This window comes from Paraburkholderia sp. SIMBA_030 (assembly GCF_046535245.1).
Lineage (GTDB): Bacteria > Pseudomonadota > Gammaproteobacteria > Burkholderiales > Burkholderiaceae > Paraburkholderia.
Genome location: NZ_JAWRXB010000028.1, coordinates 1 through 104,470, shown reverse-complemented (window position 1 = coordinate 104,470; position 104,470 = coordinate 1). Strand labels below are relative to the sequence as shown.

The 104,470-nt window shown below is 62.4% G+C and carries 92 protein-coding genes and 2 tRNA genes; 53 read left to right on the top strand and 41 right to left on the bottom strand.

Annotated elements, in window-relative coordinates; all coding sequences use genetic code 11:
* From SB772_RS35340 to SB772_RS35290, 11 genes are all read right to left on the bottom strand, one after another.
* Positions 1-425, bottom strand: a 425-nt coding sequence (locus SB772_RS35340) for a hypothetical protein (protein WP_410837758.1), incomplete at its 3' end; no start/stop codon positions are given.
* An 850-nt stretch (positions 426-1,275) separates the two neighbouring features.
* A complete protein-coding gene (locus SB772_RS35335; protein WP_410837757.1) occupies positions 1,276-3,435 on the bottom strand; it encodes an ABC transporter ATP-binding protein in 2,160 nt (719 codons plus the stop codon).
* Positions 3,432-4,310 carry an ABC transporter permease gene (locus SB772_RS35330; protein WP_410837756.1) on the bottom strand — a complete coding sequence of 293 codons (879 nt, stop codon included), beginning with the start codon at positions 4,308-4,310 and terminating at the stop codon, positions 3,432-3,434. Before SB772_RS35330 ends, SB772_RS35335 begins: the two co-directional genes overlap by 4 nt.
* Positions 4,307-5,329, bottom strand: coding sequence for an ABC transporter permease (locus tag SB772_RS35325; protein WP_410837755.1), 1,023 nt, complete (start codon positions 5,327-5,329; stop codon positions 4,307-4,309). Before SB772_RS35325 ends, SB772_RS35330 begins: the two co-directional genes overlap by 4 nt.
* Positions 5,330-5,357: 28 nt before the next feature.
* Positions 5,358-7,022, bottom strand: a complete 1,665-nt coding sequence (locus tag SB772_RS35320) for an ABC transporter substrate-binding protein (protein WP_410837754.1) — start codon at positions 7,020-7,022, stop codon at positions 5,358-5,360.
* Between the two features lie 324 nt (positions 7,023-7,346).
* A complete protein-coding gene (locus tag SB772_RS35315; RefSeq protein ID WP_410837753.1) occupies positions 7,347-8,366 on the bottom strand; it encodes a HoxN/HupN/NixA family nickel/cobalt transporter in 1,020 nt (339 codons plus the stop codon).
* Positions 8,367-8,384: 18 nt separating this feature from the next.
* Positions 8,385-8,900, bottom strand: coding sequence for a cupin domain-containing protein (locus SB772_RS35310; protein WP_410837752.1), 516 nt, complete (start codon positions 8,898-8,900; stop codon positions 8,385-8,387).
* Between the two features lie 276 nt (positions 8,901-9,176).
* Positions 9,177-11,282 carry an elongation factor G gene (gene fusA / locus SB772_RS35305; RefSeq protein WP_410837751.1) on the bottom strand — a complete coding sequence of 702 codons (2,106 nt, stop codon included), beginning with the start codon at positions 11,280-11,282 and terminating at the stop codon, positions 9,177-9,179.
* Positions 11,283-11,565: 283 nt separating this feature from the next.
* Entirely contained in the window at positions 11,566-12,072 is a 507-nt protein-coding gene (locus tag SB772_RS35300; protein ID WP_410837750.1) for a DUF192 domain-containing protein, read from the bottom strand.
* A 146-nt stretch (positions 12,073-12,218) separates the two neighbouring features.
* A complete protein-coding gene (locus SB772_RS35295; protein ID WP_410837749.1) occupies positions 12,219-12,425 on the bottom strand; it encodes a hypothetical protein in 207 nt (68 codons plus the stop codon).
* A gap of 433 nt (positions 12,426-12,858) precedes the next feature.
* Entirely contained in the window at positions 12,859-13,428 is a 570-nt protein-coding gene (locus SB772_RS35290) for a pseudouridine synthase (RefSeq protein ID WP_410837748.1), read from the bottom strand.
* A 327-nt stretch (positions 13,429-13,755) separates the two neighbouring features.
* Here SB772_RS35290 and icd point away from each other — a divergent pair, with 327 nt between their 5' ends.
* The 19 genes from icd to SB772_RS35195 all read left to right on the top strand — a co-directional run bounded on the left by icd (position 13,756) and on the right by SB772_RS35195 (position 34,657).
* Positions 13,756-15,012, top strand: coding sequence for an NADP-dependent isocitrate dehydrogenase (gene icd / locus SB772_RS35285; protein ID WP_410837747.1), 1,257 nt, complete (start codon positions 13,756-13,758; stop codon positions 15,010-15,012).
* 178 nt (positions 15,013-15,190) lie between these two features.
* The gene (locus tag SB772_RS35280) at positions 15,191-15,328 is read left to right on the top strand and encodes an Arm DNA-binding domain-containing protein (protein WP_410837746.1); all 138 of its coding nucleotides are present in this window, start codon (positions 15,191-15,193) and stop codon (positions 15,326-15,328) included.
* Between the two features lie 15 nt (positions 15,329-15,343).
* On the top strand, positions 15,344-15,688 hold the full coding sequence (locus SB772_RS35275) for an Arm DNA-binding domain-containing protein (protein WP_410837763.1): 345 nt from the start codon (positions 15,344-15,346) through the stop codon (positions 15,686-15,688).
* A gap of 235 nt (positions 15,689-15,923) precedes the next feature.
* Positions 15,924-16,967, top strand: coding sequence for an NAD(P)-dependent alcohol dehydrogenase (locus tag SB772_RS35270; RefSeq protein ID WP_410837745.1), 1,044 nt, complete (start codon positions 15,924-15,926; stop codon positions 16,965-16,967).
* 25 nt (positions 16,968-16,992) lie between these two features.
* On the top strand, positions 16,993-17,301 hold the full coding sequence (locus tag SB772_RS35265) for a hypothetical protein (RefSeq protein ID WP_410837744.1): 309 nt from the start codon (positions 16,993-16,995) through the stop codon (positions 17,299-17,301).
* 2 nt (positions 17,302-17,303) lie between these two features.
* Positions 17,304-18,338, top strand: a complete 1,035-nt coding sequence (locus tag SB772_RS35260; protein ID WP_410837743.1) for a CobW family GTP-binding protein — start codon at positions 17,304-17,306, stop codon at positions 18,336-18,338.
* On the top strand, positions 18,335-19,429 hold the full coding sequence (locus SB772_RS35255; RefSeq protein ID WP_410837742.1) for a WD40 repeat domain-containing protein: 1,095 nt from the start codon (positions 18,335-18,337) through the stop codon (positions 19,427-19,429). Before SB772_RS35260 ends, SB772_RS35255 begins: the two co-directional genes overlap by 4 nt.
* A 41-nt stretch (positions 19,430-19,470) precedes the next feature.
* Positions 19,471-19,674 carry a hypothetical protein gene (locus SB772_RS35250; protein WP_410837741.1) on the top strand — a complete coding sequence of 68 codons (204 nt, stop codon included), beginning with the start codon at positions 19,471-19,473 and terminating at the stop codon, positions 19,672-19,674.
* 658 nt (positions 19,675-20,332) lie between these two features.
* Entirely contained in the window at positions 20,333-22,003 is a 1,671-nt protein-coding gene (locus SB772_RS35245) for an aromatic/alkene/methane monooxygenase hydroxylase/oxygenase subunit alpha (RefSeq protein ID WP_410837740.1), read from the top strand.
* Positions 22,004-22,101: 98 nt separating this feature from the next.
* Positions 22,102-23,154, top strand: coding sequence for an NADH:ubiquinone reductase (Na(+)-transporting) subunit F (locus SB772_RS35240; protein WP_410837739.1), 1,053 nt, complete (start codon positions 22,102-22,104; stop codon positions 23,152-23,154).
* A gap of 62 nt (positions 23,155-23,216) precedes the next feature.
* Entirely contained in the window at positions 23,217-24,302 is a 1,086-nt protein-coding gene (locus SB772_RS35235) for a toluene hydroxylase (protein WP_410837762.1), read from the top strand.
* 57 nt (positions 24,303-24,359) lie between these two features.
* A complete protein-coding gene (locus SB772_RS35230; protein ID WP_410837738.1) occupies positions 24,360-24,713 on the top strand; it encodes an MmoB/DmpM family protein in 354 nt (117 codons plus the stop codon).
* 80 nt (positions 24,714-24,793) lie between these two features.
* Entirely contained in the window at positions 24,794-25,819 is a 1,026-nt protein-coding gene (locus SB772_RS35225) for an amidohydrolase family protein (protein WP_410837737.1), read from the top strand.
* Positions 25,820-25,824: 5 nt separating this feature from the next.
* Positions 25,825-26,661 carry a metal-sulfur cluster assembly factor gene (locus tag SB772_RS35220; protein WP_410837736.1) on the top strand — a complete coding sequence of 279 codons (837 nt, stop codon included), beginning with the start codon at positions 25,825-25,827 and terminating at the stop codon, positions 26,659-26,661.
* 41 nt (positions 26,662-26,702) lie between these two features.
* Positions 26,703-28,340, top strand: coding sequence for a molecular chaperone GroEL (locus SB772_RS35215; RefSeq protein WP_410837735.1), 1,638 nt, complete (start codon positions 26,703-26,705; stop codon positions 28,338-28,340).
* A gap of 360 nt (positions 28,341-28,700) precedes the next feature.
* Positions 28,701-30,020 carry an Nramp family divalent metal transporter gene (locus SB772_RS35210; RefSeq protein WP_410837734.1) on the top strand — a complete coding sequence of 440 codons (1,320 nt, stop codon included), beginning with the start codon at positions 28,701-28,703 and terminating at the stop codon, positions 30,018-30,020.
* 310 nt (positions 30,021-30,330) lie between these two features.
* Complete coding sequence (locus SB772_RS35205; protein ID WP_410837761.1) at positions 30,331-32,289, top strand: sigma-54-dependent Fis family transcriptional regulator; 1,959 nt, start codon at positions 30,331-30,333, stop codon at positions 32,287-32,289.
* 228 nt (positions 32,290-32,517) lie between these two features.
* On the top strand, positions 32,518-32,889 hold the full coding sequence (locus tag SB772_RS35200; protein WP_410837733.1) for a hypothetical protein: 372 nt from the start codon (positions 32,518-32,520) through the stop codon (positions 32,887-32,889).
* A 133-nt stretch (positions 32,890-33,022) separates the two neighbouring features.
* A complete protein-coding gene (locus tag SB772_RS35195; protein WP_410837732.1) occupies positions 33,023-34,657 on the top strand; it encodes a multicopper oxidase family protein in 1,635 nt (544 codons plus the stop codon).
* A gap of 95 nt (positions 34,658-34,752) precedes the next feature.
* Here SB772_RS35195 and SB772_RS35190 read toward each other — a convergent pair whose 3' ends face one another.
* Positions 34,753-34,959: a cold-shock protein gene (locus SB772_RS35190; protein WP_018421595.1), complete on the bottom strand. Its 207-nt coding sequence runs from the start codon at positions 34,957-34,959 to the stop codon at positions 34,753-34,755.
* Positions 34,960-35,487: 528 nt separating this feature from the next.
* Between SB772_RS35190 and clpS the strand changes: the two genes are divergently transcribed.
* On the top strand, positions 35,488-35,802 hold the full coding sequence (gene clpS / locus SB772_RS35185) for an ATP-dependent Clp protease adapter ClpS (RefSeq protein WP_006050100.1): 315 nt from the start codon (positions 35,488-35,490) through the stop codon (positions 35,800-35,802).
* Complete coding sequence (gene clpA, locus SB772_RS35180; RefSeq protein ID WP_410837731.1) at positions 35,799-38,096, top strand: ATP-dependent Clp protease ATP-binding subunit ClpA; 2,298 nt, start codon at positions 35,799-35,801, stop codon at positions 38,094-38,096. The genes clpS and clpA overlap by 4 nt, the downstream gene beginning before the upstream one ends.
* A 126-nt stretch (positions 38,097-38,222) precedes the next feature.
* Here clpA and dut read toward each other — a convergent pair whose 3' ends face one another.
* The 6 genes from dut to SB772_RS35150 all read right to left on the bottom strand — a co-directional run bounded on the left by dut (position 38,223) and on the right by SB772_RS35150 (position 45,614).
* Positions 38,223-38,669, bottom strand: a complete 447-nt coding sequence (gene dut, locus SB772_RS35175) for a dUTP diphosphatase (RefSeq protein WP_410837730.1) — start codon at positions 38,667-38,669, stop codon at positions 38,223-38,225.
* Between the two features lie 14 nt (positions 38,670-38,683).
* A complete protein-coding gene (locus SB772_RS35170; RefSeq protein ID WP_410837729.1) occupies positions 38,684-39,703 on the bottom strand; it encodes an LLM class flavin-dependent oxidoreductase in 1,020 nt (339 codons plus the stop codon).
* A gap of 87 nt (positions 39,704-39,790) precedes the next feature.
* Positions 39,791-41,005, bottom strand: a complete 1,215-nt coding sequence (coaBC, locus tag SB772_RS35165) for a bifunctional phosphopantothenoylcysteine decarboxylase/phosphopantothenate--cysteine ligase CoaBC (protein WP_410837728.1) — start codon at positions 41,003-41,005, stop codon at positions 39,791-39,793.
* A gap of 102 nt (positions 41,006-41,107) precedes the next feature.
* A complete protein-coding gene (lspA, locus tag SB772_RS35160; protein ID WP_410837727.1) occupies positions 41,108-41,614 on the bottom strand; it encodes a signal peptidase II in 507 nt (168 codons plus the stop codon).
* Positions 41,614-44,451, bottom strand: coding sequence for an isoleucine--tRNA ligase (ileS, locus tag SB772_RS35155; RefSeq protein WP_410837726.1), 2,838 nt, complete (start codon positions 44,449-44,451; stop codon positions 41,614-41,616). The genes lspA and ileS overlap by 1 nt, the downstream gene beginning before the upstream one ends.
* 167 nt (positions 44,452-44,618) lie before the next feature.
* The gene (locus SB772_RS35150; protein WP_410837725.1) at positions 44,619-45,614 is read right to left on the bottom strand and encodes a bifunctional riboflavin kinase/FAD synthetase; all 996 of its coding nucleotides are present in this window, start codon (positions 45,612-45,614) and stop codon (positions 44,619-44,621) included.
* 118 nt (positions 45,615-45,732) lie between these two features.
* Here SB772_RS35150 and purN point away from each other — a divergent pair, with 118 nt between their 5' ends.
* From purN to nadC, 6 genes are all read left to right on the top strand, one after another.
* On the top strand, positions 45,733-46,386 hold the full coding sequence (gene purN / locus SB772_RS35145; RefSeq protein WP_410837724.1) for a phosphoribosylglycinamide formyltransferase: 654 nt from the start codon (positions 45,733-45,735) through the stop codon (positions 46,384-46,386).
* Entirely contained in the window at positions 46,383-47,642 is a 1,260-nt protein-coding gene (locus SB772_RS35140) for an RsmB/NOP family class I SAM-dependent RNA methyltransferase (RefSeq protein ID WP_410837723.1), read from the top strand. Before purN ends, SB772_RS35140 begins: the two co-directional genes overlap by 4 nt.
* Positions 47,643-47,720: 78 nt before the next feature.
* Positions 47,721-49,076, top strand: coding sequence for a mechanosensitive ion channel family protein (locus tag SB772_RS35135; RefSeq protein ID WP_410837722.1), 1,356 nt, complete (start codon positions 47,721-47,723; stop codon positions 49,074-49,076).
* 202 nt (positions 49,077-49,278) lie between these two features.
* On the top strand, positions 49,279-50,475 hold the full coding sequence (locus SB772_RS35130) for a fatty acid desaturase (RefSeq protein WP_410837721.1): 1,197 nt from the start codon (positions 49,279-49,281) through the stop codon (positions 50,473-50,475).
* Positions 50,476-50,605: 130 nt separating this feature from the next.
* The gene (gene nadA / locus SB772_RS35125) at positions 50,606-51,745 is read left to right on the top strand and encodes a quinolinate synthase NadA (protein ID WP_410837720.1); all 1,140 of its coding nucleotides are present in this window, start codon (positions 50,606-50,608) and stop codon (positions 51,743-51,745) included.
* Positions 51,745-52,644, top strand: coding sequence for a carboxylating nicotinate-nucleotide diphosphorylase (gene nadC, locus SB772_RS35120; protein ID WP_410837719.1), 900 nt, complete (start codon positions 51,745-51,747; stop codon positions 52,642-52,644). Before nadA ends, nadC begins: the two co-directional genes overlap by 1 nt.
* Positions 52,645-52,723: 79 nt before the next feature.
* On the opposite strand, the gene nadB is transcribed toward nadC, so the two are convergent.
* From nadB to radC, 4 genes are all read right to left on the bottom strand, one after another.
* On the bottom strand, positions 52,724-54,322 hold the full coding sequence (nadB, locus tag SB772_RS35115; RefSeq protein ID WP_410837760.1) for an L-aspartate oxidase: 1,599 nt from the start codon (positions 54,320-54,322) through the stop codon (positions 52,724-52,726).
* Between the two features lie 271 nt (positions 54,323-54,593).
* On the bottom strand, positions 54,594-54,761 hold the full coding sequence (gene rpmG / locus SB772_RS35110; RefSeq protein WP_007180630.1) for a 50S ribosomal protein L33: 168 nt from the start codon (positions 54,759-54,761) through the stop codon (positions 54,594-54,596).
* Between the two features lie 10 nt (positions 54,762-54,771).
* The gene (rpmB, locus tag SB772_RS35105) at positions 54,772-55,005 is read right to left on the bottom strand and encodes a 50S ribosomal protein L28 (protein ID WP_007180631.1); all 234 of its coding nucleotides are present in this window, start codon (positions 55,003-55,005) and stop codon (positions 54,772-54,774) included.
* A gap of 230 nt (positions 55,006-55,235) precedes the next feature.
* Positions 55,236-56,075: a RadC family protein gene (radC, locus tag SB772_RS35100; RefSeq protein WP_410837718.1), complete on the bottom strand. Its 840-nt coding sequence runs from the start codon at positions 56,073-56,075 to the stop codon at positions 55,236-55,238.
* Positions 56,076-56,273: 198 nt separating this feature from the next.
* Here radC and SB772_RS35095 point away from each other — a divergent pair, with 198 nt between their 5' ends.
* The 7 genes from SB772_RS35095 (at position 56,274) to SB772_RS35065 (ending at position 63,331) form a co-directional block, all read left to right on the top strand.
* Entirely contained in the window at positions 56,274-56,729 is a 456-nt protein-coding gene (locus SB772_RS35095; RefSeq protein ID WP_410837717.1) for an FKBP-type peptidyl-prolyl cis-trans isomerase, read from the top strand.
* A 2-nt stretch (positions 56,730-56,731) separates the two neighbouring features.
* Positions 56,732-57,691, top strand: coding sequence for a 4-hydroxy-3-methylbut-2-enyl diphosphate reductase (gene ispH / locus SB772_RS35090; protein WP_410837716.1), 960 nt, complete (start codon positions 56,732-56,734; stop codon positions 57,689-57,691).
* 542 nt (positions 57,692-58,233) lie between these two features.
* Complete coding sequence (locus tag SB772_RS35085) at positions 58,234-59,433, top strand: branched-chain amino acid ABC transporter substrate-binding protein (RefSeq protein ID WP_410837715.1); 1,200 nt, start codon at positions 58,234-58,236, stop codon at positions 59,431-59,433.
* A 229-nt stretch (positions 59,434-59,662) separates the two neighbouring features.
* Positions 59,663-60,613 (top strand): branched-chain amino acid ABC transporter permease, encoded by a 951-nt coding sequence (locus SB772_RS35080; protein ID WP_341314507.1) that lies wholly within the window; start codon positions 59,663-59,665, stop codon positions 60,611-60,613.
* A gap of 13 nt (positions 60,614-60,626) precedes the next feature.
* Positions 60,627-61,796, top strand: coding sequence for an ABC transporter permease subunit (locus SB772_RS35075; RefSeq protein WP_410837714.1), 1,170 nt, complete (start codon positions 60,627-60,629; stop codon positions 61,794-61,796).
* An 18-nt stretch (positions 61,797-61,814) separates the two neighbouring features.
* A complete protein-coding gene (locus tag SB772_RS35070; protein ID WP_410837713.1) occupies positions 61,815-62,615 on the top strand; it encodes an ABC transporter ATP-binding protein in 801 nt (266 codons plus the stop codon).
* Positions 62,615-63,331, top strand: a complete 717-nt coding sequence (locus SB772_RS35065) for an ABC transporter ATP-binding protein (protein ID WP_410837712.1) — start codon at positions 62,615-62,617, stop codon at positions 63,329-63,331. The genes SB772_RS35070 and SB772_RS35065 overlap by 1 nt, the downstream gene beginning before the upstream one ends.
* Positions 63,332-63,428: 97 nt before the next feature.
* Here the strand turns inward: SB772_RS35065 and SB772_RS35060 are convergent, their stop codons facing one another.
* The 3 genes from SB772_RS35060 to SB772_RS35050 all read right to left on the bottom strand — a co-directional run bounded on the left by SB772_RS35060 (position 63,429) and on the right by SB772_RS35050 (position 66,487).
* Positions 63,429-63,893 carry a GNAT family acetyltransferase gene (locus SB772_RS35060; RefSeq protein WP_410837711.1) on the bottom strand — a complete coding sequence of 155 codons (465 nt, stop codon included), beginning with the start codon at positions 63,891-63,893 and terminating at the stop codon, positions 63,429-63,431.
* A gap of 17 nt (positions 63,894-63,910) precedes the next feature.
* A complete protein-coding gene (locus SB772_RS35055) occupies positions 63,911-65,095 on the bottom strand; it encodes an acetylornithine transaminase (protein ID WP_410837710.1) in 1,185 nt (394 codons plus the stop codon).
* 360 nt (positions 65,096-65,455) lie between these two features.
* The gene (locus SB772_RS35050) at positions 65,456-66,487 is read right to left on the bottom strand and encodes a CDP-6-deoxy-delta-3,4-glucoseen reductase (protein ID WP_410837709.1); all 1,032 of its coding nucleotides are present in this window, start codon (positions 66,485-66,487) and stop codon (positions 65,456-65,458) included.
* A 111-nt stretch (positions 66,488-66,598) separates the two neighbouring features.
* Between SB772_RS35050 and SB772_RS35045 the strand changes: the two genes are divergently transcribed.
* Complete coding sequence (locus SB772_RS35045; RefSeq protein WP_410837708.1) at positions 66,599-67,663, top strand: NAD-dependent epimerase/dehydratase family protein; 1,065 nt, start codon at positions 66,599-66,601, stop codon at positions 67,661-67,663.
* A gap of 116 nt (positions 67,664-67,779) precedes the next feature.
* Here the strand turns inward: SB772_RS35045 and SB772_RS35040 are convergent, their stop codons facing one another.
* Both SB772_RS35040 and SB772_RS35035 read right to left on the bottom strand, forming a co-directional pair.
* A complete protein-coding gene (locus SB772_RS35040) occupies positions 67,780-67,968 on the bottom strand; it encodes a hypothetical protein (protein ID WP_410837707.1) in 189 nt (62 codons plus the stop codon).
* A gap of 168 nt (positions 67,969-68,136) precedes the next feature.
* Positions 68,137-68,847 (bottom strand): pseudouridine synthase, encoded by a 711-nt coding sequence (locus SB772_RS35035; protein WP_410837706.1) that lies wholly within the window; start codon positions 68,845-68,847, stop codon positions 68,137-68,139.
* 289 nt (positions 68,848-69,136) lie between these two features.
* On the opposite strand from SB772_RS35035, the gene SB772_RS35030 reads away from it, so the two are divergent.
* The 8 genes from SB772_RS35030 (at position 69,137) to SB772_RS34995 (ending at position 78,601) form a co-directional block, all read left to right on the top strand.
* Positions 69,137-70,102 (top strand): MurR/RpiR family transcriptional regulator, encoded by a 966-nt coding sequence (locus SB772_RS35030; RefSeq protein WP_410837705.1) that lies wholly within the window; start codon positions 69,137-69,139, stop codon positions 70,100-70,102.
* Positions 70,099-71,091 carry an isoaspartyl peptidase/L-asparaginase family protein gene (locus SB772_RS35025; RefSeq protein ID WP_410837704.1) on the top strand — a complete coding sequence of 331 codons (993 nt, stop codon included), beginning with the start codon at positions 70,099-70,101 and terminating at the stop codon, positions 71,089-71,091. The genes SB772_RS35030 and SB772_RS35025 overlap by 4 nt, the downstream gene beginning before the upstream one ends.
* 91 nt (positions 71,092-71,182) lie before the next feature.
* The gene (locus tag SB772_RS35020) at positions 71,183-73,105 is read left to right on the top strand and encodes a dipeptide ABC transporter ATP-binding protein (protein WP_410837703.1); all 1,923 of its coding nucleotides are present in this window, start codon (positions 71,183-71,185) and stop codon (positions 73,103-73,105) included.
* Between the two features lie 85 nt (positions 73,106-73,190).
* A complete protein-coding gene (gene gsiB / locus SB772_RS35015; RefSeq protein ID WP_410837702.1) occupies positions 73,191-74,753 on the top strand; it encodes a glutathione ABC transporter substrate-binding protein GsiB in 1,563 nt (520 codons plus the stop codon).
* 102 nt (positions 74,754-74,855) lie between these two features.
* Entirely contained in the window at positions 74,856-75,776 is a 921-nt protein-coding gene (gene gsiC / locus SB772_RS35010; protein WP_410837701.1) for a glutathione ABC transporter permease GsiC, read from the top strand.
* A 7-nt stretch (positions 75,777-75,783) separates the two neighbouring features.
* A complete protein-coding gene (gsiD, locus tag SB772_RS35005; RefSeq protein ID WP_410837700.1) occupies positions 75,784-76,689 on the top strand; it encodes a glutathione ABC transporter permease GsiD in 906 nt (301 codons plus the stop codon).
* Entirely contained in the window at positions 76,686-77,768 is a 1,083-nt protein-coding gene (locus tag SB772_RS35000) for a P1 family peptidase (protein WP_410837699.1), read from the top strand. The genes gsiD and SB772_RS35000 overlap by 4 nt, the downstream gene beginning before the upstream one ends.
* A complete protein-coding gene (locus tag SB772_RS34995) occupies positions 77,768-78,601 on the top strand; it encodes a M55 family metallopeptidase (RefSeq protein WP_410837698.1) in 834 nt (277 codons plus the stop codon). The genes SB772_RS35000 and SB772_RS34995 overlap by 1 nt, the downstream gene beginning before the upstream one ends.
* A gap of 53 nt (positions 78,602-78,654) precedes the next feature.
* Here SB772_RS34995 and SB772_RS34990 read toward each other — a convergent pair whose 3' ends face one another.
* Entirely contained in the window at positions 78,655-79,599 is a 945-nt protein-coding gene (locus SB772_RS34990) for an alpha/beta fold hydrolase (RefSeq protein ID WP_410837697.1), read from the bottom strand.
* A 214-nt stretch (positions 79,600-79,813) separates the two neighbouring features.
* Between SB772_RS34990 and SB772_RS34985 the strand changes: the two genes are divergently transcribed.
* Positions 79,814-81,196 (top strand): amino acid permease, encoded by a 1,383-nt coding sequence (locus SB772_RS34985; protein WP_410837696.1) that lies wholly within the window; start codon positions 79,814-79,816, stop codon positions 81,194-81,196.
* Between the two features lie 202 nt (positions 81,197-81,398).
* Here the strand turns inward: SB772_RS34985 and SB772_RS34980 are convergent.
* Together SB772_RS34980 and hemN are read right to left on the bottom strand one after the other, a co-directional pair.
* A tRNA-Leu gene (locus tag SB772_RS34980) sits at positions 81,399-81,483 on the bottom strand.
* A gap of 106 nt (positions 81,484-81,589) precedes the next feature.
* Positions 81,590-82,975 carry an oxygen-independent coproporphyrinogen III oxidase gene (gene hemN / locus SB772_RS34975; RefSeq protein ID WP_410837695.1) on the bottom strand — a complete coding sequence of 462 codons (1,386 nt, stop codon included), beginning with the start codon at positions 82,973-82,975 and terminating at the stop codon, positions 81,590-81,592.
* Between the two features lie 244 nt (positions 82,976-83,219).
* Between hemN and SB772_RS34970 the strand changes: the two genes are divergently transcribed.
* The 3 genes from SB772_RS34970 to SB772_RS34960 all read left to right on the top strand — a co-directional run bounded on the left by SB772_RS34970 (position 83,220) and on the right by SB772_RS34960 (position 85,137).
* Positions 83,220-83,537 carry a YkgJ family cysteine cluster protein gene (locus SB772_RS34970; RefSeq protein WP_410837759.1) on the top strand — a complete coding sequence of 106 codons (318 nt, stop codon included), beginning with the start codon at positions 83,220-83,222 and terminating at the stop codon, positions 83,535-83,537.
* Between the two features lie 93 nt (positions 83,538-83,630).
* A complete protein-coding gene (locus tag SB772_RS34965; RefSeq protein ID WP_410837694.1) occupies positions 83,631-84,224 on the top strand; it encodes a DUF1439 domain-containing protein in 594 nt (197 codons plus the stop codon).
* Between the two features lie 76 nt (positions 84,225-84,300).
* Positions 84,301-85,137, top strand: coding sequence for an undecaprenyl-diphosphate phosphatase (locus SB772_RS34960; protein WP_410837693.1), 837 nt, complete (start codon positions 84,301-84,303; stop codon positions 85,135-85,137).
* Between the two features lie 86 nt (positions 85,138-85,223).
* Here the strand turns inward: SB772_RS34960 and trmB are convergent, their stop codons facing one another.
* From trmB to SB772_RS34935, 5 genes are all read right to left on the bottom strand, one after another.
* Positions 85,224-86,006 (bottom strand): tRNA (guanosine(46)-N7)-methyltransferase TrmB, encoded by a 783-nt coding sequence (gene trmB, locus SB772_RS34955; RefSeq protein WP_410837692.1) that lies wholly within the window; start codon positions 86,004-86,006, stop codon positions 85,224-85,226.
* 605 nt (positions 86,007-86,611) lie between these two features.
* Positions 86,612-86,685: transfer RNA gene (locus tag SB772_RS34950), tRNA-Gly, on the bottom strand.
* Positions 86,686-86,770: 85 nt separating this feature from the next.
* On the bottom strand, positions 86,771-87,334 hold the full coding sequence (locus SB772_RS34945) for a YggT family protein (RefSeq protein ID WP_410837691.1): 564 nt from the start codon (positions 87,332-87,334) through the stop codon (positions 86,771-86,773).
* A gap of 212 nt (positions 87,335-87,546) precedes the next feature.
* Positions 87,547-87,867, bottom strand: a complete 321-nt coding sequence (locus tag SB772_RS34940; protein ID WP_410837690.1) for an EthD family reductase — start codon at positions 87,865-87,867, stop codon at positions 87,547-87,549.
* Positions 87,868-87,944: 77 nt separating this feature from the next.
* On the bottom strand, positions 87,945-88,883 hold the full coding sequence (locus SB772_RS34935; RefSeq protein WP_410837689.1) for a Rossmann-like and DUF2520 domain-containing protein: 939 nt from the start codon (positions 88,881-88,883) through the stop codon (positions 87,945-87,947).
* A gap of 765 nt (positions 88,884-89,648) precedes the next feature.
* Between SB772_RS34935 and SB772_RS34930 the strand changes: the two genes are divergently transcribed.
* Both SB772_RS34930 and SB772_RS34925 read left to right on the top strand, forming a co-directional pair.
* Complete coding sequence (locus SB772_RS34930; protein ID WP_410837688.1) at positions 89,649-89,948, top strand: hypothetical protein; 300 nt, start codon at positions 89,649-89,651, stop codon at positions 89,946-89,948.
* Positions 89,949-90,188: 240 nt separating this feature from the next.
* Positions 90,189-91,154, top strand: a complete 966-nt coding sequence (locus SB772_RS34925; RefSeq protein ID WP_410837687.1) for a threo-3-hydroxy-L-aspartate ammonia-lyase — start codon at positions 90,189-90,191, stop codon at positions 91,152-91,154.
* A gap of 82 nt (positions 91,155-91,236) precedes the next feature.
* Here the strand turns inward: SB772_RS34925 and SB772_RS34920 are convergent, their stop codons facing one another.
* Positions 91,237-91,914, bottom strand: a complete 678-nt coding sequence (locus tag SB772_RS34920; RefSeq protein ID WP_410837686.1) for a LysE family translocator — start codon at positions 91,912-91,914, stop codon at positions 91,237-91,239.
* A gap of 53 nt (positions 91,915-91,967) precedes the next feature.
* The gene (locus tag SB772_RS34915) at positions 91,968-93,536 is read right to left on the bottom strand and encodes a UbiD family decarboxylase (RefSeq protein WP_410837685.1); all 1,569 of its coding nucleotides are present in this window, start codon (positions 93,534-93,536) and stop codon (positions 91,968-91,970) included.
* 607 nt (positions 93,537-94,143) lie between these two features.
* On the opposite strand from SB772_RS34915, the gene SB772_RS34910 reads away from it, so the two are divergent.
* Positions 94,144-95,325 (top strand): transglycosylase SLT domain-containing protein, encoded by a 1,182-nt coding sequence (locus SB772_RS34910; protein WP_410837684.1) that lies wholly within the window; start codon positions 94,144-94,146, stop codon positions 95,323-95,325.
* A gap of 139 nt (positions 95,326-95,464) precedes the next feature.
* Here SB772_RS34910 and SB772_RS34905 read toward each other — a convergent pair whose 3' ends face one another.
* The 4 genes from SB772_RS34905 to ribBA form a co-directional block, all read right to left on the bottom strand.
* Positions 95,465-96,661 (bottom strand): pyridoxal phosphate-dependent aminotransferase, encoded by a 1,197-nt coding sequence (locus SB772_RS34905; RefSeq protein WP_410837683.1) that lies wholly within the window; start codon positions 96,659-96,661, stop codon positions 95,465-95,467.
* Between the two features lie 158 nt (positions 96,662-96,819).
* Positions 96,820-97,254: a transcription antitermination factor NusB gene (nusB, locus tag SB772_RS34900; RefSeq protein WP_410837682.1), complete on the bottom strand. Its 435-nt coding sequence runs from the start codon at positions 97,252-97,254 to the stop codon at positions 96,820-96,822.
* Complete coding sequence (ribH, locus tag SB772_RS34895; protein WP_410837681.1) at positions 97,251-97,757, bottom strand: 6,7-dimethyl-8-ribityllumazine synthase; 507 nt, start codon at positions 97,755-97,757, stop codon at positions 97,251-97,253. Before ribH ends, nusB begins: the two co-directional genes overlap by 4 nt.
* Positions 97,758-97,812: 55 nt before the next feature.
* A complete protein-coding gene (gene ribBA, locus SB772_RS34890; RefSeq protein WP_410837680.1) occupies positions 97,813-98,943 on the bottom strand; it encodes a bifunctional 3,4-dihydroxy-2-butanone-4-phosphate synthase/GTP cyclohydrolase II in 1,131 nt (376 codons plus the stop codon).
* 783 nt (positions 98,944-99,726) lie between these two features.
* On the opposite strand from ribBA, the gene SB772_RS34885 reads away from it, so the two are divergent.
* From SB772_RS34885 to SB772_RS34875, 3 genes are all read left to right on the top strand, one after another.
* Complete coding sequence (locus SB772_RS34885) at positions 99,727-101,928, top strand: type I secretion system permease/ATPase (RefSeq protein WP_410837679.1); 2,202 nt, start codon at positions 99,727-99,729, stop codon at positions 101,926-101,928.
* Positions 101,912-103,336, top strand: a complete 1,425-nt coding sequence (locus SB772_RS34880) for an HlyD family type I secretion periplasmic adaptor subunit (protein ID WP_410837678.1) — start codon at positions 101,912-101,914, stop codon at positions 103,334-103,336. Before SB772_RS34885 ends, SB772_RS34880 begins: the two co-directional genes overlap by 17 nt.
* A gap of 244 nt (positions 103,337-103,580) precedes the next feature.
* Positions 103,581-104,470, top strand: an 890-nt coding sequence (locus SB772_RS34875; protein ID WP_410837677.1) for an Ig-like domain-containing protein, incomplete at its 3' end; no start/stop codon positions are given.

Here is a 104,470-nt window from a genome sequence, read left to right as displayed (position 1 = left end):
GCCGCTGCCGCTGCCGCTGCCGCTGCCGCTGCCGCTGCCGCTGCCGCTGCCGCTGCCGCTGCCGCTGCCGCTGCCGCCGCCGCTGCCGCTGCCGCTGCCGCCGCCGCCGCCGCCGCCGCCGCCGCTGCCGCTGCCGCCGCCGCTGCCGCCGCCGCTGCCGCCGCCGCTGCCGCCGCCGCCGCCGCTGCCGCTGCCGCTGCCGCTGCCGCTGCCGCCGCCGCTGCCGCCGCCGCTTCCGCCGCCGCTTCCGCTTCCGCTGCCGCCGCCGCTTCCGCTTCCGCTGCCGCCGCCGCTGCTTCCGCCGCCGCTTCCGCTTCCGCCGCCGCCGCTTCCGCCGCCGCTGCTTCCACCGCCGCCGCCACTTCCACCGCCGCCACTTCCACCGCCACCGCTACTTCCGCCACCACCGCCTTTACCACTGCCACCGCCGCTTGCGCCGGAGTTTCCACTCCCCGAGGCCGCCGCGCCGCCAGCGCCATTGCCGCTCGCTCCCGCGCCACTGTTGCCCGAACTCGCCGCCCCGTTGCTGCCGCTTCCGCCGGCACGCTGCCCACACGCGGCGTTGTTCGGACCGGTGCAGTCGCGCGGCTGAAAGACAGTGGCCGCATCGTCCGCAGCGGCTATTTCACCGGGCGCTACGCCAGCGGCCACCTCGCCCGCCGCCGCCCCAGCGTCCTGCCCGAGTTGCGTCGCACCAGGCGCACCGCTGGCAGGCAGCGGCGCTTCGGCAAGCACGATCCACTTGGGGATCACGTCGGTAGAAGCCGGATACGCGGCCTCGGTTATCAGCAAAGCCACGCCGGCCACGATCACTGCACCCCGTACAACTCTCCACAGTAGTACTGATTGAATGATCTGGTTTTCATCACATCTCTCCCCGAGGGAACGCCGGCACCTCGCTGCTACCATCTCTCACGCTGATTCATCAGCGGCGTGCCTGTCTGGGCGCGAGCCTCGTCGCCTTCTTCGCGTTTGTTGTGCAGATGCCGGTACAACGCTCTCACTACTTCCCGGCTGTGTAGCCGGTGCGCTTATATGCGCTTCAGCAGTTTCGCGGCGATGCGCACAGGCGCGCCTCGCCGCGCAGATGAGCATGTGGCAGCCGCGCTCCCGATTCGTTGGTCTTCAGTGTCTGGACCCATACTTAGCGATATCCATGCCATTGCCCGCGGAGCCTTGCGGCATGTGGCACTGGACAGGGCAGTCCGATGCGCGCGAGGGAAAACCGCACGAAAACGTTTCGGCGATGAAACGAGCAATTAGAAAGGCGGCGCGTTATTCGTTGCGCTCGGCGTTTTCCGGCGCCTGGCCGGCGGCCTTGCCGTCGTCGAGGATGACCGATTGCAGCACGCGCAATTCATCGACGGGGATATGGCAGCGGATCCGATGAACGGCTGGCCGGCCAGCATCGTGGGAGTCGGCTTCGGCTTCGAGAAACGGCGGATCTTGCTGCTCGCAGATCGCGCCGAGCTTGCGCGGGCAACGCGTATGGAACACACAGCCGGACGGCGGCGATGCCGGGCTCGGCAGATCGCCCGACAAGCGTATGCGAGCTTTGCTGTCGTGGCCGTCGAGCATCGGTACCGACGATAAAAGCGCTTCGGTATAAGGATGATGCGGGCCGTCGAACACGGCGGCGGCAGGCCCGATTTCCAGCAGCCTGCCGAGATAAAGCACCGCGATGCGATCCGACAGATAGCGCACCACGTGCAGATCGTGCGAGATGAACACGTAGCTCACGCCGCGCTCGCGTTGCAGATCGGCGAGCAGGTTCAGAATCGCGGCTTGCACGGAGACATCGAGCGCGGAAGTCGGTTCGTCGCAGACCACCACGCGCGGTTCGCCGGCAAACGCACGCGCAATCGCCACACGCTGCTTGAGTCCGCCTGACAGTTGCCGCGTGCGCGAGCCGAGATAGCGTTCGGGCAAACGTACGGCGGCTGTCAACGTGGCGAGCCGCGCGTCGATAGCAGGGCCGCGCAACGCGGTGAGGCGCGAGAGCGCGCGGCCGATCAGCCGCTTCACCGAATGCGCGCGATTGAGCGCCGAGTCCGGATTCTGGAACACGATTTGGAGCGACTTGACCTGCTCATCGTTGCGGCGCGTGACGCGTGCGGCGAGTTGCGCGCCGTCGAGTTCGAGCACGCTGCCTGCATCCGGCGCGAGCAGGCCGAGCATCAGCTTGGCGAGCGTCGTCTTGCCGCTGCCCGATTCGCCGACAAGGCCGAGCGTCTCGCCGCTCGCGAGATCGATCGAGACCTCGTCGACGGCGCGCAGCGGTGCACCGGAAACGTGGAACGTCTTCGAGAGTTTATCCGCGCGGAGTACGAGACTCGGGCGCTCGCCTTCATGGGCCGCATGATGCTGCGGCGGTGCTTCCGGCGTCGCGCGCGGCAGTTCGATCGCGTGTTCGTGGTAATGGCAACGCGACATCTGATCGCCGTGCGCGGCGCTCACCCGATAGGGTGGCGGCGCTTCGCGGCGGCAACGGTCGTCGGCGAGGCGGCAACGGTCCGCGTAGATGCAGCCTTGGGTGACCGAGCCGGGCGAGGGCAGGTGGCCCGCGATCGTATCGAGCCGTTCGGTGTCCTTGCTGCGCCCGGCAGTGGGCAGGCAGCGCAGCAGTCCAACCGTATAAGGGTGGCGTGGCCGCGCGAACACATCCTTGGTCGCGCCTTCTTCAACCAGCTTGCCCGCATACAGCACGCCGACGCGCTCGCACATGCGCCCGATCACCGCGAGGTTGTGGCTGATAAACAGCACGGCGGTGCCGAGTTCCTCGCGCAGTTGCGCGACGAGGTCGAGCACTTCGGCTTCGACCGTGGCGTCGAGACCGGTGGTCGGTTCGTCGAGGATCAGCAGCGCCGGGTTCGACGCGAGCGCCATTGCGATCACCACGCGCTGCTGCATGCCGCCCGACAGTTGATGCGGATAACTGTCCATCACGCGCGCGGGCGCGGCGATGCGCACGCGCTGCAGTATCTCGAGCGTACGTTGCACGGCGTCCTCACGTGAAACGCCGGCGGCTTCGAATGCCTCGGTCACTTGCCGCGCGATCGTCAGCGACGGATTCAATGCACGGCCCGGATCCTGGTAGACGATCGAAATCGCGTTCGCGCGCATCGTGCGCAACGCATCGGCGTCGAGTTTCTGCACGTCCTGGCCGGCGATGACGATCTTGCCGGCCTTCACCTTGCCGTTGCGCGGCAAATAGCGCAGCGCCGCCATCGCCACCGTCGATTTGCCGCAACCGGATTCGCCGACGAGGCCATACGCTTCGCCACGCCGCACACGAAACGACACGTCTTGCAGCACTTCGCGATCGCGTCCGCGGATCCGGTACGTGACCGTCAGACCGACGACGGTTAGTGCATCCGTGCGATCGCTCTTCGAGACGTCGAAGGCAGGAAACGAAGCGGGCGGCGGGCCGTTCATCGGTCGAGGACTCCTTGCACGCTGTCGGCGATCAGATTGACGCCGACCACCAGCGTGGCGATCGCGCCGGCCGCGAACACGACCGTCCACCAGGCGCCGCCGGCCATTAGCGTGTACGACTCGGACAGCGCGAGCCCCCAGTCGGCGGAGGGCGGCTGAATGCCGAAGCCGAGAAACGACAGCGTGGCGACCGCGAAGATCGCGTAACCGAGGCGCACGGTCGCCTCGACGATGATCGGCGGCAGCACGTTCGGCAGGATCTCGGCGAACATGATGTACGGTGCCCGTTCGCCGCGCAGTTGCGCGGCGGCGACGTAGTCCAGATGCCGTTCGGCGAACACGGCCGCGCGTACCGTACGCGCGGTGATCGGCGTGAAGGTGATGCCGATTACGAGAATCACCGTGAAGTTCGACGCGCCGACCGCGGCCAGCGCGAGCAGCGCGACGATCACGAGCGGCAGCGCGAGCACGGCGTCGATCGCGCGGCCGATCACGTTATCGACCCAGCCATCGAAGTAGCCGACGATCAATCCCAATGCGGTGCCTGCCAGCGTGCCGAGCAAGGTTGCCAGCGGCGCAATCGTCAGAATGTCGCGCGCGCCGACGATTACCCGCGAGAACACGTCGCGGCCGAGCTGGTCGGTACCGAACCAGTGTGTGCGGTCGGGCGGCATCAGCGAGTTGAGCGGATCGGACGCATACGGATCGATCCGCACGATCCATTGCCCGGCGATCGCGCAGACGATCCACCACGCGACGATCAGCACACCGATCACGAACGTGGGCGAACGCAGCAGCACGCGCAACTGATCGAAACGCGGTTCATTAGCCTGATGTGGAGCAGGCGGCGCGGCCGGCGGAACGATCGTGCTCATTCGGCGCTCCTCACCCGCAGCCGCGGATTGAGCAGCACATGCAGCGCATCGGCAACGAGATTGGCGACGGTGTAGATCACGCCGACCGTCAGCACGCCTGCTTCGAGCATCGGAAAGTCTTTGGCCTTCGCGGCGTTGTAGATCAGCGAGCCGATGCCTTGATAGTGGAACAGCGTCTCGACGACCACGAGTCCGCCGATCATGTAGCCGAGCTGGGTGGCGGCGACGGTGATGGTCGGCAGCAGTGCATTGCGCAATACGTGCCGCCAGATCACGGTACGGCGCGGCAAGCCCTTGAGGATAGCGGTACGCGTGTAGTCGGCATCGAGTGCCTCGACGGTGCCCGCGCGCGCCATTCGTGCGATGTAGCCGAAGAACACCAGCACCAGCGGCAGCACCGGCAGAATCAGATACCGCAACTGTTCGAGCGCGCTCGCTTCGGGCGGATACGACGCTTCGATCGGCAGCCAGCGCAGCCACACGCCGAACACCAGAATCAGCACGATCGACGAGACGAATTCCGGCACCACGGTTGCCGACAAACCGGCGATGCTGATCGTGCGATCGAGCCAACGGCCCGCATGCATGGCCGACCACACGCCACCCGCAATGCCGAGCGGCACGACGACGATAAACGCGAGCAGACCGAGCTTCGCCGAATGCGCCAGCGCGCCGGCGATAAACGGTCCGACCGGCTCGCGATATGCATACGAGAGCCCCATGTTGCCGCGCACGAAATGCATGATCCACTCGATGTATTGCGTCAGCAGCGGCCGGTCCGCGCCGAGTTGATGATTGAGCGCGGCCACCGCGCGTGCATCGGCAAGCGGCCCCAGTACCGCGCGGCCGATATCGCCGGGCAGCAACTGGCCGCCCGCGAACACGATCACCGACAGCAGCCACAGCGTGATCAACGACAAGCCCGCGCGCGTCGCCAGAAAACGTGCGACGCGGCCCGCGTTGCCGCTTGAATTGCCACCTGAGGCGCGAGGCGCGGAAGGGGTCACCGTGGTCGACATCGTGATCTCCTGCCGAAGCGCAGTGCGCTCACGCGCTCAACACCGCGCGGTCGAAATAGAGTTGCGCGAGCGCGGTGAAGCGTACGCCGTTCACGCCCTTGCGCATCGCGATCAACTGATCGTAGAAGAACGGAATGATCACGGGTGTTTCGTCGAGCAGCAGCGTCTGGATCTGTCCGGAGAGTTTCTTCTGCGAGCCGAGGTCGACTGCCGCCACGAACTGCGCGACCAGTTGATCGTATTGCGGGTTCCTGAAGTGCGCGGCGTTCCACGTACCGTTGCTCGTGAGCGGCGCATTCAGAAACACGTTCGGCACGCCGCGATGACCGTAGTCGGTGATGCCGAGCGGCGAATCGAGCCAATCCGATTTGCCCGGCGTGCCCGCGCCGTAATACAGCGACTGGCTCTCGACCTTCAGGTTGATGCGCACGCCGATTGCCTTCGCCGCGTTCTGCACGACAACGGCAAGGTCGGGAATTTCCATATACTTTTCGGTCGTGAGCGTCACGTCGAAACCGTTCGGCACGCCCGCTTGCGCAAGCAACTGCCTGGCTTTCGCGATGTCGATCCTGCGTTGCGGAACGCCCGCATCCGAGGACGGAAACACCGGCGCAAACGGGCTGTCGTTGCCGAGTTGCGCACGGCCCTTGAACAGGCCGCGCACCAGCACGTCGCGATCGAGCGACAACGCCAGCGCCTGGCGCACGCGCTTGTCCTTGAACAGCGGATCGTCGTTGCGCATATGGATCTGCCGATGCGCGCTCGACTTCACGCCGACTGCCTTGAAGTCGGGATTGTTCAGGATGCCGGCGCCGCCCTGCACGGTGAAGGTACCCATTACGTCGGCCTGGTGGCCCTGCAGCGCGAGCATCTGGGCCTGTTCGTCGGCGTAGAACGAGAACTGTACGCGCTGCGGTAACGCTTTGTCGCCCCAGTAGCCGGGGTTGCGCACGAACGACGCGCCGACCTTCGCCTGATACTTTTCGAGCTTGAACGGACCGGTGCCGATAAAGCTCTTTTCATAGCCGCCCGCATAGTTCGCCGGCAGGATCACGGCGTTGTAATTGTCGGAGGAAACGTAATACGGGAAGTTGCCGTTCGGGGCGTCGAGATGGAACGCCACGGTCTGATCGTCGACCACTTTCGCGCCGCCTTTCGACAGCACGCCCTTGAGCACAGAGAGCGCCGCCGAACCGCTGGCCGGATCGGCGAGACGATCGAAGGTGGCGACCACGTCTTTCGCCGTGAACAGCTGGCCGTCGTGGAACTTGACGTTCGGGCGCAGCTTGAAGGTCCACACGTCGCCCTTGTCGTTCGGCTTCCACGACAGCGCCAGCGCGGGTTTCAGCATGAGGCGCTCGCCGTCGTCGTCGATCAGGAATTCGCCGGTCTGATTCAGGAGCGCGAGACTCGCTGCGTCGGTGACGGTCAGCGGATCGACCGCGCCGGCAGGCGTCAGATGGGCGACGCGGATCGTCGCGTTAGACGGGCTCTGGGCGCCTTGCGCACGCGCTTGCGGCGCGCTCAGGATGCCGCCGCCAGCCAGCGACAAACCGATCACGCTCGCGTAGCGCAGCAGGTCGCGGCGCGTGATGCGGCCCGCGAGGAATTCGTCGATGGCGTGGTTCCCGTAGGCGTCGGCGGTGCGGCGGGCTGCGTCGAGTTGGGGAAATCGGTCCGCGGGAGTCTTCATCGATGGAGTGTCCAGTCCGTTCTGCTGTCGGTTCTGAAGGGCCGCGCCGGATGCACGCGACAGGGCGATGTTATTGCTATGGCAAAAAGCGCTACGGCGAAAAGCGGTTTCAGTGTAAGCGATTGCCCGGGAGTTCGGAGCACCTGCGAGGGCGTCGGGTTCACGTTTGGCGGATAAAAGGGTCGGCGTGTGTCGTGGCGACAACGCTTGTCGGAACCGCCGTGCAGCGCGCCGCGCGCGACGCCTGACGCGGCTGATGCCGCAGCGCGGAAATCGCTGCTGCCGTGCCATCCTTACCGGCAGCCTGCCTGAGACAAGCTGGATTTACCGTGCCGCCGTGGCGGGCCGGCGCCAGCGATGGAACAGCACTGAGCCGATCCAGCACGCCATGAACGTCGCGACGATGCCGTAACCGAGCAGGCCGAAGCGCTCGTTGAGGCTTGCCGCCGCATCCCAGATGCCGCCGTTCAAGCCGAGTTTGTCCGACAGCAGGCCCAACGCTTCGACGCCGCCGATCACGATCGCCACCACCGCCGATACGAACGTGATGCTGGCGTTGTAATAGAGCTTGCGTTTCGGGTCGTCCATCGCCCAGCCGTATGCGTGGACCATCAGCACGTTGTCGGTCGAATCGACCAGCGTCATGCCGGCGGTGAAGAGCGCCGGAAACACGAGAATCGAATACAGCGGCAGACCTTTGCCCGCTTCGGCCGCGGCGATCGCCAGCAGGCCGATCTCGGTCGCGGTGTCGAAGCCGAGTCCGAACAGTACGCCGACCGGGTACATGTGCCAGCTCTTCGTCACGAGCCGGAACATCGGCCGCAATGCGCGCGACAGCAGACCGGCGGGCGCGAGGGTGTCCGTCGTTTCGGCAGTCGGTTCGCCGCCGCGTTGGACGTGACGGTAACGGCGCCAGACGTCGCGCAGAATCACGAGGTTCACGCATGCCAGCACCAGCAGAAAGACCGCCGATACGATTGTGCCGATGGCGCCGCCCACGGCCTTGAAGGTGTCGAAGCGGCCTTGCAGCGAATGCGCGGTCCACGCAATGCCGATCGTCGCCGCGATTACGATCGACGAATGACCCAGCGAGAACGACAGGCCGACGCCAAGCGGCCGTTTACCTGCTTGCATCAGCTTGCGCGTAACGGCATCGATCGCTGCGATGTGATCTGCATCGACCGCGTGACGCAGCCCGAATCCATACGCGAGCAGCGCGGTGCCGAGCAGCAGCGGATAGTGGCGAAATGCGATCAGCGCCCACGCCCACGCGCCGAGATTGGCGGCGATCAGGACGGCATACAGCGTGATGAGGCGAGGGCGTAGCGAAGCGGTCGGCGTCATGAGTCGCGTCGGGCGGAATTAATGATCGTGCGGATGCCTGTGAATCGGATCGACCCAGTAGACCGTTTCCGGCGCTTCGACCGCGTCGATGTTCAGATTCACCACCACCGCCTCGTTGTCGCTGCGCACCAGCACGCATTCGAGCGGATCGTCGGTGCTCGCGTTGATTTCCTGATGTGGCACGTAGGGCGGCACGAAAATGAAGTCGCCGGGGCCGGCCTCGGCGGTGAACTCGAGATGCTCGCCCCAGCGCATGCGTGCCTGGCCGCGCACTACGTAGATCACGCTTTCGAGCGCGCCGTGATGATGCGCGCCGGTCTTCGCATTCGGATGGATCGTCACGGTGCCGGCCCAAAGTTTTTGCGCGCCGACCCGCGCTGCGTTGATCGCGGCCGCGCGGTTCATACCCGGTGTCTGCGCGGTGTTGCTGTCGAGCTGGTCGCCTTTGATGACCTTGACGCCGTGTTCGCGCCAGTCGATGGGGGCCGACGCTTGCTCGTCACGGTAATGCGGGTGTTCGTGCTCCTGGCTCATAGTGTGTCTCCTCATGGGCGTGAATCCGGGCGATAAGCGCGGCGCCATTTGACATTTTTGCACGTTCAAAAACGCGTGTGTGACTTGCCGATGCGTGCGCCCGCGCTTCCGAACCAACCCGCGCATCTCGTTGCTTCTCTTGCCGCCACCCATTTTCAGGCAAATCACTCATATCCACGATCTTCACGCTGCGATAAAAAAAGCCCGTCCCACGAGGGACGGGCTTTTTAGTTCTGGCCTACGTTGCAGCACATGGCGCGTTGCAAGCTTCAGCGCTTATTTCTGCTTTGCGTTGATCACTGCTTCGGCCACGTTGTTCGGCGTTTCAGCGTAGTGCTTGAACTCCATCGTGTACGTCGCGCGGCCTTGAGTCGCTGAACGCAGCGACGTCGAGTAACCGAACATTTCTGCGAGCGGCACTTCGGCGCGCACCAGCTTGCCACCGCCGCCGGCGATGTCTTCCATCCCTTGCACGAGTCCACGACGGCTCGACAGGTCGCCCATCACGTTGCCCATGAAGTCTTCCGGCGTTTCCACTTCGACGGCCATCATCGGTTCGAGCAGCACGGGCTTGGCGCGGCGCATGGCTTCCTTGAACGCGATCGAGCCGGCCATGCGGAACGCGTTTTCGTTCGAGTCCACGTCGTGGTACGAACCGAAGGTCAGCGTGACCTTCACGTCGACCACCGGATAGCCTGCCAGAACACCGGCCTTCAGCGTCTCAACAATGCCCTTGTCGACCGCCGGGATGAACTCGCGCGGAATCACACCGCCCTTGATCGCGTCGACGAACTCATAGCCCTTGCCTTGCGGCGCCGGTTCGAGCGTGATCACCGCGTGGCCGTATTGGCCGCGGCCGCCCGACTGCTTGACGAACTTGCCCTCGACATCCTCGACCTTGTTGCGCACCGTTTCGCGGTACGCGACCTGCGGCTTGCCGACCGTCGCCTCGACGCCGAACTCGCGCTTCATCCGGTCGACCAGAATTTCCAGGTGCAGCTCGCCCATCCCGGAGATGATGGTCTGGCCGGATTCCTCATCCGTTTGCACGCGGAACGACGGGTCTTCCTGCGCCAGGCGATTGAGCGCAATGCCCATCTTTTCCTGGTCGACCTTGGTCTTCGGCTCGACTGCCTGCGAGATCACCGGCTCCGGGAAGATCATCTTTTCAAGGATGATCACGTGGTTCGGATCGCACAGCGTGTCGCCCGTGGTCGCTTCCTTCAGGCCGACTGCTGCGGCAATGTCGCCCGCGTAGACTTCCTTGATTTCCTTGCGCTCGTTCGCGTGCATCTGCAGGATCCGGCCAAGGCGTTCCTTCTTTTCCTTGATCGCGTTGTAGACGGTGTCGCCCGAATTCACCACGCCCGAATACACGCGGAAAAAGATCAACTGGCCGACGAACGGGTCGGTCATGATCTTGAAGGCAAGCGCCGAGAACGGATCGTCGTCTCTCGGATGACGTTCGATTTGCTTGTCGTGCTCGTCGTGACCGGTGATGGCGGGCACGTCGACGGGCGACGGCAGATAGTCGATCACCGCGTCGAGCATGGCTTGCACGCCCTTGTTCTTGAACGCGCTGCCGCACAGCATCGGCACGATCTCGTTGGCGATCGTGCGCACGCGGATACCGTGCTTGATTTCCTCTTCGGTCAGCGTTTCGCCGCCCAGGTATTTATCGAGCAACGCCTCGCTCGCTTCAGCGGCGGCCTCGACCATCTTGTCGTGCCATTCCTTGGCGGTGGCCGCGAGTTCTGCCGGGATATCCCTGTACTCGAACTTGATGCCCTGGTTTTCTTCGTCCCAGACGATCGCTTTCATCTTGACGAGATCGACCACGCCCTGGAAATGCTCTTCCGCGCCGATCGGAATCTGGATCGGCACGGCGACGCCCTTCAGACGATCGCCGATCTGCCTCTGCACGCGGAAAAAGTCCGCGCCGACGCGGTCCATCTTGTTGACGAATGCAATGCGCGGCACCTTGTACTTGTTCGCCTGGCGCCACACGGTTTCGGACTGCGGCTGCACGCCGCCGACCGAGTCGTACACCATGCAGGCGCCGTCGAGCACGCGCATCGAGCGCTCCACCTCGATCGTGAAGTCGACGTGGCCCGGGGTGTCGATGATGTTGATCCGGTGTTCCGGATAGTTGCCGGCCATGCCCTTCCAGAAGGCGGTCGTGGCCGCCGACGTGATGGTGATGCCGCGCTCCTGCTCCTGTTCCATCCAGTCCATCGTCGCCGCACCGTCGTGAACCTCGCCGATCTTGTGGGTCACGCCGGTGTAGAACAGGATGCGTTCAGTGGTGGTGGTTTTGCCGGCATCGATGTGAGCGCTAATGCCGATATTCCGGTAGCGCTCGATGGGAGTCTTGCGGGGCACGTGAATCTCCTTGGAATAGCGCGCCTGAAGGCGCTTGCCGGGCGGCAGTCCGTGCTGCCCGGGCAGTCTGGTTGCTGCGGTGTCGAGAATACTAGGATAGCGCGTCGGCCCGTCTTTTGCAGGAATCTTGCCAGCCCGAGCCGAGCGCCTGCCGACGGGGCTTCGGCGGCAGGAATGGCGTACGCCGGGCAAAATGAAAAAAAGCCGGCGCCCTGCAAAAGGCACCGGGCTTTTTTAAAGCTGTGGCGAACGAAGCGGCGAGCGCCGCCATGGTTGACGCAACTTATTGCGCGGCCGGCAGCCCCTGGATCTTCATCCCCGGTTTGATGCCCTTCGACGTGAACCATCCTTTGCTCATCTCCAACGCATACACGCCGTTGTTCTTCGGGCAGTGATTGTTGGTGGTCTCGGCCTGCATCTCGTCGATGTCGGTGACCGTGCCGTCGGCGCGCATGAATGCGATCGACAGCGGGATCAACGTGTTCTTCATCCAGAAGCAATGCACTGCGTTTTCATTGAAGACGAACAGCATGCCTTCGTTCGGTGCGAGGTTCGTGCGATACATCAAACCTTGCTCGCGGTCCGCGTCGTTGGCGGCGACGGCGGCGTCGATCACGAACATGCCCGCTGTCAGCTTGGCGCGCGGAAAATCGCCGGGCTGCTTCGTACCGGCCGGCATCTGCTGCGCATGGGCGGGAACAGCGCTAGTGGCGGCGAACGACAGCGCCGCAAGCGGCAGTGCAACGGCAAACGCGAAACGCGCAATCAACGAGCGCATGGAAAATCGCACGGCATGACTCCTGGCTGGAAATTAACCCGCGAATGTTACGCGAGCGCGTCAAAAACAAAAAGGCAGATTGCCTTGCGGCGATCTGCCTTTCAACGCCGTAAGAACGGCAATGAAGCGAGTTCTTGACTGCGTTTTTTACAACAAACTTACTCCGAAGCGCCCGAAGCTGCAGCAGCTGCTGCCTTCTTGTGCGACTTCTTGTGAGCGTGGTGCTTGGTGCTCTTCTTTGCCGACGAAGCTGCTGCTGCCGGAGCTGCCATCGGAGCTGCCGAAGCTGCTGCCGGTGCCGAAGCTTGTGCGAATGCTGCCGTTGCGAAGAGACCAGCGACCAGAGCGGCGATCAGTTTGTTCATTTTGTGAATCCTCAGCTTTAGTTAATTAACCAAATGACCCGGTTATATGTAGAGTCATGTCGGTAAACGTGCCATCCACCTTTCGGTTGACAGCCGCATCGAACAAATTTTTCGACGCGTCTGCTTTAGCGCTCAGACTCCTTGTACTTCCCGCGAGAGCGGCGTGCACAAAGGCCCTTAAGGCTGAATGCCGGATAGCTTCGGGCGGCATCTGCGTCGAATAACGCGTGAGCTCGCGCACCGGTTGACGTATTTTTTCGCGAATGTTTATCGGGGACACGCGAATGGAAATGGATCGCCGGGCAGTGCGCGCGGCTGCTATTGTTTCACGCATGTTTCACAGCAGTTTCACGCGGAATTTTATTTGCGAATACAACGAGTTAGATTTTTCGATGTTGATGCAAAAATACACTAGGCGTGTATGCAAAGTGCTTTAAACGATGCCGTCCCACGGCGCCTTGAGCGGCAATTCGGCGCTCTCGCCAGGTTGCAGCCCGAGAGAAAAAATATCGAGCGCGCCCACGCCGACGCGCACGAGGCGCAGCGTCGGAAAACCCACCGCCGCGGTCATGCGGCGCACCTGGCGGTTCTTGCCTTCGGTGATCGACAACTCGATCCACGTGGTCGGAATCGCGGCGCGATAGCGGATCGGCGGGGTGCGTGCCCATAGTGCGTCAGTCGGTTCGACATATTCGGCGCGGCATGGCCGTGTGACGTAGTCGCCGAGATCGACGCCGCGCGCGAGCTTCTTCAGGGTGGTCTGATCGACCGCGCCTTCCACTTGCGCCCAATAACGTTTGACCAGTTTGTGGCGCGGCTCGGCGATACGCGCCTGGAGTGCGCCGTCGTCGGTGAGCAGCAGCAGCCCTTCGCTGTCCGAGTCGAGCCGGCCCGCCGGGTAGACGCCGGGCACCTTGATCCAGTCGGCCAGCGACGCGCGCGTTTCGTGCGGCGAAAACTGGCAGATGGTGCCGAACGGTTTGTTCAAAGCAAGAAGACGCATACGGGATCGGTGAAAGACACGGGTGCCGGCCAGGCGGGAGCGCTGTCCAGGCCTTGAGCGGCGCGGGTTCAATCGTAAATGGCGGAATAATAATGCATAGTAAGCGGCAGCAAGTCATTTATCTTATATAAGACCTAAGAGCAAGAAGCGCTTCAGCTTGCACGTAATGTAGGAAAACCCCAACCCGCGGCCGGGCTCGCTCCAGCATCGGCGTGGGCTAGAATAGCGGCCTGGCCGTCTGCGGGCGTCCAGCATGCGCGTAGCGAGGAGCGCCCGGTTTCGCAGTCTCCCATCAGCTTTCAGCACAGCCTTCACTGGAGTCCGATCATGCCGTATCAGCACATCAAGGTTCCGACCGGTGGTGACAAGATCACTGTCAACGCAGATTTCTCGCTCAACGTTTCCGACCAGCCGATCATTCCGTTTATCGAAGGCGACGGCACAGGCGCCGACATCACCCCGGTGATGCTCAAGGTGGTGGATGCGGCAGTCGAAAAAGCGTATGCAGGCAAGAAGAAGATCCACTGGATGGAAATCTACGCCGGCGAGAAGGCAACCAAGGTGTACGGCCCGGACGTGTGGCTGCCGGAAGAATCGATGCAGGTGCTGAAGGAATACGTCGTGTCGATCAAAGGTCCGCTCACCACGCCGGTGGGCGGCGGCATCCGTTCGCTGAACGTCGCGCTGCGTCAGGAACTGGATCTGTATGTCTGTTTGCGCCCGGTGCAGTACTTCAAGGGCGTGCCTTCGCCGGTGCGTGAACCGGAAAAGACCAACATGGTGATCTTCCGCGAGAACTCGGAAGACATCTACGCCGGTATCGAATGGGCGGCGGAATCGGAACAGGCCAGGAAGGTCATCAAGTTCCTGCGCGAAGAAATGGGCGTGAAGAAGATCCGCTTCCCGGAAACGTCGGGCATCGGTATCAAGCCGGTGTCGCGCGAGGGCACGGAGCGTCTGGTGCGCAAAGCGATCCAGTATGCGATCGACAACGAGCGCCGCTCGGTCACGCTGGTGCACAAGGGCAACATCATGAAGTTCACGGAAGGTGCATTTCGCGACTACGGTTATGCGCTGGCGCAGAAGGAATTCGCCGCGGAGTTGATCGACGGCGGCCCGTGGATGAAGATCAAGAACCCGAAAACGGGTGGCGACATCGTGGTGAAAGACGTGATCGCCGATGCGTTCCTCCAGCAGATCCTGCTGCGTCCGGCGGAATACGATGTGATCGCCACGCTGAACCTGAACGGCGACTACGTTTCGGACGCGCTGGCGGCGCAAGTCGGCGGTATCGGTATCGCGCCGGGCGCGAACATGTCGGATTCGGTCGCGATGTTCGAAGCCACGCACGGTACGGCGCCGAAATATGCGGGCAAAGACTACGTGAATCCGGGTTCGGAAATTCTCTCGGCAGAAATGATGCTGCGCCACCTTGGCTGGACTGAAGCGGCGGACCTCATTATCAAGTCGATGGAGAAGTCGATCCTGCAAAAGCGGGTCACGTATGACTTCGCGCGTCTGATGGAAGGCGCGACGCAAGTATCGTGCTCGGGTTTTGGGCAGGTGATGATCGAGAATATGTAAGTACGTCCAGCGTGTTCCGGAGAAATCCGGCAAACCCCGATGCACACTATGTGCCGTCGGGGTTTTTTGTTTTTTAACGTCCGACAAAATGGAGGGGGATCCAGGTCTTAGGGAGGGAAAACGGCGGGGAACCAGGCAACTTTTCCCCTCCATCCCCTCCATTTGGAGGGGAGCAAAAATGAGCCGTAGCCGACACTTCAACTACACGCTGACGCCTACGCGTCTGAACAATGCCAAGTCCAAGGAGCGTGCGTACAAGCTCGCGGATGGCGGCGGCCTGTTCGTGCTGATCCAGTCAGGCGGGTCTAAGACGTAGGCCTTCCAATACCGGCTGGACGGCAAGCGTCGGGAGGTGATTATTGGCCGCTATCCGGAAATCGGCGTTGCTGACGCCCGCGATCGGCACGCCGAATACCGGGCGATGGTGGAGCAGGGCGCGCACCCGTCCACCACGGCGGCGGTCAAGCTGCTGCAGCTTTTGTATCCATGGGATCGCATGCAGGGTGTTGCTTTGGACTTCGAAGAAGAAATCGTAAAACGCATCAAGCAAATTGATGATGAGGCGGTGCTCATATTCGACACTGTCCAGCACAGCCGCTTGGATGGCTTCACGTCTGCACACGTCGGCAAAAGCGGGATGTCCCATTTTGAAACAGGCCCGGCGGTCTGCGTTTAACCATACGTCCGATTTTGCGACAGCACGGGCCGTTCACGACCGGCGTCATGTTCTGTGCATATCAGTCGCGCCTTGCCCATCAAGTAGACCGCGCCCACGCCTGGCGATTTCAGGATCATTGGCACAGAGCTTGCACAGAAAGCGATAGAAAAAGTCGCAAGCGTGCCGGGCGGGTCTTGCAGTGGCCGACCACATGCTCGAACTCGAAACACAACATGATTGATGGAGACGAAACGTGAAAGCTGCAGTGCTGCACCAGTACGACGAATCATTGACCCGCGACGAGTTCGTGCGCTACGAGGAGATCGCGGATCCGAAAATCGAACACCCCACCGAGGTGATCGTCCGTATCGGAGGCGCCGGTGTCTGTCGCACCGATCTTCACGTCGTTGAAGGCATATGGCGCAGCAAGGTCGACGTGGCTTTGCCCTACATCATGGGCCACGAGAATGCCGGTTGGGTCGAGGCGGTCGGACGCGGCGTCGAAAGCGTAAAGGTTGGCGATCCGGTGATCTGTCATCCGCTGGTGACGAGCGGCCATTGTCTTGCATGCCGTCGCGGCGACGATATGCATGCGACCGACAGCCGGTTTCCTGGTATCAACGCGAATGGCGGCTATGCCGAGTATCTGCTGACCGGCGAACGCTCGCTGATTCAGTTGCCGAAGTCGCTCGCGCCCAAGGACGTCGCACCTTATACCGACGCCGGACTCACTGCTTATCGCGCTGCAAAAAAAGCGTCGCGCCACCTGCTTCCCGGCCAGTTCGCGGTCGTGATCGGCGCCGGCGGCCTGGGTCACATCGGCATCCAGGTATTGAACGCACTGTGTGCGGCGGAAATCATCGTGGTCGATCGGTCCGAGACCGCGCTGCACCTTGCGAAGGAATGCGGCGCGCACCATACCGTCAAGGCCGATGGAAACGAAGTCGAGAGCGTGCTTGAGTTGACTGGTGGCAACGGCGCAGAGGCAGTCATCGATTTTGTCGGCGAAGGCGAAGCGATCGCCAAGGGACTCGCCATGACGCGCAACGCCGGTTTCTATTACATCGTCGGCTATGGCGGGAAGATCGAGTTGCCGACCATCGACATGATCACCAGCGAGAAAACGATTGTCGGCAATCTGGTGGGCACCTATCCCGAGCTGGTCGAATTGATGGCTCTGGCCGACCGTGGACTGGTTCATCTGGCGACCCGGGAATACCGCTTGAGCGAGGCGAACCAGGCGCTCAAGGACCTGCACCACGGCAAGGTCAAGGGCCGTGCGGTACTGATTCCGTAGCGGATCGGCCTGGAGGGAGAACACCGTGGCGCAGCAAGACGTAATGCCGCTCTTTGAGCGCATGCGACTGGTCATCGCACTGACTGAGGTCAACTCCCACCACTTGCGCGGCGAGAGCCGGCGCGCGGGCGCGGAGATCGAGTTGGCGTGCGCGCTGGCAAGTGAGATGCGCGACGGCGTCTCGCCTGATGGGACGCACAACATCGCGCAATTGCGCGAACGGCTGAGCGACGCCGAACGCGCGTTGCAAGCGATCGAATCCGAGCGCGTCCGGCTCGAAGACGAGTTGGTCAATCTCGACGCGACGCTTCCGGGCGCGAAGCAGGGGGGCTGACAATGAATCGAATCCCGGTCACTGTTCTCACGGGCTTTCTCGGCGCGGGTAAGACCACGCTGCTCAATCGCATTCTGCGTGAGCCGCATGGCCGGCGCTACGCGGTGATCGTCAATGAATTCGGCGCGATCGGTATCGACGGCGATCTTGTCGTGGGCGCTGAAGACGAGGTCGTCGAACTGAATAACGGCTGTATTTGCTGCAAGGTGCGGGGCGACCTGATTCGCGTGGTGTCGGGGCTCGTCAGACGCAAGGGCGGTTTCGATGGAATCCTGATCGAAACATCCGGCTTGGCGGACCCCGCGCCCGTGGTGCAGACATTCTTTATCGACGATCTCATCCGGCAGCACACGCGCCTCGACAGCGTGATCTGCGTCGCCGATGCCTGCCACCTGCAAGCGCGCCTGTCCGACAGTCGCGAAGCTGCGGAGCAAATCGCACAAGCTGACATCGTGCTGCTCAACAAGACCGACCTGGTCGACATGGCTGGGCTCGCGGCGGTACAGGACGAAATCCGGCGCATCAACCCGACCGCGGAACTGCTGCCTGGTGTCAGATGTGTGGTGCCACTCGCTACGCTACTCGATCGTGGTGCGTTCGATCTCAAGCGTATGCATCTCGCCGCGTCGCAAGGCGAGGGCAGCGAGTTGCCGCGTGGCGAGCGCAGCTATCGCTATGTTCCCGTGGCTTCCCGCGTTGATTCTCTCGCCACCACCCATCCCGGACAGCACAGTCACGACATAGACAGCGTGTCGCTGCGCGTCGACAAGCCCCTCGAGCGCACCCGCTTCCTCTCGTGGCTGCAGCAACTGGTGGTCGAGCAAGGCCAGGATCTGCTGCGGGCGAAAGGCATCGTCGACTTGGCCGGATCGGAGCGCCGCTTCGTATTCCAGGGCGTGCACATGACGATGGACACGGACTTCGACCGGCCTTGGCGAGTGGACGAGCATCGCGACAGCCGGCTGGTGTTCATCGGGCGCAATCTCGATCGGCGCGGCTTGCGCGAAAGCATCAGATGCTGTGAGATCGACTCATGAATGCGCCCCCGCCCCTGATCGAATTGCTCGGCGCGCGTTGGGTGGCGGAGGCGCCCGTGGTCGCGGCTGTCTGGGACGCCACTGGGCTATACGCCGGCTTCGCGCTGGGCGACGGCACGCTGGCGCTCGCGAGCGGCACATGGGAAGGCGGGCCACGGTTCACGCCGCGCGAGAGCGGCGGTGTCGAGTTCGTGCAGGCGCAAGCGCCGCCCACGCCACTGGCCCGCTTTAGCGTCCACGAGAGCACCTGCCTTGGGCTTGCCGCCGACCCTGCAGGAGGATTTCTCAGCGGCGGAGACGACGGCCGCCTCGTCCATCTGAACGTCGATGGCGCCAGCGAAGTCCTGGTGGACCTGGCCGGCGAGTGGATCGACCTCGTAGCCGCGAGTCCGGCGGGTGGACATGCTTATGCAACTAGTCGTCGGGTCCACTTGCTGGGGGCGAAGCCCGACAGTCTGACGCTGCCTGGTTCGGCGACTGCCCTCGCTTTCGACCCTGCCGGCACCCAGTTGGCGATCTCGCATCAGGGCGGAGTCACGCTATGGTCCGCTGACACGCATGAACAACGCTGTCTGGCGTGGCCCGGCTATCACCGCATCGTTGCGTGGAGCCCTGATGGCCGCTATCTGGTGAGCGGCATGGAAGAAAACGCGCTGCACGGCTGGCGGCTCTCCGACGGCGCCGACATCGAAATGGGGGGGTACCCCGGCCAACCTCGATCGCTATCTTTTTCTTCGGACGGCCGGTTTCTTGCGACGAGCGGTGGTCTGCGCCCCGTCTGCTGGCGGTTCGATCCGCCCGGCGGCGATGACCAGCCGCACGAATGCGGCCTGGCCAGCAAGACACCGGTCAGTCAGGTGGCCTGCCATCCCACTCATCCGCTGATTGCGGTGGGTTACTACAGCGGCGCGGTGCTGCTGTGCCAGCCAGGCAGCGGGGAGGTCCTGCTCATCAAACATTCCGGTAGCAGTCCGGTCAGCGCCATTGCATGGTCTCCTGACGGCGCCCGACTCGCGTTGGGCACGGAGGCCGGCGAGCTTGCTCTGGTGTTTTTGCCGGACTTGTTGTTCCGATTCAAACGTCCGGGATGAGCGCGCAACGAGATTCATCACATGCGAGGAAGGAGACAGCTATGAATGAGCAATACCCGTCCAAGGATCAGTTCTTCGAGCGGTTGGGCTCGCTCGCCGATGCGATGATCGCAGCTTACGGCAAAGATTTCGCGATGGGTGCGATGATTCTCGCCGCGCGCTTTATCGCCGAGGGCAAGCCGCCAGGTGACAACTTTCCCAGCGTGATTCATAAGGCAGAGAGTCGCGGTGGCATCGTCCTGTAGTAGAGGTCCGAATCTGAAGTTTTCGTGGCGCTTCTGACCGTCATTCACGAGGGCTGTCTTCCCGTCCTGCAAGAGGATGCGCCCGTGTGCGAGTGGTTTGCGCAGAATGCTGGCTGGCCATTGCGTCGACCTACGGCACTCGCGCATGGGGTACCCGGCGCAATTTTCCATCCCCTGTCGAAATAGATAATTCGGTGTGCTGAGCGGGTGCCAGGCACCACATCGGGCCATCCCGCGTGCGCGACGATCGAATCCTGCCTGAACGGCCCGGCGGATCGAAGCGTCCCAATATCGGACAGGTGCGGTCGAACGTGAATGTCGCATAACAAAACAGAACACCCATGCTGACGTTTCCAAAAAGGCCTGTTTGCACTACTTAGCCTTGTCAATCCTGAACCAACGTTGCTTGGCACGCTTATCGCTCTATTGGGTCAAGTCACAAGGAAAGCGTTGCAGTCCCGAAGCGCAAAACGAAAATGGCAGGAGACACGCTCATGAAGAGCGGATCTGGGCATACGTCCTTCAGCATTTCTCCCGCCAATTTTCGCTAGCGAGCGTGACTACGCCTGCGTTGTTGACTCTGGCCGCGGCACTAGCCAGCCCTGCCCCGAAGCGTTGCCGTACGACGGTTATCGCGAAATGGAACAAGGAGAGCTCAATGTCTGATGGATTAACGCTAAACAAGATCACCTCCCAGCGAGGGATCAGTATCGGTGAAGCGGCCCGCCGCGTCGCCGATCTCGGCTGGACACCCAGTTACGTCCAGGAAGCGATGACCTTCCCGACCGACTACAAGATCAGCAAGGCGCCGCGCGACCCGATGAAGCAGGTGCTGCGCTCGTATTTTCCGATGCAGGAGGAAAAGGACAACCGCGTCTACGGCGCGCTCGATGCAGCGTTGCGCGGCGATATGTTCCGCAATGTCGAGCCGCGCTGGGTCGAGTGGATGAAGCTGTTCCTCGCGATCATTCCGTTCCCGGAAATCTCGGCGGCACGCTCGATGGCGATGCTCGGACGGCTCGCGCCCGGCGAAGAGCTGCGAACCGGCTTCACGATGCAGATGGTCGACGAGTTCCGGCACTCGACGATCCAGATGAATCTGAAGAAGTGGTACATGGAAAATTATATCGACCCAGCCGGGTTCGATATTACCGAGGCGGCATTCGGCAAATGCTACGCAACTACCATCGGCCGCCAGTTCGCCGAAGGGTTCCTCACCGGCGACGCGGTTACCGCGGCCAACGTGTTTCTGCAGGTGGTCGCCGAAACGGCATTCACCAATACGCTGTTTGTCGCCATGCCGTCGGAAGCCGCACGCAACGGCGATTATGCATTGCCGACGGTGTTTCTATCGGTGCAGTCCGACGAAAGCCGGCACATCGGCAATGGCCATTCGCTGGTGATGTCAATCATCAACGACCCGGACAACCACCTGCTGCTCGAACGCGACCTGCGCTACGCCTTCTGGCAAAACCACGCGATTGTCGATGCGGCAATCGGCACCTTCATTGAATACGGTACCGCGGATCGCGACAAGAACAAGGAATCGTATGCCGAGTTGTGGCACCGGTGGATCTACGAGGATTACTACCGTACCTACATGCTGCCGCTGGAAAAGTACGGCATCAAGATCCATCACGACGATGTAGCGGCCGCCTGGGATCGCATCGTCAAACAGAACTATGTCCATAAGGTCGCGCAGTTCTTTGCCGTGGGCTGGCCGGTCAACTTCTGGCGCATCGAAGCGCAAACCGAAAAAGACTTCGAGTGGTTCGAGCACAAGTACCCTGGCTGGTACGCCGAATTCGGCGATTTCTGGAAGTGGTATGCGAAGAAGAGCGTGCCTGGCGAAACCAACATGCTGTTCGACCAGGAGAGCGGTTACGTGTACCCGCACCGTTGCTGGAGCTGTCTGGTGCCGTGCCTGATCCGTGAAGATTTCGTGGTCGACGAGGTCGACGGTCAGCTCTACACCTACTGCTCGGAATTGTGCCGCTGGACTCACAAGGTGGCGTTCGCCTCCGAATACGAAGGGCGGCCGACGCCGGCAATGGGACGCTTCAGCGGACGCCGCGAATGGGAGGAGTGCTACCACGGCTGGGATCTGGCCGATTGCATCAAGGATCTCGGTTTCGTGCGCAGTGACGGCAAGACGCTGGTGCCGCAGCCGCATCTGCGATTCGACGACAGGAACATGTGGACGCTCGATGATGTTCGCGGGCACACCATCCAGAGCCCGATCGTTCTGCTGCGCGACATGACACCGGAACAGCGCGAGAAGCACATTGCCGAGTATCGCGCCGGTTTCAGGATCAATCCGGTGAACTGACGAGGCAATGTCGTCCGGAGGCAGCGGTGCGGCTACCCCGGACGAACGAGGAGCGCGAGATGAGCGACATAAGTGACACGCAAGAGAGGAGGACCGACATGCCGGACGCAGACGCGGACAAGGTACTTCATACGGTGCGATTCGAGCCGGTCGGCGTGGAGATGACGGTTGAGGAAGGCGAGACCGTGCTCGACGCGGCTTTTCGCCAGGGTATCTCGGTGATGCATGGGTGCAAGGAGGGGCAGTGCAGCAGTTGCAAGTCCTTGCTGATCGAAGGCGATGTCGAAATGAAGAAGTACTCGACCTTCGCATTGCCTGACTACGAGCGGGAGACCAATCACATACTGTTGTGCCGGACGCTCGCCTTCAGCGATCTGACGGTCGAACTGCTGAACTACGACGAAGACCTCATGCGCCGCTCGATAGCGGTCTGCGAATACGACGCGACGCTGACGAAAATCACCGCGTTGACGCATGACATCAGGCTGCTGGAAGTGGAGTTGTCGCGGCCGCTGCGCTTCTGGGCGGGTCAGTATGTGGACCTGACGATTCCAGGCCTCGGCATTACGCGATCGTTCTCGATGGCGAGCACGCCAAACGGTCAGAGGAAGCTCGAATTCATCATCAAGAAGTATCCCAACGGCGCGTTCTCGTCGCAACTGGACGGAGGCCTGAAGCCTGGCGACAGGCTGGTGGCGAAGGGACCGTACGGAACGTGTTTCAGGCGCGAGGACCAGCCGGGGCCGCTGGTGCTGGTGGGAGGAGGGTCGGGGATGTCGCCGCTGTGGTCGATCCTCAACGATCACGTTCAAAGCGGCGAGCAACGGCCGATCCGTTTCTTCTACGGTGCTCGCAGCCGTCGCGATCTGTTCTATCTCGACGATTTCGCGGAACTGGAGGATCGATTGACTGATTTCCGCTTCATTCCGGCACTTTCGAACGCCGAACCGGGTGACGACTGGACCGGCGAGACCGGCTTCATTCACGAAGTGCTTGGCCGCACATTACGTGAGGAATCGCTGGACGGTGAGATCGATGCGTACACATGCGGTCCGACGCCGATGATCGACGCGGTGATGCCGGTCCTGCAGATGGCGGGTGTCGCGCCCGAGCGGCTCTATTTCGACAAATTTACCCAGGCGATTCGCTGACGGAAGCCAAGGCATCGCGCCAGATCGAAAGTCCGATAAACGAAAGAGGAAGGAGGAGCAACATGAGCACGACGCTACAGGAAGTAGCACCGCTGAAGTCAGGCGCGGCCGGCGCGGCCCGGTTTGCGGGCTCGGAGAGCCGCAAGTACAACTACTTCGAGCCCAAGGGACGCAAGGCGACCCACTACGAGGACATGACCGTCGATGTCCAGCCAGACCCGAAGCGTTATCTGCTTCAGGACTGGATCCTCGCATTCGCAGACGGTACGCCGACCTATTCGGAAACGTGGACGGCAGTCAAAAGCACCGACTGGCATAAATTCCGTGCCGTCGACGAGGAGTGGGAACGCACGCACTATCAGCGTCAGTCGACGATCGTCGGCATGATCACCGGCGCCGTTAACAACGCGCGGCGCTCGGGCGCGGTGAAGCGCTTCGACAAGACCTGGATCAAGGTGCTGGAGCAGCATCTCGGCGCGTACAAGCATGCGGAGTTCGGTCTCGGTACCGCGACCATGCACGCGCAGCGCTACGGCTACACGCAGATGATCAATAGCGCGATCCTGACCAACGCCTCCTACAAGCTGCGCTTCGCTCAGGACTTGACGCTATACCTGGGTGAGATCGCGCTGGACCTGTCGAATATGGATCTTGACGCCGGCAAGGAGCATTGGCTGAACGATCCCATCTGGCAGGAAACACGCCGGGCGGTCGAAGCTATCGGCGGCGCAACCGACTTCCTCGAAAAGTACTTTGCGGTGAATGTCGTGTTCGAGCCGATGGTTGCGGATCTGTTCCGCAGCGGTTTCATCATGCAGGTTGCCGCTTCGCAGAACGACTTCGTGACTCCCACGGTGGTTTCCGCCGCGGAAGGGGACTACGAACGCAATCTGGCCAATGCCGTTGAACTGTTTCACATGCTGGCCAACGACGCCAGGCACGGCGAGGCCAATCGAAAACTGTTCGGCGAGTGGCTGGAGAAGCACGGTGCGCTTGCCGCTTCCGCGGCGAAGCACCTGCAGCCGATCTGGTCGATTCCGCATGTCAAGACGGCGCAGTTCAATGACTGCCTGAACAGTTCGATAGAGCGGGCGGAGATGATTGCCAGAGAGATTGGCGTTCACTTTCCGTTGGCACTCCAGGCCTGACGGGTTCCTTGCCCAGTTGATCTAACCGCGCGACCTAACCGCGAAGAGGAGTACGCAATGTCAGTGCATAGCGACAATATTTTCAAGTCGATGAAAGACGTTCGCTTCGAACAGACCATTTCCCACCAGTGCGGCGTCACGATGAACGACAGCGTCGAGGCCCGCGCGATCGCCGAATTGATGGCCCACAAGCCCGGGATCACGGTGACCTATCTGCCGGCCATGATCCGCATCGATGGGCAGGGCAAGATCGAATTCAAAATGGGCGAGATCAGCGAAGCGCTGGGCCGGGAGATGACCCCGCATCTGTTCGAGATATCCACATCGACCCATTACGGGCGCATGGTGATGGTCGATGACGAGACCGTCGTGCTGTTCGGCAATATGGACGACGCGATGGCTTACGAGTGAGCGTGCGGCCGGGTACCCAACCAGGCGACCGGCTGCCCTGACGGGCGGCGGGCCGCTCGTACAACCACGGAGACAATGTCATGTATCGAACCACGGACGGTGAAGACATCTTCATCATCGACGGACACGTCCATCTATGGGACGGGAGCAAGGCCAACTTGAAGAACGTGCATGGCCAGCAGTTCATCGATTGCTTTTACGCCTATCACTCGAACCTGAGTCCCAAGGAGTATTTGTGGCCGAAGGAGAAGTTCGACAACTACGGCCCGGAAGTCATGTATGACGACCTGTTCGTCAAAGGTTACGACGACATGGCGATCTGCCAGCCGACTTACCTGACGGACTTTTACAAGAACGGATTCAACACGACAGAGAAAAACTACGAGCTGAAGAAAAAGCATCCGAACCGTTTTATCATCAATGGGGCGTTCGATCCGCGCGACGGTGAGGCTGGACTCGACTACCTGGACGAGCTGTCCGAGACGTATGGAATCAAGGGCGTCAAGCTCTATACGGCAGAATGGCGCGGCGACAGCAAGGGTTACAAGCTGTCGGATCCCGGCGTTCAGCGCTACCTCGAACGCTGCGAGAAGCTGGGCATCAAGAACATCCACGTCCACAAGGGCCCGACGATCCTGCCGCTGAACCGCGACGCTTTTGACGTTGCCGATATCGACGACGCGGCGACCAGCTTCCAGAACCTGAACTTCATCGTCGAGCACTGCGGCCTGCCGCGTCTGGACGACTTTTGCTGGATCGCGACCCAGGAGACTAACGTCTACGGCGGTCTTGCGGTGGTGCTCCCGTTCATTCACTCGCGTCCGGAGTACTTCGCGCATGTGATCTCGGAGCTGCTGTTCTGGATCGGCGAAGACAAGATCCTCTACGGCAGCGACTACGGCATCTGGTCGCCCAAGTGGCTGATCGAGAAGTTCATGGCCTTCGAATTGCCGGAGTCGGTCAGCAAGGAAACCGGCGTGCAACTATCGCTGACGGCGAAGAAGAAGATTCTCGGGCTCAACGCGGCGCGGCTATACGGCATCGACGTCGAGGCGCAGAAGAAGTTGCTGGAAGACGTCCCGCAGCCGGCTGCGGTAGGGGCATGAATACCATGGCCGCAAAGACCGCCGTCGACCGTCAGACTGCCGAGGTGTGGGCTCAGCTCGCGTCGGTCACCGATCCCGAACTCGACGAATCGGTGACCGAGCTGGGCTTCATCACGCACGTGGACGTGGATGCAGAAGGGCGCGTTCAGATCGGCTTCCGGTTGCCGACTTTCTGGTGTGCCGCCAACTTCGCATTCCTGATGGCCGACGACATGCGCATTGCCGTAGCAGGCTTGCCGTGGGTGACCAAGGTGACGATCGGACTCGGCGAACATATGTATGCCGACGAGATCAACCGCGGCGTGGCGGCCGGGCGGTCATTCCAGGACACCTTTGGCGCTGAGGCCAGCGGCGAACTCGAGGACATCCGCCGGACCTTCATGATTAAGGCTCTTCAGCGGCGACAGGAAGCGCTCCTTACGTCTCTGCTCGATCATGGCCTTGAACCTGCGCTGCTGGTGCGCATGAGCGTGGCGGAACTCGTCGGCTTGCCGGACGATTCCGCAAGCCGGCGGCTCGTGGAACGCTACCTGGCGCGGCGCTTTGTCGTCGGAGGCTGTGCCAATGATGCGGCCCAGACCAACGAAGCAGCTTTCGTTGACAGTGAAGGTGCCTTGCTCGATGCGCACGGGCTGGGCGCCTATCTGCGTGCCTTGCGGCGGGTCGGCGTCAATGCGGAATTCAACGGTGCATTGTGCCGCGGCTTGCTTGCGGCGCGGTACGGCGACGCGGACGCAGCCGTGGCGCAGGTTGAGATCAAGCCCGTGCACTTCGTTCCGGTCAGCGACTGGAAGAGGGGCGTCAGGCTCGCGCAATCCGGCAACACGGCGGAATCGGTTTGAAATGTAGCTATCCAGAATATTCCAACAGGAGGAGATGAATCATGCCGAATATCATGCTGCATGACGACGAGGCTCGCATGGCTCTTGGCCGCGGTGTCGCCAAACTGGCCAAAGCGGTGCGAGGCACGCTCGGCCCTCGCGGAATGAACGCGATCATCGACCGGCCGATCGGCACGCCGATCATCTCTCGAGACGGCGTTAGCATCGCCAACGAGATCGAGCTGGAAGATCCGTTCGAAAACATCGGTGCGCAGGTGGTGCGCGAAGTGTCGAAGCAGACCAATGAAGTCGCCGGCGACGGCACCACCACGGCCACCGTGCTGGCCGACGCATTGGTCCAGGACGGCCTCGCCAGTCTCGCGGAGGGCGCCAACCCCGTTGAACTGGTTCAGGGGTTGGAGATCGCTGTAGAAGAAGTGATCACAGCGCTCAGGCGCATCGCGACGCCGCTGCGCGGGAGCGAGGAGGTGCGCGCCGTCGCCGTGGTCGCCGCCAATGACGAAGTCACCGGCGCGATGGTGGCCGAAGCGCTCGAACGGGTGGGTCCGGATGGCATTGTCGACGTCGAATACGGCACGACGGTCGAAACCCGTCTCGAAGTGGTCGATGGGATGGCGTTCGATCGCGGCTACCTCTCTCACCACATGGTCACGGATATCGAGAGAATGCAGGTGGTGCTCGACAACCCGCTCATTCTGATGACCGATCAGCGGCTGCAGTCGCCGGAAGAGGTGGCGGCGCTTCAGGCGCTCGCGGCTCACAGCAAACGCCCGCTGCTGATCATCGCGGAGGAGGTTGCCCCCGCCTGTGTCATGACCCTGCTTGCGTGGCGGGACAGCGGCGGGGTGCCAGTGGCGGCGATTCATCCGCCGGAGTACGGGCATTGGCGCAAGGCCATGCTCGAGGATATCGCCATCGTCACAGGCGGCCGGGTGATCGCCCGCGATCTGGGCGGCAAGCTCGACGCCACGGAGCTACGCGATCTTGGCAGCGCGCGGCAGGTGCGCATCTCGTCGAACCAGACCATCATTACCGCTGGCGGCGGCGATCCGGCTGCCGTTGCCGCGCGCCGTCAGCAGGTCGCGCGTCAGTATGAGATGGCCCCGGAGAACGTCGAACGGGACAAATTTCAGGTGCGTCTCGCCAAGCTATCCGGCGGCACCGCGATGATCCTCGCCGGCGGCGCGACGCCAGTCGAACAGAAGCGCCGGCTTCATCTGATCGAGGATGCAATCAATGCGGCGCGCGCGGCGATTGCCGAGGGCGTCGTGCCGGGAGGTGGGATGGCGCTGCTGCGCGTGTCCGCTGAGCTCGAAGGCGTGATTGCACGGACCCACGGTAGTGTGCAGCAGGGGGCGAGATTGCTGCAGCGCGTGCTGGCTAAACCGCTCTATCACATTGCGACCAATTGCGGCCTCGACGGCGCTGCGATCGTCTCCGAGGCGGTACGAGCGAAACCGGGCGTTGGTCTCGACGCGCGCACAGGCAAGTTCGTCAACCTGATGGAGGCGGGCATCATCGATCCGGTGAAGGTCAGTTATAGCGCGGTGCGCAACGCTGCTTCGGTCGCCGGCTTGATCCTGACCACCCAGACGCTGATCGCCAAGAAGCCGGACATGATCGATCCGACCGCTGGCCCGGCGCTTGGCGCCGGCGCCGAATTGCTCGGCCGAAAATAGTGACACCACGACCGGTCTTCGAGTCGAAGACCGGCTAAAAAAACAGCCGCTGCCAGCGTTGTTCGGGCGGTGATCAATAGAAGGAGACAACCATGGGTATTGGAGCGGCTCCCCGATTCAATGCCGTCGCGGTGACGGCTCGGCACCTCAGTGCAATGTCCCCGGCTCGCCTGCTCAAGTTCTCATCGGGATGGACGATCACACTTTGCGGGACATTTATTATTATGTCCGATGTGGGTGCAGCGATCGCTCGGTTGTTGTGAAGCGTCTCCGGTGCAATCAGAAGTGCGATGCCGTGAATGCCATGCCCGCCCGGTAAATCAGGCACTCCTGTCATTTTCATGAGCAAGGGGCAAAAGCTTGGACGATCGCGTTCGTAATGCAGCCAGACCGGCGACGAGAACCGAGCGCACAACGCTTGCGATAAGAGAGGTATTGGAAGGCCGCCGCCGCGGCGCGCTGATGCTTCTGCCGTTTGCCGGACCGGCAGTGGTGGTCTCTGTTGCCTATATGGATCCGGGCAACTTTGCGACGAATATTCAGGCGGGCGCCAGATACGGTTACGCGTTGCTCTGGGTGGTGCTGTTGGCAAACCTTGTGGCGATGCTGTTTCAGGCGCTGTCGGCGAAACTCGGTATTGTCACCGGGCGAAACCTCGCGGAGCTGTGTCGCGAACGGTTTTCGAAACCTGTCTCGCTGATCATGTGGGGTGTAAGCGAAATCGCCGCGATGGCAACCGATCTGGCCGAATTTCTCGGCGGCGCGATCGGACTGTCGTTACTGTTTCACATGCCATTGCTCGGTGGCATGATGGTCACGGGGGTAGTGACGTACGGCCTGCTGTTGTTTGAGAGCGCCGGTTTTCGTCCCCTTGAACTGGCGATCGGGGCATTCGTAGGCATCATTGGTTTGTCCTACCTTGCGGAGCTGTTCTTTACGCCGATTGCGTGGCCGAGTGTCTTCATCCATACGTTTTCCGCCGAATTGCCCGATGCGAATGCGCTCACGATTGCCGTCGGTATCGTGGGTGCTACAGTGATGCCGCACGCGCTCTTCCTGCACTCGGGGCTAACGCAACGGCGAGCACCCGCGAGAACGGAGCGCGAGCGGGCAAAGTTGCTGAAATTCTCGAACATCGAGGTCGTCATCGCACTGACCATCGCCGGACTCATCAATATGGCGATGGTTATCATGGCCGCTGGTGCATTCCACCACGGCTACCCGGAGGTCGCGGAGATTGAAACGGCCTATCACACGTTGGCGCCGCTCCTGGGCATTGGCGCGGCAGGCATTTTTCTGTTGTCGCTGATCGCTTCAGGTGTATCGAGTTCCGTCGTCGGCACAATGGCGGGTCAGATGATCATGCAAGGGTTCGTGGGCTTTCGCATCCCGCTGTGGCTGCGCCGCGCCGTCACGATGGTGCCCAGTTTCGTCGTGGTGGCGCTTGGGGTCAACGCGACCCATGCGCTCGTCATCAGCCAGGTTGTATTGAGCCTCGCGTTGCCGCTGCCGATGGCAGCGTTGCTATGGTTCACTTGCGACAAGGACCTAATGGGAGTCTACAAAAATTGCGCGTCCGTCGCGGTGATCGCGACGCTGGCCGCACTCACTGTTCTATCGTTTAACGTCGTGCTCGTGCTGCAAACGTTCGGCTTCGACATTCCTGGCTTGCCGCGCTGAGACAGCCCTTGCGTCGAAGATGGTGTCATAAGGCTGTTTTGTTTCGGTAAGCGAACGGTCAGTAAAGCTAGTCTGACTGTGCTGCGCGCCGGGTTTTCGCGCACAGACTGGATGGAGATGTAGGCATATACTAAACAGCGATCGCGCTACCCGGTTTTGCTTGTAGAGCAAGCGAAACGCCCAGCTGCGACACATTTGCGAGTCACGCCGAAGCCGGCCGTAGAGCAGGTTCCGAGCTGATCAATCGCACAGGAGGAGCGTTGTGGCGAGACAACTTGGCAGCTTGTCGGGTCTTGGCAATCACGCCGCTATGCGCAGCATAGTGGCTAACGCGAAGCGTGCGAACGGCCGTCACTCTGACAGGGTCACGATGCTCGCATGGGAACGTTTTCTGGCGGGCGAGCCGTCGTCCGCTCCTTCGGCCCTGATCGATTCCTGGCAACGCAGTCTGGAATCCGGGGTAAGTCCCACTGCGGGATCGGCACCGTTTGCGGTCCATGGCGACGCGGTCGCGACGCTGTGCTGGCGGCATCAGGAGTTGCTGGCGGCGTCTGATCGTCTTTTCACTGCGACTGCGGATCTCTTCGCGGATTCGCATTCGATCCTGCTGCTGACCAATCAGGACGGTGTGATTCTCAAGGCCGCCGGGGACTTGCGTACTTTGGCGGCGGGCGAAAAAATCCATTTGACGATGGGCGGCGACTGGCGTGAAGGTCAGGCCGGTACCAACGGCATCGGCACCGCGCTCGCCACCGGCCAGCCCACCTATATCCACGGCTCCGAGCACTTCTGTGCAGGAATCAAGTCGTGGAGTTGCGCAGCGGCGCCGATCTGCGAACCCGGCACCGGCAAGATTCTCGGCGTGCTCGACATCTCCGGGCCGCCTTCCACGTATCAGATCAATAACCTTACGTTAGCGGTAACGGCCGCGCGTCAGATTGAAATGGTGCTGGCCGAGCAGGCGGCTCGCGAGCATATGCGCCTGCTCGCCTTCTGCCTGCAGCGCCTGTCGTCATCCGACGCAACCGGGATGATTGCGATTGATCGGGCCGGACGGCTTGTGCATACCACGGGCAGGGTGGTATTGCCGGTCAGAATCGGAGAGCGCTTCCCGGGCATGGACGAAAGCTCCGCTGTGGAGGACTGGGCGCAACATCTGCCCGCAGGCTTGCATGCCGACTGGTTCAACCCGGTTGTGGTCGACGGCAACACGATCGGTGCGATGCTCGTTGTTCCCGTGGGATCGCGACCCATCAACGCCCGGATCGCCGAGCGCGGTGGCGAGGCCGATCCGCAGCGCAGCTGCTTCGCGCAGATCCAGGGGCAAAGTGCAGCAATGCTGGCTGCCCTCAACCGGGGGCGTCAGCTTGCCCGCAGGCGCGTGCCGGTTCTGATCGAGGGTGAAACCGGGGTCGGCAAGGAACTGTTCGCGCGCGCCATCCATGGTGAGGAAGGGGGAGGCGGGCCATTCGTCGCGTACAACTGCGGGGCCGCGTCAAAAGAACTGATCGCCAGCGAGTTGTTTGGCCACGTGCGTGGTGCCTTTACGGGGGCGACTGCCGAGGGGCGGCCTGGCCGGTTCGAACTGGCTCACGGCGGCACGCTATGTCTCGACGAAATCGGTGAGATGCCGCTCGAACTTCAACCGGTACTGCTGCGCGCACTCGAGGAGGGCGTCATTTACCGGCTTGGAGACCCTCAGCCGCGACGCGTCGACGTGCGCCTGCTGGCGATGACCAATCGCAATCTGCGCGAAGAGGTCGACGCGGGCCACTTCCGCCGCGATCTTTATTACCGCATCAACGTTACGCGTATACGCATTCCACCGCTGCGGGAACGGGACGTCGACATCGATCTCCTTGTCGCACATTTCAACCGGCGGCTCGCCCAACGCCACGCGGTTCCCGAGCGACGACTAAGCGCGGAAATCATGGTGGTGCTACGCGCTTATTCATGGCCTGGCAATGTCAGGGAGATGCGTAACGTCATCGAAAATCTGCTCCTGACGTCCAGCGAAGAGGCGGTGACGCTCGACGAGTTGCCTGCCGAGCTGCTCGACGAAACCGGCACTGCCGGCGTGGTATCGCCTGTGCACAAGCAATCGGGCAGTCTGGAGGAAACGGAGCGTTTGGCCATCACCCGGGCCGTGCAGGATGCTCACGGCAATCTCGCCCAGGCGGCCCGCTCATTGGGTGTCTCGCGGAGCACGCTATATCGCAAGCTGGAACTCTATCAACTGGACGCTATTGCCAAAACGACGGGCGAATGAGGGGTTGCCGCGTGGGGGTGTGGGTGACGCGTGAGTCGGAGACTGAGAGTTAGAGGCTGTAGCAATGGCGCGGGTTTGCGGCTGATTTACATAGAATGATCGAAAGCGATTCGAGCTGTTTTTTTAGCGTGGAACACGAGTGAACGCGATTCAGACGGGGGTAAAAGCAGCTTGCGTTATGATTCTCCGACTACCTGCTTTTCGCACATCGTACTTATACGTTCTGCAATGACCTCCCTGTGGCGAATCCTCCTCGTGCTGACCCTCGCGTTGTTCGCAGCGCAAGGTGCGTTCGCGCACGAGCATGCCACTGCGCCGATGCAAGGCGCTCGCGCGATGCAGACCGTCCAACCCGCCGACGGTGCGTTCGCCACCGTCGGTGAAACCGCAAACTGCGCCAGCATGGCCGCCGTCGGCGTGCCCTGTCAGCACGATCATTCCTTGTGCTGCTTGAACCCGTGCGGCACGCATTGCGGCGCATTGTTCGTCGTGTTTGCTTTCGAGCCGCGCGCGTCCGGCGCTTCGCTGCCGCAAGCGCTTGCCGATCCGCAGCGCATCGGTGTCACTCATGCGCCCCTGTTGCGGCCGCCGATAGGCTGATCGTCGTGCGCGCCAACGCCGCGCACACCACAAGGTCAACGTCGCGCTTCCCATAGCCCGACCCTTGAACGATCGAGCGTGGACTCGCCCCGGCACCTGTCCCGCTATCTGAACAAAACAGAGGAAATCATCCATGATTCGCAGGCAATTTCTCGCCCGCGCGTTGAGCGCGGCAGCCGCGTCGTTGTTCGCGCGCAGCGCGTTCGCACAGCATGACGCCCATTCGATGCACAAGATGTCAGGCATGGACGATATGGGTGGCATGGACATGTCCGACATGCCGTCGATGTCCGCGCATAAAGCGGCTGCGCCGCTGGCCGCGCCTGACGCACTTCCGGCCGGCGCGCCGCTCGCCACTTTACGTACGCTCGCCAACGAAAGCCGTGAGCCCGGCGTGTTCCGCGCGACTTTGGTCGCGCAACCGGTCAAACGCAAGCTGCTGCCCGGCAAACCGCTTACCACCTTCTGGCAATACGACCAGGGCGGCGCAAACGCCGGCGTCACACAGACCGCGGGCCCAGCCATCGGTCCGTTGATCGACATTCGCGAAGGCGACACCGTCGAGATCCGCTTCGTCAACCGTTTGCCGCAAGCGTCGACGATTCACTGGCACGGCTTGCCGGTGCCGCCCGACCAGGACGGCAATCCTTCGATGCCGGTCGCGCCGGGTGCAACGCACGTGTATCGCTTCACGTTGCCGCAGGGCAGCGCCGGCACCTACTGGTATCACCCGCATCCGCACATGATGTCGGCGGAGCAGGTATTTCGCGGCCTGGCCGGACCCATTGTGGTGCGCGCCGCCGACGATCCGCTTTCAGCCTGGCCCGAGCGCCATCTGTTCTTCTCGGACCTGAAACTCGCCAATGACGGCACCATCCCGCCGAACGACATGATGGACTGGATGAACGGCCGTGAAGGCCAGTTCGTGCTGGTCAACGGCGCGCGCCGTCCGCGCATCGAGATAACGAACGACGAGCGCTGGCGTCTGTGGAATGGATGCAATGCCCGTTATTTGAGATTCTCGCTCGGCGCCGGCCAGCATTTTGCGCAGGTCGGCACGGACGGCGGCCTGCTGGAGCAGCCGCGCGACGGTCTTACGGAATTGTTGCTGGCGCCTGGCGAGCGCGCCGAGTTGATCGTCCGCGCGGACGCGAACCCGTCGCAGGTGGTGCTGAGCGCCGACGTCTACGACCGCCGCAAGATGGCGATGTCGCACGGCAGCCTGCCGCCCGATCCAGCCCATGCGCTCGCCGACGTTAGCTTTAATCCGCCATCTGGCGTCAAGGCGCGCGAGTTGCCGGCGACGTTGCGCCCGGTGCCGCCGCTCGGCGCGCCGGCCGCGAAAAAATCCGTGGTGTTCGCGGAACAGATGGACATGGCCGCGATGCACAGCTCGAAGCCGTCTGCCGCGCATGGCAACGCGATGCCCGCCGGTATGAGTTTCATGATCAACGGACAGGTTTTCGACCCATCGCGCATCACGTTGACCAGCCGGCGCGACGACGTCGAACTCTGGTCGATCGAAAACCGCACCGACATGGATCATCCGTTCCATCTGCACGGCACGCAGTTTCAGATTGTCGAGCGGGAGCGGGGCGGCGCGGTCACGCCCGAGCCATATCGGGCCTGGCGCGACACGGTCAATGTGCAGCCGGACGAGACCGTGCGGATCGCCACCGTACAGCGGATGGCGGGCGAGCGCATGTTCCATTGCCATATCCTCGAACACGAGGACCTCGGCATGATGGGCACGCTGAAAGTGGTGTGACGCGCGCGGCGAACGCTCAGCAGGTTTAGAAAGGGAAGCCAAAAAAAGAAACCCGGCGCGAAGCCGGGTTTCCAAGGAACGGGAATCGAACAGATTCAGACAGGTGCCTGGATGTTCGATGCCTGCTTGCCTTTCGGGCCTTGCACGACCTCGAAGGTTACTTTTTGACCTTCCTTGAGGGTCTTGAACCCATTCATCTGGATGGCCGAGAAGTGTGCAAACAGATCCTCACCACCTTCATCAGGCGTAATGAATCCGAAACCTTTTGCGTCATTGAACCATTTGACCGTACCAGTTGCCATTCCAACTTCCCCTGTAACTCATGTCACTACCACGAGCCCTCGAAAAGCTCCACGACCGCGATGCAGCCGCTCCCTCCTCACAAGCTCACCATCGGCATTTTTTCGAAATTATGGCGCAGTGAAAAAAGTGCCAGCTTGATTGTTGAGGCTCTTTATTCGAGTGTCAAGAAAATTTTGAGACGCTCGTTGCCCCGTTGCAAACAGTCGATTTCCAGGGTTTTTCCCGCTTTTGTTATGTGCGGTTGCGCAAGCGTGCTGTCTTGAAAAGTCGCATAATCGACTCACCTGCTGTTCTACGGGTCGCCCGCTGCCGGCAACCCGCTCCGGCAGGTTGTGCGATACTCGATCCGACTGCGGCGCAGCATGGCCGCAAAGCATCACTGGATAGGGGGCCGGCTCCGCAATCGGCTCGTGGAATGACGCACGCCTGGGGGTGTTACCCATCAGGCGGTAGCGAACGGGCTCACCGGCCGGACGGTCGGGTTTTGACAGGATTGCGGGCCTGTCCTAGTTGTTTAGAATGGGTGTATGGCGATTATCCCGGACAAGCAGGACGGCACCGTACTGGAGCGGCAGGAAAAGAAGCTGAAGCCGCCTTCCATGTACAAGGTGGTGCTGTTGAATGACGACTTCACGCCAATGGAATTTGTCGTGATGATCGTGCAGGAGTATTTCAATAAAGATCGTGAAACCGCAACGCAGGTTATGTTGAAGGTGCATCGCGAGGGCAGGGGAGTTTGTGGGGTCTATACGCGGGACATCGCGTCGACCAAAGTCGAGCAAGTCGTTACCCACGCACGGCAGGCCGGGCATCCGCTGCAGTGTGTGATGGAGGAAGCATGATTGCCCAGGAACTGGAAGTCAGCCTGCACATGGCGTTCATGGAAGCACGCCAGGCGCGGCACGAGTTCATCACGGTCGAACATCTTTTGCTGGCACTGTTGGACAATCCGACGGCCGCGGAGGTGTTGCGTGCATGCGCGGCCAATATCGAGGATCTGCGCCAGAACCTGCGCAACTTCATTCATGACAACACGCCTACCGTGCCCGGCACGGATGACGTCGACACGCAGCCCACGCTGGGTTTCCAGCGTGTGATTCAGCGCGCGATCATGCATGTGCAATCCACCTCGAACGGCAAGAAGGAAGTCACCGGCGCGAACGTGCTGGTGGCGATCTTCGGCGAGAAAGATTCGCACGCGGTGTACTACCTGCAACAGCAGGGCGTGACGCGTCTCGACGTGGTGAACTTCATCTCGCACGGCATTGCGAAGACCAGCAGCACGGACGCCGCGAAAGCGAACGACGCGAATGCCGAGTCCGACGAGGCCGCCGCGCAGAAGGAAACCCCGCTGGCCCAGTTCACGCAGAACCTGAACCAGATGGCGAAAGACGGCCGCATCGATCCGCTGATCGGGCGCGAGTCGGAAGTCGAGCGCGTGGTGCAGGTGCTGTGCCGTCGCCGCAAGAACAATCCGCTGCTGGTCGGCGAGGCCGGCGTCGGCAAGACGGCGATCGCCGAAGGGCTCGCCTGGCGCATCACGCGCGGCGAAGTGCCGGACATCCTGGCGGATGCGCAGGTGTATTCGCTCGATATGGGCGCGCTGCTCGCCGGCACCAAGTATCGCGGCGACTTCGAGCAACGCCTGAAGACGGTCCTCAAGGAATTGAAGGAACGTCCGCACGCGATCCTGTTCATCGACGAAATTCATACGCTGATCGGCGCGGGCGCTGCATCGGGCGGCACGCTGGACGCATCCAATCTGCTGAAGCCGGCGTTGTCGTCGGGCACGCTCAAGTGCATCGGCGCGACGACCTTCACCGAGTATCGCGGCATCTTCGAAAAAGACGCGGCATTGTCGCGCCGGTTCCAGAAGGTCGACGTGACCGAGCCGACTATCGAGCAGACGGTGGCGATCCTGCGCGGGCTGAAGTCGCGTTTCGAAGAGCATCACGGCGTGAAGTATTCGTCGGGTGCGCTGTCGGCGGCGGCTGAGTTGTCGGCACGTTTCATCACGGATCGTCATTTGCCGGACAAGGCGATCGACGTGATCGACGAAGCGGGCGCGGCGCAACGCATCCTGCCGAAGTCGAAGCAGAAAAAGACCATCGGCAAGAACGAGATCGAAGAAATCATCTCGAAGATCGCCCGCGTCCCGCCGCAAAGCGTGTCGCAAGACGATCGCAGCAAGCTGCAAACGCTGGATCGCGATCTGAAGAGCGTGGTGTTCGGGCAAGACCCGGCTATCGACGCGCTGTCGGCCGCGATCAAGATGGCGCGCGCAGGTCTCGGCAAGCTGGACAAGCCGATCGGTGCGTTCCTGTTCTCCGGCCCCACGGGCGTCGGCAAGACGGAAGTGGCGAAGCAGCTGGCGTTCACGCTGGGGATCGAGTTGCTCCGCTTCGACATGTCGGAATACATGGAGCGTCATGCGGTGAGCCGTTTGATCGGCGCGCCGCCGGGCTACGTCGGTTTCGACCAGGGCGGTCTGCTGACCGAAGCAGTCACGAAGAAGCCGCATTGCGTGTTGCTGCTCGACGAAATCGAGAAGGCGCATCCGGACATCTACAACGTGCTGCTGCAGGTGATGGACCACGGCACGCTGACGGACAACAACGGCCGCAAGGCGGATTTCCGTAACGTCATCATCATCATGACGACGAACGCGGGCGCCGAGGCAATGGGCAAGTCGGTGATCGGCTTCACGAATCGCCGGGAAACCGGCGACGAAATGGTCGACATCAAGCGCATGTTCACGCCGGAGTTCCGTAACCGTCTGGACGCGACGATCAGCTTCCGCTCGCTCGATGAAGAAATCATCATGCGCGTGGTCGACAAGTTCCTGATGCAGCTGGAAGATCAGCTGCATGAGAAGAAGGTCGATGCGCTCTTCACCGACGCGCTGCGCAAGCATCTCGCCAAGCACGGTTTCGACCCGTTGATGGGTGCCCGGCCAATGCAGCGTCTGATCCAGGACACGATCCGTCGTGCGCTGGCCGACGAGCTGCTGTTCGGCAAACTGATGAACGGCGGCCGTGTGACGGTGGACGTCGATGCGGAAGACAAGGTGCAGTTGACCTTCGACGAGCATCCGGCGCCGCGCAATCCGAATCCGGAAGCGGTCGAAGTCGAGTAAGCGCGAAGTCGACGCGAAGTTGCCACTTCGTTTCACTTGAAAGCAGAACGGCGCGGGTTGAACCCCGCGCCGTTCTGCTTTTTGCATTTCAATTGACTTCGCGCAGCAACTACGCCAAGCGATAAATCAATGCTTGCCGGTGCTGCCGAAACCGCCGGCGCCACGCTCGCTCTCCGAGAAATCGTCGACGATGTTGAACCTGGCCTGCATGACCGGCACGATCACGAGTTGCGCGAGGCGCTCCATCGGATTCAGCACGAAAGTGGTTTCGCCGCGGTTCCACGTCGAAATCATCAGTTGCCCCTGGTAATCCGAATCGATCAGACCGACCAGATTGCCCAGCACGATCCCGTGCTTATGGCCCAAACCCGAGCGCGGCAGGATCAAGGCTGCATAGCCGGGATCGCCGACGTGGATCGCCAGTCCTGTCGGCACCAGTGCGGTGTCGCCCGGCGCGAGCGTCAATGGTTCGTCGAGGCAGGCGCGCAGGTCGAGGCCTGCGCTGCCGGTGGTTGCGTAGGCCGGGAGTTGGTCGCGCATCCGCGCATCGAGAATCTTCAGGTCGAGTTTCATGCAGGTTCGAAAGGTTAAGAGGTGGGGGCCTGGCGTCCGAGCTGGAACGCTTCGGCCAGGAGTTCATAAGAGCGCAGCCGTGCGCGATAGCTGCCCGCAACGGTGAGTACGATCAGTTCGTCGGCCTGGAATTGCGCCTGCAAATCCAGCAGGCGCCCGGTCACGGTCTCCGGCGTGCCGATGATGCTGCGCGGCTTCTCGCGGTCGATCACCAGTTGCTCGCGTTCGCCGTATTCTTGCGCGGCACCTTGCTCGATCGTCGGAATCGGTGCGTTCAGGCCGTAGGCCATCTGAACGCGACGCAGGTCGACGGCTTTTTCCAGGTCGGCAGCTTCCCGGTCGGTGTCCGCACAAATCACGAATACGGCGGCGGCCAGGTACGGCTGGTCTGTTTCCAGGCTAGCCTTGAAGCGGTCACGATAAGCCAGCGCCACCTGATGCCCGAAGTGCGCGTTGATGAAATGCGCGAACGCGAAGCGGATGCCAAGTTGCGCCGCCAGCAGACTGCCGAATTCGCTCGAGCCGAGCATCCAGAGTTGCGGGTGCGTGGCGACTTGCGGTTGCAGCAGCACGCCGTGCGTGAGATGGCCCTCGGGCAGCGTGCCGTGCATCAGGCCGACCAGATCCGCGACCTGCTGCGGGAAAATGTCGCCGCGATTGTAGGCGCCGGCGGCCACCGCTTGCGCCGTTTGCATGTCTCCGCCCGGCGCGCGTCCCACGCCGAGAGCGATACGATTGGGAAACAGCGCCTCGAGCATCATGAATTGCTCGGCGACTTTGAACGGGCTGTAGTACGGCAGCATCACGCCGCCGGAACCGATGCGGATGCGGTTGGTCACGCCGCCGAGGCGCGCGAGCATCACCTCGGGGCAAGGGTTCGACACGCCGCGCAGGCCGTGGTGTTCGGCGCACCAGTAGCGTGTGTAGCCGAGGTCGTCGGCGAGTTGCGCCAGTTCGACGGTGGCGGCGATCGCGTCCGCCACCGAGTGTCCGTCGATCACGGGCGTTTGATCGAGCACGGAAAGTAGCGTCATGGCAGTACTGCTCCAGATGATTCAATGCGCTCGGGTGACTCGCGGCAAGGCATGCTGAATTCGCAGCGTGCGTCGCAGCGGGCAGCTTCAGCGAATCTGACTAGTGTCGGGCAGACGCCTGGCGATCTCCGCAATCAGCGCGCGCGCGAGCGTCTGCTTGTCGGCGCGTGGCAGCCTGGTCACGCCGTCTGCTTCGAACAGAATCACTTCGTTATCGTCGAGGCCGAAGGTCAGCGGGCCGAGATTGCCGATCAGGAGCGGCACCTTCTTGCGCATGCGCTTTTCTTCGCCGTGCACTTCGAGGTCGCCGCTTTCCGCCGCGAAACCGACCGCAAAAGGCGGATGCGGCAGGTTCGCCACCGAGGCCAGAATATCCGGATTTTCGACGAATGTGAAAGCCGGCATCGCGCGCTCGGCGGTTTTCTTGATTTTGTGTTCGCTCGCGTGATCGACGCGCCAGTCGGCGACCGCGGCCACAGCGATGAAGATGTCGCAGTCGGCGACCGACTGCATCACCGCGTCGTGCATCTGCTGCGCGGTTTGCACGTCCTGGCGGAACACGCCCCACGGGGTTTCCAGCGCCACCGGACCGGCGACCAGATGCACGTCGGCGCCCGCTTGTTGCGCGGCGCGAGCGAGCGCGAAGCCCATCTTGCCGCTCGAGCGATTGGTGATGCCGCGCACCGGATCGAGCGGTTCGAAGGTCGGGCCGGCCGTCAGCAACACGCGCCGGCCAGACAGAATTTTGGGCGAAAAGAATGAAGCGATCGCTTCATAGGTCGCCGACGCTTCCAGCATCCGGCCGTCGCCGACTTCGCCGCATGCCTGCGGGCCCGAGTCGGGGCCCAGCACTTCGATACCGTCCGCGCGCAGTTGCGCGACGTTGCGTTGTGTCGCCGGGTTCTGCCACATCTGCCGGTTCATCGCGGGCACGACCAGCAGCGGACAATCGCGCGCGATGCACAGCGTCGACAGCAGATCGTCGGCCATGCCATGTGCGAGTTTGGCGAGGAAATCGGTGGAGGCGGGCGCGATCACGATTGCATCCGCTTCACGCGACAGATCGATGTGCGCCATATTGTTCGGCACGCGCGCGTCCCACTGGCTCGTGTAGACCGGACGGCCCGACAGCGCCTGCATGGTGACGGGGGTGATGAACTGCGTGGCCGCTTCGGTCATCACGACCTGCACGGTCGCGCCGGCTTTGGTCAGCAGACGCGTGAGTTCGGCGATCTTGTAGCAGGCAATACCGCCCGTCATGCCGAGGACGAGGTGTTTTCCTGCGAGTTCTGCGGTTGCCAACGAAAGCCTCCGACAAAGCGTGGTGGCGAACAGCGGTGCATTGCACCGCCGCCGGCCTACAAACCGGACGTAAGCACGGACCTAATGCACACCTAAGCGGCGTTAGCGCGCGCCGCGCACGCGCCGCAACTCGTCGAGCACGAGCAGGATTGCGCCGATCGTGATCGCGCTGTCGGCCAGATTGAACGCCGGCCAGTGCCACGTGCGCACGTGAAAATCGAGAAAGTCGATCACATGGCCGTACGCCAGCCGGTCGATCACGTTGCCGAGCGCACCGCCGAGAATCAGCGAGAGCGCCGTGCAGAACATCCGCTGCGCGCCGTGGCGCTTGAGCAGATAGCTGATCACCAGCGCCGCGACCACGCCGAGCGCGGTGAACGCCCAGCGCTGCCAGCCACCTGCCATCGCGAGGAAGCTGAACGCCGCGCCGCGGTTGTACACGAGGATCAGATTGAAAAACGACGTGACCTCGTGCGCGACACCGTACGCAAATACTTTCTGGACCGCGATTTTCGTCAGCTGATCGAACAGGATCACGATCAGTGCAACGCCGAGCCACGGCGCCAGCGAACCGTTCCCGGTCGACGATTTCGAGATGCTTCTCGCCATTATGCCGCGCTCCTCGTTTCACCGTTGCCGAACAGATTGCTGAAGCAACGACCGCACAGCGTGGGGTGTTCGGCGTTCGCGCCGACGTCCGCGCGATAGTGCCAGCAGCGTTCGCACTTCAGATACTTCGACGCGATGACTTCGACGCCTTCTTCCGCTTCGCTGTCGACCTTCGCGACGTTCGCGGCCGACGTGATCAGCACGAACTTCAGGTCGTCGGCGAGGCTGGCGAGCGCGTCGTAACGCGCGCCGCTCGCGCGGATGTCGACCTCCGCCTGCAGCGACGAACCGATCAGGTTCGCCACGCGCGCTTCTTCCAGCGCCTTCGTCACGTCGCTGCGCGCGGCGCGCAGCAGCGTCCATTTGTCGAGCAGGGCGCCGGCGTCCGGCACCGCCGGGAACGCGTGATAGGTTTCCGTGAAAATCGTTTCGCTGTTCGGCGAGAAGATCTTCCACGCTTCTTCGGCGGTGAACGACAGGAACGGCGCCATCAGACGCAGCAGGCCGTGCGCGATGTGATACAACGCGGTTTGTGCCGAGCGGCGCGCGACGGAGTCAGCCGCCGTGGTGTATAGACGGTCTTTCAGCACGTCCAGGTAGAAACCGCCGAGGTCTTCCGAGCAGAACGTCTGCAGCTTCGCGACCACCGGGTGGAACTCGTACTTGTCGTAATGCGCGAGGATGTCGTTTTGCAGATTCGCCGACAGCGCCACCGCATAGCGATCGATTTCGAGCCAGTCTTCGACCGGCCGCGCATGCTGGGCGAAGTCGAAGTCCGACAGGTTCGCGAGCAGAAAGCGCAGCGTATTGCGGATGCGGCGATAGCCTTCCGTCACGCGCTTCAGGATTTCCTCGGAGATCGCCAGTTCGCCCGAGTAATCGGTCGACGCAATCCACAGACGGATGATTTCCGCGCCGAGGCGGTTCGCGACTTCATGCGGATCGATACCGTTACCGAGCGACTTGCTCATCTTGCGGCCTTCGCCGTCGACGGTAAAGCCGTGCGTCAGCAGCGCGTTGTACGGCGGGCGGCCGTCGAGCATCGACGCGGTCAACAGCGACGAGTGGAACCAGCCGCGGTGCTGGTCCGAGCCTTCCAGATACAGGTCGGCCGGGAATTGCAGTTCGTCCTTATGCGAGCCGCGCAGTACGTGCCAGTGCGTCGTGCCGGAATCGAACCACACGTCGAGCGTGTCGCGATTCTTCTCGTACATGTTGGCGTCGTCGCCGAGCAGTTCGCGCGGGTCGAGCGTTTGCCATGCCTCGATGCCGGCCTGCTCGACGCGTTGCGCGACTTCTTCGAGCAATTCCTGGGTGCGCGGATGCAGCTCGCCGGTTTCCTTGTGCACGAAGAACGCCATCGGCACGCCCCATTGGCGCTGACGCGACAGTGTCCAGTCCGGGCGGTTGGCGATCATGCTGAACAGACGCTGCTTGCCCCACGACGGATAGAACGCGGTGTTTTCGATGCCTTCGAGCGCGGTTTCACGCAGCGTTTTGTCGGTGTCGTTCGGCTTCACGTCCATGCCGGCGAACCACTGCGACGTCGCACGATAGATGATCGGCGTCTTGTGGCGCCAGCAGTGCATGTAGCTGTGAGTGTATTTCTCGGTGCGCAGCAGCGCGCCGGCGCCTGCGAGCGCTTCCACGATCTGCGGATTGGCCGCCCAGATCGACAGCCCGCCGAACAGCGCGAGCGATTCGATATAACGGCCGTCGCCCATCACCGGATTGATGATGTCCGAATCGGCCATGCCGTGCGCCTTGCACGACACGAAGTCTTCCACGCCATAGGCCGGCGACGAGTGAACGATGCCGGTGCCGGTTTCAGTCGTCACGTAGTCGCCGAGATACACCGGCGCCGTGCGCTTGTAGCCCGGATGCGCGGACGCGAGCGGGTGGTTGAAGCGCAGGTTCACGAGCTTCGCGCCCAGCGTGGTCGCGACGATCTTGCCTTCCAGGCCGTATTGCTTCAGGCACGCTTCGACGCGTTCTTCCGCGAGGATCAGCAAGCCGCGCGGCGTATCGACCAGCGCATAGACGATTTCCGGATGCAGGTTCAGCGCCTGGTTGGCAGGGATGGTCCACGGCGTGGTGGTCCAGATCACGATGCCGCCTTCATTGCGCGGCAGCGCGTTCAGGCCGAACGCGTGCGCGGTCTTTTCCGGCTCGGCGAAGCCGAACAGCACGTCGATTGTCGGATCGGTCTTGTCCTTGTATTCGACTTCCGCTTCGGCCAAAGCCGAGCCGCAGTCGAAACACCAGTTGACCGGCTTCAGGCCGCGAAACACGTAGCCCTTTTCCATGATCTTCGCGAGCGCGCGGATTTCGCCGGCTTCGTTCGCGAAGTTCATCGTCTTGTACGGATTGTCCCAGTCGCCGAGCACGCCGAGACGCCGGAAGCCGACCTTCTGCTTCTCGATCTGTTCGGTTGCGTAGGCGCGGGCCTTCTGCATTACTTCGGCGGCCGGCAGCGACTTGCCGAACTGCTTTTCGATCTGGATTTCGATCGGCATGCCGTGGCAATCCCAGCCCGGCACGTAGACCGCGTCGAAGCCCGCCAGATTGCGCGCCTTGACGATCATGTCCTTCAGGATCTTGTTCACCGCGTGGCCGAGGTGGATGTCGCCGTTCGCATACGGCGGTCCGTCGTGCAGGATGAACTTTTTGCGGCCTTTGCTGGCGGCGCGGATCTTTTCGTAGATCTTGCGTTCCTGCCATTCCTTGACCCACTGCGGCTCGCGCTTGGGCAGGTCGCCACGCATCGGGAACGACGTGTCGAGCAGGTTGACCGGGTAGCGGGACTGCGGTTTCGAATCGGCTTTCTTGTTGCTCATGATGAGATCGCGGTGAATTCTTTCTATGCGCAGCGGGGCGCGGTATGCGCAAGATGCGCAGGGCGTTGGGCGCGCCCGGCAGGCATGTCGCGTGATTCACGGACGCCCTTCGATGCGCGCAGCGAGGGTACATGCAGCACCGATAGCGCTCGCATGTACCGCGGCGGTTATCTAATTCGGTCGGTGGCCGAGGTGGCGAAACCGGTGGAGCGGCTGCCCGGCGTACCGGCGCCGACGGCCGCGAACCACGCGCGGGCATTGGCGACGTCGCGCGCGATGGCGGCAGTCAGCGTTTCGAGGTCGACATACTTCTCCTCGTCGCGCAGCTTTTTGAGGAATTCGACGCGCACGAGTTTGCCATACGCGTCGCCGTGCCAGTCGAGCAGATGCACTTCGAGCAGCACGCGGCCGGAATCGTCGACGGTGGGGCGCAGGCCGAGGCTCGCGACGCCCGGCAGCGGTTCGTCAGCCACGCCATGCACGCGCACGATGAAAATGCCCGCAAGCGCCGGACGCTTGTGGGCGATCGGCAGATTGAGCGTGGGAAAGCCGAGATCGCGGCCGAGTTTCATGCCGTGCACGACGTGGCCGCTGATCAGGTAGTCGCGGCCCAGCGCGGCCCGCGCCGAATCCAGATCGCCGGCCACCAGCGCCGTGCGCACGCCCGAGCTGGAAATGCGCGCGCCCGACGGATCGGCCACGGTTGCCATCTGCTCGACCTCGAAGCCGTACTGCTGACCCGCGGCCTTGAGCGACGCGAAGTCGCCCGCGCGCCTCGCGCCATAGCGGAAGTCGTCGCCGATCATCACCCAGCGCGCATGCAGGCCGTTGACGATGATCCGTTCGACGAACGCATCCGGCGACTGGCTGGCGAAGGTGTGATTGAAATGCTCGACTACCACCCGGTCGACGCCGTTGGTGCGCAGCGCCTCGAGTTTGTCGCGCAGCATCGCGATACGCGGCGGCGCGCCAGCCGGGTTGAAGAACTCGCGCGGGTGCGGCTCGAAGGTCATCACGCAGACGGGCAGGCCGCGTGCATCGGCAGCCGCGCGCACATGGGCGAGCAAAGCCTGATGGCCGCGGTGGACACCGTCGAAGTTGCCGATGGTCAGTGCGCAGGGCGCACGGCTTTCGGCATTGGGAAGACCGCGGAAGACTCTCACGATAGCGGGTTTGAGGTAGGGCGGCCGAGGTGCCGCAAAACAAACGATTATAAACGCTCGGCGCGTGACACGGCGGCGCGTCGCGGTTTCAGTGCCCCTCGAATGATAAAATCCGCGGATGAAAAAACTCGTCATCCTGATTTCCGGGCGGGGAAGCAACATGGAAGCCATCGTTCGCGCCTGTTCGCGCGAAGGCTGGCCGGCGCAAGTCGCTGCCGTGATCGCCAACCGTCCTGACGCAGCGGGCCTTGCGTTCGCGGCGTCGCACGACATTGCCACGGCGGTGGTCGACCACCGCCAGTTTCCCGATCGCGAGCGCTTCGACGCCGCGCTGGCGCGCGAAATCGACAGCTTCGCGCCCGACCTGGTCGTGCTCGCCGGCTTCATGCGGGTGCTCACGGCTGGTTTTGTCGACCATTACACCGGGCGCATGCTGAACGTGCACCCGTCGCTGCTGCCGAGCTTCCCGGGCCTGAAAACCCATCAACAGGCGCTCGACGCGGGCGTGCGGCTGCACGGCGCGTCGGTGCATTTCGTCACGTCGCAACTCGATCACGGGCCGATCGTCGTGCAGTCGGCCGTGCCCGTGCTGACAGGCGACACCCCCGCCATGCTCGCCGAGCGCGTGCTGGCAACCGAACACATCATTTATCCACGCGCGGTGCGCTGGTTCGTCGAAGGGCGTCTTGCTCTCGACGGCTTGCGTGTCACGCTTACGCCGCCGGAGCCGCAATGGCTCTTTGCCGGTCACACCGCCGGAGAGGGCGCATGAGATTGCATGGTTTTCTGATTGGACAAACCGAGACTTTGCTGGCTGAAGTCCTGAAACTGAACGGCCCGGCCGACGCCACCACCAGCCGTTTTTTCCGCGCGCATCCGAAGCTCGGGCACGGCGAACGCGGCGTGATCGCCGAGGCGGTCTTCGCCGTGCTGCGCCGCCGGATGGAATTCGCCCACCTGGCTGAAAGCGGCGCCGGCAGTCCGGCGCGCCGGATGGCCCTGCTCGGCCTGATGCAGACGGCGGGCCGCACGGCGCTCAAGCCGTTCGTGTCCGAAGCGGAATCGAAGTGGCTCGAACACGTCGCGATGATCGACCCGGAGAGCCTGCCGCTGCGCATCCGGCTAAATCTGCCCGACTGGATCTATCAGGCGCTGACCAAACGTTTTGAAGCCGCGGAACTGGCGCAACTGGCTGCGGCGCTGAACTATCCGGCGCCGTTGGACCTGCGCGCGAACCCGATCAAGGCAAGCCGCGACGACGTGCTGAATGCGCTGTCGAAGGCCGGTATCGAGGGCGGCGCGACGCCGTACGCGCCGTTCGGCGTGCGGGTGGTCGGCAAACCGCCGCTCACCAAGCTCGACGCGTTCCAGCACGGCTGGGTCGAAGTGCAGGACGAAGGCAGCCAGCTGCTGTGTTCGCTGGTCGCACCCAAGCGCGGCGAGATGATCGTCGACTTTTGCGCGGGCGCGGGCGGCAAGACGCTGGCGCTGGGCGGAGCGATGCGCTCGACCGGACGCCTGTACGCCTTCGACATCTCCGAGCGTCGTTTGGCCAAGCTCAAGCCGCGGCTTGCGCGCAGTGGCCTGTCGAACGTGAATCCGGTGCTGATCGACAGCGAACACGACGCCAAGATCAAGCGTTTGGCCGGCAAGATCGATCGCGTGCTGGTCGACGCACCGTGCAGCGGGCTGGGTACGCTGCGCCGCAATCCCGATCTGAAATGGCGTCAGTCGCCGGAATCGGTCGCCGAACTGGCGCCGAAGCAGGCGTCGATTCTGGCGAGCGCTGCGCGTCTGGTGAAGAAGGGCGGCCGGCTTGTCTACGCGACCTGCTCGATCCTGGAAGCGGAAAACGAAGTGGTCGTGCAGCAATTCCTCGCCGGCCATCCCGACTTCGTGCTGGTGCCCGCTCGCGATGTACTCGCGGAGCAGCGCATCGATCTGGAAATGGGCGATTACCTTTCGCTGTGGCCGCACCGCCACGCCACCGACGGCTTCTTTGCCGCCGTGCTGGAACGTCAGAGCTAGGCGCAGACACAAGAGGCTTTTTTGCCGGCGCCTGCGTTCTTTCTTTGAACACGGCGCGCCGGCGCATTCGGCAACATCATGCAAAACCGTATTTTTCCTCACATGTTCGGCGACCTCGCGCGCGACTTCGGCCAGCCGGTCATGCTGTGGCAGATCGGCGTGCTGCTCGGGATGCTGGCGATCGCGTGGCTGCTCGCGCGGGTGTTGCGCCGCACGCTCGATCTGCGGCGCCAGACGTACTACCAGACGCTGCGCTTCGGCGCGGAAAGTTTGAACCGCGCGGTTTTTCCGTTGATCGGCGCGGCGCTCGTCTGGGTCGCCAAGACAATCGCCGGCCAGTTCATGCATACCTCGCTGCTCGATCTGGCGTTGGTGCCGCTGTTTGGCATCGGCTTGATTTACATCGTCTTTTTCTTTGCGCGACGGGTGTTCAGCCATGACGGCGAGACCCATCCGTGGCTGTTTCTGGTCGAAAAGTTCGTCTTGCTGATCGTCTGGGTCGGCATGGTGCTCACCGTGATGGGCATTCAGGACGACGTGATCCGGTGGATGGGCAGCGTGCAGTTCCGGGTCGCCAATGCGCACATGACGCTGCTCTCGCTCAGCACGGGGCTGTTGTGGGTGTGTGTGACGATGATCGTCGCGATGTGGCTCGGCTCCACGTTCGAAGACCGGCTGATGCGCTCGAAGACGCTCGACGCCAATCTGAAAGTGGTGGTGGCGCGCGTCGGCCGGGCAGCGTTCGTGCTGGCGGCGGTGCTGATCAGCCTGTCGCTGGTCGGTATCGATATCACCGTGCTGGGCGTGTTCGGCGGCGCGCTGGGCGTGGGGCTCGGGTTCGGCTTGCAGAAAATCGCCAGCAACTACGTGTCGGGCTTCATCATTCTGATCGACCGCTCGCTGCGAATCGGCGACACGATCAACGTCAGCGGCTTGCAGGGCATGGTCACGCAGATTCGCACCCGTTACACGGTGGTGCGAGGTCTCGACGGCATCGAAACGCTGATTCCGAACGAAAAGCTGATTACGGATGTGGTGCAGAACCAGTCGTCGTATCTGACCCGCGGCTATGCGAAGGTGGCGGTGCAGGTCGCGTACACGTCCGACGTCGAACAGGCGATGGCGTTGCTTACCCAAGCCGCTGGGGGCGTCGCGCGGGTACTGCAGGAGCCGGCACCCACGGCCTATCTGGCCAGCTTCGGCGCCGACGGTATCAATCTCGAACTCGGTTTCTGGATCGAGGACGCAGCAACCGGTACCGCGGGCGTGCGCTCGGCCGTCAATCGCAATATCTGGCGTCTGTTCTCCGAGCACGACGTCTCGATTCCGTTCGCGCAACGCGAAGTGCGAATCGTCGGCAACGTGAGCGACGCAATGCCGCGGCCGGTAACAATGACCGCCACAGCCGCGAGCCAGGCCGGCAGCGCGCTCTGACGGGTATTTCGAACACGCCGGCATGTCTTGAGGAGACGTCCGGCATGTTCCTTCCGCTTGATGCCGCACAAAAAAACTCCATTTGTTACAAACACTTGGAACGCTTCAAGTAGAATGTCGTCCAATCCCGCTGTATGCTTTCACTTTCTTGACATGCGCACTTTGCGCATGTCTCGTGTTCCCGTTTCACAGGTAAATTGCCTTGTTGAATTCCTTGCTCGATTTCCTTGCCCACGGCCTGTTGCACTTCTCGTGGTTGCAACTTGTGCTGTACACGATGATCGCGACACATATCACGATCATCGGTGTGACGGTCTATCTGCATCGCTGCCAGGCGCACCGCGCGCTGGATCTGCATCCGGTCGTCAGTCATTTTTTCCGCTTCTGGCTGTGGATGACCACCGGCATGCTGACCGGCCAATGGGCCGCGATTCACCGCAAGCATCACGCGAAGTGCGAAACCGAAGAAGATCCGCATAGCCCGCAAACGCGCGGCATCTGGAAGGTGCTGCTCGAAGGCGCGGAACTGTACCGTTCCGAAGCGAAGAACGAAGAAACGATGCGCAAGTTCAGTCACGGCACGCCGAACGACTGGATGGAACGCAACGTCTATACGAAGTACCCGATCCTCGGCGTGAGCCTGATGATGGTGCTGAACGTCGCGCTGTTCGGTGTCGTCGGCCTGACCATCTGGGCCGTGCAGATGATCTGGATTCCGTTCTGGGCTGCCGGCGTGGTCAATGGCCTCGCGCACTTCTGGGGCTACCGCAACTTCAACTCGTCGGATGCGAGCACCAACATCTTCCCGTGGGGCATCATCATCGGCGGCGAAGAGTTGCATAACAATCACCATACGTATGCGACGTCGGCCAAGCTGTCGAACAAGTGGTACGAGTTCGATATCGGCTGGATGTACATCCGCATCCTGTCTGCGTTCCGTCTTGCCAAGGTGAAGAAGGTCGCGCCTACGCCGCGTCTGACCACCGGCAAGCTGGTGCTCGATCAGGACACGCTGCAGGCGGTGCTGGCAAACCGCTACGAGGTGATGGCGCGCTACGGTAAGGCGCTTAAGCGTGCGTACCGCCAGGAACTGGCGCATCTGAAGGAAGTGGGCGCACGTGAGAAGTATCAGGCGATGCGCGGCGCGCGTAGCTGGTTCCACAAGGAAGAGGCCGGTCTGGACGAGCCGCAGAAGCGGCTGCTGCCGCAAATCTCCGCGAACAGCCAGAAGCTCAAGACGTTCATCGAACTGCGCAACGAACTCGCGGCGATGTGGGAACGCTCCAATGCATCGCGCGATCAGTTGCTGATTCAGTTGCAAGACTGGTGTCATCGCGCTGAGCAGAGCGGTATTAAAGCGCTGCAAGAATTCGCGATGCGTCTGCGCCGCTATGCTTGACCACGAAATCTATTAAAATTTCGTTACGTCACAAAACCCCGCGTTGGCGGGGTTTTGCTTTTTGGGCCGCGGAAATTGCAACGGACAGCGATTGGCAGGGCGCGGCGGCAGAGCGAGGGCAGAGGAAATCATGGATCAGCAGGCGATCAGGAGGGTCGAGTACGACCGCCCGCAGGCGCAGGGCACCGCCTGCGGAATCGGGCAGGCGTGGGCGAAGGTGCCCGAGGTGCCGTCGGCAGAAGAGAAGGTCGCGCTGAAGGCGCGTATTCGCGCATTGCTTGCGCGTGAAAAAGCCGTGCTCGTCGCGCACTATTACGTCGACGCGCAATTGCAGGAACTCGCCGACGAAACCGGCGGCTGCGTAGCCGATTCGCTGGAGATGGCGCGCTTCGGCCGCGATCACGAGGCGCAGACGCTGGTCGTCGCAGGCGTGCGCTTCATGGGCGAGACAGCGAAAATCCTGAGTCCGGACAAACGCATTCTGATGCCCGATCTCGATGCGACCTGCTCGCTCGATCTTGGTTGCCCGGTCGATGAATTTTCGGCTTTCTGTGATGCTCATCCGAATCGCACGGTCGTCGTGTATGCGAACACGAGCGCGGCGGTCAAGGCACGCGCGGATTGGATGGTGACGTCGTCGATCGGTCTGGAGATCGTCGCCGATCTGCACGCGCGCGGCGAGAAAATCATCTGGGCGCCGGATCGGCACCTCGGCAGCTACATCCAGAGCAAGACCGGTGCGGACATGTTGCTGTGGCAGGGTTCGTGTCTCGTGCACGACGAGTTCAAAGGCATCGAACTCGATCTGCTGCGCGCCGAATATCCCGGCGCCAAAGTGCTGGTGCATCCGGAGTCGCCGGCAAATGTGGTTGCGCAAGCGGATGTGGTCGGTTCGACAACCCAGCTGATCGACGCCGCGCAGAAACTCGACGCGACGCATTTCATTGTGGCAACCGATCTCGGCATTCTGCACAAGATGCAGCTCGCCGCGCCCGGCAAGACCCTCATCGCGGCACCGACGGCGGGCAACAGCGCGACTTGCAAGAGCTGCGCGCATTGCCCGTGGATGGCGATGAACGGGCTCGCGAATCTGGCCGACGTGCTCGAGCGTGGTCACAACGAGATTTTCGTCGATCGTGCGGTCGGCGAGCGGGCGCGCTTGCCGATCGACCGGATGCTCGACTTCGCCGCGCGTCACAAGAAGCGCGTGCAGGCGAGCGGCGATCTCGCGCGCGACGCGCAACTGTATTCGAACGTGGGGGCAGCGTAATGGGGGCGGTTGAACGCAGTCAGGCCGAGGCGGTGTCGCCGCTGTTCGCTGAAATTAGGGCGCAGTATGGAGCGGCATTCGATGCCGCGTTGATGCGCAACGTCGCCGACGCGCTGGCCGAAGATGTCGGCGCAGGCGATCAGACCGGCCGCCTGGTGCCCGCGGATGACGTGCGCGATGCACGCATCATCGTGCGCGAAGATGCTGTCCTGTGTGGCGTGCCATGGTTCAACGCGGTGATGCGCGAGGTCGATCCGCGCATCGACATGCGCTGGCGCTATCGCGAGGGTGAGCGGATGACGGCCGACACGCCGGTTTGCGAACTGCGCGGCCCGGTGCGCGCGTTGCTGACCGCGGAGCGCAATGCGCTCAACTTCCTGCAACTGCTGTCGGGGGTGGCAAGCGCAACGCGCCGTTATGTCGACGCGATCGCGCACACGCGAACGCGCATCCTCGACACGCGTAAGACGTTGCCGGGATTGCGACTCGCGCAGAAATACGCGGTGCGCGTGGGCGGCGGCGCGAATCAGCGGCTCGCGTTGTACGACGGCATTCTGATCAAGGAAAACCACATCGCGGCGGCCGGCGGCGTCGGCGCGGCGATGGATGCGGCGTTTGCATTGAATGCGGGCGTGTCGATCCAGATCGAAGTCGAGACGCTGGCGCAGTTGGAAACCGCGTTGGCGCATCGCGCGCAATCCATTCTGCTCGACAACTTTTCGTTCGATGCGATGCGCGATGCGGTCCGTATCACAGCAGGGCGGGCGGTGCTGGAGGTGTCTGGAGGCGTGAACTTCGAGACGGTGCGGACTATTGCGGAAACGGGCGTCGATCGCGTGTCGATCGGTGCGTTGACCAAAGACGTGCGCGCGACAGACTACTCGATGCGGATCGTCTGAGCGGCACGCAAGCGCTGCGGCATAAACGAAAAGGCCAACGCGGGTTTATTCGCGATGGCCTTTTTACTCATCGTACCTGTCACACGTTGCGGTTGCGCACGTTTTCCGGCGAGAGAACCGTCGGCAGCGCTTTGGGCAAGGTTGCTGGCCAGTCGCGGCTGAAGTGCAAGCCACGGCTTTCGCGCCGCGAGCGCGCGCCTTCGACGATCAGCGACGCCACGTCGACCAGATTGCGCAGTTCGAGCAGATCGCGGCTCACCTTGAAGTTCGCGTAATACTCGTGGATCTCGTCGCGCAGCAGCGCAAGACGATGTTTCGCGCGCGCGAGCCGCTTGTCCGTACGCACGATGCCGACGTAATTCCACATCAACCGGCGCAACTCATCCCAGTTGTGCGCGACCACGACTTCTTCGTCCGGATCGGATACCCGGCTTTCGTCCCAGTCCGGCAGCGGGGCGTGAACGGCGGCGCTGAAGCCTTCTTCCTCGATGGCCTGTGCCGCGGAGCGCCCGATCACGAGGCACTCGAGCAACGAGTTGCTGGCGAGCCGATTGGCGCCGTGCAGGCCGGTGCACGACGTCTCGCCGACCGCGTAAAGTCCCGCGAGATCCGTGCGCCCGGCTAGATCGGTCACGACGCCGCCGCACGTGTAGTGCGCGGCGGGGACGACCGGAATCGGTTCTTTGGTAATGTCGATGCCGAATTCGAGGCAGCGGGCAAGAATCGTCGGAAAGTGTTCGCGCAGGAATTCGGCCGGCTGATGGCTAATGTCGAGATACACGCAATCGATGCCGCGTTTCTTGATCTCGAAGTCGATCGCGCGCGCGACGATGTCGCGCGGCGCGAGTTCCGCGCGTTCGTCGTGGTTCGGCATGAAACGCGTGCCGTCCGGCAGCTTCAGGATGCCGCCTTCACCGCGTACCGCTTCGGAAATCAGGAAGGACTTGGCGTATGGATGGAACAGGCAGGTCGGATGGAACTGGATGAACTCCATGTTCGCCACGCGGCAGCCGGCGCGCCAGGCCATCGCAATGCCGTCGCCGGTCGCAGTGTCGGGATTGGTGGTGTAAAGATAGACCTTGCCGGCACCGCCGGTGGCGAGCACGGTGTGGGGCGCTTCGATCGTCACGGTGCGGCCGCTTTGCAGATCGAGCGCGTACAAACCGTGACAGCGGCGGCCTGGCAGACCTAGGCGGTCGGACGTGATCAGGTCGATTGCGTAGTGGTCTTCGAGCAGGGTGATGTTCGGGTGACTGCGCACGCGCTCGCTGAGCGTGGCGACCACTGCATGGCCCGTAGCATCCGCCGCATGAATGATCCGGCGATGGCTATGGCCGCCCTCTCGCGTCAGATGAAAGCCGAGTTCGGCGGCGTCGTCTTTGGTGAACGGCACCCCTTGCGCGATCAGCCACTCGATTGCCGCCCGTCCGTGCTCGACGATAAAGCGGGTGGCTGCTTCGTCGCACAGGCCGCCGCCGGCGATCAGCGTGTCGCGCACGTGATTTTCAATGCTGTCTGTCGAATCCAGCACGGCGGCGATGCCGCCTTGCGCCCAGTCGCTCGCGCCTTCGGTCATCGATCGCTTGGCGACCACCGCAACCCGCCGTGTCTGCGCAAGATTGAGCGCGACGCTCAAGCCCGCCAGACCGCTACCGACAATCGCCACATCGAATTCCATCGCCTGCATCTCCGTCTTTCGTTTTGCCATGATGGCGCGCTATCCGCTCGCCGATAAACGAGAAAGGATACGCGCCGCGGCGCACGAGGGAAAGCTGGCTGATAGGCCTAAGACTGTCTTAAGCGATAAAGGACCGTTTAAGCAGCGGATAAAATGGCAACAGCGGGAGGGAAGGCAAAGGCGAGAGATGGCGCGCTGAATGCAAAAAGGCCTCGCACGAATGCGAGGCTTTTTTGTATGTCATTTGCCTTCGTCAGGCAGGAGCCAAGACTTACTTGATCTTGGTTTCCTTGTACTCGACGTGCTTACGGACGACCGGATCAAACTTCTTGATCAGCATCTTTTCCGGCATGTTGCGTTTGTTCTTCGTCGTCGTGTAGAAGTGACCCGTGCCTGCGGTCGATTCCAGCTTGATCTTGTCGCGTGCGCCTTTTGCCATGATCTACTCCTTAGGCTTCACCGCGTGCGCGCAGATCTGCGAGCACCGCGTCGATACCGTTCTTGTCGATCAGGCGCAGGCCGGCGTTCGAAACGCGCAGACGCACCCAACGGTTTTCGCTTTCCACCCAAATACGGCGGTTTTGCAGGTTCGGCAGGAACCGGCGCTTGGTTTTGTTGTTCGCGTGGGAAACGTTGTTGCCGCTCATCGGCGCTTTCCCAGTTACTTGGCATACGCGTGCCATGAGAGCACTCCTAATACGCTAATTCTGAGTTCGAACGCCGTGAAAGTTTCCCGGAAAGAACCGCGCTGAAATTCAGTCGCTTTTCCTTTCCGGAAGGCCTTGGTGGCTTCGGAACAGGGGGTTGGAAATAGGCAAACCGGAATTCTAGCAGAAAAAAAGCCGCAAAATCAAACCTTATTTGCGATGCCGGACTCGGCGCCGTGCCTTTATACCCCCGGGTTCAGGCCGGCTCACGGCCAGCCGGCGCGGGCGAACGAGTACGTGTGATCGGCGCCGATCACCAGATGATCGATCAGTTGCACGTCGATCAATGCCAGCGCGTCGCGCAGCGTGTGCGTCAAGCGGCAGTCGCTCGCGCTCGGCTGGACGGCGCCGGAGGGGTGATTATGCGCGACGATCAGGCTGGCGGCATTCAGGCTCAGCGCCCGCCGCGCGATCTCGCGTGGATAGACCGCCATGCGCGTCAGCGTGCCCCGCGCGCTTTCCTCGCAACGGATCAACCGGTGCCGTGCGTCGAGATAGAGCGATACGAAGACCTCATGCGGGCGGCCGCCGATCAGAAGGCGCAGGTAGTCCTGCACGGCTTCGGGCGAGTCCATGAGCGAGCGCTTGCGCATTCTGTCGATCAGCGAGCGCCGCGCCATTTCCATGATGGCGAGCAACTGCGCCTTTTTTGCCGGACCGATGCCGCGCAGGCCCTCGAAGTCGGTATGGCTCGCGTCGAGCATCGCGCGCAGCGAGCCGAAGCGATCGAGCAGTGTGCGCGCGACGTCGAACACGTTATGGCCCGGCAGGCCGGAGCCGAGCACCAGCACGATCATTTCGGTGTCCGACAGCACGCCCGGTCCGCTATCGAATAGCCGTTCCCGCGGCATGTCTTTTTTGTGCCATTTGCCGCTTGCAAGCGGGCGGGGCGCGGGTGTGCCGGCATCCGCGGCGGCGGCCGCGCAAGCCGCTCCAGTCGGCGCTGCGGACGGCGCCCGGTCGCGCTTCGCGGCAGCGGGCGTCCCAGCCTCGGGTAGGGTCGCCTTTGGCGGCGTTTCGTATGTCGTGCAGGCGCAATCTTCCATATGCTGATCCTCGTGGTTCGGGTTTGCGGCGGCGGGCGGCGCCCGAGCTTCCCGGCGGCGCACGCGACGGACCCAAGCCGCCGCCCGCTATGTGGCTTACAATAGCCATTTTGCGCACGGCACCCCGACGGTTTGCCACACGCGTCGACTGCGCCTGCGGCGCACGCGTACAGCGCGCTTCGACTGAGCGAGCACTGCATGAGCATCATCGACATTTCCGAAGTGAAGCCCGGTTCACATGTGACGCTTCACTACCGGCTTTCCCTTGCCGACGGCGCCGAAGTCATCAATACGTTTACCGATAAGCCAGCTACGCTTCTGCTTGGGGCCGGCCAGCTCGCGCCGCCGCTGGAAGATATTTTGCTGGGATTGAAGGTCGGTCACCATTCGACCTTTCAGCTAACGCCAGGTCAAGCGTTCGGCCCGCGCAATCCGGAGTTGATCCAGCGCGTTTCGCTGGCTACGCTGCGCGAAAACAGCATGATCGGCGAGGACTTTTCGCCAGGCGATCTGATCGAATTCAACGCGCCGGGTGGTGGCCGCTACGCCGGCGTCTTGAAGGAAGTCGGCGAAACGTCGGCCCTGTTCGATTTCAACCACCCGCTTGCCGGCCAGGCGCTGGCGTTTGAAGTGAAAATCATCGGGATTCTGTAAACATGAGCATCACGGATACGACTCTTGCCGAAACCGAGATCCTGCTGGCCCAGCCGCGCGGGTTCTGTGCCGGCGTCGATCGAGCCATCGAGATTGTCGAGCGCGCCATCAAGTTGCACGGCTCGCCGATCTACGTGCGCCACGAAATCGTCCATAACGCCTATGTCGTCGAGGATCTGCGCAAGAAGGGCGCAATCTTCATCGAACAGCTTGAAGAAGTGCCGGCCGGCAATACGGTCATTTTCAGCGCGCATGGCGTGTCGAAGGCAGTGCGCGCCGAGGCGGAGTCGCGCGGCCTGCGGGTGTACGACGCCACCTGTCCGCTCGTCACCAAAGTGCATATCGAAGTCGCGAAGATGCGCCAGGACGGCTTCGATATCGTCATGATCGGTCACAAGGGGCATCCTGAAGTGGAGGGCACGATGGGTCAGGCCGGCGAGGGCATGCATCTGGTAGAAGATATCGCGGACGTGCAGGCACTGACGCTGGCCGATCCCGAACGGATCGCGTTCGTTACGCAAACTACCTTGTCGGTCGACGATGCAGCCGAGATCATCGGCGCCTTGAAGGCGAAATACCCGGCGATCCGCGAGCCGAAGAAGCAGGACATCTGTTACGCCACGCAGAACCGCCAGGACGCGGTGAAGTTCATGGCGCCGCAGTGCGACGTCGTGATCGTAGTCGGCAGCCCGAATAGTTCGAACTCGAACCGGTTGCGCGAGTTATCCGAAAAGCTCGGTGTGCCCTCTTATATGGTGGACTCGCCGGATCAGATCGATCCGGTCTGGGTCGAGGGCAAACACCGGATCGGCGTGACGGCGGGCGCCTCGGCACCCGAGGTGCTGGCGCAAGCGGTAATCGGCCGGTTGCGCGAACTCGGCGTGCGTAACGTGCGCGCGCTCGACGGCATTGAGGAAAACATCGCGTTTCCGCTGCCGCGCGGACTAGGTCTGCCTGCCTGACAGTCTGTCAACACATCTGAAAGAAAAGCGCGCCCAAGGGCGCGCTTTTTTTTGCGCCCGCGAAATGGCTGCTCCATCAACAATAAAGTGCCGGATCATGGGGAAGTGGTGATTTCGGTGCCGCCGCGCGCAAATTATTTTGAATTGCGATTGCGTTTTTATTGAATTCGACTTCGATGCGACCCCGTTTTAAAGGCGTCAAAGCGGTCGCATCGATTTTTGGCGCACTAAAATAGTGCGCACGCTTTGATATCAATGGAAACGTAATACTTAACGCGAACCACTATGAAATCAGGCGTCGCGTCGGATCGCTGCAACACTTGATGCCATTGGGCGCAAGGGTGGTGCAACTGATGCACGAAAATAGTCGCAACCGGGTTGCGCCTTTGGGCGGATTTCGCTCTCAAAATAAGGTTGCAATGCAGGAAAACCCCACCGTTTCAACAATATTGCACGTCGCATAATTGGAGTTACAATGCGCGCGTTCTCAAGGCCTCCGGGTCCCGAACAATGGATTTTGCAAGGCGCAGGAGACCTACTTAATGCGAGTCAAATTTGCTTACGCCGTGTCCATCGTGACCGCGGTTGCGATGTTGACCGCGTGCGGCAAGAAGCAGGAAGGCGAGGCGGGCGCGGGTGCTTCGGCTGCGACAGCGGCGGCAGCACCGGCGAGCGAAGCGACTATCGTGAAGATCGGTCATGCGGCCCCATTAACGGGCGGCATTGCGCATCTTGGCAGGGACAATGAAAACGGCGCGCGTCTGGCGGTCGAGGAAATCAACGCGCGGGGCCTGACCATCGACGGTCACAAGATCCAGTTGCAGCTCGACGCGCAAGACGATGCCGCGGATCCGAAAACGGGTACGGCGGTCGCCGAAAAGTTCGTCGACGATCATGTCGTCGCCGTGGTCGGGCACCTGAATTCGGGCGTGTCGATTCCGGCATCGAAGATCTACAGCGATGCCGGAATCGTGCAGATCTCGCCGTCGTCGACGAATCCGGGGTACACGCAGCAAGGTTTCAAGACGACTTATCGGGTGGTCGTGACCGATGCCCAGCAGGGCCCGGCGCTTGCCAGCTACGCAACGAAAGTGCTTGGTGCGAAACGCATCGCGATCGTGGACGACTCGACCGTCTACGGCAAGGGACTGGCCGACGAGTTCGCGAAAACAGTACAGGCGAGCGGGGCGAAGATCGTCGCGCGCGAAGCCACGAATGACAGGGCTACGGAGTTCCAGGCGGTCCTTAAGAAGATCAAGCGTGTTCAGCCGGACGTGATCATGTTCGGCGGCATGGACGCAACGGGCGGGCCGTTTACGAAGCAGGCGGCGGCGCTCGGTATCAGGGCAAAAATCCTTGGCGGCGACGGCGTGTGTACCGACAAGGTGGGTGAGCTGGCGGGAACCGCCGTGCAGAACCTGGTCTGTTCGGAAGCAGGACTTGCGCTTTCGAAGATGGACAAGGGAGCGGACTTCGAAAAAAAGTACGTGGCCCGCTTCCACACGCCGGTGCAGATTTACGCGCCGTTCACGTATGACGCTGTGTACGTGATTGTCGATGCAATGAAGCGCGCTAATTCGATCGAGGCACCCAAGGTGCTGGCTGCGATGCCGTCCACCGATTACAACGGGGTAATCGGCCACATCGCGTTCGACGACAAGGGTGATTTGAAAGAGGGCGCCATTACGCTTTACGACTTCAAGGACGGCAAGAAAGCGGTTCTCGACGTCGTGAAGATGTGATGACGGGACGTTCAGCCTGACGGCACCGAAACCACCCAACGGTGCCGTTTTTGCATCCGCCATCGGTTCGTCCCCGACTGCATCCCGGTCGTAAGATGAATCGGGCGGCGGATAACCCTTACCGGTCTTTTACATCAGTACCCGCAGTGCCGTTGAGATTCCGTAACGCATCACCGCCCACCGGCTGATGAAGAGCGTGAATCCAGTTGCACGGGCTAAGGAGCATTAAATGGATATCTTCATCCAGCAGGTCCTCAACGGGCTGGTGCTTGGCAGCGTTTACGCCATCATCGCACTGGGCTATACGATGGTTTACGGCATCCTGGGCATCATCAACTTCGCGCACGGCGATGTGTTGATGGTGGGCGCGATGGTTGCGCTTTCAGCCATAGGCGTGCTGCAGAACCACTTCCCCGGCCTCGGCAACGTGCCGACGCTCGTCATCGCGTTGATCATCGCAGCAGTGGTTTGCTCGCTGGTCGGCTACACGATCGAGCGCGTGGCCTACCGGCCGTTGCGTAAAGCACCGCGTCTCGCCCCGCTGATCACCGCGATCGGCGTGTCGATCCTGCTGCAAACCCTCGCGATGATGATCTGGTCGCGCAACCCGCTGCCGTTCCCGCAGTTGTTGCCTACTGACCCGATCAATGTGATCAAGGCCACCGACACGACGCCAGGCGCCGTGATCTCGATGACCGAAATCGTGATCATGGTCGTGGCGTTCCTCGTGATGGGTGGTCTGTTGCTGCTGGTTCACAAGACCAAGCTCGGCCGCGCGATGCGTGCGATTGCCGAGAACCCGGGCGTCGCGAGCCTGATGGGCGTGAACCCGAATTTCGTGATTTCGGCGACCTTCATGATCGGCTCGGCGCTTGCCGCTCTCGCCGGTGTGATGATCGCGTCCGAATACGGCAACGCACACTTCTATATGGGCTTCATCCCGGGTCTGAAGGCCTTTACCGCGGCGGTGCTGGGCGGGATCGGCAACCTCGGCGGGGCGATGGTGGGCGGCGTGCTGCTTGGCCTGATCGAACAGTTGGGGGCCGGCTATATCGGCAACCTTACGGGCGGGGTGTTCGGCAGTAACTACCAGGACGTGTTCGCATTCATCGTGCTGATCGTCGTGCTGGTGTTCCGTCCGTCGGGCCTGTTGGGCGAACGTGTTGCGGATCGAGCATAAGGAGCAGACAGACATGACCTCAATTCAACCGATCGAGCCGTCCACGACGCTCATCCCCGAGAAGAACCTGACGAAGACGCTGACCGTCGGCATCGTCACCGCGATCTTCGTGATCGCCGCGCCAATGATCATCGGTGCCGCTGGCGGCAACTACTGGGTCCGCGTGCTCGACTTCGCGATGCTGTATGTGATGCTCGCGCTCGGCCTCAATGTGGTGGTCGGCTTCGCCGGCCTGCTGGACCTGGGCTACATCGCGTTCTACGCGATCGGCGCGTACACCGCGGCGCTGCTGAGTTCGCCGCACCTGACCTCGCAGTTCGAGTGGATCGCGCACCTGTTCCCGGGCGGCCTGCATACGCCGATCTGGATCATCGTGCCGATTGCGATGGGGCTCGCCGCGACCTTCGGCGTCCTGCTCGGCGCGCCGACCTTGCGTCTGCGTGGCGACTACCTCGCGATCGTGACACTGGGCTTCGGGGAGATTGTGCGGATCTTCATTAACAACCTCGACCGTCCGGTCAACATCACGAACGGGCCGAAGGGGATCACCGGCATCGCTCCAGTGTCGGCAGGCGGCTTCAGCCTCGCGCAGACCCACACGTTCCTCGGCTTCTCGTTCCCGTCGGTGTACATGTATTACTACCTGTTCGTGCTGTGCGCGCTGTTCGTGATCTGGACCTGTACGCGTTTGCAGCACTCGCGGATCGGCCGGGCATGGGCCGCGATCCGCGAGGACGAAATCGCTGCCAAGGCGATGGGCATCAACACCCGTAACGTGAAGCTGCTGGCCTTCGCGATGGGCGCGTCGTTCGGCGGCCTGTCGGGCGCGATGTTCGGTTCGTTCCAGGGCTTCGTGTCGCCGGAATCGTTCACGTTCTGGGAATCGGTGGTGGTGCTGGCGTGCGTGGTGCTCGGCGGGATGGGCCACATCCCCGGCGTGATTCTCGGCGCGGTGCTGCTCGCCGTGTTCCCGGAATTCCTGCGCTCGACGATGGGTCCGTTGCAGAACATGATCTTCGGCCATGAAATCGTCGATACCGAAGTGATCCGTCAGTTGCTGTATGGCCTCGCGATGGTCGTGATCATGCTGTACCGCTCGGAAGGCCTGTGGCCGTCGCCGAAGCACGAAGACAAGATTGCGAAACTGGCGAAGCGCGCCGGCAAGAAGCCGGTGCGCGCTTAAGGCCCGCAGGGAGAAATCATGAGCGATAACGTAAGCAACAACGTGGGCAGCGATCAGATCCGTCTGTCGGTGAAGGGCGTGAACAAACGCTTCGGCGGCTTGCAGGCACTGTCCGATGTCGGCCTGCAGATCAAGTCGGGCCAGATTTATGGCCTGATCGGCCCGAACGGCGCCGGCAAGACGACCTTCTTCAACGTGATCACGGGTCTGTACACGCCGGATTCGGGCGAGTTCAAGCTCGACGGCACTGCATACACGCCGACCGCCGTCTATCAGGTGGCGAAGGCGGGCATTGCCCGTACGTTCCAGAACATCCGTCTGTTCGGCGGCATGACCGCGCTGGAAAACGTGATGGTCGGGCGCCACGTGCGCACCAGGCACGGCCTGCTGGGCGCGGTGTTCCAGACGCCGTCCGAGCGCCGCGAAGAGCGCGAGATCAAGGAACGCGCGGTCGAACTGCTGGAGTATGTCGGCATTGCGCAGTACGCGGACTACACGTCGCGCAACTTGTCGTATGGTCACCAGCGCCGTCTGGAAATCGCCCGCGCATTGGCGACCGATCCGAAGCTGCTGGCGCTGGATGAGCCGGCCGCCGGCATGAACGCAACCGAGAAGGTGGAACTGACCAAGCTGCTCGACAAGATCCGCAGCGACGGCCGGACAATCCTGCTGATCGAACACGATGTGAAGCTGGTGATGGGCCTGTGCAATCAGATGACAGTGCTCGATTACGGCAAGGTGATTGCCCAGGGTCTGCCGCAGGACGTGCAGAAGGACCCGAAGGTGATTGAAGCTTATCTGGGTGCGGGGGTCCACTGATGGCTACGGCAATGTTGAAAATCAAGGGCCTGCAGGTCAATTACGGCGGCATTCAGGCAGTCAAGGGTATCGACCTCGAAGTCGCGCAGGGCGAACTGGTCACGCTGATCGGCGCGAACGGCGCGGGCAAGACCACGACGATGAAGGCGATCACGGGTCTGAAGCCGTACTCGGCGGGCGACATCGAGTACATGGGCCAGTCGATCAAGGGCATGCCCGCGCACGAACTGCTCAAGCGCGGACTGGCGATGGTGCCGGAAGGCCGCGGTATTTTCGCGCGCATGTCGATCGTCGAAAACATGCAGATGGGCGCTTATCTGCGTAACGATGCCGACGGCATCAAGGCGGACGTCGATCGCATGTTCGGCTTTTTCCCGCGCCTGAAGGAACGTGCGACGCAGTACGCGGGCACGCTCTCGGGCGGCGAGCAGCAGATGCTGGCGATGGCGCGCGCGATCATCAGCAAGCCGAAGCTGCTGTTGCTCGACGAACCGTCGATGGGTCTGTCGCCGATCATGGTCGAGAAGATCTTCGAAGTGGTGCGGTCGATCTCGGCGGAAGGCATGACCGTGCTGCTGGTCGAGCAGAACGCGCGTCTCGCGCTGCAGGCTGCGAACCGCGGTTACGTGATGGACTCGGGTCTGGTGACGATGTCCGGTGACGCCAAGCAGATGCTGGACGATCCGAAGGTGCGGGCCGCGTATTTGGGTGAATGAGCCGGTGAATAAGCTCGATTGAGTTTGCTATGTCTATGAAAAAGGCCGCATGCGCGATTTGCATGTGGCCTTTTTCTCTTGTGGGCACGCCCGGGGCTTAAGCTGCCGATGCAGCCGCTTCGCCCAGACGCTTGCCGAGACTGATCACCTCGTCGGCGCGATAACCAAGCGCCTCGTAAAACGCGCGTACATCGGCCTTCACGGACAAGACCTGCAAATTCAGCTTCGGGCACCCGCGTTCGGTCAGCGTTGTTTCGACGTGCGCGACGAGACGCGTGCCGATGCCATGCCGCCGCAGCGAAGCATCCACGGCGAGCGAATACAACCATCCCCGGTGCCCGTCGTAACCGCCCATCACCGTGCCGACAATTCGTTCGCCGAGTACGGCGACAAAGAACAGTTCCGGCTGTGTCGCCAGCTTGTTGGCGATCGACAGATGCGGATTGCGCTGCGGTTTCGTCACGTCCCGGTACTCCGGGAATGCCTCTTGCCACAGCGCGACCACGGCACCGGTGTCGCTCGCGTCGAAGCGGCGAATCGATAGCGTTGCGGCCGTCGTCATACGCGCGCTCCGGACGGTTACAGCGTGTCGAGAATCGAACGCAGCATCGCCATCATCTGGTCGATTTCTTCGTTCGTGACGTTCAGTGCCGGCATGAAGCGCAGCAGGTTCGGACGCGCCGCGTTCAGCAGCAGGCCGTCGGGCTGCATCACGCGCGCTTTCTCGACGATCTGATTGCCGATGTCCTTGCCGAGCAGCAGCGCACGCAGCAGGCCTTCGCCGCGTTCGCCTGCGAAGCCGCGTTCTTCCGACAACTCCAGCAGCTTCGTGCGCAGATACTCGCCGCGCGCGCGCACGCCTTCGAGGAAGCCCGGCGCCGTCAGTTGCGAGATCACCGAATAGCCGACCGCCGTCATCAGCGGATTGCCGTTGTAGGTGCCGCCCTGATCGCCCGCTTCGAACACGGCGATGTCGGCCTTTGCCAGCAGTGCCGCGAGCGGCACACCGCCGCCGATGCCCTTGCCGAGCGTCATGATGTCCGGCTCGATGCTCGACAGCTCATACGCGAACAAGGTGCCTGCACGGCCACAGCCGCTTTGCACTTCGTCGACGATCAGGAGCACGTTGTGCTGTTTGGTCAGCGCGCGCAGTTGCTGCATGAATTCGCGGGTGGCCGGAATCACGCCGCCTTCGCCTTGAATCGGTTCGAGCATCACCGCGACGGTCTTCGCGGTGATGAGCTTTTCCACCGACGCGATGTCGTTCAGATCCGCTTTCGGGAAGCCCGGCACCTGCGGCGCGTAGATCGTGTCCCAGCCCGGCTTGCCGCTTGCCGACATCGTCGCGAGCGTGCGGCCGTGGAAGCTGTGGTCGAACGTGATGATTTCGAACGCGCCGCCCTTGAATTTCTTGCCCCACTTGCGCGCGAGCTTGATCGCGCCTTCGTTCGCTTCGGCGCCGCTGTTCGCGAAGAACACCTTGTCGAAGCAGCTGTGCTGCGCGAGGAGGGCGGCGAGTTGCGCCATCGGGCCGTTGTAGAACGCCGGCGACGGATTGATCAGCAGTTGCGCCTGTTTGTTCAGCGCTTCGATCATGCCGTCGTTGCAGTGGCCGAGGCTATTGACCGCCCAGCCCTGGATGAAGTCCAGATATCGCTTGCCGTTATTGTCGTAGAGCCACGAGCCCTTGCCGTGCGTAAAAACGATTTCGGGCCGGTTCGTGATGTACATCAGCGACTCGATCGGGTACTCATTGAAATTCATGACGGCAGGCTCCAGGCGACGGGGTGAAGGGTGAATGAAGGTTTGGCCAAATGTGAAACGGGGGCCGGAAAAACAAAAAAGCCACGGCATGCCGTGGCTTTCATGATTCGAACAGCTTGCGCCCTGGTGCGGCGCGAATCCGTGACGAAGCCAGCGGCGTCCCTAGGGGAGCGGCGAGCGGCGACGTCGGAGTTCGGACTGGATGCGGTTCATGCGCGAAAGAATACGACAACGCGTGCAATGGTGTAAACCATGAATTTGCATGGATGCGCGTCAAGGCGGATTTTTGCGCATCCGTCTTATCGTTGACATGTTGTTCGCGAATGGCCCGACCGTCATACGAGCAGGCCGCGCCCCCCCTCAAACCGCGTTCGCCAGATCCGCCGCGCTCGTAAACGAATCCGCATAGAACTCGTCTTCCGGCAGCCCGTGATGCTGTGTGAAATCGCGCTGCGCCGATTCGACCATCACCGGAGCGCCGCACGCGTATACCTGATACGCCGACAGATCGGGCAGATCCTCGATCACCGCGCGATGCACGAAGCCGACGCGGCCCGTCCACGCATCGCTCGCGTCCGGCTCAGAGAGCACCGGCACGAACTTGAAGTTCGGAATCTCTTTCGCCCATTGCTCGGCCAGTTCGAGCAGATACAGATCCTTCTTGCGGCGCGCGCCCCAATAGAGCGTCATCGGCCGGTCGAGGTTCTTGAACACCGCGTGTTCGACAATTGCCTTCAGCGGCGCGAAGCCGGTGCCCGAGGCCAGCAGTACGATCGGCTTGGTCGAATCTTCGCGCAGAAAGAAGGTGCCGAGCGGTGCCTCGAAGCGCAGGATGTCGCGCTCTTTCATTGCGTTGAACACGTGATCCGTGAAGGCGCCACCAGGCATGTGACGAATGTGCAATTCGATCGGACCTTCGGCGTGCGGCGCATTCGCCATCGAATAGCTGCGGCGCTTGCCGTCCTTCAGAATGAATTCGAGGTACTGCCCGGCCAGATACTGCAGACGTTCGTTGGCGGGCAATTGCAGTTTCAGCACCACGACGTCGTCGGCCTTGCGCTCGATTGCGTTGACGCGGCACGGCAGCTTCTTGACCTGCACGTCGCCGACGCCGGCTACTTCGCGGATGTCCACTTCGAGATCGGAGCAAGCCGTCGCGCAGCAGAAGAGCGCCATGCCGCGCGTCTTTTCGTCGTTCGACAACGCCGACGACGAATGCTGACGCTGCTCGATCTCACCGCTGACCACGGTGCCTTTGCAAGAACCGCAGGCGCCGTTCTTGCAGCCGTACGGCAGGCCGATGCCTTGGCGTAATGCGGCGCTGAGCACCGGTTCGTCCTGTTCTACCTGAAACTGCCGGCCGCTTTGCCGGAGCGTGACGTTAAATGCCATAGAGAGTGTTCGAAAGAGAGTGTTCGAAATCGAAAAGTCGGTAATCGTTGTCGGACCCGCGATGCCAACTGTGCGGTACCTGCCGCGCTTGACGGCTACAATGCGTCCACCATGAAAGCGACACGAAACTTCCGCCGGCCACGCGTGTTGATCGTCGGTTGCGGCGATGTGGGTATGCGTTGCGTGCCCCTGCTGCAGCCGCGCGCGCATGTCTTCGCGCTGACCAGCCACGCCGGGCGCCGCGCCGAATTGCGCGCGGCTGGCGTGACGCCGCTGCTCGGCGACCTCGATGCGCGCCGCAGCCTCAAACGGCTCGCGGGCCTCGCGCCGACCGTGCTGCATCTCGCGCCGCCGCAAAAGACCGGCGATGACGACCGCCGTACCCGCGCGTTACTCGCTACGCTGAGTGCCCGCCGGAGTCGTGCTCCGGGTGCCGCGCGCGGCACGGTAGTGCCGGTCGCGCGGCTGCGCCGCGTTCGTGCTGCATGGATGGAATCTGAAGCAGCCAACATTGTACCCGACGGGGTGCGGCGAACCGCCGGCTCGCGCACGCCCGTGCGGCTGGTTTATGCCAGCACGACGGGCGTCTACGGCGATTGTGGCGGCGCATGGATCGACGAAACGCGTACGCTCCAAGCAGCCAATCCGCGCGCGAGGCGTCGCGTGTCAGCCGAGCGGCAACTGCGGCGCGCGACGGCTCAAGGCGCGATCGCGGCAAGCATTGCGCGGATTCCGGGTATCTATGCCGGCAACCGTCTGCCGCTGGCGCGGCTCGAAAAGCGCACGCCAGCGCTGATCGATGCAGACGACGTCTACACCAACCATATCCACGCCGACGATCTCGCCGCGATTCTCGTGCGCATGGCCACACACGGCCGGCCGGCGCGCGTGATCCATGCGTCGGACGATACGTCGCTGAAAATGGGCGAGTACTTCGATGTAGTGGCCGACGCGTTCGGCCTCGAGCGTGCACCGCGCATTACGCGCGCCGCCGCCGAGCAGCAGATCGAGCCGACTTTGCTGTCGTTCATGCGGGAGTCGAGGCGGCTCGTGAACCGGCGCCTCAAAGAGGAATTGCGCGTGCGACTGCGTTATCCGAGCGTTGAAGATTGTCTGCGTGAGGTTCGCGGCACAACTGACGCTCGAACCGCCGGCGAAGCTAAAGGGCGCGATTAAGCGCCACGATTCGATCCAATGTGTTCCGCCGCGAGTAAAAAGCAACCGCCCCGGGCGTCGCCCGGAAAAACGCGCGCCGAGCCGACCGTGCGCCGGCCGCGCGTGACCCAGCCGCCTTACGTCAACGCCGGCAGTGCCTCCAGTAACAGGAAGCACAGCATGGCGCCGATCAAGGCGCCGATAAGATTCGGATGATACTTGTGCCGCAGCCGCATCGTGGCCAGCAGTCCGCCGATCAGGACCAGCCCGAGGCACGTGAATGCAATCATCACGTACGAGAATTCGACAGTGCCGTGGATGACCATGGTGCCCCTCCTTGAACGCTTTGTAGTCTTTGTTTAATCGAGTATAGAGCGGGTTGTAAGGAAGAGCATGCTGCGATGCAGCGTGCGCCGGGGCTGCCAGCAAGGGGTTTGTGCGGTTGCGAACGTTTTTTTCGTGGCCGTTCAAGGCTTTAAAAGCGCGCTACCTGTTTACCCGCTCCGTAAAGATCCGAGGTCGGTTTCGTCGAGCCATTGCCACGCGCCTTCGGCGAGTGTGGCCGGCAATGCAAGTCCGCCGATCTGCTCGCGGTGCAACGCCTCGCAGCGGTTGCCTGCCGCGGCGATCATCCGTTTGACCTGGTGATATTTACCTTCCATCACCGTGAGTTCCAGTGCGTGATCGCCGCGCGCCTGCGCGTTCACGGCTGCGACCGGTTTGGGTTCGCCATGCAGCAGGACGCCGTCGCGCAAGGCGCTCAGCTGTGTGTCGTCGATCGGATGGCGGGTGGTCGCGACGTACACCTTCGGCACTTTGCGTTTGGGCGACGTGAACGCGTGCACGAACTTGCCGTCGTCGGAAAGCAGCAGCAGGCCGGTGGTGTCCTGATCGAGTCTGCCCACGCATTGAACGCCGCGTGCGGCGAACTGCGGCGGCAGCAGATTGAACACGCTCAGGTGATGCTGCGGCTCGCGCGAACATTCGTAGCCGGCGGGCTTGTTCAGCAGCAGATAGGCATGCTCGCGATACGGCCAGACGATGCCGTCGACACTGAACTGGAACGCGCCGTCATCGGTTGCGAAATCGGCGTCGGGATCGGTGTGGACAATGCCGCCGATTGTTACGCGAGCGTCGGCGATCAGTGCGCGGCATTGGCGGCGCGAGCCGAAACCCTGGGTAAAGAGGATGCTTTCGAGATTCATGGCGAGCGAAGAATAACACCGAGCCCTGTCTGGTTGCGGCGGCCGCGGCCTTCGCCGTGCAGGCGCTGATCATCGTCATGTCGCCGGCCGCGCGTCTTGCTCAGCTTCCCGAGCGTGCCGCAGCCGCGTGATGAAAACGGATTTTCATCGCGTAGCGTGACTGCGTGGCGAGTCCCGCCCGGTCGTCGGGGAAAACCCGCGAAAATGAAAATGAATTTTTTTCGAGAAGGTTTTCATGTAAATATAATTTCATTCATTTTGATTACGGTGTCAGCACCACTTCGCTCGCATGATCCATCACGTATCCGCTGCATCCAATCCCGCCGAGCAGGCCATCGCCGCGCGCATCACTGCGGCAATGCCGGTTTTGACGCCGATCCATCGGCGCATGGGCGACTACGTGCTGGCCAATCTGTTTCGCTCCGCCACCATGCGGATCGACGAACTGGCCAGTGTGGTGGGCGCATCGGTGGCAACGGCGAATCGCTTCGCTCGCGCGCTCGGTTTCGACGGCTATCCCCAGTTTCGCGAAGCGCTCGTGCGCGGCTTCGAAGCCACGCTCGCGCCAGTCGAACGGCTGCGCAGCGCGCAAGAGTCGCTCGCTCCCGGCGACGATCTGATCGACGCGTCGCTCGAACAGGCGGCAACCAATCTTCACTCCACCCGCACCGCGATCGATAGCGCCGCCGCCGAAGCCGCCGTCGAAGCGATCATCGCCGCGCGCCGTGTGTTCGTGCTCGGCGCGGGCTCCAGCGCGTTTCTCGCGGGCTTGATGGAACACGGCCTGATGCCGTATCACGACAACGTGCAGTCGCTTGCGTTGATCGGTGGACCCTCGCATGCCGCGCGGCGCCTGTTCACCTCGGACGAGGGCGATCTCGTCGTCGCCATCGCGTTTCCGCGTTATGTCGAGGACACCATCGAACTCGCGCGCCGTGCCGCAAGCCGCGGCGCACGCGTGCTCGCGCTGACCGACAGCCCGCGCTCGCCGCTCGCGCAATTCGCCGATCTCTCGCTCTATATCCGCTCCGAACGGCGGCTTGCGGCGAACGCCGATGCCGCCGTGCTGGCCGTCATCGAAGCACTCTGCGACGCGGTGGCGTATCGCGCGAAACGCTCGGTGAAAGCGGCTGCTGGCGTGACTGAATTCGTGTTGCCGTGGCTGACCGATCCACAAGCCGTGCCGTCCAGCACGCCGGATCGGCCCGCGCGCGCTTCTACCCGTACCACCCGCACGACCAAAGCGAAACGATGAACGCCAACGCAGTCATTGCCATTCACGGCGGGGCAGGCACCATCCTGCGCTCGTCGATGTCGGCCGGTGCCGAAGCCGAATATCACGCCGCCTTGCACGCAGTGTTGAGCGCCGGTCAGCACGTGCTTGCCGACGGCGGCAGCGCACTCGACGCCGTCAGCGAAGCCGTGCGTCTGCTCGAAGACTGCCCGCTCTTCAATGCGGGCCGCGGTGCGGTGTACACGGCCGCCGGCACGCACGAACTCGACGCGGCCATCATGGACGGCAGCACGCTCGAAGCCGGCGCGATCTGCTGCGTGAAGCGCGTGCGCAATCCGATTCTGGCCGCGCGCCGCGTGCTCGAAGGCAGTGAACACGTGCTGTTCACCGGCGAAGGCGCGGAAGCGTTCGCGGCCGCGCAAGGTCTCGAATTCGTCGAGCCGGCATATTTCCATACCGAAGCGCGCCATCGTCAATGGTTGCTCGCACGCGATCAAAAACGCGCGATGCTCGATCACGACGGCGCGACGCTCGCTGCCGCACGGTCTCCGAATGACGGCAATCCCACGCCGCACGAACCGATCGATCCGAATCGCAAGTTCGGCACCGTCGGCGCGGTCGCGCTCGACCAGCACGGCCATGTGGCGGCGGCAACGTCGACGGGCGGCGTGACCAACAAGCAGGTCGGCCGGGTCGGCGATACGCCGCTGATCGGCGCGGGCTGTTATGCGGACGACGCAACCTGCGCGGTCTCGACCACGGGCTCGGGTGAGATGTTCATGCGCATGGTCGCCGCCTACGACGTCGCCGCGCAGATGGCGTATCGCAACGTCTCGCTCGAAGAAGCGGCGAACGACGTGGTGATGAACCGTCTGCCGAAGATCGATGGCCGCGGCGGTCTGGTCGCCGTCGATGCGCGCGGCAATGTCACGCTGCCTTTCAACACCGAAGGTATGTATCGCGGGTTTGCCCGCGTTGGCGAGACGCCGGTGACGGCGATCTATCGCTAAGTCCGTCCCGCGCAATCACGGCTGCTGCCACTTTCACTGCAGCCACTGCATGAACTACCGCTAGCCGCGTTCGAATTCAAAGGAATCCATCGTGCCGACTTCATCGCACATCGTCCGCCCGCTTATCGAAACCTTGCCGCCGCAACGCGTGCTCGCGGTCGACGATCTGTCCGTCGCATTTCGCAGCGGCGAGACGACCTTCAACGCGGTGCGCAATCTATCGCTGACGGTCGAGCGCGGCGAGACGCTGGCGATCGTCGGCGAATCGGGTTCGGGCAAATCGGTGACATCGCTCGCGTTGATGCGGCTGATCGAGCACGGCGGTGGGCGCCTTGCCGGCGGCAGCATCGCCTTCCGGCGCCGCGACGGCAGCGTGCTCGATCTCGCGAAAGCGTCGTCCGGCACGATGCGTTCGATTCGCGGCGCCGATATCGCGATGATTTTCCAGGAGCCGATGACTTCGCTCAATCCGGTCTTCACCGTCGGCGACCAGATCGGCGAGGCGATCGCATTGCATCAGGGCAAGAGCCGGGCCGCCGCGCGTGCTGAAACGCTGCGTCTGCTCGAACTTGTGCGCATCCCCGAAGCGCGCCGCGTGGCCGCGCGCTATCCGCATCAGTTGTCGGGCGGCATGCGGCAACGCGTGATGATCGCGATGGCGCTGTCGTGCAAGCCCGCGTTGCTGATCGCCGACGAACCGACCACCGCGCTCGACGTGACGATTCAGGCGCAGATCCTGCAGCTGATCCGCGGCTTGCAGGACGAGATGAACATGGGCGTGATCTTCATCACGCACGACATGGGTGTGGTGGCCGAAGTGGCCGATCGCGTGCTGGTGATGTATCGCGGCGAGAAGGTCGAAGAGGGTGCTTCGGATGCGCTGTTCGCCGCGCCGGCGCATCCCTATACGAAAGCGCTGCTCGCAGCCGTGCCGCGCCTGGGCGCGATGGAAGGCACCGACCAGCCCGCCAGGTTCCCGATTCTGACGGTCGAACAAGCGGCCTTGACCGGCACCGACAAAGCCGTTCGACCCGCAGCCGCCGTAGCCGAAGAAGCGCAACCGTCGATCGATGAAAACGCGCCGCCAATCTTGCGCGTGCGTGATCTGATCACGCGCTTTCCGGTCAGGAGCGGTTTGTTCGGCCGTGTGACGGGCCGCGTGCATGCGGTCGAGAAAGTCAGCTTCGATTTGCGTCCTGGCGAGACACTCGCACTGGTCGGCGAATCGGGTTGCGGCAAATCGACGACGGGCCGTTCATTGCTGCGTCTCGTCGAAAGCCAGAGCGGCTCGATCGAATTCGACGGCAAGGACATCAGTTCGCTGACCGGCCCTGCGCTGCAAGCGCTGCGCCGCGATATCCAGTTCATCTTTCAGGATCCGTTCGCGTCGTTGAATCCGCGTTTGACGGTGGGCTTCTCGATCATGGAGCCCTTGCTCGTGCACGGCGTGGCGCAGGGCGCAGAAGCACAAGCGCGGGTTGCGTGGCTGCTCGAGAAGGTCGGCTTGCCGCCCGAAGCCGCGCGACGTTATCCGCACGAATTCTCAGGTGGTCAACGGCAACGCATCGCCATCGCGCGCGCGTTGGCGTTGAATCCGAAAGTCGTGATCGCCGACGAATCCGTTTCCGCGCTGGACGTGTCCGTGCAGGCGCAGATCGTCAACCTGATGCTCGATCTGCAACGCGAACTCGGCGTCGCGTATCTGTTCATTTCGCACGACATGGCGGTGGTCGAGCGCGTCAGTCATCGCGTCGCGGTGATGTATCTCGGCCAGATCGTCGAGATCGGTCCGCGCCGCGCAGTGTTCGAAGCACCGCAACATCCGTACACGAAGAAGCTGATGGGCGCGGTGCCGGTGGCCGATCCGGCGCGCCGCCACGCGAAACGGATGCTTGCCGCCGATGAAATTCCGAGCCCGATTCGCGCGCTCGACGACGAGCCGATGGTGGCGCCGCTGGTCGCGGTTGGACCGGGCCATTTCGTCGCCGGGCATCGGGTCTGCGGCGCTTATTAAAGCCTGCATATTCAACCCTGATTTTTAAACCCGACTCTTCACTCGCACCACAACCCGTTTCAATTCGCAGCCTGGAGCCAACCTCATGAACCTGCTGGTCCCGTCTTCTCCGTTTCGTTTGCGCGCGCTGGTCAGCGGCGGCGCGGTGGTGTTCGCGATGCTCGCGGGCAATGCGGCGCACGCCGAAACGACTGCCGTGATGGCGGTCGCCTCGACCTTCACGACGCTCGATCCGTACGACGCCAACGACACGCTGTCGCAAGCCGTTGCGAAGTCGTTCTACCAAGGCATGTTCGGTTTCGACAAGGACATGAAGCTGGTCAACGTGCTGGCCGACAGCTACGAAGCAAGCGCGGATGCACGCGTCTACACGATCAAGCTGCGCCAGGGCGTCAAGTTCCAGGACGACACCGATTTCAACGCCGCGGCGGTTAAGGCCAACTTCGACCGCGTCACCGATCCGGCGAACAAGCTGAAGCGCTACAACATGTTCAACCGCATCGACAAAACCGAAGTGGTCGATCCGTACACGGTGAAGATCACGCTGAAAGCGCCGTTCTCGGCGTTCATCAACGTGCTCGCGCATCCGTCGGCGGTGGTGATCTCGCCGACGGCGCTCAAGAAGTACGGCAAGGACATTGCGTTCCACCCGGTCGGCACCGGACCGTTCGAACTGGTGAAGTGGGATCCGGCAGGCGATCTGACGGTGAAGAAGTTCTCCGGCTACTGGAAGAAGGGTTACCCGAAGGTCGACGCGATCGACTGGAAGCCGGTGGTCGACAACAACACGCGTGCTGCGTTGATGCGCACCGGCGAAGCGGACTTCGCGTTCCAGGTGCCGTTCGAGCAGGCCGCGCAATTGCAGTCGAGCCCGAAGGTCGATCTGATCGCGTCGCCCTCGATCATCCAGCGCTATATCAGCCTGAACCTGAATCAGAAGCCGTTCGACAATCCGAAGGTGCGCGAAGCGCTGAACTACGCGGTCAACAAGGAAGCGCTGACGAAGGTCGTGTTCGCCGGTTATGCGACGCCGGCTGACGGCGTCGTGCCGCAGGGCGTCGACTACGCGGTGAAGCTCGGCCCGTGGCCGTACGATCCGGCGAAGGCGCGTGAACTGCTGAAGGAAGCGGGTTATCCGAACGGTTTCGAAACGACGCTGTGGTCGGCCTATAACTACTCGACCGCGCAGAAGGTGATCCAGTTCGTGCAGCAGCAACTGGCGCAGGTCGGCATCAAGGCGCAGGTCGAGGCGCTCGAGGCGGGTCAGCGTGTCGCCAAGGTCGAGAGCGCGCAGGATGCGGCAACCGCGCCGGTGCGGATGTACTACGCGGGCTGGTCGTCGTCGACGGGCGAAGCGGACTGGGCGATCACGCCGCTGCTCGCGTCGGTTTCCTTCCCGCCGAAGATGGTCAACACCGCGTACTACAAGAACGACACGGTCGACAGCGATCTGAAGCAGGCGCTCGAAACCACCGATCGCACGCAGAAAGCCGCACTTTACACCGATGCGCAAAAACGTATCTGGGCCGACGCGCCGTGGATCTTCCTCGTCAAGGAGAAGGTCGTGTATGCGCGCAGCAAGCGTCTGTCGGGTGCTTACGTGGCGCCGGACGGCTCGTTCAATTTCGACGAGATCGCAATCAAGTGATGAGCTGACCGTCGAGCGCGGCGTGTTCCATAAGAGCGCGCCGGCCGGACGGTCGCTTTCTGACGATCCATCGCTGTCTGCCTCATTGCCGGATTGGGTTTCATGCTGAACTTCCTTGTCAAACGTCTCTTTGGCTTGCTGCCGACGCTCTTTATCGTCTCGGTGCTGGTCTTCCTGTTCGTGCATCTGTTGCCGGGCGATCCGGCGCGGCTCGCCGCCGGCCCCGATGCCGACGAAGCGACCGTCGCGCTGGTGCGCGCCGACCTCGGCCTCGACCAGCCGATGGCGCAGCAATTTGCCCACTTCTTCGTGAAGATCGCGCACGGCGACTTCGGCACGTCGACGCGCAGCAAGCGGCCGGTCAGCCAGGAAATCGGCGAGCGTTTCATGCCGACGCTGCTGCTTACGCTTGCCAGCATGGTGTGGGCGGTCGTGCTCGGCATGGGCATCGGCATCGTGTCGGCGGTCTGGCGCAATCGCTGGCCGGACCGGCTCGGCATGACGCTCGCGGTGTCGGGCATTTCGTTTCCGGCCTTCGCGCTCGGCATGCTGCTGATGGAGATTTTTTCGGTCAAGCTCGGCTGGCTGCCGATTGTCGGCGACGGCTCGTGGCAGAGCTACGTGCTGCCGTCGCTGACGCTCGGCGCGGCGGTGGCCGCGGTGATGGCCCGCTTCACGCGCGCCTCGTTCATCGAAGTGATGAACGAAGACTTTGTGCGCACCGCACGCGCCAAAGGTGTGCCGGAGCGGCTCGTGATCGTCAAACATTGCCTGCGCAACGCGATGATTCCCGTCGTCACGATGATGGGCCTGCAGTTCGGCTTTCTGCTGGGCGGCTCGATCGTCGTCGAAGTGGTGTTCAACTGGCCGGGCCTCGGACGCCTGCTGGTGGACGCGGTTTCGATGCGTGACTATCCGGTGATTCAAGCCGAGGTGCTGTTGTTCTCGCTCGAATTCATCATCATCAATCTGGTGGTGGACGTGCTGTACGCCGTCATCAACCCGACCATCCGTTTCAAGTGAGGCTCGCATGAGCATCTCAGTCGCCGAGGCGAATGCGGCCAAGGCCGCCCTCGTAGAAAGCACGATCCGCACGCCGTGGAGCGAGTTCTGGCGCAAATTCCGTAAGCAGCACGTGGCGCTCGCCGCGGGCATTTTCGTGCTGCTGCTGATTGTGGTCGCGATCGTCGCGCCGCATATCGTGCCGTACGACCCGGAAAACTTTTTCGACTACGACGCGTTGAACGCGGGGCCAACGGCCGCGCACTGGTTCGGCGTCGATTCGCTGGGCCGCGACATTTTCAGCCGCATTCTGGCGGGCTCGCGTATTTCGCTGGAGGCAGGTTTTCTGTCAGTGGCGATCGGGGCGTTGATCGGCACGTTCTTCGGCCTGCTGGCAGGTTATTACGAAGGCTGGTGGGACCGCATCACCATGCGGATCGCCGACGTGCTGTTCGCATTCCCCGGCATTCTGCTGGCGATCGGCGTGGTGGCGATTCTCGGCAACGGCATGATCAACGTGATCTGCGCGGTGGCGATTTTCAGCATCCCCGCGTTTGCGCGGCTCGTGCGCGGCAATACGCTGATGCTCAAGCAACTGACCTACATCGAAGCGGCGCGCAGTATTGGCGCATCGGACTGGACGATCATCGTGCGGCATATTCTGCCGGGGACGATTTCGTCGGTGGTGGTGTACTTCACGATGCGTATCGGCACGTCGATCATCACGGCGGCCAGCCTGTCCTTTCTCGGACTCGGCGCACAACCGCCGACGCCAGAGTGGGGCGCGATGCTCAACGAGGCACGCGCCGACATGGTCACCGCGCCGCATATCGCGCTGTTTCCGAGCCTCGCGATTTTCCTCACCGTGCTGGCGTTCAACCTGCTCGGCGACGGTTTGCGCGATGCACTCGATCCGAAGCTCGACCGGCCATGAGTTTTACAGAACCTCAAAACGCGCCGCATATCGGCGTATTGCCGCGCGGTCCGCTTGGCACGATCGCCGATGTGCAAGGGGTGACAGCCGGACATTGCACGTTGGACGACGGCACGGTGCAAACCGGCGTCACCGTGATCCATCCGCACCGTGGCGATCCGTTTCTCCACAAGGTGCCGGCCGCTGCGTCGGTGATCAACGGTTTTGGCAAGAGCGTCGGGCTCGTGCAGGTCGAAGAACTGGGCTTGCTGGAAACGCCGATTGCATTGACCAACACCTTTGGCGTCGCGGCGGTGGCGCAGGCGCAGATTCGCGCGGCGATCCACACGAATCCGCGGATCGGACGCGAGTGGTCGACGCTCAATCCGTTGGTGTTCGAATGCAATGACGGATACCTGAACGATATCCAGGCGCTGGCAGTCCGTGAGCAGCATTACAACGAGGCCTGGGCTGCGGCAAGCACTAACATCGCAAGCGGTTCGGTCGGCGCGGGGCGCGGCATGTCGTGCTTCGATCTGAAGGGCGGGATCGGCAATGCATCGCGCGTGGTCGACGTAGCGGGGCAGGTCTATACCGTCGGCGCATTGGTGCTGGCGAACTTCGGCCGCCTGCCGATGCTGACGATCGACGGTGTGCCGCTCGGCCGCATGCTGGCCGGACGTGCGTCCAAAGCCGCCGCGGCGGCAACTGCGGCAGGCCAGCCGGAACAAGGCTCGATCATCATGATCGTCGCCACCGACGCGCCGCTTGACGCACGCCAACTCAAACGTCTGTCGTTGCGCGCGGCGGCGGGCCTCGCACGAACCGGTTCGGCGTACGGCCACGGCAGCGGCGATATCGCGTTGGCGTTTTCAACGGCCTACACCGTGCCGCACGATGCCGATTTTGTCGCGTTGCCGCCTTTGCTCGCAGACGCGCGCCTCGATCCGTTATTCCGTGCCTGTTCGGACAGCGTCGAGCAAGCGGTTGTCGATGCGTTGTGGAGCGCCACCTCGGTGACGGGCCGCGACGGTCATCGGCGCTTATCGCTGCACGACACCGTTGCCGACCTCGCTCAACTTCTCAAGCGATCTTCCTGATGAAAGTCCTGATTTCCGCCGATATCGAAGGCGTGGCTGGCGTGTTCCATCCTGAACAAACGCGTGCGGGCAACGGTGAGTACGAAGCCGCACGCCGCTGGATGACGCTCGAAGCCAATGCCGCGATCGAAGGCGCGTTTGCTGGCGGCGCGACGCACGTGTGGGTCAACGACTCGCACGGCGGTTTCCGCAATCTGTTGCCCGATCTGCTCGATGCGCGCGCCCAGCTGGTGCTCGGCAAGCCGCGCACGCTCGGCATGATGGCCGGGCTCGAATACGGCGCGGCGCTAGTGTTCATGATCGGCTATCACGCCATGTCGCAAACGCGCGGCATCCTCGCGCACACCGTCAATAGCTTCGCATTCGCGCGGGTTTCGCTGAACGGTGTCGAAGTCGGCGAGGCGGGATTGTATGGCGCGCTGGCGGAAGAATATGGCGCACGTGTGGCGCTTTTGTCCGGTGACGATGTATTCGCCGAGGAAACGTCGCCGTATTTTCCGGGTGCCCGATTTGTCGTCACCAAGAGCGCGACGGGTCACGCGAGCGGCGTCACGCAAACGCCGGCCGCCGCACGTGATGTGATCGAAAGTGCCGCGCGCGAGGTGGTGCAACAGCACATCAACGCCGGTCATGCGCCGCAAGCCACGCGCGCTGCAGCAAAACCGGTCGAATGCGAATTGCGCGTGCAAACCGCCGCGCTCGCCGATCTGTTTTGCCAATGGCCGACGCTTACGCGCGTCGATGCCGTGACGTTGCGCTTTAGTGCGGCATCGGCGGAACATGCGGTCCGCATGTTGAACTGCCTGTCGGCGATGTCGTTCATGTTGCGCTAGCCGTATACCGAGGAACGATGCGGGGCAAAGCTCGCGCATTCGCCTGAAGCCGGTTACTGCTGCCGGCTGAGTTCTCTCGCCGCCCGATCGATCACATCGGCGATCGCACCGGCATGCGACACCGGCGCAAGATGGCTCGATGAGATCGACACGACCTTCGCACCCATCCGGTCGGCCATGAATTTTTCGACTTCAGGCGACACCGCGCGATCCTTCGTTGTCAGCACGTACCACGACGGCTTCTCTTTCCATGCCACCTGGCTGACGGTTTCGCTGAACGCCTTCGCGGCGATCGGCTGTTGCGCGGCAGAGAGCACGCGCGTCAGGCTTTCGGGGACGTCGGCGGCGAAGTCGGCGTGATACCTGGTGCGGTCGAGCCAGAGAAAGCCGCTCGGGTCGGCGACGATGTTTTTGCCCGCGGGCATCGGCGCCGCGCGTTTCAGCAGATCCGTCGCCGATTCATGCAGGTCAGGCGCAATCGCCGCTACGTAGACAAGGCCGGCGACGTTCGGCGCGTTCGCGCCCGCTTCGGTGATCACCACGCCGCCCCAGGAATGCCCAACCAGCATGACCGGGCCATCCTGACGCGCGAGCACGCGGCGGGTGGCGGCGACGTCGTCGGCGAGGGAGGTGAGCGGGTTCTGCACCGAACTCACGTGATAGCCCTTCTGCTGAAGCTTCGCGACAACGCCATTCCAGCTCGACCCATCGACGAAGGCGCCGTGAACCAGCACGACGTTGCGCACGGGGCCGGTCATCGCTGCGGGTGGTGTGGGGGCGGCTGCGGTCGGCGCAGCGGGTGCTGCTGGCGCTACGGGCGCTGGCGCGGGGGCTGCGGCTGGCGTTGCCGGTGCTTCAGGAGCCGGTGATTCCATGTCTGGCGCGGACGCCGGTTCGGCGGCGGGTTCGGCAGTGGGCGCCGCGGTTTGCGCGACGGCGCTGGCCCCAGCGAACCAGAGACACAAAGCAGCAGCGCAAAGCAGACGTTTGGGCGACATGTTGAATCTCCGAAGGCTGAAACCTCGACTAGGGGCACCATACCGAAGCGGCGCGCCGTGTCAATCGATATCGTCGTGGTTAGGTGCGGCGCAGAACCAAGCGCGGGTTGGTCCCAGTATTTAGGCAATATCGGCCGCGGTAAAATTTACGGTTCTGCCCGGGCAGGCCATAAGTCTGATCGGGTGATCGATATCCATACTCTGGGGCGCAATTTTGAATAGTGCACGGCAGCAAGATGGCCTGAAGCGCGGGCTTAAGAATCGCCACATCCAGCTGATCGCGCTGGGCGGCGCGATCGGCACCGGTCTGTTTCTCGGCTCCGCCAGCGTGTTGCAGGCAGCTGGCCCGTCGATGATTCTCGGCTACGCGATCGGCGGCATCATTGCATTCATGATCATGCGGCAGCTCGGCGAGATGGTCGCGCAGGAGCCGGTCGCCGGTTCGTTCAGCCACTTCGCGTATAAATATTGGGGCGATTTTCCCGGCTTTCTGTCCGGCTGGAATTACTGGGTGCTGTATGTGCTCGTGAGCATGGCCGAGCTGACCGCAGTGGGCACCTATGTGCATTACTGGTGGCCGGGTGTGCCAGCATGGGTATCGGCACTGGTGTGCTTCGCCGGCATCAACGCGATCAATCTCGCCAACGTCAAAGCCTACGGCGAAACCGAATTCTGGTTTGCGATTATCAAGGTGGTCGCGGTGATCGGCATGATCCTGTTCGGCGGCTATCTGCTGATCAGCGGTCACGGCGGTCCGCAGGCCTCGATCACCAATCTCTGGGCTAATGGCGGCTTTTTCCCGCACGGTTTCCACGGCCTGTTCATGATGCTCGCGGTCATCATGTTTTCGTTCGGCGGCCTCGAGCTGATCGGTATCACGGCGGCCGAAGCCGACGATCCGCAGCGAAGCATTCCTAAGGCCGTGAACCAGGTGATTTACCGGATCCTGATTTTTTACATCTGCTCGCTGACGGTGCTGCTCTCGTTGTATCCGTGGAATCAGGTGGCCGCCGGCGGCAGCCCGTTCGTGATGATCTTCTCGCAGATCGGTTCGACGCTGACGGCGAATGTCCTCAACGTGGTGGTGCTGACCGCGGCGCTGTCGGTGTACAACAGCGGCGTGTATGCGAACAGCCGGATGCTCTACGGTCTTGCGGAACAGGGTAATGCGCCGCGTGCGTTGATGAAGGTCGACCGGCGCGGTGTGCCGTATATGGCGATCGGTTTGTCGGCGCTCGCTACCTTCACCTGCGTGATCGTCAACTATCTGATTCCGGCCGAAGCGCTCGGCCTGCTGATGGCGCTGGTCGTCGCCGCGCTGGTGCTGAACTGGGCGCTGATCAGCCTGACGCATCTGAAGTCGCGCAAGGCGATGGTCGCGGCGGGCGAGACGCTGGTGTTCAAGTCGTTCTGGTTTCCCGTCAGCAACTGGATCTGCCTCGCGTTCATGGCGCTGGTCCTCGTGATTCTCGCGATGACGCCGGGCTTGTCGGTATCGGTGTGGCTCGTGCCGGCGTGGCTGGTCGTGATGTGGGGCGGCTATGCGTTCAAGCGTCGACGTGCGATAGCGGGTGGGGGCGTGACGGCGGCGGAGTGATAAGTAAGGGATGTGGCGGCGTGGCGTGCGCTCTTGCGCGCATGCCGCTTGATCCACGCAGGCGGCGCGATTGGCTGGTTGGCTGCAATGCGTAGACTGCCGGCGAGATCGCCGGAAACGACAAACCCCGCAGGCAGAACGCGCTGGCGGGGTTCGAGGAACAGCTGAAGACTGTGTGTCGGTGGAACGCAGTCGAAATCTTTGGTGCCCAGGGCCGGAATCGAACCGGCACGCCTTGCGGCGGGGGATTTTGAGTCCCCTGCGTCTACCAATTTCACCACCTGGGCGGGTCTTGCAGCGCACGCGCCAAGGTATGGCGCACGGCGAAGACGGAGATTATGGCCGAAAATTCGACGGCGGGCAAGCCAGTCACATCCAGCGCTTGCGCGGTCTTCAAACCGTGCGGGAAAACCGCTCAAGGGTTTGCTGGCCGAGATAACGGTCGAACACCATCGCGATGTTGCGCACCAGCATGCGTCCGGCCATCTGTACTTCGAGCTTGCCGCCGCTCACCGACACCAGCCCGTCTTCGTCGAAGCCGCGCAAGCGTTCTAATTCCGGCGCGAACGTATCGGCGAAACGAATCCCGTAAGCGGCTTCGAATTCGTCAAAGCGCAGCTCGAGATTGCACATCAATTGCGCGATCACATCGCGACGCAGACGATCGTCCGCGGTGAGCCGCACGCCGCGCGTGATCGCGAGCCGGCCAGCGTCGATCGCCGCGGCATAGCCGGACAGATCCTTGACGTTCTGCGCGTACACATCGCCGACCTTGCCGATCGACGATGCGCCGAAGCCGATCAGATCGCATTCCGCACGCGTGCTGTAGCCCTGAAAATTCCGATGCAGCGTGCGCTGTGCCTGAGCGCGCGCGAGTTCGTCGGTGGGCAACGCGAAGTGATCCATGCCGATGTAGACGTAGCCCGCGCTCGTCAGGCGCTCGACGACCCGTTGCAGGAGCGCGAGCCGCACCGCGGGCGAGGGCAGCATGGCAGGGTCCATCTGACGCTGCATCTTGAACTGCTGCGGCATGTGCGCATAAGCGAACACCGATAGCCGATCGGGCGCGAGTTCGAGCATGGTGTCGAGCGTGCGGCTGAAGCTGTCGACGGTTTGATGCGGCAGGCCGTAAATCAGATCGACGCCGATCGAGTGGAAGTCCGTGTCACGCGCGGCCTGCATCACTGAAGCGGTCATTTCCAGCGGCTGAATCCGGTTGATCGCCTGCTGCACCACTGGATCGAAGTCCTGCACGCCGAGGCTGAGCCGATTGAAGCCGAGCTTGCGCAAATGCGCGATGGTCTCGGGCGATGCCTCGCGCGGATCGACCTCGATCGAATATTCGCCTTCGGTATCGGGCAGCAACGTGAAATGCTGGCGCGCCGCTGTCATCAGTTCGGCCATTTCGTCGTGCGACAAAAAGGTTGGCGTGCCGCCGCCCCAATGCAGTTGCGACACCGGACGCCGCGTGTCGAAATGCGCCGCCTGCAGCGCCATTTCACGCTTCAACCGTTCGACGTACGGACGCGCATGCGCGCGGTTCTTCGTGGCGACCTTGTTGCAGCCGCAATAGAAGCACACGGTGTCGCAAAACGGAATGTGGAAGTACAGCGAGAGATCCGTGGCGGATGCGCCAGGGTCGGCGGCGGCGCGTAAATAGTCGGCGGGATCGAACGCGTCGCGGAACTGCAGGGCGGTCGGATAGGACGTATACCGTGGACCGTTCGCGCTGTATTTGGCGAGCAGGTCGGGGCGGAATAGCGTGTCGGCGGTGGTCATGAGGGGCTCGGGTCTGACGGCCACCGTTGAAGAGGCAGGAGCCGGCGACGTCGCGCGACCGGATCGAACAGCGCAGGCGCCTCTTGAGCGTGGCCTTTTGTATTCGTCAAGTTTACGTGAGCGATTGCATGCCGGATTGTGTAAAAAGGTCGCATGTGAGGCGATGGCACAATGCGGGTCTGGCAACGTGTTGCCGATGTTCGAGTTCAGGAAAAATGCTGTGAGCGATGTAGTGACAGGTGAGATGAACAGCGTTGTGAAGCGCGAGTCCCCGTTTCATGTGGACGGTCACGCGTGCCGCCCCGATTGCGGCGCGTGCTGTATCGCGCCGTCGATTTCGAGCCCGATTCCAGGCATGCCGCACGGCAAGCCGGCGGGCGTGCGCTGCGTGCAGCTCGGCGACGATCTGCGCTGCGCTATCTTCGGTCAGCCGGAGCGGCCGGCATGCTGTTCCGGTCTGCAACCACAGACGGAAATGTGCGGCACGAGCCGCGGCGAAGCGCTCGCCTGGCTCATCGAACTTGAAACGCAAACTCAACCGCAACCGGCGACGCGCCGATAGCACGCGCGACGAGCCGCCACGCAATCCAGCACGGCAAACCGGCCCAACACAACGCAACCGCATGTTCGAGAAGGCTTTCACAGGAGATTTCGCATGACTCGACCCGCTGCGCCGACCCGGCGCCGCTTCCTGCTTGCAGCGCTGACCAGTTGCACGGCGTTTGGCATCACGGTGTCGCTGACCGCCTGCGCCGCGTCGATTTTTCCGTTCATCCCGTCGCATTACACGTTCTCGCAGCAGCAGGTGCAGGACGCGGTGCAGCGTAAATTCCCGTATCAGCGCACGGTCTCGCAGGTATTCGAGGTCGCGCTGACCAATCCGGTGGTTGGCCTCCTGCCGGACGCCAACCGAGTCTCGGTGAAGCTCGACGCGCGGCTCGCGAGCTCGTTCATGCCGCAGCCGGTCGACGGCGTATTCACGCTGTCGAGCGAACTTGCCTACGACGCCGCCAGCAAATCGGTCGTTCTGAAGTCGCCGAACGTCGACAACGTAAGCGTGAGCGGTCAGGCGCAGGCCTACACGCAACAGATCAACGCCGCCGCCGCGCTGCTCGCCACGCAGTTGCTGACCAACTATCCGATCTACACCTTCAAGCCCGAACAGCTGCAATTTGCCGGCGTGAACTACGAACCCGGTACAATCACAATCCTTACAAACGGCATACGCGTACAAATCGTCGAGAAGTGACGATGTGCGCGGCCGGCAGGGCCGCGCGCTACCGTGCGGACCCTGTTCCGACTATCTACAGCGATAAGGGTCACGGATGGACTGGCTAATGGCTTGCAAGGCGCTGATTCTGGGCGTCGTCGAAGGGCTGACGGAGTTTTTGCCGGTGTCGAGCACTGGCCATCTGATTGTCGTGGGCAGTCTGCTCGATTTCACTGACGAACACGCAAAAACATTCGATGTCGTGATCCAGCTCGGCGCGATTCTGGCTGTCTGCTGGGAATTCCGCCGTCGTATCGGCAGCGTGGTGGCGGGCCTGCCGAGCCGGCCCGACGCGCGCCGCTTCACGCTGAACGTGATCATCGCGACGATTCCCGCAGTCGTGCTCGGCTTGCTGTTCGAAAAGGCCATCAAGGCGGCGCTGTTTTCGCCCGTGCCGGTTGCGTTCGCGCTGGTGGCGGGCGGCGTGGTGATCCTGTGGGCGGAGGCGCGCCAACGCGCGCGAGGCGACGCCGCGCCGCGCGTGCAGAGCGTCGACGATCTGACCGCGCTGGATGCGTTGAAAGTCGGCCTCGCCCAGTGTTTCGCGCTGATCCCGGGCACGTCGCGCTCGGGATCGACGATCATCGGCGGGATGCTGTTCGGTCTCGATCGGCGTGTCGCCACGGAGTTTTCATTCTTTCTCGCGATCCCGATCATTTTCGGCGCGACCGCTTACGAGCTCCACAAAGGCTGGCAGGTGCTGTCCGCCGACACGCTCGGCGTATTCGCGCTGGGCTTCGTGGCCGCGTTCGTTAGCGCTTTCATATGCGTGCGCTGGCTGCTGCGCTATATCGCCTCGCACGACTTCACCGCGTTCGCGTGGTACCGCATCGGCTTCGGGCTGTTGATCCTGCTGGTAGGCTACAGCGGGGCGTTGAGCTGGGCGGAATGAGTTTTTAGTCGCCGCTCGAAAGAAATGAAAAAGGTCCGCGAAATGCAGACCTTTTTTGTTTTTGGCTAGCGCGCTATGGAGCGGTTTTACGCGGCTTTGCGCTTCCTGAACACCAGATCCCACACGCCGTGTCCGAGCCGCAGTCCGCGGCGCTCGAACTTCGTCACCGGACGATACTCGGGGCGCGGTGCGTAGCCGTCGGCAGTGTTATCCAGCGCGGGTTCAGCGCCCAGCACTTCGAGCATCTGTTCGGCGTAGTTCTGCCAGTCGGTCGCGCAATGTAGATATGCGCCCGGCTTCAGCCGCGACACAAGCAGCGCGACGAACTTCGGCTGGATCAGCCGGCGCTTGTGATGACGCGCCTTGTGCCACGGGTCGGGGAAGAAGATGTGCACGCCGTCGAGGCTGTCCGGCGCGATCATCTGTTCGAGCACTTCGACTGCGTCGTGGTGAATGATGCGGATGTTCGACAACCCTTGCTCGCCCATCAGCTTGAGCAGCGCCCCGACGCCCGGCTCGTGCACTTCGACGCCGAGAAAATCGTCGTCCGGACGATGCGAGGCGATCTCCGCGGTGGTCGCGCCCATCCCGAAGCCGATCTCCAGCACGCGCGGCGCCTCGCGGCCGAATACGCTGTTCCAGTCGGGCTGCTGCGGCGTGAACGGCACGACGAAACGCGGTCCGAGTTCGTCCATCGCGCGGCGCTGGCCGGTCGACACGCGGCCGGCACGCGTGACAAAGCTGCGAATGCGGCGTCGATGCAGTGCTGCTTCGGCGGGTGTGTCGCCTTCAATGGGTTCGCCTTCGGTTTCACCGGAATTCGGCGGGAGGTCGTCCGGCAAGCCGGCGTCGTTTGGATCGTGGATCATCGTCGATGCTGCTACAAGGGTGAGGGCTTCGAGGCTGCATGGCGTGCCGTCAGGCGCGGTCCGCGCGGTCGTGCGGCGCGGTGCCGCCGCTCGCACAGGTTGCCATGCCAAACCGCCGCCACTATAAAAAAACCGCCTTCATGGAGGCGGCTCGTGCTGGATTCCGCTGAAAGCTCAGCAGGAGGTGGAGCGGGCGTTGCAAGTGCGCGTAAGGTAGCACAACCGAAAAGGGTGCGTCCAGACGACGGGTAGACGGAAATCGGGGGTGAGATTACATTCCGATTACTTAAATTTAGATTCGATGATCTGGGAAACGAATCATTGGTGTTGACGCAATGAGAAGGCCTCTGTTGATGGGCTTTGTTTCCGCCATTTGCTGTATCAGCGTGGTGCGAGCAGCGGATGTCAACGCGCCGCGCTTTGACCGAGTTCCGGCACGACAGCCGTTTGATCGTGGTTCGCGGCAGCAGGAATGAAACGGGTAGCGGAACTCTTACTACTACGCGTTGGACAGGCGGCTTCAAGCTGGTGAGAAGGCCGTTGAGAAGATTGCGAAGCAGGTTGGGTTGGAACTGGCAAGTCGCCAAGGCAGGCTGGAAAGAATCTGGAGCGGGCGATGGGAATCGAACCCACGGCTCTAGCTTGGGAAGCTAGGGTATTACCATTATACGACGCCCGCAGAGCGCATAATTCTACTCGGGAAAGGGTGGTTTGCGCAAATCGCGCGGCCGCCACCCTTTCCCAAACGGCGCATCGAGCGCCGTTCAGATCACGAAGTAAGTCAACTGAACGGCCGCGCGCGTCACTACCATCAACAGTACCTGCACGATCACGAACAGCAGAATCGGCGACAGGTCGATGCCGCCGAGCTGCGGCACCACACGGCGCAGCGGATTCAGAAACGGCGCGGTCAGCTGATACAGGATCGGCATGGCGGGCGAACGCGGATTGAGCCACGACAGCAGCGCCATCAGGATCGTCAGCCAGATGATCAGATTGAGCGCCCATTTGATGAGGGTCAGCACCGCAACGATCAGCAAAGTCGGCAAGAGCGTGAGCGGATCGGCGCCGGTGAGCCATACCATCAGCACCACGTAGACGATCGCGGCGATCAGGGCCGCGACGATGCTCGCCCAGTCGATATTGCGCGTACTCGGCAGGATGCGCCGCAGCGGCAGCACGATCCAGTTGGTGGCTTGCAGCACCGCGTTCGTGACCGGGTTGTACGGCGGCATGCGCACGACCTGCAGCCAGGCGCGCAGCAACAGCGCGGCGCCAAACAGCGTGAAGACGGTATTGAGCAGAAAACGGGCGATATCGCCAAACATCTCGTGTCCTTATCCTTCGAATGGCGGCCGTCGATCGGCCGCAGGGCGCTGACGCCGACCAATCGGTGCGCCAGCAGGTTCATTTGGATTCCATGCGCCGTGCCCACGGGACCGCGTGTCCCAAGCAGTGGCGCAGTGATTCGATACCACGGTATTCAGGCAAGCCGAATCGGCGAGCTCCGCACCGCCGAGCCGTCCTGGCTCACCGCAAATCACTGCGAAATCTTGATCTCACTGATCAGGATCGTACCGTTGCCGCCGTCGGTGTAATTGGGGATGTCGGCGATCAACTGCTCCGAAGCCGGCTTGAAGACCTTGTAGAAGTCGTCCGCGTTGTCGAACAGGAAGTGTCCTGCCGCGACATACGGCGGTGGCGTGCCTGGCGGCCCGGCGTTGATGCCGACGTCGACCGACCAGCCCTTGAGCGACGGCCCAAACAGCCTTGCCGCAAGCGGCATGTGCGTGACGCAGTAATACTCCGCGTCGAAGTGGCCGTTTTCCCGGTACGGATAGAGGATGCTGACCTTGATCATTGTGCGTTCTCGTCTGTTGGTCCCGAAGCGCGGCGCGGGTGGATTGCGCGCCGCGCCGGTCGTCACATTATCACGGCTTACTTGACGCTTGCACCTGCTGCCGCCTGATTCAGCGAACGGTGAAGCGATTCTTCGACGGCTTCGGCGATCGCGTCGATCGCAGCGGGCGGCCTGGCGCGGCGCTCGGCCAGTCCCACTGCGCGCCGCGACAGCAAACCGTACAGCGCGGCATGATCGCCGCCCAGACCTTCCAGCAGCGCCAACTGCTTCTCCACGACACCGGTGTCGCCGCGCGACACCGGGCCGGCCAGCGCGTTGGGCAGGCCTTTGTCGCGGGCGGTTTCGATGGTGCCGGCCAGCATCGGCAGCAGCGCGCGCAGCGCGTCGTCTTCGGCAAAGCCCAGCGTGCGCCACAACGCGACGCATTCGGCGAGGCTGCACAGCGCGAAACTGGCGGCGTAGTGCGCGGCAGCGTGATACAGCATGCGGCCGCCCGCCGGGATCGACAGCGGATGGCAGCGCAACGCGACAGCCAGCGTCGTCAGCGCCTCTTTAAGCGCGCCGTCGGCCTCGATCGTGACCGAGCAGCCGGTGATCCGTTCGATGTCGGCGAGATCGCCGCTAAACAGGTACAGTGGATGAAAACCGCCGATCGATGCGCCCTGGTCGCGCGCCGGCGACAGTAATTCGACCGGCGAGGCGCCGCTGCAATGCACGAGCGCCTTGGCGTTCGGACCGCCTGCGGCGTTCGGGGCGAAGCGCAGAATGTGCGCTGTCGTACCGATACTGTCATCGGGAACGGCTACAAAGACGATATCGGCGGCGTCGACGGCCTGTTGTGGATCGTCGAATGCCGCGCAATGCTGGATTTGACTGGCGAGCCGGTTGGCCGAGTCCGCCGTGCGGCTCGCCACCGCCGTGACCGGATAGCCGGCGCGAGAGAAGCCGTGCGCGAGACAGCGCGCGAGCCGGCCCGCACCGATGAAACCGAGGCGCGGCAGAGAGGGCTGGGACATGGTTGCCTGCTCCAGACGGGACAGTTGAACGGGAAAGCAGAAGTATCGCGCATCCGTCCGCCGGTGGCGCGGCCTTGGCGTTCGCTTTCCTCAGATCAATTTGCGCGTCATATGGCGCGCCCGGCCGGTCATCCGGCGGCGCGCGTCCTGAGGGCTCAAAAACTGCTCACAATTTCCTGATGAGCCGGTTTGGCAGTTGCTGTTCTGGGTTGTTCGTCTCGCAGTCAGATTCGGGAGTAACCATGAATATTTTTTCTTACCGAAAACACTTGCGGTTCTTGACGCATTCGCAACGCCGCCGCTGGTGGGATCAGAGGAAGCGCTTGACCCCTCGCGTGCGCATCAGTGGCGCATACGTCCCACCTAACGTCTCCAGAGAATTCGCCTATGTGAAAGTAGGCTGACAGCTTCGCCTGCTCGAGGGTAAGAAGTGCCCGGTGCGTTTGTGCCGGGCATTTTTCGTTTGCGTTGTCAGGATTGAAGCTAATTTGTAATCAAAGATTACTGACAAGCCAGCGCCTTGCGCCCCGGGATCGGCGAGGCGGCCTATTCTCGGCTCCCGGATTCGCGTAACCCCTTGGTTTTCAGCCCGCTATGCGTTCCGATCGCGGCGCGTCATACGAATGCCGCCCGCAACCTATTTCCACCGATTGCAATTTGCAACAAATGCGAACAGATACGCGATGACTTTTTCGATACATTGATTGTGTGGCATGCAAAGCATGCAAGTCGGCGACCTTAGTGGGCCGCGCCAGGAGAACAAAAGTGAAAAAGGTCATTCCGTTTGTCGTTGCCGCCGCACTCGGCGTGGGGCTCGCCACTGCTGCGCAGGCGCACGTTTCTGTCGGTATCGGTATCGGGATTCCGGTCGCGCCGGCGTATCCGGTTTATGCCGCGCCGCCGCCGGTCTATTACGCGCCGCCGCAGGTGGTTTATGCACCGCCGCCGGTCTATTACGCGCCGCCCGTCGTGGTGGGTGGTTATTACGGCTACGGCCGTCCTTACTACCGTGGCTATTACGGTCACGGCCGCGGTTATTACGGGCATGGGTACTATCGCCGCTGATCACGATAGCGTGAGTGCGATAGAGCAGTTCACGTTCCCACAGTGCTTGTAACCTGGTCTATAGCTTGTTCGATGAGTTGTTGACGGCGTAACGCCGGCTTGATCGCTGGGTTACGCCGTTTGTGTTTTGCGAGGCCGCGTTCGTACTGAGGGCAGAGTATCGCCGCGCAAGTAACATTCCAAAGCATTGTCGAAGCTGAGAGAATGGCTGTTTAGCCACCGCTCTGGAGAGTTTCGCCGATGCAAGTGCTTCCCGCCCCCACTTTCGACGATGTACTCGACGCCGCTGCGCGTCTTGAAGCCGTCGCGCACCGCACCCCCGTTCTGACATCGAGCACGTTCAACGAGCGCACGGGCGCCTCGGTGTTCTTCAAGTGTGAAAATTTTCAGCGCATGGGCGCGTTCAAGTTTCGCGGCGCCTACAACGCGATCTCGCACTTCAATGCGACGCAGCGCGCGGCGGGCGTGCTGACGTATTCGTCGGGCAATCATGCGCAGGCAATTGCATTGTCGGCGCGCCTCGCAGGCATCCGCGCAACGATCATCATGCCGCACGACGCGCCCGCCGCCAAAGTCGCGGCGACCAAGGGCTACGGCGGTGAAGTGATCAGCTACGACCGCTACACGGAGAATCGCGAAGAGATCGGCCGGCGGCTCGCCGAAGAGCGCGGTATGACGCTGATTCCGCCGTACGATCATCCGCATGTGATCGCGGGGCAGGGCACGGCGGTCAAGGAACTGATCGAAGAAACCGGGCCGCTCGACCTGCTGTTCGTTTGCCTCGGCGGTGGCGGCCTGATCGGCGGCAGTGCATTGTCGGCGGCGGCCTTGAGCCCGGCGTGCACGGTGATCGGCGTTGAGCCCGAAGCGGGCAACGACGGCCAGCAGTCGCTCGCGCGTGGCGAGATCGTGCATATCGACGCGCCGCGTACGATTGCGGACGGCGCTGCTTCCACCCATCTCGGCGACTATACGTTCGCGATCATCCGGAAGCTGGTCGCGCAAATCGAAACGGTCAGCGACGAGCAGTTGATCGAGACGATGCGCTTTTTCGCGCAGCGCATGAAGATCGTGGTCGAGCCGACGGGCTGCCTTGCCGCGGCCGCAGTGCTCAACGGCATCGTGCCGGTGAAGGGCAAGCGCGTGGGCGTGGTGGTGAGCGGCGGCAACGTCGATCTGGCGAAGCTGGCGCAGTATCTCGCCTGATACATCGGCTGATGCCTGGCTGATGCGTGTTACGCAGCGGTTTTGGAAAGACGGAAGACGGCTCGCCAACGCGAGCCGTTTTTTAGCTCGCGGCGTGCGCGGTCTGCACGATCAGATCGCGATACCCGTTGACGATCACGCTATACGAGAAGTACGCGAACAGCAGCGCCGACAGCACGTGACAGGCGCGCAGCAAACCGGTGCCGGCGCGTTTGCGTCCGTGGCTGCCGAGTCCGCAGATAAAGATCGTCCAGCACAGGCCACCGAGAAAGAAGCCGCCGAGGAACACCGGCGCGGTGCTAACGCTGGTCGCACCGGCTTTCGCGATCAGCGCGCCGCCGACTGCCGCGAACCACAGAATCGCCGACGGCGACGACACCGCCAGCAACACGCCGCGCAGAAAACCGCGCCACGCGGACAGATGCGGCGCATTTGCGTCCGGCTCGCCTGCAACCGGCGGCGCCGATGCCGGGAACATCGCTTCGCGCGCCATTTTCCAGGTGAGAAACAGCAGAATCGCCGCGCCGCCGATCCACACGACCCAACGTACCGATTCGAACTGCAATAGTGCGGCCATACCCGCGAGCGCGAGCGCCGCGTAGATGAGATCGCCGATGCAGGAACCGAGACCCAGCCAGAAACCCGGCTTGAAGCCGTGCGAGAGCGTCAGCGAAATCATCGCGACGTTGACGAGACCGATATCCAGGCACAACGACAACGACAGAAAAAAGCCATCCGACATCATTGAAAAGGCATGCATTCGCGCAACTGTTCCATCAGTTTTGTTATTCAGACTTGTTTTGCCGGCTCGCTTTACAGGCCTAACTCGTTCCACAGCGCGTCGATGCGCCGTTTGACCGCGTTGTCCATCACGATCGGGCGGCCCCATTCACGATCGGTTTCGCCGGGCCATTTGTTGGTCGCGTCGAGTCCCATCTTCGAACCGAGACCCGCCACTGGCGACGCGAAATCCAGATAATCGATCGGTGTGCGATCGACCAGCACGGTGTCGCGCGCCGGGTCGATGCGCGTGGTGATCGCCCAGATCACTTCCTTCCAGTCGCGGATGTTCACGTCCTCGTCGACCACGACGATGAACTTCGTGTACATGAATTGCCGCAGGAAGCTCCACACACCGAACATCACCCGTTTGGCATGGCCCGGGTAGCTCTTCTTCATCTGCACGATCGCCATTCGGTAGCTGCATCCTTCAGGCGGCAGATAGAAATCGGTGATCTCGGTGAACTGCTTCTGCAGCAGCGGCACGAACACTTCGTTGAGCGCGACGCCGAGCACGGCGGGTTCGTCGGGCGGCTTGCCGGTATAGGTGGAGTGATAGATCGCGTCGCGCCGCATCGTGATGCGCTCGACCGTGAAGACGGGGAACCACTCCTGCTCGTTGTAATAGCCGGTGTGGTCGCCATACGGTCCTTCCAGCGCGTGTTCGTACGCGGCCGACGCGCCCTTGGCCGGACGCGGCGGCGCGCCGGCCGGGGCGGGCGAGGGCGCGCCTTCCTGAGGATAGATGAAGCCTTCGAGCACGATCTCGGCGCGCGCCGGCACCTGCAAAGTGTCGACGCCCGGCGTCATGCACCTGGCGAGCTCGGTGCGCCCGCCGCGCAGCAGTCCGGCGAACTGGTATTCGGATAGTGTGTCGGGCACCGGTGTGACCGCGCCGAGGATGGTCGCCGGATCGGCACCGAGCACCACGGCCACGGGATATGGTTTGCCCGGATTCTGCAGTGCGAATTCGCGGAAATCGAGCGCGCCGCCGCGATGGGCGAGCCACCGCATGATCAATTTATTTCGGCCGATCAGTTGCTGGCGGTAGATGCCTAAGTTTTGGCGGCTCTTATTCGGACCTTTTGTGATGGTCAGGCCCCATGTGATCAGCGGTCCCGCATCGCCCGGCCAGCAGGTCTGAATCGGCAGCTTCGCGAGGTCGACATCGTTGCCTTCCCAGACGATTTCCTGGCACGGCGGCGCGCTCACTGTTTTCGGCGCCATGTCCCAAACAGCCTTGGCGAGCGAAAACAGTTTGCCGGCGTCCTTGAGCCCCCTGGGCGGCTCCGGTTCCTTGAGTGCCGACAACAGGCGTCCGACGTCGCGCAGCGACTCCAGCGCTGCGCCATCCCCTTCACCGGCTTGTGCGTCGACACCCATGCCGAGCGCGACGCGGCGCGGTGTGCCGAACAGGTTGCCGAGCACCGGGAACGCATGCTCCTGCTTGCTCTCAAACAGCAAAGCCGGACCGCCGGCGCGTAGCACGCGATCGCACAGTTCGGTCATTTCCAGGATTGGCGAGACGTTTTGCGGGATACGGCGCAGTTCCCCGATCGTTTCGAGACGGCCGACGAAGTCGCGCAGGTCTTTGTATTTCATCTGGTCCGGTTCAGTGCCGTGCGAGCGGCTGGAATGAAGGGCGCGGCAGGTGATTGCAACGCCAAAACGATTGTCGATTTTACCTGTGTTGACTGGGCCACGTAGATCAGCCAAATGGTCCAAATGGCGGGGACTAATCGAGATAGCTGAAGAGGCGCGCACGGCGCGGTTTTCCACGCACTGAACACTGTTCATTATTACAATTAGTTATACATTTGACTATCTATAGTGTTGACGATCTATAAAACCCTGCATAGAATCCGTCCACATTGGTTGCAGGGCGTGAACCTTTTTACCACCGCCCCCGGTCCCTTCAGACGCAACGCGTCACCGTTTACCGACCCCCTGCACGGTATTTGACGGTCTTACTGAAGTCTTCGCCAGCGCCTGTTGACGCTGGTTTTTCGCGTGGGAGCCTCCGCCTGCATGTTTTTTTGGCATGCCGCGGTCTCTTTGCAAGATGGCTCCCCACAAACGGTATTTGCCGTTTTCCCGACGTCGCAGCTGCCCTAACCAGACAGAGCGCGCGATGTCTTGACTCTGCGAATGTGTGTTACCGCCTGTTCAACTGGCGGAGTTCGCGGATCATGCAACATGGGAGATCTGAATGAACGCCTGGTTATCGTGGCGTCCCGATGAGCGTATCGCACAAGTTGTGCGTGGTGCGCTGCGTCGCGGGACGCGAATGAGTCATCACCTGTTCAGCATCGTCGGCGGTTTCGCTGTCGTGCTGGCACTCGCGCTGTGGCTGATGCCGGCCTGGCGCGGAACGCTCGCCGCCAAGTTGATGCCGGTCATTTCGGCCGCTGTGCAAGCCGGTCCCGCCCGTCTGCTGCAGGGCAACCCGCTGCCGGCTTTCGGGCCGCCCGGCGGCGCGTCCTCTGACGACTCGCTGTCCGCGAATTCGACCAGCAACGATGCCGCTAGCGGCTCGAACAACGGCAACAATGGCGTTACCGCCAGCAACACCAGCTTCGACGGCGCTTTCGACGGTAGCGGCACGGCCGGAATGGGCGTGGCGGCGCTAAACGGGCTCGACCCGCGCACCATGCACAGCGTTAGCGCGCTGGCGCGGCTGATTCCGCAGCAACGCGTCTCGGCCGACGCACGCGACGATCGTGTGCTGGTTTCGACCCGCGAGCAGGATCTGGTCTCGTCGTATCTGGCGCGGCGCTATCGCGTCGCTCAGGAGCCGGTCAGCGAACTCGTGAAAGCGGCGTTCGACACCGGCCACGAAGTCGGTCTCGATCCGCTCCTGCTGCTGTCCGTGATGGCAATCGAATCGGGCTTTAACCCGTACGCCGAGAGCGGCGTGGGGGCGCAGGGCCTGATGCAGGTGATGTCCAAGGTGCATTCGGACAAATTCCAGTATTTCGGTGGCCAGAGTGCGGCGCTCGAACCGGTCGCGAACATCAAGGTGGGCGCACTGGTGCTGAAGGATTGCATCGCACGCGGCGGTTCGCTGCCGGGCGGCTTGCGTCTGTACGTCGGCTCGACCTCGCAGGACGACGGCGGTTACGGCGCCAAGGTCGTGGCCGAGCGTGGCCGTCTGCGCGATGTGGCGCGTGGCCGCAAGGTGCCGATCAACGCGCCGCAGGCGCCGGTTTTGACCGCGTCGACCACGGCTACGGCTGCCGCAGCGGGTAACGGCAAGCGCGTGCAGGTAACGCTCGATAATAGTCATCCGTTGAGCGCGGCAGCACCGGTGAAGCCGCCGGTTTCGGAGCAGGACGATGCTAGCTCCAACGCTACCAAGCATGTGGCGTCGGCTTCGGAGTTGGGCGCCTGAGGTTGCTGGCCCCGGTTGGCGTGACGCGATAGGCGGCTCCAATAAGAAAAAGGACACCCTCGGGTGTCCTTTTTTCGTTTGGCGCTGCGCCGCGCGGCAGTCAGTCTCATCAGACCTCGCTGCCGTTCCAGGCCTTCGATCAATGCGGCCCGAACAGCCTTCCCAATCGCTCGACCGCTTCTTCCAGCTTCGGATAGGTGGTCGCATACGAGAGCCGGATGTACGTCTTCGGCGCATGCGTGCCGAAGTCCATACCCGGAACCAGCACCACGCCCGCATCGTGCAACATTGCCCTGGTCAGCGCCGCGCTGTCGCCGGCTGCCGGATGCGCGACCGTGCCGCAATCGGCGTACACGTAGAACGCACCGTCAGGCACGACCGGCACAGAGAAGCCCAGCGATTCCAGCGCCGGTGCAATGAAGTCACGGCGGCGTTTGAATTCGAGGCGGCGCGCTTCGTAGATCGCGATCGTTTCCGGTTCGAAGCAGGCCAGCGCCGCGTGTTGCGCGAGCGCTGACGCGCAGATGAACAGGTTCTGCGCGAGCTTTTCGAACGCGCCGACCATTGCCGGCGGCACCACCAGCCAGCCCAAACGCCAGCCGGTCATGTTGAAGTACTTCGAGAAGCTGTTGACGGTGATGACGTCGTCGCCGAAAGAGAGCGCCGAGACAGGTTTCGCGTCGTAGCTCAGGCCCTGGTAGATTTCATCGACGATCGTAAAACCGCCGCGTGCGCGCACGGTCTTGACGATGCGCTCGAGTTCGGCCGGTTCGATCGACGTGCCGGTGGGGTTCGACGGCGACGCCAGCAGCACGCCGCGCGTGTGCTCGTTCCACAGACGCTCGACATCGGCGGCAGTCAGTTGGAAACGTTCGGCCGGGCCGCTCGGCACCATGACCGGTTTGCCTTCGGCGGCGATCACGAAATGCCGGTTGCACGGATAGCACGGATCGGGCATCAGCACTTCGTCGTCGCGGTCGACCAGCGCCGCGCACGCTAACAGCAACGCGGCGGACGCGCCCGCCGTGACGACGATCCGCGCCGGATCGACGCTGACGCCGTAGGCCTCGGCGTAATGTGCCGAGATCGCTTCGCGCAGCGCGTGCAAGCCGAGTGCATTGGTGTATTGCGTGACGCCGCGGCGCAGCGCGCTGGCGGCTGCCTCGATCACCGGCTCAGGGGCGGTGAAGTCGGGTTCGCCGATTCCCATGTGAATGATGTCGCGCCCATCGCGCTCCAGCAGCGCGGCTTCCTTGGCCAGTTCCATCACGTAGAAAGGCTGGATGGCGTCGACGCGGGCGGCAAGCCGCACCAAGGGTTCCGTCACGGAGTTCATACGATCAATCCAATTCAGAAGCAAAAGCGGGACGGCGCTGCACATGCGCATGCGTTCATGCGCGCGGCGCCGTCCTTGCGAACAGTCCAGCGGTCCAGTTGCCGGCGCTCCGGCGCTCCGGTGTTTCCAGCGAGGCGCATGGCTCATGCGCCTCACGCTCAATGCTTGCGAGCCGCCTGCGTTTCAGCGGCGCGCAGTTGCGCCGACAGCTTGTCCAGCACGCCGTTCACGTATTTGTAGCCGTCCGCGCCGCCAAACGTCTTGGCCAGCTCGACCGCTTCGTTGATGACCACGCGATAGGGGATATCGACGTGATTCTTCAGCTCGAACGCGGCGACCAGCAGCACCGCGCGCTCGACCGGCGAGAGCTGGTCGAGCGGACGGTCGAGGCACGGCGCGATATCGGCGGAGAGCGCTTCCGAGTCACGGATCACGCCGTGCAGGATGGCGTTCAGATGCTCGTGGTCGGCCTTGTCGAAGCCCTGCGCGCCGCGCAGTTGCGCGTCGATTTCACCGCCGGGCGAGCCCGACAGCAGCCACTGGTAAAGCCCCTGCGTGGCCAGTTCGCGGGAGCGTCGGCGTGCGCTCTTCATGCCTCTTCCTCTTCTTCGTCTTCTTCTTCGTCATCGCCACCGAGTTGCTCGAGTGCAACAGCGAGATTTGCCATTTCGATGGCCACGCGCGCCGCGTCACGACCTTTTTCGGTCATGCGTGCGACAGCTTGCTCGTCGGTTTCAGTGGTGAGCACGGCGTTGGCGACCGGAATGCCGAAATCGAGACCGATGCGCGTGATGCCCGCGCCGCTCTCGTTCGACACCAGTTCGAAGTGGTACGTCTCGCCGCGAATCACGGCACCCAGCGCGATCAGTGCGTCGAATTGCGCGCTTTCGGCGAGCTTTTGCAGCGCCAGAGGGATTTCCAGCGCGCCCGGCACGGTGACCAGCAGGACGTCTTCGCCGGTGACGCCAAGGCGTTCGAGTTCTTCGATGCAAGAATCGGCGAGGCCGTTGCAGACGGGCTCGTTAAAGCGCGCCTGGACGATGCCGATACGCAGTCCGTCGCCGTCGAGATTCGGTTGGTATTGTCCGATTTCCATGTGAATTCCGTAGTGTTTTGAGTGAGCGCCAAGCGCGTGAATGGTCGGATCAGCCTTAATGCGGAACCGGCGCGGTGCTGCCCGGCATTGGCACGAAGCAGGTGACTTCGAGGCCGTAGCCCGACATGCTGCCCAGCTTGCGCGGGTTCGACAGCACCTGCATCTTGCCGACCCCGAGTTCGCGCAGAATCTGCGCGCCGATACCGTAAGTCTTGAAGTCGACCGGCCGGCGTTTGAGCGCCTCGGCTTTTTCTTTCGAATCGAACGCCTTGAAAACGTCGATCAGGTGGTCTTTCGAATCGCCGCAGTTCAGCAGCACGATCACGCCGAGGTCGCGCTGGGCGATCTCTTTCATCGCCGCATCCAGCGTCCACGAGTGGGTCGACTCGCCGACTTCGAGCAGGTCCAGCACCGACAGCGGCTCGTGCACCCGCACCGGCGTGTCCTGCTCCGGGGTCGGCGTGCCGCGCACCAGCGCGATATGCGGCTGGCCGCTCGGCTGGTCGAGATACATCACCGCGCGAAACGCGCCGTGCGCGGTTTGCATGGTGCGTTCGCAAATGCGCTCGACGATCGATTCGGTGCGGCTGCGATAGTGAATCAGATCGGCGATCGTGCCGATTTTCAGATCGTGCTCTTTGGCGAATTCCATCAGGTCCGGCAGGCGCGCCATGGTGCCGTCGTCCTTGATGACTTCGCAGATTACCGCCGCTGGCGTGAGGCCTGCCAGCGCGGTGAAGTCGCAGCCGGCCTCGGTGTGGCCGGCGCGCACCAGCACGCCGCCGGGCTGCGCCATGATCGGGAATACGTGGCCCGGCTGCACGATGTGCTCGGCTTTCGCGTCCGGCGCGACCGCCGTGGCGATCGTGCGGGCGCGGTCGGCCGCCGAAATGCCGGTGGTCACACCTTCGGCTGCTTCGATGCTGACGGTGAACGCCGTGCCGTACTGCGTGCCGTTGCGATAGGTCATCAACGGCAGGTTCAGCAGCTTGCAGCGTTCCTGCGTGAGCGTGAGACAGATCAAGCCGCGGCCGTAACGGGCCATGAAGTTGATCGCTTCCGGTGTAACGAATTCGGCGGCGATCACGAGGTCGCCCTCGTTTTCGCGATCTTCTTCGTCGACGAGGATCACCATCCGGCCTGCTTTCAGTTCGGCAATGATCTCTGGGGTGGAGGCGAGCGTCATGTTGGCGAGATTTTCGAAGAAAGCGCGTATTTTACGCCACGCGCGCCTCCACGTCGCCTGTGCGGGATGGCATAGGCCGTTCGGCCTGACCGTTTAGCTGACCGGCGGGCGCCTGGCGCTCGATTTACGCCGTCATCGCGCTGGTGACTTTATTCACCCTGCTACCACCACGATAGCCAAGTCCTTCCGATCACCAGCGGAATGTTTCAAAGATGAAACGTGCCCTTTAACGTACCGGGCTGCGCAGACACCCATCACGTTGCATCGGGCGCGCGCCGCGACAGACGGACGTTTGTGCTCGTTAACGTGCCCGGCTGCGCGGACACCCGTCACATTGAATCGGAAGTGCGCCACGCCAGACGGATGTCTCAAAAATGGCACGTCTTCGACGCCGGACTCGACTGTCGCCGCACTCATTGCGTATACGCCCGGTTACCCCGGTTTCCAGGGCGGGCGGTGGGGGTCGTGGTGCCTCGCTCATAGCGGCTCTGTCGCTCCGCATGGGGAAATCCGTCTCACTTCTGAAACCAACATCCATGTCTGTTTCATTCGCCCCCTATGGCCATGGCTCGCCGTTGTGTCTCGCACCCTAGAGACCGCACATGGCCCAGTACTTGCGAGTGCCTTCGACACAAAGATAAGCAGTCACGCAGAACAACGAACACAAAACAAACCTCAACGGGGTACATCATGTGCAAGACCGAGCGCTTGACAGCGGGGACTTCAGCGCCTATTGGGCTGACGCGTCAATCAGACCGTCACCAGCGTACTGGCGTGCAGTAAATGCATTCCGCCGCAACAGAAGCCGCAGCGGAAGCGGCGGGACAGCGTGCCACTCGGGGGTGGGACCTGCCACCGACGTCCGGTATCGAAGACGATCCGCTGCTGGGTTGCCTTCTCATACTGACTCGACTGTTCAACCAGCCGGTGGGAGCCGACACCCTCATCGCCGGCCTGCCGCTGATAGACCACCGGTTGACGCCGGAGCTATTCATTCGAGCAGCGGCTCGCGTGGGCATGTCTGCCAAACTAGGCAGGCGTTCGCTGGAAAGCATCTCTGACCTGGTCCTGCCCGCAGTCTTGCTGTTGAACGACAGGCAGGCATGCGTGCTGGTACGCAGGAACACCTGTGGCAGCATGCAAGTCATCCTCCCCGAAACAGGCGCCGGAGAAGAAGAGGTCAGCCTTGAGGACCTGGAGCGACGTTATGCGGGCCATGTGCTGTTCGCCCGCCCCGCTCACCGGTTTGACCAGCGCACCGCGGAGAGTGCCGTGCCTCGCCCTCGCCACTGGTTCTGGGGCGTGGTGGGGCAGTCCTGGCCGATCTACGGCGAAGTCATGCTTGCGTCGATGCTGGTCAACCTGTTCGCGTTGGCCATGCCGCTTTTCACGATGAACGTATATGACCGGGTGGTGCCGAACCACTCGCTTGAGACGTTGTGGGCGCTGGCGGCAGGCATCATGTTGGTGATCGTGTTCGATTTGCTGATGCGTACATTGCGCGGCTACTTCATCGACGTGGCTGGCAAGAAAATCGACGTGATCCTCTCCGCCAACATGTTCGAGAAAGTACTCGGCATTCAGATGGCAGTGCGCCCGCCTTCCGTCGGCGGGTTCGCTTCCCACATACAGGAGTTCGAAGCGGTACGGGAGTTTCTCACTTCGGCTACCGCGGCCGCCCTGATCGATCTTCCGTTTTCGGTTGTATTCATTGTGGCGATGTTCTGGGTCGGCGGTGCGCTCGGATGGCTGCCGTTGATGGCATTGCCTCTCGTGATCGGCGTAGGAGTTGCCGTGCAGGCGCCGCTTGCACGGGCCGTGCAGGCCAGTCAGCGCCACGCGTGCCAACGGCAAGCGCTTCTGATCGAAACCCTCGTGGGCCTCGAAGCGGTCAAAGTCACTGGCGCGGAAGGACCGATGCAAGCCAAGTGGGAGCAGTTGCTCGGCCAAATGGCGAGGCTCGGGCTCCGGTCACGTTTTCTGTCGGGATGCGCGGTCAACTTCGCCATGTTTTCCCAGCAGGCCGCCTATCTCGCCGTGGTTTTGTGCGGCGTCTACATGATCGCGGACGACAAACTCACCACAGGCGGCTTGATCGCCTGCACTATTTTCACTGGCCGTGCGTTGTCGCCAATGAGCCAGGTGGCGACGCTCCTGACCCGCTACCATCAATCCCGCAATGCGCTGGCATCGATCGATGGGTTGATGAATCTGCCCGGTGAGCGCCCGGCCGACAAGAGCTTCGTGCATCATCCGACGCTGCGCGGTGACATCGAGTTCAAGAACGTCAGCTTTTCATACCCCGGCCAGAGTGGTGTATCGCTCGATGCCGTTTCGTTCCGGATCGTTGCTGGAGAGCGCGTTGGCATCATCGGGCGCGTCGGCTCGGGCAAGACCACTATCGAAAGACTCATCCTGGGGCTGTACCCGCCCAGTTCCGGAAATGTGCTTATTGATGGCGTCGAGCTGCGTCAGTTCGACCCTGCGGCGCTGCGGCGAGGCATCGGGCACGTGCCTCAAGATGTCATGCTGTTTAACGGCAGTGTGAGAGAGAACATCGTGCTGGGGGCACCCAGTACGGACGACGCCGCCGTGCTGCGTGCTGCACAAATCGCGGGCGTGACCGACTTCGTCAACCGCTTGCCGAACGGATTCGATCTGGTCGTGGGTGAGCGCGGCGAAGCGTTGTCGGGCGGTCAGCGGCAGGCCATCGCGATTGCCCGCGCAGTGTTGCTTTCGCCGCCGGTGCTGATGCTCGATGAGCCCAGCAGCGCGATGGACAACCGGTCCGAAGAGTTGTTCAAAGCGAGACTCGCGGCCCAGCTCGAAGGCCGCACACTGCTGCTCATTACTCATCGCGCATCGCTGCTCACGTTGGTCAACCGCCTGATCGTCATGGATCAGGGCCGCGTCGTCGCCGATGGGCCCAAGGAACAGGTACTGGCTGCCCTTGCAGGGAGGAAGCTCCATGTCGCTGCTGGCTAAGCCTGAAGGCGCGGACCCATCGCCGGCGTGCCGCCGGGTCGGGCTCAAACAGCTGGCCGGCCGAATTGGCGCAGCCATCAAGCCTCGCACGGACGACACGGCGTTCATGCGGGAGAGCTGCGCGGCGGCCATGGAAGGGCCGCGCTATTTCACCCACTGGATTCTCTGGTCGACGCTGGCCTTCTTCGTCGCTGCGTTCGTTTGGGCTGCGGTCACCAACGTCGACGAAGTGACTGTTGGAGAGGGGAAGGTGATTCCGTCCAGCCGGGTGCAAGTGGTGCAGAACCTGGAAGGTGGCATCGTGTCCGAAATCATGGTCCGCGTGGGGCAGGTCGTACAAAAGGGCCAACCGCTCATGCGCATCGACGATACGCGTTTTACGTCGTCGTACAAGGAAGGGCAGGCCAAGGATGCCGCATTGATTGCCCGGATCGCGCGCCTGAGCGCCGAGGCGAACAACACCCCATTCGTTGCGCCCGCCCAATTGGAGCAGACAAGCCCAAAGCTGCTGGAAGAAGAAAGATCGCTGTACGAGTCCCGCCAGCGTGAATTGCAGGCCAATCTGGCCGTGCTCAAGCAACAGGCCGACCAACACCGGCAGGAACTCGCGGAGAAACGCTCACGTGAAGCGCAACTGCTGCAAAGCTACAGCCTTGTCGCAAAGGAACTGGCGTTGACGAGCCCGCTTGTGCAGAAGGGTGCGGTGTCCGATGTCGAAGTCCTTCGGCTCGAACGCCAGGCCAACGACATGAAAGGCGACCTCGATGCGACGCGGCTGGCGATGCCGCGGCTGGACGCTGCCTATCGCGAGTCTCGCCAGAAGATTGATGAATTGACTGCGCACTTCCGTGCCGACGCGATGAAGGACCTGAATCAGGCCCGTGCCGAGCAGGCGGCTCTCAGCGCGGCCAATATCGCTCTGGAAGACCGTGTCACGCGCACGCTGGTGCGCGCTCCGTTGAGGGGCATGGTCAAGCAGATCAAGATCAATACCGTCGGCGGCGTGGTTCAGCCCGGCATGGATCTGCTCGAGATCGTCCCGCTCGGCGACACGCTGTTGATTGAAGCGCGTGTGCGTCCGTCGGATATCGCGTTTCTGCATCCAGGGCAGGATGCCACGGTCAAGCTCTCTGCATATGACTTCTCCATTTATGGAGGCTTTCCTGCGACCGTCGAGGACATTAGCGCCGACACGCTGGTGCCCGAACGACCCGGCGAGAAACCTGACAGTTACTACCGGATACTGGTTCGCACCAGGCAGAACAAGCCCAGTGGGCGGAGTGAGCCGGTCACGATCGTGCCGGGCATGATCGCTACGGTCGATATCCGGACTGGGCGCAGGACCGTGCTGCACTACCTGCTCAAGCCCGTGATCAAGACCAGGGAAACGGCGCTGCGCGAGCGTTGAGAAGACTGCAAACGAAGATCGATTGAAGATGCGGCCGCCACTCCGGGTCAATAACTGGGGGAGCAAGCATGGCCGACATCGTCAGCGCTATGCATACAAAGGCTAACGACAATCCTGCCTCGCGCGTCGGTTCGTAGTCGACCGAACGCCTGGCGATCCGATTTATTGCACGTCGGCGGAGCACTGTGGCACCGCACGCGACGGGCATCTTGCGCTGAGACGAGTTAACGATAACGGGGGCATCATGACGACCATTAGCAATGGAATTACGGTTTCCATCAGCAATACGCCGCAAGCCAACAATGATCTATTTACGTCGGCCCAGACAGGACTCACCGACAATGCGCTCGGCGTCGTCTATCTTAACGTGATGGCCAACGATCTCGGCGGAGCGGCCAAGACGCTCTACTCGATCGACTCCGGTACCGAAGCCACGACAGTGCTCGAGCAAACAGCCCTGCTGACTCAAGACACCGTCAGGGCGGAAGCCGTCAGCACAGACTACAGCGCACACGGTGCACACCTTTGGATCACGTCGGACGGAAAGGTGGGATACGACGCGAGTCATCTGGATTCAGCCTGGCTCTCGAACAGCTTCAACTCTGTCGGTTACGCACAAGACAGCTTTACCTATGCGATTCGGCTCGGCAACGGCACCCTGAGTTGGGCGACCGCCTATGTCGACATTGCGCCGCCTGCACCCGTCGTCACGCTGGCGCATGACACTGGCGTTTCGGCCGCAGACCACATCACATCCGATAGCACGCTCGCCGTCAGCGGGCTCGCGCATGGAGCGACGGTGCAGTACAGCAGCGATAACGGTGCACACTGGACCAGCGGCTTCAGCGCCGTGGAAGGGGTGAATACCGTGCAGGTCCGGCAGATTGATGTGGCCGGCAACGTCTCGGCGGCGGCCACCTTGAATTTCACAATCGATACGGCAGCCGGCGCCGCACCGGGGGTGGCGCTCGCGACCGACTCGGGCAGCAGCGCCAGCGATCATGTGACCAACGTCGGTACCCTGACGCTCGGTGGCGTCGAAAGCGGCGCGACCGTGCAGTACAGCATCGATAGCGGGGCGCACTGGACCAGCAGCTTCAGCGCCGTCGAAGGCGCGAACACCGTGCAGGTCCG

Excerpts from the sequence above, each read along its gene's own strand:
- SB772_RS35080 (WP_341314507.1), top strand. The coding sequence starts at position 59,663 with ATGGATATCTTCATCCAGCAGGTCCTCAACGGGCTGGTGCTTGGCAGC.
- SB772_RS35280 (WP_410837746.1), top strand. The coding sequence starts at position 15,191 with ATGAGCCGTAGCCGACACTTCAACTACACGCTGACGCCTACGCGTCTG.
- SB772_RS35335 (WP_410837757.1), bottom strand. The coding sequence starts at position 3,435 with ATGAACGGCCCGCCGCCCGCTTCGTTTCCTGCCTTCGACGTCTCGAAG.
- SB772_RS35235 (WP_410837762.1), top strand. The coding sequence starts at position 23,217 with ATGAGCACGACGCTACAGGAAGTAGCACCGCTGAAGTCAGGCGCGGCC.
- ileS (WP_410837726.1), bottom strand. The coding sequence starts at position 44,451 with ATGAGCAACAAGAAAGCCGATTCGAAACCGCAGTCCCGCTACCCGGTC.
- SB772_RS34925 (WP_410837687.1), top strand. The coding sequence starts at position 90,189 with ATGCAAGTGCTTCCCGCCCCCACTTTCGACGATGTACTCGACGCCGCT.
- SB772_RS35245 (WP_410837740.1), top strand. The coding sequence starts at position 20,333 with ATGTCTGATGGATTAACGCTAAACAAGATCACCTCCCAGCGAGGGATC.
- SB772_RS35325 (WP_410837755.1), bottom strand. The coding sequence starts at position 5,329 with ATGTCGACCACGGTGACCCCTTCCGCGCCTCGCGCCTCAGGTGGCAAT.
- purN (WP_410837724.1), top strand. The coding sequence starts at position 45,733 with ATGAAAAAACTCGTCATCCTGATTTCCGGGCGGGGAAGCAACATGGAA.
- icd (WP_410837747.1), top strand. The coding sequence starts at position 13,756 with ATGCCGTATCAGCACATCAAGGTTCCGACCGGTGGTGACAAGATCACT.
- SB772_RS35055 (WP_410837710.1), bottom strand. The coding sequence starts at position 65,095 with ATGAATTTCAATGAGTACCCGATCGAGTCGCTGATGTACATCACGAAC.
- SB772_RS35320 (WP_410837754.1), bottom strand. The coding sequence starts at position 7,022 with ATGAAGACTCCCGCGGACCGATTTCCCCAACTCGACGCAGCCCGCCGC.
- SB772_RS34940 (WP_410837690.1), bottom strand. The coding sequence starts at position 87,867 with ATGATCAAGGTCAGCATCCTCTATCCGTACCGGGAAAACGGCCACTTC.
- nusB (WP_410837682.1), bottom strand. The coding sequence starts at position 97,254 with ATGAAGAGCGCACGCCGACGCTCCCGCGAACTGGCCACGCAGGGGCTT.
- SB772_RS35070 (WP_410837713.1), top strand. The coding sequence starts at position 61,815 with ATGAGCGATAACGTAAGCAACAACGTGGGCAGCGATCAGATCCGTCTG.
- SB772_RS34920 (WP_410837686.1), bottom strand. The coding sequence starts at position 91,914 with ATGCATGCCTTTTCAATGATGTCGGATGGCTTTTTTCTGTCGTTGTCG.
- SB772_RS35085 (WP_410837715.1), top strand. The coding sequence starts at position 58,234 with ATGCGAGTCAAATTTGCTTACGCCGTGTCCATCGTGACCGCGGTTGCG.
- SB772_RS35040 (WP_410837707.1), bottom strand. The coding sequence starts at position 67,968 with ATGGTCATCCACGGCACTGTCGAATTCTCGTACGTGATGATTGCATTC.
- SB772_RS35000 (WP_410837699.1), top strand. The coding sequence starts at position 76,686 with ATGAGTTTTACAGAACCTCAAAACGCGCCGCATATCGGCGTATTGCCG.
- SB772_RS34960 (WP_410837693.1), top strand. The coding sequence starts at position 84,301 with ATGGACTGGCTAATGGCTTGCAAGGCGCTGATTCTGGGCGTCGTCGAA.
- SB772_RS35255 (WP_410837742.1), top strand. The coding sequence starts at position 18,335 with ATGAATGCGCCCCCGCCCCTGATCGAATTGCTCGGCGCGCGTTGGGTG.
- ribBA (WP_410837680.1), bottom strand. The coding sequence starts at position 98,943 with ATGACGCTCGCCTCCACCCCAGAGATCATTGCCGAACTGAAAGCAGGC.
- SB772_RS34905 (WP_410837683.1), bottom strand. The coding sequence starts at position 96,661 with ATGAACTCCGTGACGGAACCCTTGGTGCGGCTTGCCGCCCGCGTCGAC.
- SB772_RS35310 (WP_410837752.1), bottom strand. The coding sequence starts at position 8,900 with ATGAGCCAGGAGCACGAACACCCGCATTACCGTGACGAGCAAGCGTCG.
- SB772_RS35290 (WP_410837748.1), bottom strand. The coding sequence starts at position 13,428 with ATGCGTCTTCTTGCTTTGAACAAACCGTTCGGCACCATCTGCCAGTTT.
- SB772_RS34945 (WP_410837691.1), bottom strand. The coding sequence starts at position 87,334 with ATGTTTGGCGATATCGCCCGTTTTCTGCTCAATACCGTCTTCACGCTG.
- SB772_RS35075 (WP_410837714.1), top strand. The coding sequence starts at position 60,627 with ATGACCTCAATTCAACCGATCGAGCCGTCCACGACGCTCATCCCCGAG.
- SB772_RS35035 (WP_410837706.1), bottom strand. The coding sequence starts at position 68,847 with ATGAATCTCGAAAGCATCCTCTTTACCCAGGGTTTCGGCTCGCGCCGC.
- SB772_RS34970 (WP_410837759.1), top strand. The coding sequence starts at position 83,220 with ATGAACAGCGTTGTGAAGCGCGAGTCCCCGTTTCATGTGGACGGTCAC.
- clpS (WP_006050100.1), top strand. The coding sequence starts at position 35,488 with ATGGCGATTATCCCGGACAAGCAGGACGGCACCGTACTGGAGCGGCAG.
- trmB (WP_410837692.1), bottom strand. The coding sequence starts at position 86,006 with ATGATCCACGATCCAAACGACGCCGGCTTGCCGGACGACCTCCCGCCG.
- SB772_RS34885 (WP_410837679.1), top strand. The coding sequence starts at position 99,727 with ATGCATTCCGCCGCAACAGAAGCCGCAGCGGAAGCGGCGGGACAGCGT.
- hemN (WP_410837695.1), bottom strand. The coding sequence starts at position 82,975 with ATGACCACCGCCGACACGCTATTCCGCCCCGACCTGCTCGCCAAATAC.
- SB772_RS35065 (WP_410837712.1), top strand. The coding sequence starts at position 62,615 with ATGGCTACGGCAATGTTGAAAATCAAGGGCCTGCAGGTCAATTACGGC.
- SB772_RS35140 (WP_410837723.1), top strand. The coding sequence starts at position 46,383 with ATGAGATTGCATGGTTTTCTGATTGGACAAACCGAGACTTTGCTGGCT.
- SB772_RS35220 (WP_410837736.1), top strand. The coding sequence starts at position 25,825 with ATGGCCGCAAAGACCGCCGTCGACCGTCAGACTGCCGAGGTGTGGGCT.
- ribH (WP_410837681.1), bottom strand. The coding sequence starts at position 97,757 with ATGGAAATCGGACAATACCAACCGAATCTCGACGGCGACGGACTGCGT.
- nadB (WP_410837760.1), bottom strand. The coding sequence starts at position 54,322 with ATGGAATTCGATGTGGCGATTGTCGGTAGCGGTCTGGCGGGCTTGAGC.
- SB772_RS35295 (WP_410837749.1), bottom strand. The coding sequence starts at position 12,425 with ATGAACAAACTGATCGCCGCTCTGGTCGCTGGTCTCTTCGCAACGGCA.
- SB772_RS34990 (WP_410837697.1), bottom strand. The coding sequence starts at position 79,599 with ATGTCGCCCAAACGTCTGCTTTGCGCTGCTGCTTTGTGTCTCTGGTTC.
- SB772_RS35045 (WP_410837708.1), top strand. The coding sequence starts at position 66,599 with ATGAAAGCGACACGAAACTTCCGCCGGCCACGCGTGTTGATCGTCGGT.
- rpmG (WP_007180630.1), bottom strand. The coding sequence starts at position 54,761 with ATGGCAAAAGGCGCACGCGACAAGATCAAGCTGGAATCGACCGCAGGC.
- SB772_RS35135 (WP_410837722.1), top strand. The coding sequence starts at position 47,721 with ATGCAAAACCGTATTTTTCCTCACATGTTCGGCGACCTCGCGCGCGAC.
- SB772_RS34965 (WP_410837694.1), top strand. The coding sequence starts at position 83,631 with ATGACTCGACCCGCTGCGCCGACCCGGCGCCGCTTCCTGCTTGCAGCG.
- SB772_RS35060 (WP_410837711.1), bottom strand. The coding sequence starts at position 63,893 with ATGACGACGGCCGCAACGCTATCGATTCGCCGCTTCGACGCGAGCGAC.
- rpmB (WP_007180631.1), bottom strand. The coding sequence starts at position 55,005 with ATGGCACGCGTATGCCAAGTAACTGGGAAAGCGCCGATGAGCGGCAAC.
- nadC (WP_410837719.1), top strand. The coding sequence starts at position 51,745 with ATGGGGGCGGTTGAACGCAGTCAGGCCGAGGCGGTGTCGCCGCTGTTC.
- SB772_RS34915 (WP_410837685.1), bottom strand. The coding sequence starts at position 93,536 with ATGAAATACAAAGACCTGCGCGACTTCGTCGGCCGTCTCGAAACGATC.
- SB772_RS34880 (WP_410837678.1), top strand. The coding sequence starts at position 101,912 with ATGTCGCTGCTGGCTAAGCCTGAAGGCGCGGACCCATCGCCGGCGTGC.
- SB772_RS35190 (WP_018421595.1), bottom strand. The coding sequence starts at position 34,959 with ATGGCAACTGGTACGGTCAAATGGTTCAATGACGCAAAAGGTTTCGGA.
- SB772_RS35050 (WP_410837709.1), bottom strand. The coding sequence starts at position 66,487 with ATGGCATTTAACGTCACGCTCCGGCAAAGCGGCCGGCAGTTTCAGGTA.
- SB772_RS35170 (WP_410837729.1), bottom strand. The coding sequence starts at position 39,703 with ATGACGCTACTTTCCGTGCTCGATCAAACGCCCGTGATCGACGGACAC.
- gsiC (WP_410837701.1), top strand. The coding sequence starts at position 74,856 with ATGCTGAACTTCCTTGTCAAACGTCTCTTTGGCTTGCTGCCGACGCTC.
- SB772_RS35030 (WP_410837705.1), top strand. The coding sequence starts at position 69,137 with ATGATCCATCACGTATCCGCTGCATCCAATCCCGCCGAGCAGGCCATC.
- SB772_RS35225 (WP_410837737.1), top strand. The coding sequence starts at position 24,794 with ATGTATCGAACCACGGACGGTGAAGACATCTTCATCATCGACGGACAC.
- lspA (WP_410837727.1), bottom strand. The coding sequence starts at position 41,614 with ATGGCGAGAAGCATCTCGAAATCGTCGACCGGGAACGGTTCGCTGGCG.
- SB772_RS35230 (WP_410837738.1), top strand. The coding sequence starts at position 24,360 with ATGTCAGTGCATAGCGACAATATTTTCAAGTCGATGAAAGACGTTCGC.
- SB772_RS34935 (WP_410837689.1), bottom strand. The coding sequence starts at position 88,883 with ATGTCCCAGCCCTCTCTGCCGCGCCTCGGTTTCATCGGTGCGGGCCGG.
- SB772_RS35200 (WP_410837733.1), top strand. The coding sequence starts at position 32,518 with ATGACCTCCCTGTGGCGAATCCTCCTCGTGCTGACCCTCGCGTTGTTC.
- SB772_RS35250 (WP_410837741.1), top strand. The coding sequence starts at position 19,471 with ATGAATGAGCAATACCCGTCCAAGGATCAGTTCTTCGAGCGGTTGGGC.
- SB772_RS34995 (WP_410837698.1), top strand. The coding sequence starts at position 77,768 with ATGAAAGTCCTGATTTCCGCCGATATCGAAGGCGTGGCTGGCGTGTTC.
- SB772_RS35025 (WP_410837704.1), top strand. The coding sequence starts at position 70,099 with ATGAACGCCAACGCAGTCATTGCCATTCACGGCGGGGCAGGCACCATC.
- SB772_RS35215 (WP_410837735.1), top strand. The coding sequence starts at position 26,703 with ATGCCGAATATCATGCTGCATGACGACGAGGCTCGCATGGCTCTTGGC.
- SB772_RS35095 (WP_410837717.1), top strand. The coding sequence starts at position 56,274 with ATGAGCATCATCGACATTTCCGAAGTGAAGCCCGGTTCACATGTGACG.
- gsiD (WP_410837700.1), top strand. The coding sequence starts at position 75,784 with ATGAGCATCTCAGTCGCCGAGGCGAATGCGGCCAAGGCCGCCCTCGTA.
- SB772_RS35260 (WP_410837743.1), top strand. The coding sequence starts at position 17,304 with ATGAATCGAATCCCGGTCACTGTTCTCACGGGCTTTCTCGGCGCGGGT.
- dut (WP_410837730.1), bottom strand. The coding sequence starts at position 38,669 with ATGAAACTCGACCTGAAGATTCTCGATGCGCGGATGCGCGACCAACTC.
- SB772_RS34910 (WP_410837684.1), top strand. The coding sequence starts at position 94,144 with ATGAACGCCTGGTTATCGTGGCGTCCCGATGAGCGTATCGCACAAGTT.
- ispH (WP_410837716.1), top strand. The coding sequence starts at position 56,732 with ATGAGCATCACGGATACGACTCTTGCCGAAACCGAGATCCTGCTGGCC.
- clpA (WP_410837731.1), top strand. The coding sequence starts at position 35,799 with ATGATTGCCCAGGAACTGGAAGTCAGCCTGCACATGGCGTTCATGGAA.
- gsiB (WP_410837702.1), top strand. The coding sequence starts at position 73,191 with ATGAACCTGCTGGTCCCGTCTTCTCCGTTTCGTTTGCGCGCGCTGGTC.
- SB772_RS35330 (WP_410837756.1), bottom strand. The coding sequence starts at position 4,310 with ATGAGCACGATCGTTCCGCCGGCCGCGCCGCCTGCTCCACATCAGGCT.
- SB772_RS35315 (WP_410837753.1), bottom strand. The coding sequence starts at position 8,366 with ATGACGCCGACCGCTTCGCTACGCCCTCGCCTCATCACGCTGTATGCC.
- SB772_RS35240 (WP_410837739.1), top strand. The coding sequence starts at position 22,102 with ATGCCGGACGCAGACGCGGACAAGGTACTTCATACGGTGCGATTCGAG.
- SB772_RS35205 (WP_410837761.1), top strand. The coding sequence starts at position 30,331 with ATGCGCAGCATAGTGGCTAACGCGAAGCGTGCGAACGGCCGTCACTCT.
- nadA (WP_410837720.1), top strand. The coding sequence starts at position 50,606 with ATGGATCAGCAGGCGATCAGGAGGGTCGAGTACGACCGCCCGCAGGCG.
- SB772_RS35195 (WP_410837732.1), top strand. The coding sequence starts at position 33,023 with ATGATTCGCAGGCAATTTCTCGCCCGCGCGTTGAGCGCGGCAGCCGCG.
- radC (WP_410837718.1), bottom strand. The coding sequence starts at position 56,075 with ATGGAAGATTGCGCCTGCACGACATACGAAACGCCGCCAAAGGCGACC.